At 61.3% G+C, this 115,343-nt stretch carries 93 protein-coding genes and 1 pseudogene (2 of these 94 running past the window's edge); 38 read left to right on the top strand and 56 right to left on the bottom strand.

What is annotated here, in order from left to right:
- Positions 1-606, top strand: the 3' end of a protein-coding gene (gene acnB / locus BM403_RS04775) for a bifunctional aconitate hydratase 2/2-methylisocitrate dehydratase (protein WP_046034795.1). 2,004 nt of this gene lie to the left of the window's left edge; 606 of the gene's 2,610 nt are visible here — the last part of the coding sequence; its start codon lies beyond the left edge, outside the window; it ends in the stop codon at positions 604-606.
- 543 nt (positions 607-1,149) lie between these two features.
- On the opposite strand, the gene BM403_RS04770 is transcribed toward acnB, so the two are convergent.
- Positions 1,150-2,427 (bottom strand): serine/threonine transporter, encoded by a 1,278-nt coding sequence (locus BM403_RS04770; protein ID WP_012724643.1) that lies wholly within the window; start codon positions 2,425-2,427, stop codon positions 1,150-1,152.
- A gap of 384 nt (positions 2,428-2,811) precedes the next feature.
- Between BM403_RS04770 and BM403_RS04765 the strand changes: the two genes are divergently transcribed.
- From BM403_RS04765 to BM403_RS04750, 4 genes are all read left to right on the top strand, one after another.
- Positions 2,812-3,336, top strand: coding sequence for a cysteine hydrolase family protein (locus BM403_RS04765; protein WP_093541826.1), 525 nt, complete (start codon positions 2,812-2,814; stop codon positions 3,334-3,336).
- Between the two features lie 53 nt (positions 3,337-3,389).
- Positions 3,390-4,343, top strand: coding sequence for a 2-hydroxyacid dehydrogenase (locus BM403_RS04760; protein WP_093541824.1), 954 nt, complete (start codon positions 3,390-3,392; stop codon positions 4,341-4,343).
- A 129-nt stretch (positions 4,344-4,472) separates the two neighbouring features.
- Entirely contained in the window at positions 4,473-5,540 is a 1,068-nt protein-coding gene (locus tag BM403_RS04755) for a phosphotransferase family protein (RefSeq protein WP_093541822.1), read from the top strand.
- A 22-nt stretch (positions 5,541-5,562) separates the two neighbouring features.
- Positions 5,563-6,330 (top strand): SDR family oxidoreductase, encoded by a 768-nt coding sequence (locus tag BM403_RS04750; RefSeq protein WP_010210056.1) that lies wholly within the window; start codon positions 5,563-5,565, stop codon positions 6,328-6,330.
- Here the strand turns inward: BM403_RS04750 and BM403_RS04745 are convergent, their stop codons facing one another.
- Positions 6,331-6,774 (bottom strand): carboxymuconolactone decarboxylase family protein, encoded by a 444-nt coding sequence (locus BM403_RS04745; RefSeq protein WP_012724647.1) that lies wholly within the window; start codon positions 6,772-6,774, stop codon positions 6,331-6,333.
- Positions 6,775-6,929: 155 nt separating this feature from the next.
- Between BM403_RS04745 and BM403_RS04740 the strand changes: the two genes are divergently transcribed.
- From BM403_RS04740 to BM403_RS04730, 3 genes are all read left to right on the top strand, one after another.
- Positions 6,930-8,363 carry a MocR-like pyridoxine biosynthesis transcription factor PdxR gene (locus tag BM403_RS04740; RefSeq protein ID WP_093541820.1) on the top strand — a complete coding sequence of 478 codons (1,434 nt, stop codon included), beginning with the start codon at positions 6,930-6,932 and terminating at the stop codon, positions 8,361-8,363.
- Between the two features lie 85 nt (positions 8,364-8,448).
- Positions 8,449-8,730, top strand: coding sequence for a putative quinol monooxygenase (locus tag BM403_RS04735; RefSeq protein ID WP_012724649.1), 282 nt, complete (start codon positions 8,449-8,451; stop codon positions 8,728-8,730).
- 96 nt (positions 8,731-8,826) lie between these two features.
- Positions 8,827-9,228 (top strand): cupin domain-containing protein, encoded by a 402-nt coding sequence (locus BM403_RS04730; RefSeq protein WP_093541818.1) that lies wholly within the window; start codon positions 8,827-8,829, stop codon positions 9,226-9,228.
- Between the two features lie 435 nt (positions 9,229-9,663).
- Here BM403_RS04730 and BM403_RS04725 read toward each other — a convergent pair whose 3' ends face one another.
- A complete protein-coding gene (locus BM403_RS04725; RefSeq protein WP_093541816.1) occupies positions 9,664-10,293 on the bottom strand; it encodes a DNA-3-methyladenine glycosylase I in 630 nt (209 codons plus the stop codon).
- Positions 10,294-10,510: 217 nt separating this feature from the next.
- Here BM403_RS04725 and BM403_RS04720 point away from each other — a divergent pair, with 217 nt between their 5' ends.
- The 4 genes from BM403_RS04720 (at position 10,511) to BM403_RS04705 (ending at position 14,558) form a co-directional block, all read left to right on the top strand.
- Positions 10,511-11,836 (top strand): C4-dicarboxylate transporter DctA, encoded by a 1,326-nt coding sequence (locus BM403_RS04720; protein WP_173390405.1) that lies wholly within the window; start codon positions 10,511-10,513, stop codon positions 11,834-11,836.
- A gap of 161 nt (positions 11,837-11,997) precedes the next feature.
- Complete coding sequence (locus BM403_RS04715) at positions 11,998-12,699, top strand: FadR/GntR family transcriptional regulator (RefSeq protein WP_012724653.1); 702 nt, start codon at positions 11,998-12,000, stop codon at positions 12,697-12,699.
- Between the two features lie 17 nt (positions 12,700-12,716).
- The gene (locus tag BM403_RS04710; protein WP_093541814.1) at positions 12,717-13,409 is read left to right on the top strand and encodes a GntR family transcriptional regulator; all 693 of its coding nucleotides are present in this window, start codon (positions 12,717-12,719) and stop codon (positions 13,407-13,409) included.
- A gap of 102 nt (positions 13,410-13,511) precedes the next feature.
- On the top strand, positions 13,512-14,558 hold the full coding sequence (locus tag BM403_RS04705; protein WP_139237938.1) for an SEL1-like repeat protein: 1,047 nt from the start codon (positions 13,512-13,514) through the stop codon (positions 14,556-14,558).
- A 101-nt stretch (positions 14,559-14,659) separates the two neighbouring features.
- Here BM403_RS04705 and BM403_RS04700 read toward each other — a convergent pair whose 3' ends face one another.
- Positions 14,660-19,519, bottom strand: coding sequence for an NAD-glutamate dehydrogenase (locus BM403_RS04700; protein ID WP_093541810.1), 4,860 nt, complete (start codon positions 19,517-19,519; stop codon positions 14,660-14,662).
- A 493-nt stretch (positions 19,520-20,012) separates the two neighbouring features.
- Here BM403_RS04700 and BM403_RS04695 point away from each other — a divergent pair, with 493 nt between their 5' ends.
- From BM403_RS04695 to BM403_RS04650, 10 genes are all read left to right on the top strand, one after another.
- On the top strand, positions 20,013-20,366 hold the full coding sequence (locus BM403_RS04695) for a hypothetical protein (protein WP_093541808.1): 354 nt from the start codon (positions 20,013-20,015) through the stop codon (positions 20,364-20,366).
- Between the two features lie 259 nt (positions 20,367-20,625).
- Complete coding sequence (locus tag BM403_RS04690; protein WP_003174327.1) at positions 20,626-21,585, top strand: AAA family ATPase; 960 nt, start codon at positions 20,626-20,628, stop codon at positions 21,583-21,585.
- Between the two features lie 5 nt (positions 21,586-21,590).
- Entirely contained in the window at positions 21,591-22,523 is a 933-nt protein-coding gene (locus BM403_RS04685; protein WP_093541806.1) for a DUF58 domain-containing protein, read from the top strand.
- A complete protein-coding gene (locus BM403_RS04680; protein WP_012724659.1) occupies positions 22,520-23,014 on the top strand; it encodes a DUF4381 domain-containing protein in 495 nt (164 codons plus the stop codon). Before BM403_RS04685 ends, BM403_RS04680 begins: the two co-directional genes overlap by 4 nt.
- Entirely contained in the window at positions 23,007-24,095 is a 1,089-nt protein-coding gene (locus tag BM403_RS04675; RefSeq protein ID WP_012724660.1) for a vWA domain-containing protein, read from the top strand. Before BM403_RS04680 ends, BM403_RS04675 begins: the two co-directional genes overlap by 8 nt.
- Positions 24,092-25,831: a tetratricopeptide repeat protein gene (locus BM403_RS04670; protein WP_012724661.1), complete on the top strand. Its 1,740-nt coding sequence runs from the start codon at positions 24,092-24,094 to the stop codon at positions 25,829-25,831. The genes BM403_RS04675 and BM403_RS04670 overlap by 4 nt, the downstream gene beginning before the upstream one ends.
- Positions 25,828-27,468, top strand: coding sequence for a BatD family protein (locus BM403_RS04665; protein ID WP_093541804.1), 1,641 nt, complete (start codon positions 25,828-25,830; stop codon positions 27,466-27,468). The genes BM403_RS04670 and BM403_RS04665 overlap by 4 nt, the downstream gene beginning before the upstream one ends.
- Positions 27,469-27,852: 384 nt before the next feature.
- Entirely contained in the window at positions 27,853-29,094 is a 1,242-nt protein-coding gene (locus BM403_RS04660; RefSeq protein WP_012724663.1) for an exonuclease SbcCD subunit D C-terminal domain-containing protein, read from the top strand.
- Positions 29,091-32,729, top strand: coding sequence for an AAA family ATPase (locus BM403_RS04655; RefSeq protein WP_093541802.1), 3,639 nt, complete (start codon positions 29,091-29,093; stop codon positions 32,727-32,729). The genes BM403_RS04660 and BM403_RS04655 overlap by 4 nt, the downstream gene beginning before the upstream one ends.
- On the top strand, positions 32,726-33,319 hold the full coding sequence (locus BM403_RS04650) for a glutathione S-transferase (RefSeq protein ID WP_093541800.1): 594 nt from the start codon (positions 32,726-32,728) through the stop codon (positions 33,317-33,319). Before BM403_RS04655 ends, BM403_RS04650 begins: the two co-directional genes overlap by 4 nt.
- 156 nt (positions 33,320-33,475) lie before the next feature.
- On the opposite strand, the gene BM403_RS32120 is transcribed toward BM403_RS04650, so the two are convergent.
- The 4 genes from BM403_RS32120 to BM403_RS04635 form a co-directional block, all read right to left on the bottom strand.
- Entirely contained in the window at positions 33,476-33,601 is a 126-nt protein-coding gene (locus BM403_RS32120) for a hypothetical protein (RefSeq protein WP_012724666.1), read from the bottom strand.
- 158 nt (positions 33,602-33,759) lie between these two features.
- Positions 33,760-33,939, bottom strand: a complete 180-nt coding sequence (locus tag BM403_RS04645; protein ID WP_010210027.1) for a hypothetical protein — start codon at positions 33,937-33,939, stop codon at positions 33,760-33,762.
- Positions 33,940-34,095: 156 nt separating this feature from the next.
- The gene (locus tag BM403_RS04640; protein WP_093541798.1) at positions 34,096-35,271 is read right to left on the bottom strand and encodes a lactonase family protein; all 1,176 of its coding nucleotides are present in this window, start codon (positions 35,269-35,271) and stop codon (positions 34,096-34,098) included.
- Positions 35,258-35,545 carry a DUF5629 family protein gene (locus tag BM403_RS04635; RefSeq protein ID WP_043205453.1) on the bottom strand — a complete coding sequence of 96 codons (288 nt, stop codon included), beginning with the start codon at positions 35,543-35,545 and terminating at the stop codon, positions 35,258-35,260. Before BM403_RS04635 ends, BM403_RS04640 begins: the two co-directional genes overlap by 14 nt.
- Positions 35,546-35,686: 141 nt before the next feature.
- Between BM403_RS04635 and BM403_RS04630 the strand changes: the two genes are divergently transcribed.
- Positions 35,687-40,585, top strand: coding sequence for a dermonecrotic toxin domain-containing protein (locus tag BM403_RS04630; RefSeq protein WP_093541796.1), 4,899 nt, complete (start codon positions 35,687-35,689; stop codon positions 40,583-40,585).
- A gap of 45 nt (positions 40,586-40,630) precedes the next feature.
- Here BM403_RS04630 and BM403_RS04625 read toward each other — a convergent pair whose 3' ends face one another.
- Both BM403_RS04625 and BM403_RS04620 read right to left on the bottom strand, forming a co-directional pair.
- Positions 40,631-43,006, bottom strand: coding sequence for an efflux RND transporter permease subunit (locus BM403_RS04625; protein WP_012724670.1), 2,376 nt, complete (start codon positions 43,004-43,006; stop codon positions 40,631-40,633).
- A gap of 16 nt (positions 43,007-43,022) precedes the next feature.
- Positions 43,023-44,063, bottom strand: a complete 1,041-nt coding sequence (locus tag BM403_RS04620) for a WD40/YVTN/BNR-like repeat-containing protein (RefSeq protein ID WP_080567199.1) — start codon at positions 44,061-44,063, stop codon at positions 43,023-43,025.
- Between the two features lie 306 nt (positions 44,064-44,369).
- Between BM403_RS04620 and BM403_RS04615 the strand changes: the two genes are divergently transcribed.
- Entirely contained in the window at positions 44,370-45,485 is a 1,116-nt protein-coding gene (locus BM403_RS04615; protein ID WP_093541794.1) for a Gfo/Idh/MocA family protein, read from the top strand.
- 130 nt (positions 45,486-45,615) lie between these two features.
- Here the strand turns inward: BM403_RS04615 and BM403_RS04610 are convergent, their stop codons facing one another.
- From BM403_RS04610 to BM403_RS04555, 12 genes are all read right to left on the bottom strand, one after another.
- Entirely contained in the window at positions 45,616-47,319 is a 1,704-nt protein-coding gene (locus tag BM403_RS04610) for an AMP-binding protein (RefSeq protein WP_012724673.1), read from the bottom strand.
- A gap of 31 nt (positions 47,320-47,350) precedes the next feature.
- A complete protein-coding gene (locus tag BM403_RS04605; protein ID WP_093541792.1) occupies positions 47,351-48,649 on the bottom strand; it encodes an acetyl-CoA C-acetyltransferase in 1,299 nt (432 codons plus the stop codon).
- Entirely contained in the window at positions 48,646-49,536 is an 891-nt protein-coding gene (locus BM403_RS04600) for a MaoC/PaaZ C-terminal domain-containing protein (RefSeq protein ID WP_093541790.1), read from the bottom strand. Before BM403_RS04600 ends, BM403_RS04605 begins: the two co-directional genes overlap by 4 nt.
- 3 nt (positions 49,537-49,539) lie before the next feature.
- Positions 49,540-50,883, bottom strand: a complete 1,344-nt coding sequence (locus BM403_RS04595; protein ID WP_093541788.1) for a 3-oxoacyl-ACP reductase — start codon at positions 50,881-50,883, stop codon at positions 49,540-49,542.
- A 109-nt stretch (positions 50,884-50,992) separates the two neighbouring features.
- Positions 50,993-53,518, bottom strand: coding sequence for an acyl-CoA dehydrogenase (locus tag BM403_RS04590; RefSeq protein ID WP_093541786.1), 2,526 nt, complete (start codon positions 53,516-53,518; stop codon positions 50,993-50,995).
- Positions 53,519-53,712: 194 nt separating this feature from the next.
- Positions 53,713-55,167 (bottom strand): outer membrane protein transport protein, encoded by a 1,455-nt coding sequence (locus BM403_RS04585; RefSeq protein WP_093541784.1) that lies wholly within the window; start codon positions 55,165-55,167, stop codon positions 53,713-53,715.
- A gap of 122 nt (positions 55,168-55,289) precedes the next feature.
- Entirely contained in the window at positions 55,290-55,784 is a 495-nt protein-coding gene (praB, locus tag BM403_RS04580; RefSeq protein ID WP_012724679.1) for an alkane oxidation protein activator PraB, read from the bottom strand.
- A gap of 411 nt (positions 55,785-56,195) precedes the next feature.
- On the bottom strand, positions 56,196-57,650 hold the full coding sequence (locus BM403_RS04575) for an outer membrane protein transport protein (protein ID WP_012724680.1): 1,455 nt from the start codon (positions 57,648-57,650) through the stop codon (positions 56,196-56,198).
- A gap of 133 nt (positions 57,651-57,783) precedes the next feature.
- Positions 57,784-58,278, bottom strand: coding sequence for an alkane oxidation protein activator PraB (gene praB / locus BM403_RS04570; protein WP_012724681.1), 495 nt, complete (start codon positions 58,276-58,278; stop codon positions 57,784-57,786).
- Between the two features lie 132 nt (positions 58,279-58,410).
- Positions 58,411-58,905: an alkane oxidation protein activator PraA gene (gene praA / locus BM403_RS04565; RefSeq protein WP_093541782.1), complete on the bottom strand. Its 495-nt coding sequence runs from the start codon at positions 58,903-58,905 to the stop codon at positions 58,411-58,413.
- A 132-nt stretch (positions 58,906-59,037) separates the two neighbouring features.
- Positions 59,038-60,318: an alkane 1-monooxygenase gene (locus BM403_RS04560; RefSeq protein ID WP_093541780.1), complete on the bottom strand. Its 1,281-nt coding sequence runs from the start codon at positions 60,316-60,318 to the stop codon at positions 59,038-59,040.
- 294 nt (positions 60,319-60,612) lie between these two features.
- A complete protein-coding gene (locus BM403_RS04555; RefSeq protein ID WP_175538046.1) occupies positions 60,613-61,611 on the bottom strand; it encodes an alpha/beta fold hydrolase in 999 nt (332 codons plus the stop codon).
- Between the two features lie 266 nt (positions 61,612-61,877).
- On the opposite strand from BM403_RS04555, the gene BM403_RS04550 reads away from it, so the two are divergent.
- Genes BM403_RS04550 through BM403_RS04540 form a run of 3 tightly spaced genes read left to right on the top strand, consistent with a single transcriptional unit; the run spans position 61,878 to position 65,152 of the window.
- Complete coding sequence (locus BM403_RS04550) at positions 61,878-63,416, top strand: flavin-containing monooxygenase (RefSeq protein WP_093541776.1); 1,539 nt, start codon at positions 61,878-61,880, stop codon at positions 63,414-63,416.
- Positions 63,413-64,303, top strand: a complete 891-nt coding sequence (locus BM403_RS04545; RefSeq protein ID WP_093541774.1) for an SDR family NAD(P)-dependent oxidoreductase — start codon at positions 63,413-63,415, stop codon at positions 64,301-64,303. Before BM403_RS04550 ends, BM403_RS04545 begins: the two co-directional genes overlap by 4 nt.
- 15 nt (positions 64,304-64,318) lie before the next feature.
- Entirely contained in the window at positions 64,319-65,152 is an 834-nt protein-coding gene (locus BM403_RS04540; RefSeq protein ID WP_046034769.1) for a metal-dependent hydrolase, read from the top strand.
- On the opposite strand, the gene BM403_RS04535 is transcribed toward BM403_RS04540, so the two are convergent.
- Entirely contained in the window at positions 65,149-67,224 is a 2,076-nt protein-coding gene (locus tag BM403_RS04535; RefSeq protein WP_093541772.1) for a PTS sugar transporter subunit IIC/EAL domain-containing protein, read from the bottom strand. The genes BM403_RS04540 and BM403_RS04535 overlap by 4 nt on opposite strands.
- A 253-nt stretch (positions 67,225-67,477) precedes the next feature.
- Between BM403_RS04535 and BM403_RS04530 the strand changes: the two genes are divergently transcribed.
- Positions 67,478-67,807, top strand: coding sequence for a DUF6388 family protein (locus BM403_RS04530; protein ID WP_012724689.1), 330 nt, complete (start codon positions 67,478-67,480; stop codon positions 67,805-67,807).
- A 4-nt stretch (positions 67,808-67,811) separates the two neighbouring features.
- On the opposite strand, the gene BM403_RS04525 is transcribed toward BM403_RS04530, so the two are convergent.
- The 16 genes from BM403_RS04525 to tssA are packed head-to-tail and all read right to left on the bottom strand — an operon-like array spanning position 67,812 to position 87,531.
- Positions 67,812-68,657 (bottom strand): serine/threonine-protein kinase, encoded by an 846-nt coding sequence (locus tag BM403_RS04525; protein ID WP_012724690.1) that lies wholly within the window; start codon positions 68,655-68,657, stop codon positions 67,812-67,814.
- On the bottom strand, positions 68,654-69,397 hold the full coding sequence (locus BM403_RS04520) for a PP2C family protein-serine/threonine phosphatase (RefSeq protein WP_175538045.1): 744 nt from the start codon (positions 69,395-69,397) through the stop codon (positions 68,654-68,656). Before BM403_RS04520 ends, BM403_RS04525 begins: the two co-directional genes overlap by 4 nt.
- Positions 69,364-72,738 (bottom strand): type VI secretion system membrane subunit TssM, encoded by a 3,375-nt coding sequence (gene tssM / locus BM403_RS04515; protein ID WP_093541768.1) that lies wholly within the window; start codon positions 72,736-72,738, stop codon positions 69,364-69,366. Before tssM ends, BM403_RS04520 begins: the two co-directional genes overlap by 34 nt.
- A 15-nt stretch (positions 72,739-72,753) precedes the next feature.
- Complete coding sequence (gene icmH, locus BM403_RS04510; protein ID WP_093541766.1) at positions 72,754-73,617, bottom strand: type IVB secretion system protein IcmH/DotU; 864 nt, start codon at positions 73,615-73,617, stop codon at positions 72,754-72,756.
- A gap of 5 nt (positions 73,618-73,622) precedes the next feature.
- Complete coding sequence (gene tssK, locus BM403_RS04505; RefSeq protein WP_093541764.1) at positions 73,623-74,951, bottom strand: type VI secretion system baseplate subunit TssK; 1,329 nt, start codon at positions 74,949-74,951, stop codon at positions 73,623-73,625.
- Position 74,952: 1 nt separating this feature from the next.
- Positions 74,953-75,438, bottom strand: a complete 486-nt coding sequence (gene tssJ / locus BM403_RS04500) for a type VI secretion system lipoprotein TssJ (protein WP_093541762.1) — start codon at positions 75,436-75,438, stop codon at positions 74,953-74,955.
- 5 nt (positions 75,439-75,443) lie between these two features.
- Positions 75,444-76,616 carry a type VI secretion system-associated FHA domain protein TagH gene (gene tagH, locus BM403_RS04495; protein ID WP_093541760.1) on the bottom strand — a complete coding sequence of 391 codons (1,173 nt, stop codon included), beginning with the start codon at positions 76,614-76,616 and terminating at the stop codon, positions 75,444-75,446.
- A gap of 16 nt (positions 76,617-76,632) precedes the next feature.
- Positions 76,633-76,764, bottom strand: a complete 132-nt coding sequence (locus BM403_RS04490) for a type VI secretion protein (protein WP_080943345.1) — start codon at positions 76,762-76,764, stop codon at positions 76,633-76,635.
- A gap of 42 nt (positions 76,765-76,806) precedes the next feature.
- Positions 76,807-78,339: a sigma-54 interaction domain-containing protein gene (locus BM403_RS04485; RefSeq protein ID WP_093541759.1), complete on the bottom strand. Its 1,533-nt coding sequence runs from the start codon at positions 78,337-78,339 to the stop codon at positions 76,807-76,809.
- Complete coding sequence (locus BM403_RS04480) at positions 78,336-80,768, bottom strand: AAA family ATPase (protein WP_093541757.1); 2,433 nt, start codon at positions 80,766-80,768, stop codon at positions 78,336-78,338. The genes BM403_RS04485 and BM403_RS04480 overlap by 4 nt, the downstream gene beginning before the upstream one ends.
- A gap of 12 nt (positions 80,769-80,780) precedes the next feature.
- Entirely contained in the window at positions 80,781-81,788 is a 1,008-nt protein-coding gene (tssG, locus tag BM403_RS04475; protein WP_093541755.1) for a type VI secretion system baseplate subunit TssG, read from the bottom strand.
- The gene (gene tssF / locus BM403_RS04470) at positions 81,752-83,539 is read right to left on the bottom strand and encodes a type VI secretion system baseplate subunit TssF (protein ID WP_093541753.1); all 1,788 of its coding nucleotides are present in this window, start codon (positions 83,537-83,539) and stop codon (positions 81,752-81,754) included. The genes tssG and tssF overlap by 37 nt, the downstream gene beginning before the upstream one ends.
- Entirely contained in the window at positions 83,529-83,930 is a 402-nt protein-coding gene (gene tssE, locus BM403_RS04465) for a type VI secretion system baseplate subunit TssE (RefSeq protein ID WP_093541751.1), read from the bottom strand. Before tssE ends, tssF begins: the two co-directional genes overlap by 11 nt.
- 14 nt (positions 83,931-83,944) lie before the next feature.
- Entirely contained in the window at positions 83,945-85,420 is a 1,476-nt protein-coding gene (tssC, locus tag BM403_RS04460) for a type VI secretion system contractile sheath large subunit (RefSeq protein ID WP_046034756.1), read from the bottom strand.
- Between the two features lie 27 nt (positions 85,421-85,447).
- A complete protein-coding gene (gene tssB, locus BM403_RS04455; protein ID WP_093541749.1) occupies positions 85,448-85,945 on the bottom strand; it encodes a type VI secretion system contractile sheath small subunit in 498 nt (165 codons plus the stop codon).
- 32 nt (positions 85,946-85,977) lie between these two features.
- Complete coding sequence (gene tssA, locus BM403_RS04450; RefSeq protein ID WP_093541747.1) at positions 85,978-87,531, bottom strand: type VI secretion system protein TssA; 1,554 nt, start codon at positions 87,529-87,531, stop codon at positions 85,978-85,980.
- Between the two features lie 497 nt (positions 87,532-88,028).
- Between tssA and BM403_RS04445 the strand changes: the two genes are divergently transcribed.
- On the top strand, positions 88,029-88,544 hold the full coding sequence (locus BM403_RS04445) for an Hcp family type VI secretion system effector (protein ID WP_012724698.1): 516 nt from the start codon (positions 88,029-88,031) through the stop codon (positions 88,542-88,544).
- A gap of 52 nt (positions 88,545-88,596) precedes the next feature.
- On the opposite strand, the gene BM403_RS04440 is transcribed toward BM403_RS04445, so the two are convergent.
- Complete coding sequence (locus tag BM403_RS04440; RefSeq protein ID WP_093541745.1) at positions 88,597-89,418, bottom strand: aldo/keto reductase; 822 nt, start codon at positions 89,416-89,418, stop codon at positions 88,597-88,599.
- A 106-nt stretch (positions 89,419-89,524) separates the two neighbouring features.
- Here BM403_RS04440 and BM403_RS04435 point away from each other — a divergent pair, with 106 nt between their 5' ends.
- The gene (locus tag BM403_RS04435; protein ID WP_093541743.1) at positions 89,525-90,019 is read left to right on the top strand and encodes a DUF1543 domain-containing protein; all 495 of its coding nucleotides are present in this window, start codon (positions 89,525-89,527) and stop codon (positions 90,017-90,019) included.
- An 83-nt stretch (positions 90,020-90,102) separates the two neighbouring features.
- On the opposite strand, the gene BM403_RS04430 is transcribed toward BM403_RS04435, so the two are convergent.
- Positions 90,103-91,302, bottom strand: coding sequence for a TPM domain-containing protein (locus BM403_RS04430; protein WP_093541741.1), 1,200 nt, complete (start codon positions 91,300-91,302; stop codon positions 90,103-90,105).
- Positions 91,303-91,430: 128 nt separating this feature from the next.
- On the opposite strand from BM403_RS04430, the gene BM403_RS04425 reads away from it, so the two are divergent.
- Together BM403_RS04425 and BM403_RS04420 are read left to right on the top strand one after the other, a co-directional pair.
- Positions 91,431-92,246 (top strand): alpha/beta fold hydrolase, encoded by an 816-nt coding sequence (locus BM403_RS04425; protein ID WP_012724702.1) that lies wholly within the window; start codon positions 91,431-91,433, stop codon positions 92,244-92,246.
- Positions 92,236-93,378 carry a PAS domain-containing sensor histidine kinase gene (locus tag BM403_RS04420; RefSeq protein ID WP_093541739.1) on the top strand — a complete coding sequence of 381 codons (1,143 nt, stop codon included), beginning with the start codon at positions 92,236-92,238 and terminating at the stop codon, positions 93,376-93,378. Before BM403_RS04425 ends, BM403_RS04420 begins: the two co-directional genes overlap by 11 nt.
- On the opposite strand, the gene dapF is transcribed toward BM403_RS04420, so the two are convergent.
- Positions 93,366-94,169 (bottom strand): diaminopimelate epimerase, encoded by an 804-nt coding sequence (gene dapF, locus BM403_RS04415; RefSeq protein ID WP_012724704.1) that lies wholly within the window; start codon positions 94,167-94,169, stop codon positions 93,366-93,368. The genes BM403_RS04420 and dapF overlap by 13 nt on opposite strands.
- A gap of 74 nt (positions 94,170-94,243) precedes the next feature.
- Here dapF and BM403_RS04410 point away from each other — a divergent pair, with 74 nt between their 5' ends.
- A complete protein-coding gene (locus BM403_RS04410) occupies positions 94,244-94,753 on the top strand; it encodes a P-loop nucleotide/nucleoside kinase family protein (protein WP_012724705.1) in 510 nt (169 codons plus the stop codon).
- On the opposite strand, the gene BM403_RS04405 is transcribed toward BM403_RS04410, so the two are convergent.
- A complete protein-coding gene (locus BM403_RS04405; RefSeq protein ID WP_043205468.1) occupies positions 94,734-96,317 on the bottom strand; it encodes a L,D-transpeptidase family protein in 1,584 nt (527 codons plus the stop codon). The genes BM403_RS04410 and BM403_RS04405 overlap by 20 nt on opposite strands.
- Positions 96,318-96,358: 41 nt before the next feature.
- On the opposite strand from BM403_RS04405, the gene BM403_RS04400 reads away from it, so the two are divergent.
- Together BM403_RS04400 and BM403_RS04395 are read left to right on the top strand one after the other, a co-directional pair.
- Positions 96,359-97,072, top strand: coding sequence for a murein L,D-transpeptidase catalytic domain family protein (locus tag BM403_RS04400; protein WP_012724707.1), 714 nt, complete (start codon positions 96,359-96,361; stop codon positions 97,070-97,072).
- A gap of 32 nt (positions 97,073-97,104) precedes the next feature.
- Positions 97,105-97,851 carry a creatininase family protein gene (locus BM403_RS04395; RefSeq protein WP_012724708.1) on the top strand — a complete coding sequence of 249 codons (747 nt, stop codon included), beginning with the start codon at positions 97,105-97,107 and terminating at the stop codon, positions 97,849-97,851.
- A gap of 658 nt (positions 97,852-98,509) precedes the next feature.
- Here BM403_RS04395 and BM403_RS04385 read toward each other — a convergent pair.
- Positions 98,510-98,851 (bottom strand): hypothetical protein, encoded by a 342-nt coding sequence (locus tag BM403_RS04385; protein WP_012724709.1) that lies wholly within the window; start codon positions 98,849-98,851, stop codon positions 98,510-98,512.
- A gap of 46 nt (positions 98,852-98,897) precedes the next feature.
- Entirely contained in the window at positions 98,898-99,542 is a 645-nt protein-coding gene (locus tag BM403_RS04380) for a hypothetical protein (protein WP_046034747.1), read from the bottom strand.
- 132 nt (positions 99,543-99,674) lie between these two features.
- On the opposite strand from BM403_RS04380, the gene BM403_RS04375 reads away from it, so the two are divergent.
- Positions 99,675-99,947: a hypothetical protein gene (locus BM403_RS04375; RefSeq protein ID WP_012724711.1), complete on the top strand. Its 273-nt coding sequence runs from the start codon at positions 99,675-99,677 to the stop codon at positions 99,945-99,947.
- On the opposite strand, the gene yfcF is transcribed toward BM403_RS04375, so the two are convergent.
- The 5 genes and pseudogenes from yfcF to BM403_RS04350 all read right to left on the bottom strand — a co-directional run bounded on the left by yfcF (position 99,922) and on the right by BM403_RS04350 (position 105,040).
- Entirely contained in the window at positions 99,922-100,554 is a 633-nt protein-coding gene (gene yfcF / locus BM403_RS04370; protein WP_093541737.1) for a glutathione transferase, read from the bottom strand. The genes BM403_RS04375 and yfcF overlap by 26 nt on opposite strands.
- 96 nt (positions 100,555-100,650) lie before the next feature.
- A pseudogene (locus tag BM403_RS04365) lies at positions 100,651-100,877 on the bottom strand (DUF924 family protein); the annotation flags it as partial.
- Between the two features lie 192 nt (positions 100,878-101,069).
- On the bottom strand, positions 101,070-103,502 hold the full coding sequence (locus tag BM403_RS04360; protein WP_093541735.1) for a TonB-dependent receptor: 2,433 nt from the start codon (positions 103,500-103,502) through the stop codon (positions 101,070-101,072).
- 90 nt (positions 103,503-103,592) lie between these two features.
- A complete protein-coding gene (locus tag BM403_RS04355; RefSeq protein ID WP_093541733.1) occupies positions 103,593-104,546 on the bottom strand; it encodes a FecR domain-containing protein in 954 nt (317 codons plus the stop codon).
- Positions 104,543-105,040 (bottom strand): sigma-70 family RNA polymerase sigma factor, encoded by a 498-nt coding sequence (locus BM403_RS04350; RefSeq protein ID WP_043205471.1) that lies wholly within the window; start codon positions 105,038-105,040, stop codon positions 104,543-104,545. The genes BM403_RS04355 and BM403_RS04350 overlap by 4 nt, the downstream gene beginning before the upstream one ends.
- A 129-nt stretch (positions 105,041-105,169) precedes the next feature.
- Between BM403_RS04350 and BM403_RS04345 the strand changes: the two genes are divergently transcribed.
- Complete coding sequence (locus tag BM403_RS04345) at positions 105,170-106,324, top strand: acetyltransferase domain-containing protein (RefSeq protein WP_093541732.1); 1,155 nt, start codon at positions 105,170-105,172, stop codon at positions 106,322-106,324.
- Positions 106,325-106,531: 207 nt separating this feature from the next.
- Here BM403_RS04345 and metE read toward each other — a convergent pair whose 3' ends face one another.
- Complete coding sequence (gene metE / locus BM403_RS04340) at positions 106,532-108,820, bottom strand: 5-methyltetrahydropteroyltriglutamate--homocysteine S-methyltransferase (RefSeq protein WP_093541730.1); 2,289 nt, start codon at positions 108,818-108,820, stop codon at positions 106,532-106,534.
- 191 nt (positions 108,821-109,011) lie between these two features.
- On the opposite strand from metE, the gene BM403_RS04335 reads away from it, so the two are divergent.
- Positions 109,012-110,655, top strand: a complete 1,644-nt coding sequence (locus BM403_RS04335) for a sensor domain-containing diguanylate cyclase (protein WP_093541728.1) — start codon at positions 109,012-109,014, stop codon at positions 110,653-110,655.
- Positions 110,656-110,772: 117 nt separating this feature from the next.
- Here the strand turns inward: BM403_RS04335 and BM403_RS04330 are convergent, their stop codons facing one another.
- The 5 genes in view from BM403_RS04330 to BM403_RS04310 are tightly spaced (at most 9 nt apart) and all read right to left on the bottom strand, a layout consistent with a single transcriptional unit that may run on beyond the window.
- Positions 110,773-112,092 (bottom strand): OprD family porin, encoded by a 1,320-nt coding sequence (locus BM403_RS04330; protein ID WP_043205473.1) that lies wholly within the window; start codon positions 112,090-112,092, stop codon positions 110,773-110,775.
- A gap of 7 nt (positions 112,093-112,099) precedes the next feature.
- Positions 112,100-112,933 (bottom strand): phosphodiesterase, encoded by an 834-nt coding sequence (locus BM403_RS04325; protein WP_012724721.1) that lies wholly within the window; start codon positions 112,931-112,933, stop codon positions 112,100-112,102.
- 9 nt (positions 112,934-112,942) lie between these two features.
- Positions 112,943-113,974, bottom strand: a complete 1,032-nt coding sequence (locus BM403_RS04320) for an ABC transporter ATP-binding protein (protein WP_012724722.1) — start codon at positions 113,972-113,974, stop codon at positions 112,943-112,945.
- Positions 113,971-114,765, bottom strand: a complete 795-nt coding sequence (locus BM403_RS04315) for an ABC transporter permease (RefSeq protein WP_012724723.1) — start codon at positions 114,763-114,765, stop codon at positions 113,971-113,973. The genes BM403_RS04320 and BM403_RS04315 overlap by 4 nt, the downstream gene beginning before the upstream one ends.
- Positions 114,762-115,343, bottom strand: partial view of an ABC transporter permease gene (locus tag BM403_RS04310; RefSeq protein WP_012724724.1) — the 3' portion only. It continues 237 nt past the right edge of the window; the window shows 582 of its 819 coding nt (coding positions 238-819); the start codon falls outside the window, past its right edge — the gene reads right to left on this strand; its stop codon occupies positions 114,762-114,764. Before BM403_RS04310 ends, BM403_RS04315 begins: the two co-directional genes overlap by 4 nt.

Here is a 115,343-nt window from a genome sequence, read left to right as displayed (position 1 = left end):
TACGCCGAAATCATCGAGATCGACCTGGCCGAGATCAACGAGCCGATCCTCTGCGCACCGAACGACCCGGACGACGCCCGTCTGCTGTCCAGTGTTGCCGGTGAGAAGATCGACGAAGTGTTCATCGGTTCGTGCATGACCAACATCGGTCACTTCCGCGCTGCCGGTAAGTTGCTGGAGCAGGTCAAGGGCCAGCTGCCGACGCGTCTGTGGCTGTCGCCGCCGACCAAGATGGACGCTCACCAACTGACCGAAGAAGGCTACTACGGTATCTACGGCAAGGCTGGCGCGCGCATGGAAATGCCGGGCTGCTCGCTGTGCATGGGTAACCAGGCACGTGTAGAGCCGAATTCGACCGTGGTGTCGACTTCGACCCGTAACTTCCCGAACCGTCTGGGTGACGGCGCTAACGTCTACCTGGCTTCGGCCGAGCTGGCGGCCGTGGCGTCTACCCTGGGTCGCCTGCCGACCGTCGAAGAGTACATGGGCTACGCAGCGAAACTGGACACCATGGCCAGTGACGTCTACCGCTACCTGAACTTCGACCAGATTGCTGAGTTCCGTAAGATTGCAGCAAGCGCTAACATCCCGGTGATTCAAGCCTAAGGGTTTAGCGATTTAAAAACGCCGCGTATCGCAAGGTACGCGGCGTTTTTTTATGCCTGGATACGGCACGTGTAGACGGTGGTTCCCTCTGGCGGCCGGGCTGGATGTTGGGTCAGACCGGGTACATATCCGTTATTGGGGTAACGGCTGATAGGGCCTCTGCCCTTACGGCGGGTCACTTTGGAAAAGAAGAGCGCTAAAACGCATCGCCCCAACACTCGGCACCTTGCTCACGCTCGGTGTGCCCGTAATCCGACATTGATTGGGGGGGCGGCTAAAATCAAAAGCAAGAGCGCGGGGGCCTTAGAGCCGACCGATGTTGCTTCTGTCGATCGCGGTCCAAATGTGGGAGGGGGCTTGCCCCCGATAGCAGTGGAACAGTCACAGATGCATCAACTGACACACCGCCATCGGGAGCAAGCCCCCTCCCACAGTTTGATCTCCATACATCAGGTAGATAACTGCTGTTGATCTGCTTTTGATTTTGATCTGAGGCGCCCCATCAAACACTCCGGAGTGAGGGCACACCGAGCCTAGGCGAGCTCAAGCAAAAAACGAATAGACCACCGCAGTAATCGCCACCAGGCCTACCGCCGTGACAAACACATTGGACGCCTGCCCACGGTACTTGGCCATGGCCGGCACCTTGCGGATGGCATACATCGGCATCAGGAACAGTATCGAGGCAATGATCGGACCGCCCAGCGCCTCAATCATGCCGAGAATGCTCGGGTTCAACGTCGCCACGATCCAGCACACCACCAGCATAAACCCGGCAGTCATGCGATCCAGGCGCTTGGCGCTCGGACGACGGCCGGTCTTCAGCACCAGCCCCTTGAGGCCTTCACTCGCGCCGATGTAGTGCCCCAGGAACGACTTGGCAATCGCCACAAACGCGATCAACGGAGCGGCAAACGCGATGGTCGGGTTATCGAAGTGGTTGGCCAGGTAGGACAGGATCGACAGGTTCTGCGCCTTCGCTTCGGCTAACTGCGCCGGCGACAGGGTCAGCACGCAGCTGAACACGAAGAACAGCACCATCCCCACCATCAAAAGATGCGCGCGAGACAGGATCTGCGAGCTGCGTTCATCGGCATGGACGCCGTACTGGCGCTTCTGATCAACCGCAAAGGCCGAGATGATCGGCGAATGGTTGAACGAGAACACCATCACCGGAATCGCCAGCCACAGCGTATTGAGCAGTGCCGACGGTGCCGGGACTACGCTGGCGGTGCTGAGGATGCCGCCATTCCAATGCGGAACCAGGTACACCGCCAGGAACAGCAAGGCGACGATGAACGGATACACCATCAGGCTCATGGCCTTGACGATCACTTGCTCGCCGCAACGCACCACGGCCAGCAGGCCGAGGATCAGCACCAACGACAGGATCGCCCGTGGTGGTGGCATGATGTGCAGTTGATGCTCCATAAAGCTGCCGACGGTGTTGGTCAACGCCACGCTATAAATCAGCAGGATCGGGAAGATCGCAAAGAAGTACAGCAAGGTGATCAGCGCACCGGCCTTGATGCCGAAGTGTTCTTCCACTACGTCGGTGATGTCGGAGCCTTCTCGGCCGGACAGCACGAAACGGGTCAGGCCACGGTGGGCGAAGAAGGTCATCGGGAACGCCAGCAGCGCGAGGATCACCAGTGGCCAGAAGCCTCCCAGGCCCGCGTTGATCGGCAAGAACAGCGTGCCGGCGCCAATGGCGGTGCCGAACAGGCCAAGCATCCAGGTGGTGTCCTGGCGGCTCCAGGTCGTGAGGGTTGCAGGTGTCGTCTCATAGCGTTCGTCGACGCTATTGGCCTGATCATTCATCCAGTCGGATCTCCGCATTTACACGGCCGGGACGAGTCAGAAAAACCTGACAGGCAGCGCCCCGACCATAGAAGGGGCCGGATTGTCCGGGATTCTTGTGAAGAAGCAAAGACTTAGCTGAGGAACGGTGGCGTGGTACATCGACGCGCCGCGCACAACTCAAACACATTCGTTGACAACTTGGCGCCGCTCTCAGCATGATCCAGCCATGAACCGTATTCAGCTGAACCTCACCCGCACCACCACCACGACCGCCTCAGGCGGGTCGTGCGGTTGCTGTGGGTGTTCACGCTAAACACCTCACAGATTCAACCCAAGGCCCCGCCAGCAATGGACGGGGCCTTTTTATTGCTCCGCCATCTGGCCATTGCAAGGAGCAACACCATGACTGACGCCCTGCTGATCATCGATATGCAAACTGGCTTATACGACGGTCCGGAAAAGCCCTTCGAGCGCGAACGTGTACTCGCCACCATCAACCAGCTGATTCAGCGTGCCCGCAACTCCGATACACCCATCTTCGTCGCCCGCCACACTGGCCCGGCCGGCTCCCCAATTGAAGCCGGCAGCCCGCCCTGGCAGCTATGGCATGCGCTGGAGGTAGACGAGTCGCGTGATCACCTGTTCAACAAGACCCGTCCCAGTTGCTTCTTGGGCACAGACCTGGAGGCGCAATTGAAAGCGGCGCACGTCAAAGAGCTGGTGATCGTCGGCATGAAAACCCAGTTCTGTATCGACACCACGTGCAGGGTCGCGGTGGAACTGGGGTTTTCAGTGGTACTGCCCGAAGACGGCCATACCTGCATGGACACGCCGACGCTGAAGGCCGAGGTGATTATCGAGCATCACAATGCGACCCTGGCCGGGGCGTTTGTGAAGCTCACAAGCGCCGTCGAGATCAGCTTCTAAACGCTCAAATACGGCATACTCCTTCCCTCAAACCCTTCAGGAAGAGCCTTCCGATGACCGCTACTGTTCTGGTCCTGGTTGAAACCATCAACGAATACCTGCCCATCATCGAGAGCAATGACTTTCACGTGATCCTGGCGCCCACACCCGCCGAGCGCACCGCGGCCATCAAGGCCCACGGCAGCCAGATCAAGGCGGTGCTCACCCGCGGCCCACTGGGCTTGTACGCCGAGGAAATCGCCGCGCTGCCCCTGCTGGAAATCATTTGCGTGATTGGCGCCGGCTACGAACAAGTGGACCTGCAGGCCGCCAGCAATCGCGGGATCGTGGTCACCAATGGCGCCGGGGTGAATGCGCCGTCGGTGGCCGATCACGCCATGGCGCTGCTGCTGTCGCTGGTACGCGGCATCCCGCAGACCGACGCCGCCGTGCGCCGCCATGAATGGCCGAAGGTGATGCGCCCGTCACTGGGCGGCAAGCAGTTGGGCATTCTCGGACTCGGTGCGGTGGGCCTGGAGATCGCCAAGCGTGCGTCCCTGGGCTTCGGCATGGAGGTGAGTTACCACAACCGCCAGCCACGCGATGATGTGGACTACACCTACTGTGCGACGGCGGTGGAGCTGGCGCGCACCTCGGACTTCCTGATCCTGGCCACGCCCGGCGGCGCCAGCACCCGTCACCTGATCGATCGGCACGCCCTGGATGCCCTGGGCCCGAATGGCTATCTGGTCAACATCGGCCGTGGCAGCGTGGTGGTCACCGCCGACCTGGTCGCCGCCTTGGAACAGCGCCGCATCGGTGGCGCCGCGCTGGATGTGTTCGACGATGAGCCCAAGGTCCCCGACGCGCTCAAGAAACTCGGCAATACTGTGCTCACCTCCCACGTCGCCGGCCTGTCGCCGGAAGCCGCCCATGACACCGTGCAAAGGGTGGCCGACAACCTGGTAGAGCACTTCGCCGGGCGCCCGGTACTCACCCCGGTCGCCCTGCCCCCGGCCACTAAATGACCGATCAGGCACGCTGATCATCATCCAACACGCTAACCTATTAAGCCGCCCCGACCTTGTCGCTGGGCGGTGGTGCGCATTAGATTAGGAAATAGTCCGAGGCCTTTAGAATAAGCAGAAGGGATAAGCATGGCGCTGAACGACCAATCGACCCAGATTCGCCCAGGTGAAGAACTTGATGCCAGCCTGATCGATCCCTACCTCAAGGCCCATATCCCGGGCCTGAGCGGCACGCCCACGATCAGCCAGTTTCCCGGCGGCGCGTCCAACCTGACCTACCTGCTGGAATACCCGAGCCAGGAATTCGTGCTGCGCCGCCCGCCCTTTGGCCACAAGGCCAAGTCGGCCCACGACATGGGCCGCGAATACCGCATTCTCAACCAGCTCAAAGACGGCTTCCCCTATTGCCCCAAGGCCTACGTGCATTGCACCGACGAGTCGGTGATCGGTGTCGAATTCTATGTGATGGAGCGGGTCAACGGCATCATCCTGCGCTCCGACCTGCCAGCCGAGCTGGGCCTGGACGCCGTCAAGGCCGAGGCGCTGTGCAAAAGCTTCATCGATAAGTTCGTCGAACTGCACCAGGTGGACTACAGCGCCTGCGGCCTGGCCGACCTGGGTAAACCCGAGGGCTATGTGGCACGCCAGATCCGTGGCTGGAGCGATCGCTACGAAAAAGCCCTGACCCCCGACGCGCCACACTGGGAAGCCGTGCGCGCCTGGCTCAACGACAAGATGCCGGCCGATCACCCGACGTCGAGCATTGTGCACAACGACTACCGCTTCGATAACGTGATCCTCGACCCGCACAACCCAATGCAGATCATTGGCGTGCTGGACTGGGAGCTGACCACCCTTGGTGACCCGCTGATGGACCTGGGCAACACCCTCGCCTATTGGATCGAAGCGGCGGACCCCGCGCCGGTGCAGTTGATGCGCCGCCAGCCGAGCAACGCGCCCGGCATGCTCACTCGCCGTGAGTTCGTCGATTATTACGCCGAGCGCTCCGGCATCCAGATCGACAATTTCGACTTCTACTACACCTACGGCCTGTTCCGCCTGGCCGGCATCGTGCAGCAGATCTACTACCGCTTCTTCCATGGCCAGACCCAGGACAAACGCTTTGCGCAGTTCATTCAGATGAACAAACTGCTGGAGCAAATGAGCCTGAACGTCATCAGCAAATCCACGCTCTGATCGCCGACCACAAGGAACCCCCATGTCCAAGACCCACCTGTTCGACCTCGACGGCAAGATTGCTTTTGTCTCCGGCGCCAGCCGCGGCATCGGCGAAGCCATCGCCAAGTTGCTGGCCCAGCAAGGCGCCCATGTGATCGTTTCCAGCCGCAAACTGGAAGGCTGCCAACATGTGGCCGATGCGATCATCGCCGACGGCGGCAAGGCCACGGCCGTGGCCTGTCATATCGGCGAAATGGAGCAAATTACCCAAGTATTCGCCGGTATCCGTGAGCAGTTCGGCCGCCTGGATATCCTGGTCAACAACGCCGCGACCAACCCGCAGTTCTGCAATGTGCTGGACACTGATCTCGGTGCGTTCCAGAAGACCGTTGACGTGAACATCCGTGGCTACTTCTTCATGTCGGTGGAAGCCGGCAAGCTGATGCGTGAAAACGGTGGCGGCAGCATCATCAACGTCGCCTCGATCAACGGGATTTCGCCGGGTGTGTTCCAAGGCATTTACTCGGTGACCAAGGCCGCCGTGATCAACATGACCAAGGTGTTCGCCAAGGAATGCGCGGCGTTCGGCATTCGTTGCAACGCCCTGCTGCCTGGCCTGACCGACACCAAGTTCGCCTCGGCGCTGGTGAAGAACGACGCGATCCTGAAAATGGCCCTGGCGCAGATCCCTCTCAAGCGCGTGGCAGACCCGAGCGAGATGGCCGGCGCGGTGCTGTTCCTGGCCAGTGACGCGTCCAGCTACACCACGGGTGTGTCGCTGAATGTGGACGGCGGTTTCCTGTCCTGATCAAGCATTCGGCGGTTGCTGCCGAAAGCTCACCGCCAGGCGGTTCCAGCCACTGATGCTGGACACCGCCATGGTCAGGTCGACCAGTTCCTGCTCGCTGAACTCCAGCCGCACGGCGGCGAACAGTTCATCCGACACCGTTGAGGTCGGCAGCGTCGCCACCGACTCGCTCCAGGCCAATGCGGCCTTTTCCCGCGCCGTGAAAAACGGCGAATCACGCCACACGCACAACGCGAACAAGCGCCGCTCGGTTTCGCCGCGCTGACGTGCCGCCATCGAGTGCATGTCCGTGCAGAAACCACAGTGGTTGAGCTGCGAGACGCGAATCTTGATCAGCTCCAGCAAGGGGGCGTCGATGGACAGACCAAACGTCGTCGCCTCCAGCATCAACATGCCCTTGAGCGCTTGCGGCGAGGCGGTGTAGTAATCCAGGCGGGGTTCCATGGGGCGGTTCTCTGGCGGCGAATGCAATCACAGTCCAGCCTAGGGGCCATGCGGGACAAGCCCTATAGCCAATCAGCCGGTTTATGCAGAGACCATTTTGAGCCTGTTACGCAGGCGCGTAATCTGGGCGCAGATTGAATGCCCCGGGATACCCCATGGAACTGCACGTTGTGATCAATGGCCGCAAGGATCTGGCCGAACAGCTCTACCAACAGCTGCGCGAAGCCATCGGTTCCGGGCGCCTGGCCGCCGGTGCGCAACTGCCGCCCAGCCGCTTGCTCGCCGAGCAACTGGGCGTGTCGCGCAAGACCGTGTCAGACACCTACGCCACCCTCACCTACGAAGGCCTGCTGGTCGGCAAGACCGGCCGTGGCACCTTCGTCAACGCCCGCGCCCCCCAGTCCGAACGCCTGCAAGCCTCCACCGACCTGGCCTGCGCCGCCCGCCTGGCGAAGTGGCAATCGCTGCCCTCGCCCATGCGCCATCCCACCCGCGACAGCACGCTGCGCTATGAATTTATCGGCGGGGCCACCAACCGCAACCAGTTCCCCCAGGATGAATGGCGGCGCTGTACCCAGGACGCACTGCGGCGTATTGCACAAAACAGCGGGTTCTACAGCCAACCCGAAGGCCTGCCCGCACTGCGCAGCGCAATCGCCGGGCATATCGCGTTCTCACGCGGGGTCAACTGCCGCGACAGCGACATCATCGTCACCAACGGCGCACAGCAGGCGCTGGACCTGATCGCCCGCGTGGTGCTGGAGCCGGGCAGCAGGGTCGCCATGGAAGACCCCGGCTACAGCCCTGCGCGCCAGTTGTTCGTGGCGATGGGGGCGAATGTCGCCAGTGTGCCGGTGGATGCCGAGGGCATCCAGGTCGACCGGATACCCGATGGCACACGACTGATCTACGTGACGCCCTCCCACCAGTTCCCCCTCGGCATGCCGATGAGCATGCCACGCCGCGAAGCCCTGCTGGCAAGGGCCTTCGAGTTGGGCGCGATCATCATCGAGGACGACTACGACAGCGAATTCCGCTACGAAGGCCGGCCCACCGACTCCCTGCAAAGCATGGACACCCACGGTGTGGTGACCTATGTCGGCACCTTCTCGAAAACCCTGCTGCCCGAATTGCGCCTGGGCTACGCGGTGCTGCCACCGGCGATTTACGGCGCGGTGCTCAAGGCGAAGCAACTCACCGACCAGCACAGCTCGACGCTGCCGCAATGGGCCCTGGCCAAATTCATCAGCGAGGGCTACCTGCTCAAACATATCCGCCGCTGCCATACGGTCTACGCCGGGCGCCGTGAACGCATCCTGCAGCGCCTCGCGGGGGATTTGTCGCCGTGGTTCGAAGCGGTGCCTACCGTGGCCGGGTTCCACATGGCCGCGTTGTGCAAGGTGCCGGTGAATATCCCGCTGCTGATGGAACTGGCGCGCCGGGTGGAAGTGGGTGTGTACCCGCTGGAAGTATTCTTCCACGATGCGCCCGTACGTCCCGGCCTGATCATTGGCTTCGGCGCCATCGAAACCCTCGATATCGACCCGGCGCTGGACAAAGTCCGCGATATTCTCCAGCAGATTGGCTAGCGGATTTTCCGCCGGATTGGTCCTTGGTCCTGTCGCAACGAGGCCCTAGCCTGTGCACTGACACCTGACCTCGGAGACCATCGCCATGCCAGCCTGTGCCTGCAACACTGTCCATGTCCGCGCGGCGGCCGGGCGCTCAAGGGAATTGGGCGAGCGCCTGCAGCAGATAGCCAACGCCGTGCGCACCGCTCCCGGCTGCCTGGACTACGCCGTTCAGCGCGACCCGCAGGACCTCGACCTATGGACCGTCAGCGGCCGTTGGACCTGTGCCGACCAGTTGGTTGCACACTTCCGATTGCCGGCCCTGCAAGGGTTTATCGAACTGACCGGCGAGCACCTGGCGTGGCGCCTGGATTTCGACCATTGAGGCATTGGTCTCCTGGTCTTCGCCGGGATTGGTCATTGGTCACCCAGGCAGCGCGGCGTAGGGTGAAGCGGTCTCGAACGATTCGGAAACTTCGCCATGAAACGACTGCTCGCTACCTCGCTGATGCTCGCCTCGCTCAGCGCCCTTGCCCACGAACCGGTGTACAATCAAGAGTCGATCAACGTGCTCCAAGAGCACGCCTTGCCCCATGTGCCCGGCAAGAAAACCATCATGCTCACCGTCGATTACGCCCCCGGCCAGGCCACCGTGCCCCACAGCCACACCGGCACCGCCGTGGCCTACGTACTCGAAGGCGCGATCACCTCGCGGGTGAATGACGAGAAAGCGAAAACCTACAAGGTCGGTGAATCGTTCTACGAACCGGCAGGTTCGCGGCACTTCGAATCGAGCAATGCCAGCCAGACCCAACCGGCCAAATTGCTGGTGGTGATGGTGCTGGATGACAAGGCGGAAGTGCTTACCCCCCTACCAAAATAACGTATCGACACAACGCTGCAGCAACCACGCTAACCACGATGCGAAGCGAGCCGCTCTTGATCTTGATCTTGATCGTGCTTTTGATCTCAGGCGCCCCGTCAACCACGCTGGCCGGAATTCGATAGTGATTTGGGGGGTAAACCGGCAGGGATGCCGGTTTAGCCGCCCCGCGCCATGGATGGCGCGTGGCGGCGCCCCCCCAAATCAATGTCGGATTACGGGCACACCGAGCCTGGGCGAGGTGCCGAGTGGTGGGGCAAGAGCCCTTTGCTTACTTTGGGGCTTTTCCAAAGTGAGCCGCTGTAAAAGCGGAACCCATAGCAGCCGTAACCTAAATAATGGATATGTACTCGGTCTGATCCCACACCCAGGTCGGCTGACCCGCCGCTATCGCCGGCAGGCCAGCCCCAGGTTTCATCGCATAGGGCCAGTGAATCAGGGCCGTTCAAACTGGCAGCGCAGGTCTTCGATCCGTGACCGACAAGCGCACCCTTCCAGATGATCATTAACCATCCCCATCGCCTGCATCAACGCATACATCGTGGTCGGCCCCACAAACGTCCAACCCCGTTTCTTCAACGCTTTGGACAAACGCACCGAAGCCGGCGACGTGGGATTCCCCGTCCAATACGCCATGTCCACCACCGCCGGACGCTCTTCCTCACCAGGCTCGAACGCCCACAACCAGCGCGCCAGCGAACCGGTTTCATCCACCAACTCACACGCCCGGCGCGCATTGTTGATCGTGGAGACGATCTTGGCCCGATTGCGCACGATGCCTGGGTCCTGCATCAGCCGCTCGATATCCGCGTCGCCATACTGCGCCACCCGGCGAAAATCAAACCCTTCGAACGCCACGCGGAACTGCTCGCGCTTGCGCAAAATGGTGATCCAGGCCATGCCGGCCTGGAAGCCTTCCAGGCAGATCTTCTCGTACAACTGGATATCATCCGCCACCGGCACGCCCCACTCCGCGTCGTGATAACGCGGGTATTCCGGCGCGGCCGTGCGCCAGGTGCAGTGGGCCTGCCCGGTTTCATCAAGGGTCAGTCCTGGTGTGTCCATCCATCACCTCCTGTGCCGAGCGACGGATGATAAGCGAAAAAAATTCCACGTCGCCAACCGCTCAAGCATCGCCTTCGGCGACCAACTGGTCAGACCGGGAACCGTCAACCGATGAATAATGACTTGTTATTTCAAAAATACCTGGCCTAGACTGGCGACGCACTGGACTTACCGGTATGACCACAACAATTAAGCCCTGGAACCACCAGGGCACCGAATAGAGATCCCTCCCATGCTCAGATGGTGCTCGCGTTCGATTTTCCTGCAAGTCGTGATTGGCCTGATGCTAGGCGTAGTCTGCGGCCTGGCCCTTCCCGAATTTTCCTCGCAACTCAAACCCTTGGGTGACGGCTTTATCAAGCTGATCAAAATGCTCATCGGCCTGATCGTATTCTGCGTGGTGGTCAGCGGCATTTCCGGTGCCGGCGACTTGAAGAAAGTCGGCCGCATCGGCCTCAAGTCGGTGATCTACTTTGAAGTATTGACCACCGTCGCGCTGGTGATCGGCCTGGTCATGGCCTTCAGCACCGGTATCGGCACCGGCGCCAATATCCATTTGGAGCAGCTGTCGTCCGCTGGCCTCAATGAACTGGCCGACAAGGGCCAGCATATCCGCGGCACCAGCCAATTCCTGATGGACCTGATCCCCAACTCAGTGATCGGCGCCTTTGCCGACAACAACGTGCTGCAAGTGCTGCTGTTTTCAGTGCTGTTCGGCAGTGCGTTGAACCTCGTGGGCGAAGCGGCCTCAGGCATCTCGCGGCTGATCAATGAGCTGAGCCATGTGATCTTCCGCATCATGGGCATGATCGTGCGCCTGGCGCCCATCGGTGTGTTTGGTGCGATCGCCTTCACCACCAGCACCTACGGGCTGGACTCCCTGCAACACCTGGGCAGCCTGGTGGGCCTGTTCTACCTGACGTGCTTTGCCTTCGTCGGGCTGATCCTTGGCCTGGTGATGCGCCTGTCCGGCCTGCGCATGTTGCCGCTGCTCAAATACCTGCGTGAAGAACTGCTGATCGTGATGGGCACCGCCTCCTCCGACGCCGTGCTGCCACAGATCATGCGCAAGCTTGAGCACCTGGGTATCGGCAGCTCCACCGTGGGCCTGGTGATTCCGACGGGCTATTCGTTCAACCTCGACGGTTTCTCGATCTACCTGACCCTGGCCATCGTCTTCATCGCCAACGCTACCGGCACGCCGCTGTCGATGACCGATCTGATGACGATCCTGCTGGTGTCGCTGATCACGTCCAAGGGCGCCCACGGAATCCCCGGTTCAGCGCTGGTGATTCTGGCAGCGACCCTCACCGCCATCCCGGCGATTCCGGTGGTGGGCCTGGTGCTGGTACTGGCGGTGGATTGGTTCATGGGCATCGGTCGCGCATTGACCAACCTGATCGGCAACTGCGTGGCGACCGTGGCCATTGCGCGCTGGGAGAAAGACATCGATATCCAGCGTGCCAACAAGGTGCTGGACGGCCAGCAAGGTTATGCCTTCCAGGCCAAGAAGCCGGTGTTGCCGGCGCATCAGGAATTCTAATGAGCACCGCCGGCTAAAGGTGGGAAGGAGCTTGCTCCCGATAGCGGTGAATCAGCCAGCACACCCGGCGACTGACACACCGCCATCGCCGGCAAGCCAGCTCCCACAGTAGATCTTCGTTGGATTCACCACCGTATGTGCAACATCAAGGAGCCATCGACGTGATCAGCACCTCAACCGTCGTCAATTCAGTGGTAGAAAAACTCCGTGCCGCCTTGGCGCGTGGCCAGTGGCGCCGTGGGGAAATGCTGCCCGGCCAGCGTGAACTGGCCGAACAAATGGGCATCAGCCGCCCCAGCCTGCGCGAAGCGGTGATCGTGCTGGAGACCCTCGGCCTGGTGCGCTCCATGCCGGGCAAAGGCGTGGTGGTGTTGGAAACCAGTGTCAGCGAACCGCAATCCAGCGATGCGGTGGCCGACGCCAGCCTGGAAGACATCCTGCAACTGCGCTACACCCTCGAACCGTTCATTGTCGGCCTGGTGGCCCAGTCCATCAGCAGCAAGGAGGTCGGCCAACTGCGCCTGACCCTGATGGACATGCGCGAAGCCCTCGACGCCGGCGATGCCGAAGCCGGGATGAACGCCTACATCGGCTTCCACGAAGAGCTGTTCGCCCTCACCTCCAATCCGATTTTCCAGAACGTGGTGCAACAAACCAGCAATGCCCTCAAGCAAAGCGCCCAGGTGCTGCGCAACTCCCCCGAGCACCTGGCTGAGCGCCTGCAGGAGAATGAAGCGGTGGTGCGTGCCATCCGCAATAAGAACAGCGCCTTGGCCAGTGCCGAGATGCGTCGGCATATCCTCCAGGAAGGCCTACGCATGGGTATTCGCCTGAACATCCCGGATGACCATCTGGGCAGTTGATTTTTTGGAGACAGGCCATGACCGCCCACGCCCTGCAATACGACCCTATCCTCCCTGCCCTGCGCCTGGTCGCCGGTAAAAAACCGTCGGTGGACGACATCTACCCCCGGCTGTTCGACGCCATCCTCGAGCAACGCATTGTCCCGTCCAGCCGCTTTACCGAAGAAGGCCTGGGCGAGACCTTCGGTGTGAGCCGCAGCGTGATTCGCCGCGTGTTGGCCAAGCTCTCCCTGCAGCGCGTGATCATCCTGCGTCCCAACCAACGGGCCGAGGTCGCGGTACCGGACAGACAACAAGCGCAGCAGATCCTGGAAGCCCGGCGGTTGACAGAAATGACCGTGGTGCAACTGGCCTGCGCCAACGCCACCCCGGAACACCTGCGCCAGTTGCGCGAAATCATCCTGCGGGAACAGGAAAGCCTTGCACGCGACCAACACGCGGCAGCTATTCGCCTGTCCGGCGAGTTTCATCTGCGGTTGGCGGTCATCGCAGGCAACAAGCCCTTGGAGCAGTTCCTCAACAGCCTGGTGCCGTTAACCTCATTGATGATTGCGCACTGTGAGACGCAGTCGCGCAACGGGTGTGCATGGCAAGAACACCTGGCCATTGTCGACGCTCTGGCGTGCAATGACATTGCTCACGCGCAGGCGCTGATGGCCCGGCATTTGAAGCACCTGGAGCATCACTTGGCTCATCACTTGCGGCATTGATCCGGTCGGCCATGACGGATGATAGATATGTAGCGACAGTGAGGAGCTGCGTTTCCATAACCTGAATTCGCACAATTTCAGTGCTTATTACAGGTATAGATCATGTCCGCCGAATCAACTGTCAGGTCTGCACTGTTCAATGTGCTGTCCCAACTGAATGCTCAAAAAGAGACCTTGTCACTCCCGATGACAACAGCCCTGGATGAGCTGAACCAGAGTGCGGCAAGGGTCGGAATGAAAATGTTCTGGCTCAATAACACCGAAGAGGCCGAGCATTTTCTGACCATAGCCTCGGCCGCCCAGTTTCCTGAGTGTCAGTTCAGCATGGCCACGTGTAACGTTTACCGAGACGGCATCTGGCACAGCGAGCACGGAAAACTGTCTTCTTACGCCAGTGAAGAAACCAAGAAATGGCTGAAACTCGCCGCAGCGCAGAACTACATTCCGGCACTTATACAGTTGGGGGATACCGAGTCGCTGGAAACAGCCAAGACACTGGTGAGCACGTTCCCGGCGTATAAAGAGCCCGAAGGTATGTACTACCAGTACCTCATCACCGATGACGTCAGCTGGCTGGAAAAATCCGCCGCCGCCGGCTTCAGCCTCGCCCAGTTCAAACTCGCCGAACAGTATCAACGCCACCCGAAATTGATTGCTAACGACGCACTGCGCCTGGCGCGAATCGAAGAGCTGTATCAAGAATCTGCCGACGCAGGCCTGCCATTGGCGCTGTACGCACGGGTCTTCTTCGGGGACTCCACCGCCAGCATGGCGGAAAAGCGCACTCGCCTTGCCCGATTGGCCGACTTGGGCCACGTGGAGGCGATGATGGAATATGGGCATGCCCTCGCTAACATGCCATTGCGCGAGCGGCCCGCACCGGACGAGGACGGTAGCGAACCGCCTTTTACAAACCCATACGGGTTGGAAAAAAACCTCCCCCTCGCCTACGCCCTGTTGAAGCACGTCCAAAAAAGCATGCCGGCCCCTATCCCACCAAGGCTTCCAGCGGACATCCATAAGATCGAAATGCGCATGAGCCTGGAAGATCACGAACAGGCAAAACTGGCGTTGGCCGCCGTTGAAAGCAACACGCCACAGCTGTTCGTTCGCCTGGAGGAGTTGATCATTCCGGGCACCGCGAAATAGCGATCCACCTGCCGTATTGACCGATTGATCTTGCGCCCAATAAAAATCCCCGAACCTTTCGATTCGGGGATGTTTTCAAGCGCTAACGTTCAGTCACATTGTTACAGCACCGACTGACCGCTCAACGCCAGGTCCAGCAGCTCACGGTTGGCAACCGCATACATGGCGTAGTCCGTGCCGACCGCAGCACGGATCTCCACCATCATCGCGACCCAACGATCGGCCATGTCCTTGTGCTGCTCAAGCCACAGGGCCACGCGGGCTTCCATGTCTTCTGGCGCGTCGGCCATTTGCAGGACGGAGATGGTAATCGCGCGTTGCTGCCAGTCCACATCATCGCGGAACGCTTCACGGGCCTGGGCCTGCCAGTTGTTGGCCACCGGCAGATCGCTGATCTGCTGCAGGTACCAAGGCAGGTCCAGGGCGCTGCCGACGGCGAAGTAGGCCTTGGCCACTTCAGCGGCGTCGTGCCCGGTGACGTCGGCGGCTTCGATGATCGGCAGCAAGGTGTACAGGTGGGTAGTGCCTGCAACCATGCGCGCCAACAGCTCAGGCACGCCCGCTTCGGTGTAGGCCTGGTAGCGGTTCTGCCAACCTTCGCGGGTCGGGCCTTCCAGCAGTTCGTCGAGCTTGAGGCCCAACGCGGCCAGGTGCGGACCGAAGTGCGCGGTATCACGGCCAGCGTCCTGCTCGTTGCGACGGCTGCGCAGGAACCAGCGCGTAGCGCGGCGGCCCAGGCGCATCAGTTCGTCCATCAACTGCAATTGCACGTCAGCGGAGACCTGGTGGTCCAGCGCTTCGATCTGACGGAACCAGTGCGGGAGATGGAAGATGTCACGCACGATCACATAAGCGCCCGCCACGTTCGCCGGGCTCATGCCGGTCGACTCTTTGAGTCGTTGAACGAAGGTGATGCCCATGTGGTTGACCAGGTCGTTGGCGATCTGGGTGCTGACGATCTCGCGTTTGAGGCGGTGACGACGCATGGCCTCGGAGAACTTGGCCACCAGGCTCGGTGGGAACGCGGTCTCCATGTCACGGGTCAGGTACTCGTCATCCGGCACCAGCGACTTGAGCAGCGCTTCCTTGAGGTCGATCTTGCTGTACGAGATCAGCACCGACAGCTCCGGACGGGTCAGGCCCTTGCCGTTCGCGGCGCGCTCCACAAGCTGCTCCTCGGTCGGCAGGTACTCGATGGCGCGGTCCAGCTTGCCACGGCCTTCCAGGTCGCTCATCAGGCGCTTGTACTCGGCGGCACGCTCGTAGGCACGGCGCGCTGCCAGGGACAGGGCCTGGGTCTGCTTGTAGTTGTTGCCCAACACCAGGTGGCCGACTTCGTCGGTCATGCTCGCCAGCAACTGGTTGCGCTGCTTGTCGGTCATGTCACCGGCCTGCACCACTTCGTTGAGCAGGATCTTGATGTTCACTTCGTGGTCGGAGCAGTCCACACCACCGGCATTGTCGATGAAGTCGGTGTTGGAACCGCCGCCATTGAGGCCGAACTCCACACGACCCAGCTGGGTCATGCCGAGGTTACCGCCCTCGCCCACCACCTTGCAGCGCAGCTCGTTACCGTTCACGCGCAGCGCATCGTTGGCCTTGTCGCCGACATCGGCGTGGCTTTCGGTGCTGGCCTTGACGTAGGTACCGATACCGCCGTTCCACAACAGGTCCACCGGCGCCTTGAGCAAGGCGTTCAGCAGTTCGGTCGGGGTCAGCTTGTCGGCCGAGATGTCGAAGCGTTCTTTCATCTGTGGCGAGATGGCAATGCTCTTCGCGCTGCGCGAGAAGATACCGCCGCCTTCGGACATGATGCTGGTGTCGTAGTCGGTCCAGGCCGAACGCGGCAGCTCGAACATGCGCTGACGCTCGACGAAGCTGGTCGCCGGGTTCGGGTTTGGGTCGATGAAGATATGCAAGTGGTTGAAAGCCGCGACCAGTTGCAGCTTGTCGGACATCAACAGGCCGTTACCGAACACGTCGCCGGCCATGTCGCCGACGCCCACGACCGTGATGCTGTCTTCCTGCACATTAATGCCGCGCTCACGGAAGTGACGCTGCACACCGACCCACGCGCCTTTGGCGGTGATGCCCATTTTCTTGTGGTCGTAACCGGCGGAACCACCGGAAGCGAACGCATCACCCAGCCAGAAGCCGTAGTCGATGGCGATACCGTTGGCGATGTCGGAGAAGGTTGCCGTGCCTTTGTCCGCTGCCACGACCAGGTACGGGTCATCGTTGTCATGGCGCACGACGTTGGCCGGCGGCACCAGGGCGCCGTCCTTCAGGTTGTCGGTGATGTCCAACAGCCCGGAAATGAAGATGCGGTAGCAGGCGATGCCCTCGGCCGCGATCTCGTCCCGGCTGCCGCCCAATGGCAGGCGACGCGGCAGGAAGCCGCCCTTCGCGCCCACAGGCACGATCACCGAGTTCTTCACTTGCTGGGCTTTTACCAGGCCAAGCACTTCGGTGCGGAAGTCTTCTTCACGGTCGGACCAACGCAGGCCGCCGCGCGCGACGTTGCCAAAGCGCAGGTGCACGCCTTCGACGCGTGGCGAGTACACGAAGATTTCAAACTTCGGCACTGGCTTAGGCAGCTCAGGAATCGCGTGCGGGTTGAACTTGAAGCTGAAGTACGACTTGTTCTGGCCGTTGGCGTCGGTTTGGTAGAAGTTGGTGCGCAGGGTGGCCTTGATCAGGTCCAGGTAGCGACGCAGGATGCGGTCTTCGTTGAGCACCTGAACATCGTCCAGGGCGGTGAGGATCGCTTGCTCCAGGCGTTGCTGCTTGTCTTCCAGGTCTTCGGCGGTGAGCTTGCGCGCCAGATAGAAGCGGGTCTTGAACAACCGGGTCAACTCGCGGGCGATGTCGGTGTGGTTGTTCAGGGTGCTGGCGATGTAACCCAGGTCGAAGCCCAGGCGGATCTGCTTCAGGTAACGGGCGTAGGCACGCAGCAGCGCGACGTCGCGCCATGGCAGGCCGGCGGTGAGTACCAGGCGGTTGAACGCATCGTTCTCGGCGTCGCCATGCACGATGTGCACGAACGCGTCTTGCAGGGTGTCGTTAAGCTGCTGGATATCCAGGTTCACGCCTTCGGCGGCAATGAACGCAAAATCATGGATCCAGAACTCACGACCATTGGCGTGACGCAGGCGGTACGGGAATTCGCCCAGCACGCGCAGGCCGAGGTTTTCCAGGATCGGCAACACGTCGGACAGCGCCAGCGGGGTGTCCGCATGGTAGAGCTTGCAATGCAGCTCGCGCTGGCCGGAAACCTGGCCCAGCGGCTGGTAGAAGCTCATGACCAGCGGGTTGGCTTCGGTCAGGCTGAGCAAATGCTGCATGTCGACCACAGCCGAATGCGCGGCAAAACGCTCGCGGTAGCCCGCCGGGAAGCCTTTCGGGAAGTCGGCCAGCACGTTGGTGCCGTGCGCTTCGCCAAAGCTTTCCACGACCAGGTTGGAGTAGTCGTCCTGCCAGCTGCGGCAGGCCTGCACCACTTCTTTTTCCAGTTGCAGCGGGTCGATGTCCAGGCGGTTCTTCGGGTCTACCCGCAGAATCAGCTGCACACGGGCCAGCACGGATTCGGAGAAGAAGGTCCAGAATTCGCAGTCCGAGGCCTTCAGGCGATCCATCAGCACTTGCTGGATCTTCTGGCGCACTTCGGTGGAATAGATGTCGCGCGGCACGTAGGCCAGGCAGTAGCAGAAACGACCGTACGGGTCTTTGCGCAGGAACACGCGGATCTTGTTGCGCTCCTGGATCTGCACGATCGACATCACGGTGCTGAACAGCTCGTCGACCGGGGTCTGGAACAGGTCGTCACGCGGCAGCACTTCCACGACCTGAGCCAGTTCCTTACCCAGGTGAGCCTTGGGTTGGAAGCCGGAACGGCGTTCGATTTCCGCGACCTTGCGACGGATATACGGAATGACCCGCACGCTTTCGCCATACACCGACGAGGTGTACAGGCCCATGAAACGGTGTTCCTTGATGACCTTGCCGTCGGCGCTGATCTCACGGATCGACACGTAGTCCGGATACGCCGGACGGTGTACACGGCTTGGGTGCGCGGCCTTGGCGAACGACAGCACGGTCGGTTCACGCAGGTAGGCCACGGCGTAGTCTTCGATGCGCAGGTCGTCGGCGGTGAGACCGGCGCGCAGCAGCTTGGTCAGACCGAGGAAGGAATCGGCGTCATATTCGATATGACCGCCATCCGCCTCGTCACGTACCACGAATTCTTCATAGCCGAGGAAGGTGAAGTGGTTGCCCACCAGCCATTCCAGGAAGTTCTTGATCTCGGCTTTTTCTTCGCCGTCGATGCTGAACGGGCTGGCGTCGATACCGGCCAGCAGGTCCTGGACCTTGGCTTTCATCGGTTCGAAGTCGGCCACGGCCACGCGCACTTCGCCCAGTACCTGCTCAAGCTCTTTGCTCAGCACGTTCAGTTCGGCGGCATTGGCGCAACGGTCGATTTCCAGGTACATCAGCGATTCTTGCTGGACACCGTCGCCCTGGGTGCCTTTGGGCAGGATTTCCAGCAACTCGCCCTTGGCGCCACGGCGTACGCTGAGCACGGTGGTCTGCAGGGTGTGGATGCTGTAGCCACGGCGGTTCAGCTCGGTACGTACCGAGTCCACCAGGAATGGCAGGTCATGGTGCAGCACTTCGACCGCGGTGTGGGTCGACTGCCAGCCATGACGTTCGTAATCGGGGTTGTAGACCCGCACTTGCGGTTGGGTGTGGTCAAAGCGCTCAAGCAGGCGCCAGGCAGACAGGGTGCAACCGGCCAGGTCGGAAAGGCGACGCTGGGTCAGTTCGTCCAGGGAAATAATGCCGAAGAATTGCTCAGCGAACAGCGCCACTTGTGGCAGTGCCTGTTCACTGATGTGCTGCGCCAGTGCCGCTTGCAGTTGATGCTGGAAGTCGGCCTTGCTGGCTGCGGTGAAGAACGCCATCTGTGGTACTCCGCTTGGGCTTGTTATTGATGGAAGCGTCGCGTGTTATCCCCTTGCGGGGAGACCGTCAGCTCTGTTCGCTGGTAACGATGATAAACACCATAAACGAATCAGGGTGACAGGTGGGTGAAGCTGGACAAGACAGTCAGGTCACATACAACTTCCACTGGAGGTACACCTTGCCAGGCGACGGTACGACGGGCAGGTCAGACTCCCGGCACAGGGCACATCCGTTGCGCAGCTTAACGAGTGTAGGAAGCCCGCTGCTTGCGGTGCTGCGACATATTCGGTCATCGGTAAGCAGGGTTGGGGTTGCGACTTGGGCAACCCGGATTTCAGGGCACTAAAACCAGCTGTTTTCCTGGCCCAGAGTACCGAAAATGACTGGTATTGACTGTCAGGTCATGCACGAGGTCTGACACAGGATGCAGCACAAAATTCGCCGCAATGGCACAATTGCCCGCATCACGCCCTACCCCAGACAGGATTCCCCATGCTGCAGCTGAAAACCGACGCCCTCATGGTTACACCGTGCGACGAAGAAGAAGACAACATGGCCATGCTCTGCTGTCACGGTAAAGGCGGCGAGATGTTCATGCTGACCCGCTACCCGGATGAAGACGAAGTGGAGCTGACCTGGGATTACGAGCCGTCGACCCTGGATGGGCTGAAGGTCACGCTCAGTGATACCACCCTGCTGATCGAATTGGCTGCCGGGGATGCGGATGCGTTGGGCGGCAAGGACCAACTGCAGATCACCCACGCCACAGCCGCCTCCGACCTGACCGAGGTGGAGCAAACCCTGCAAAACATCCTCAACGGCACCGGCACTTTCACCCGAATTTAAGCGGCACCCACGATCACATGTGGCAGGGGGCTTGCCCCCGATAGCGGCGGGCCAGTTCCTGCATCTGTGTCTGACCCACTGCTATCGGGGGCAAGCCCCCTCCCACATTGACCGTGTTCCCACACAAATTTCCTACAAGTTTTGCCAAAAATACCCGTCACGCCGTTAGTCGCCACACCCCTCCATGCATTAAAGTAAGCCTCCCTAGCCCGGCGTTTGCTCTCGATCACCGGGCTCATCTTTCCAGGAACCGTCATCGATGGAACATCGTGAAGCGCTGCTTGCGCTGCGAACCTTTCTTTCTACGCAGATTCTCGGCCAGGAAAAACTCATCGATCGCCTGCTGATCGCGCTGCTCGCCGACGGCCATATGCTGGTGGAAGGCGCACCGGGCCTGGCCAAGACCAAGGCCATCAAAGAGTTGGCCGAAGGCATCGAAGCGCAATTCCATCGTATCCAGTTCACCCCCGACCTGTTGCCAGCCGACATCACCGGCACCGAGATCTATCGCCCGGAAACCGGCAGCTTCGTGTTCCAACAGGGGCCGATCTTCCACAACCTGGTGCTGGCGGACGAAATCAACCGCGCGCCGGCCAAGGTGCAGTCGGCACTGCTGGAAGCCATGGCCGAGCGCCAGGTCAGCGTCGGGCGCAGCACCTACGACCTGTCGCCGCTGTTCCTGGTGATGGCCACGCAAAACCCCATCGAGCAGGAAGGCACCTACCCGCTGCCCGAAGCCCAGCTCGACCGCTTCCTGATGCACGTAAAAATCGGTTTCCCGGACGCCGCCGTCGAGCGACGCATCCTGCAACAGGCCCGTGGCGAAGCGCTCAACGGCGAAACCAAGCCTGAGCGCCGCGTCAGCCAGCAGGCGATCTTCGCCGCACGCAAGGAAATCCTCGGCCTGTACATGGCTGATGCGGTGGAGGAGTACCTGGTGCAACTGGTCATGGCCACCCGTACCCCGGCCAAGTTCGACCCGGAAATGGCCGAGTGGATCGCCTACGGCGCCAGCCCACGCGGCTCCATCGCCCTCGACCGCTGTGCCCGCGCCCATGCCTGGCTGGCCGGTCGCGACTTCGTCAGCCCGGAAGATATCCAGGCGGTGCTGTTCGACGTGCTGCGCCATCGCATCATTCTGTCGTTCGAAGCCGAAGCCGCGGGCATTGACCAGGACCGTGTGGTGCAACGTATTCTCGACGTCGTTGCCGTCGCTTGAACCCCATGAATGCCAGCGACGGGATCCGCGTCACGCTCAGCGAATTGATCGAGATGCGCCACCGCGTGCGCGAAGTCCAGCTGTTTTCCACGCCGAGCCAACGCAGCCCGCTGATCGGCCTGCACCACTCCAAGCTGCGCGGACGCGGGGTGGACTTCGACCAGGTGCGCGTGTACCAGGCCGGCGACGATGTGCGCACCATCGACTGGCGCGTGACGGCGCGGACCCAGGAGCCGCACACCAAGCTGTTCCATGAAGAGCGCGAGCGGCCGATTTTTATCATGGTCGAGCAAAGCTGCCGGCTGTTTTTCGGCTCGGGGCAGATGTTCAAGTCGGTGCTGGCGGCCCAAGCGGCCAGCCTGATTGGTTGGGCGGCGCTGGGGCACAACGACCGGGTCGGTGGCCTGGTGTTTGGCGACAGCGAGCACTACGAAATCAAGCCCCGGCGCAGCAAGCAGAGCCTGCTGCAATTGCTCAATCGCCTGGTGCGAGTGAACCAGAGCCTGAACACCGAAAGCCGCCCCGAAGCCGACGCCTTGGGCATGGCCCTGCGCCGTGGCCGCGAAGTGTTGCGCCCCGGCAGCCTGGTGATCGTGATCTGCGATGAACGCGCACTCACCGAAGGTGCCGAGCAGCAATTGAGCCTGTTGTCACGGCATTGCGACCTGCTGTTGCTGCCGATCTCCGATCCGCTGGACCACGCCCTGCCCGCTGCGGGGCTGCTGCGTTTTGCCGAACGCGGCGCCCAGCTGGAACTGGACACACTGAACTACGATTTGCGGCAGGCCTACAAAGCCCAGGCCGAAGGGCGCATCGCCCGCTGGGAACTGCTTGCACAGAAACTGCGAATCCTGCTGATGCCGTTAAGCACCCAAAGCGAAATGGTCGAGCAACTGCGCGAATACCTCAACCCGCAACGCCCGGTTAAAAAGCAATGAGCAGCCTCGACCAACTGCAACCGCTGATCGCGCCGCCGGCCATCGGTTTCTGGCCGCCTGCGCCGGGTTGGTGGCTGTTGCTGCTGGTGATTCCATTGCTCGGCTGGGGGCTGTGGTCACTGCGCCGTTTCCTGCCTGCACGGCGCCCCATCGCCCGCGCCGAACAACCGCTGGACCCGCTGCGCATCGCCGCCCTGGCGGAACTGGCGCTGATGCCCAAACCCTACGATGGCGCCCCCGCCGGGGCCTGGCTGCAGCAACTCAACGGGCTGCTCAAGCGCCTGTGCCGCAATGACTACCCCTACAGCCAAAGCCATACGTTAAATGGTCGCAAATGGCTGGCGTTCCTGGATAACCGCTGCCCGGCCGCGGGCCTGACGCGCTGGATGGTGCTGGTAGAAGGCGCCTACAAACCCGAATGCAAACTCGACGACAAGGCCATCGCCGGCCTGACCCAAGCGGTCGACACCTGGATCCGCAAACATGTTTGAGTTCGCCTGGCCGTGGGTCTTCGTCCTGTTGCCATTGCCCTGGTTGATGCGCCTGGTGCTGCCGACAGCCGACAGCGGCGAGCCCGCCTTGAAAGTCAGCTACCTCAGCGACCTCGAAGGCCTGGCCCGTCGCCGCGCCCGTGTCAACCTGCCCGGCTGGCGCCAGCAAGCGCCGTTCGTGGTGTTGTGGTTGCTGCTGCTGACCGCCGCCGCGCGCCCGGAATGGCTGGGCGAGCCGTTGCCGATCGCCGCCAGTGGCCGCGACCTGCTGGTGGCGGTGGACGTGTCCGGCTCCATGGATTTCCCCGACATGAATTGGCAGGGCGAAGACGTAAGTCGCTTGAGCCTGGTCAAACACCTGCTAGGCGACTTCCTTGAAGGGCGCGAAGGGGATCGCGTCGGCCTGATTCTGTTCGGCAGCCAGGCCTACCTGCAAGCGCCGCTGACCTTCGACCGCCGCACCGTGCGTACCTGGCTGGATGAAGCGCGGATCGGCATTGCCGGTAAAAACACCGCGATCGGCGATGCCATTGGCCTGGCCCTGAAACGCCTGCGCCAGCGTCCGGCGCAGAGCCGCGTGCTGATCCTGGTCACCGACGGCGCCAACAATGCCGGGCAGATCGACCCGCTGACCGCCGCGCGCCTGGCCGCCGAAGAAGGCGTAAAAATCTACCCGATCGGCATCGGCGCCGACCCGGAACAAACCGGTTCCCTGGGTATCCTCGGCGTCAACCCGAGCCTGGACCTCGACGAACCGGCGCTCAAAGCCATCGCCGAGGCCACCGGTGGCCAGTATTTCCGTGCCCGTGATGGCGAAGAATTGCAGGCCATCAAGGCAACCCTCGACACCCTCGAACCCGTCGAGCAACAGCCCACCCAGGCACGCCCGGCGCTGGCGCTGTACAGCGCGCCGCTGGCCCTGGCGTTGGTACTGAGCATGCTGCTGGTGATTCAAGAACGCTGGCCGAACAACGCCTTGCAACGGTTGTTCAACAAATGGTCGAGCAAGGGGATTTTCCTGCAACAACACCCGGAATGGCGCCAACGCCTTAAACGCCTGCGCTTGCGGAGGCGTCGATGATCGACCTCTGGCCGCACTGGTTCCGCCCCTGGTGGCTGTTGCTCCTGCCGTTGCTCGGCTGGTTGCTGTGGCAACTGTGGCACCGGCAAAAGCGCGCCGGGCGCTGGCAGGTGATCCTGCCCCCGGCCTTCCACGCTGTGTTACTCAGTGGTGGCAACGGCCGTGAGAGCAAATCGCCCTGGGTGGTGCTCGGCATTGCCTGGCTATTGGCGGTGCTGGCGTTGCTCGGCCCCAGCTGGCAAAGAGTCGAGCAGTCCAGCCAGAAGCCGTCCGACCCGTTGGTGGTGCTGCTGGAACTGACCCCGGAAATGCTCGCCACCGACAGCCCGCCGAACCGCTTGGAGCAGGCGCGGCGCAAGCTGTACGACCTGCTGCAGGCGCGCACCGATGCGCAAACCGCCATCGTCGTGTACGCCGGCAGCGCCCACACCCTGGTGCCGTTATCGGATGACCTCGGCACCAGCCGCAACTTGCTGGAAGCCTTGCGCCCGTCGATCATGCCCGAGCCCGGCCACCGTGCCGACCTGGCTGTCGAGAAAGCCTTGGGCCTGCTCAAGCAAGGTGGCCTTGGCCAGGGTCGCCTGCTGCTGATTGGTTCCTCGCTGTCCAAACAGGAACGCCAGGGCATCCGCCTGCTGCTGCAAAGCGGCCAGGCGCCGGCCCTGTCGATCCTCGGCATCGGCAGCCGTGAAGGCACGCCGGTGACCCAGGAAAACGGTGAGTTTCTCAAGGACGAGCAAGGCGCAATCCTGGTGCCACGCCTCGATAGCCCCACCTTGAAGGCCTTCGCCAGCGAAATGAGCGGCCGCTACCGGGCTGCGCGCCTGGACGACAAGGACCTGCGCCAACTCGGCGTGCTGGACCCGCCACAAGCCTTGCGCAACGACGGTCAACTGCTGCACCTGGACACCTGGGCCGACCAGGGTTACTGGCTGCTCCTGCCATTGTTGCTGCTCGCCGCCTGCGCCGGGCGGCGTGGCTGGTTGTTCTGCCTGCCGCTGCTGCTGTTGAGCGCACCGCAGCCCAGCTATGCCTTCGGCCTGCAGGATTTGTGGCTGCGTCCCGACCAGCAAGGCCAGTACCTGCTGAAGAAAAAACGCCCCGCCGAAGCCGCCGAGCATTTCGAAGACCCGCAGTGGCAAGGCGTAGCGCTGTACGAAGCCGGCAACTATGCCGAAGCCATCAAGCGTTTCGCCGAGGGCAATGACGCCTACTCCCACTACAATCGGGGTAATGCCCTGGCCAAGTCCGGTGAACTGGAAGCGGCGATCGACGCCTACGAGCAGGCCCTGGAAGCCCAGCCCGACCTGCAACCCGCGTTGAAAAACAAAGCGCTGGTGGAAACCCTGATGCAGGAACAGGCACAGCCGGAGCCAAGCAAACCTGCCGAAAACGAGGATGACGAAACCACCCAACCCGGCCAAACTGCGCAGCCGGGCGCCAGCGGGCAAAGCACCACGGGCGGCGAGCAGTCGTCCCAAGGCCAGGGTGAAGCCGGCACCGGTGACACCCAAACCGGCAATACGCCGCAAACCGCAGGCAATGAAGTACCGGGCAGCGAACTGGGCGACGAACACACCACCACCCCGCCGTTGCGCCCCACTGACGCCAGCCTCGACGGTGAACATCGCCAGGCCCTGGAGCAATGGCTGCAGCAGATCCCGGATAACCCCGGCGAACTGCTGCGCCGCAAATTCTGGTACGAACAGCAACAACATCAGGACAAGACGCGATGAGCCGCCGCACCACCCTACTGTTCCTGCTCGCCCTGTCGACAGGCCATGCCCAGGCGGCGAACCTGGTGGCCAGCGTCGACCGCAGCCGCGTCAATTCCGGAGAAACAGTGGAATTGACGGTGGAGTCCAGCGATGTCACGCAGTTCGGCAAGCCCGACCTGTCGCCGCTGGATGCGCAGTTCGAAGTCAGCGGCACCCGCCAGATCAACCAACTCACCACGTTGGACGGCGATAACCACGCCACCACGCGCTGGATCATCACCCTGCTGCCCAAGGAAAACGGCACGGTGGTCATCCCGCCCCTGCAAGTGGGCGAGTACAAGACCCAGCCGATCAGCCTGCAAGTGGTGGAAACCGCCAGCCAGAACACCGCCGCCGAACTGGCGCCGGTGTTCGTCGAGGCCAACCTCGACCAGTCCAGCGTCTACGTCCAGGCCCAGGCGCTGCTGACCGTGCGCGTGTACCACTCGGTGTCGCTGTATGACGACAGCAGCCTCACGCCGTTGCAGATTGCCGATGCACGCGTGGAGCAGTTGGGCGAGTCGCGCACCTACGAGAAGGTCATCAACAGCATCCGCCATGGCGTGATCGAAACCCGCTACGCGATCTACCCGCAGCACAGCGGCACCCTGGCGGTCCCCGCGCAGACGTTCAGCGCAACCCTGGTGGAATCGCGCCCGCCGCAGGAAAACACCCTGCAAGGCACCAAGCCCGGCAAGCTCATCCATGTCAGCTCTGCGCCGTCGCCGCTGACGGTCAAGCCCAAGCCCGCGCTGTATCCCGCCGATACGCCTTGGTTGCCGGCACGCAGCCTGACCCTGAGCGAAAACTGGAACCCGGAGCCTGAGCATGTGCAGGTCGGCGACTCCCTGACCCGTAGCCTCACGGTCAAGGCCGAAGGCCTGTCCAGCGCGCAATTGCCCGCCCTGCCCAGCACCGACATCAACGGCCTGCGCCGCTACCCGGACCAACCGGTGCTCGGCAACCAGACCAGTGACCGCGGCCTGATCGGCAGCCGCGAAGACCGCGAAGCGCTGGTGCCGACCCGCGCCGGCGCACTGGAATTGCCTGCCGTGGACCTGGTGTGGTGGAACACCCATGAAGACCACCTTGAGCGCACCAGCTTGCCGGCCCGCACGTTGCAGGTCGCCATCAACCCGAGCCTGGCCGTGGATACCCCCGCCACGCCGACCGTGATCACCGCCCCGGACGATGAACGCTTGTGGCTGTGGCAACTGAGCACATTGATCCTCGCCTGCACGACCCTGCTGGGTTTTGGCCTGTGGTGGCGCGCACGTCGGCAACCGGCCGTGCAACGCGCCGCGCAAACCGGCCCGAGCCCGCGCACCTTGCTCGACGACCTCAAGCGCGCCACCCAAGCCAACGACCCCCAGGCCACCCGCCAGGCCCTCGATGCCTGGGCGCGGCAACAGCCGGAAACCCTGGCGGATATGGCGGCGCGGTTCGTGCCGCTGTCGGATGCGCTTGATGGGTTGAATGGCGCGCTGTACAGCGAGAGCGGGCATTTCTGGCTGGGCGAAGACCTGTGGCGCGCGGTCAAGGCCATTCCGGTGGCTGAGCGTGAACTGGACCCGGCGACCGATACCACCAGTTTGCCGCCGCTGTATCCCAAATAGTCCACTCTAAAACGTCTTGTGTGGTGAGCCGGCCTGTTGTGGTGAGCGGGCTTGTTGGGGTGAGCTGGCTTACTGTGGTGAGCGGGCTTGCCCCGCGCTGGGCTGCGAAGCGGCCCCCATCCAGACGACTCAATCATTCAGCCAGACCTCATTGGCAGGTTTTGGGGCTGCTGCGCACCCCAGCGCGGGGCAAGCCCGCTCACCACAGTAAGCCCTCTCACCACAGTAAGCCCGCTCCCCACAACAGCGCTGCGCAATCAATCTCTACGTTGTGTCTTGGATGGTTAAAAGGCCCCTCCCACATTGAATCTGTGTCGCGTGGGGGCAGCATGGTCGCATTACAGGTAAACTCCCCTCCTTTTCATCTTTTCTACGGAGTTCGCCTTGCGTCTGTTTCACACCTCCGACTGGCACCTGGGCCAAAACCTCCATGGCCAGGAACGCGACTTCGAACACGCCTGTTTCCTCGAGTGGCTGCTGGGCCAACTCAACGCCCATAGCCCGGATGTACTGCTCATCGCCGGCGATATCTTCGACACGGTCAACCCACCACTCAAGGCGCAGGAGCGGCTGTATGACTTCATCATCAGCGCCCATGAACAAAACCCGAAGCTGACCATCGTGATGATCGCCGGCAACCACGACTCCGGCTCGCGTATCGAACTGCCCGCGCCGCTGATGCGTCGTCTGCGCACCCACGCTCTCGGCCGGGTATTGTGGCTGGATGATGGCGAACTCGACGCCGAGCGCCTGCTGATCCCGCTGCCGGATGCCAAAGGCAAGGTCGCCGCGTGGTGCCTGGCGCTGCCGTTCCTGCGGCCGGCGGAAGTCACCGGCGCGCACCTGGGTGACGATTACCTGCGCGGTATCGGCCAGGTCCATGAATGGCTGATCGCCGCCGCCAACGCCAAACGCAAAAAAGGCCAGGCGCTGATTGCCATCAGCCATGCGCACATGGCCGGTGGTTCGGTGTCGGAAGACTCCGAACGCAGCCTGATCATCGGCAATGCCGAGGCGCTGCCGGCCAGTCTGTTCGATAGAAGCGTCGCGTACGTCGCCCTCGGCCACTTGCACAAGCCGCAAAAGGTCAATGGCGAAGAACGCATTCGCTACAGCGGTTCGCCGATTCCGCTGTCGTTTTCCGAAATCGGCTACAAGCATCAGATCCTTGACGTGACGTTCCAGGGCCAATGCCTGGTGAGTGTCGAACCGCTGCTGATCCCCCGCTCGGTCGATCTGCAACGCCTGGAAGCCGCGCCCCTGGCCGACATCCTCAAGGCGTTGGCCGAGTTGCCGGACGTCGACCTGCTCGCCGAGACCCAGCGCCACCCCTGGCTCGAAGTCCGTGTGCGCCTCGACGAGCCGCAGCCCGACCTGCGCCAGCAGATTGAAACTGCGCTGCAAGGCAAGGCCGTGCGCCTGGTGCGCATCGCCGCCGAGTACGCCGGCAAGCGCGGCAGCGACGACACCTGTGAGGAGCGCCTGATCGAACTCGACCAGCTCACGCCCCAGGAATTGTTCAGCCGCGCCTGGCAGGACAGCTACGGCAGTGAAGTGGATGAACAAACCTTGAAGGACTTCGCCGTGCTGCTCCAGGAAGTGCAACAAGAGGGCGAACAGCCATGAAGATCCTCGCCATCCGCCTGAAAAACCTCGCCTCCCTGGCCGGACCGTTCGAGATCGACTTCACCGCCGAGCCCCTGGCCAGTGCCGGTTTGTTTGCGATTACCGGGCCGACCGGCGCCGGTAAAAGCACCTTGCTCGATGCCTTGTGCCTGGCGCTGTTTGGCGCGGTGCCCCGCCTGGGCGATACCGGCCAGGCGAAGATGCCGGATGCCGACAGCGATATTTCCATCGGCGACCCACGCACCCTGCTGCGGCGCGGCACGGGCGGCGGTTATGCTGAGGTGGATTTTGTCGGCGTCAGTGGCCGTCGCTACCGGGCGCGCTGGGAAGCCAACCGCGCCCGCGACAAGGCCAGCGGCAAGTTGCAGAACAGCCGCCAGAGCCTGATCGACCTGGACAGCGATCAACTGCTGGCCAGCCAGAAAACCGAATACAAGACCCAGCTGGAACTGGCCCTGGGCCTGAACTTCGAACAATTCACCCGCGCCGTGTTGCTGGCGCAAAGCGAGTTCAGCGCGTTCCTCAAGGCCAATGACAACGAGCGCAGCGAGCTGCTGGAAAAGCTCACCGATACCGCGCTTTACACCCAGCTCGGGCGGCGCGCCTTTGACAAGGCCAAAGACGCCAGGGACGCGCACAAGCAGTTGCAGGACCAGGCCACCGGCGTGGTGCCCTTGGCCGCCGAAGCCCGCGCCGAACTGGATCAGCAATTTGACGCGGCGCAACAGCAGCTCAAGGCCCAGCAGGCCCAGCTCAAGCAGTTGGAGCAGCAGCACACGTGGCTCAAGGAGCTGCGCGAATGGCAGGAACGCCAACTCGCCGCGACCGAACAGCTGCAGCGCGCGCAGGCGGAGTGGGACACCCAGGCCCCGCAACGCCAGGACCTCAGCCGCCTGGAGCAGTTGGCACCGCAACGTCATCAGTTCGCGCGCCAGGCGGAACTCAATACCGTGCTGGCGCCGTTGGCCGAGCAGATTCAATCGCATAGCCAACAACAGGCCGAACTGCATACCCGCCAGGAACAGGCACAGCAGCAACAGGCCAGCGCGCAAACCGCATTGGCTGCGGCCTTGAAACATCAAGGCGACGCGGCGCCACTGCTGCGTCAGGCGTTCGAAGAACAGAGCACCCTCGCCCACTTGACCAAAGCGCTGGCCAAGCGCACCGAGGACAAACAGCAGCACGAAACGGCCTGCGCCGAAGGCCAGTCCCAGCTCAACGGCTTGCTGGAAAAACAACGCCAAGTCGCCGAACGCCTGCAACGCCTGGCGACCGAGCTTGATCGCAGCGCTGCCCTCGCCCCGCTGAGCGATGCCTGGTCCGCCTACCGCGATCGCCTGCAACAGCTGATGTTGATCGGCAATCGCTTGAACAAAGGCCAGGCAGAACTGCCGCAATTGGAACAGCGCGCCACCGCCGCCGCCGAACAGTTCACTCAGCAACGCGAGGCCCTGGACCTGCTGTACCAGGAAGCCGGTGCCGAGCCGCATGCCGTGGCCGAGCAGATCCAGTTGCTCGCCAGCCTGCTGCAGGACAATCGCAAGCAGCAACGTGCCTTCGAAGACCTGACGCGCCTGTGGGACAGCCAGCAGCAGCTGGACCAGCAGGCCAACGTACTGACGCAGAAGCTTGCCGACGCCCAACAGCAACGCGAGCAACTGAACCAGACCGGCCTGCAAACCAAGGCGGAGCTGACCGTTGCCGAACAAACCCTGACGGTGACCAAGCAACTGCTTGAGCGCCAGCGCCTGGCCCGCAGTGCCAGTGTCGAAGAATTGCGCGAGCAGTTGCAGGACGACCAGCCCTGCCCGGTGTGCGGCAGCCACGAACACCCGTACCACCAGCCCGAAGCGCTGCTGCAGAGCCTAGGTCGCCATGACGAAAACGAGGAAGCCACGGCGCAGAAAGCCGTCGACACCCTCAAGGAAAAGCTCACCGAGCTGCGCGGCGAAGTCGGCGGCTTGATCGCCCAGCAAAAGGAATACCTGCAACAGCAGGAGCAACTTGCGACGCAACAACAAGCACTCAAGCCCAGCCTGGATGCGCACCCACTGTCGGCCGCGCTGTTCAACCAGGATGAGGCCAAACGCAGCGCCTGGCTTGATCAACAGTTGAGTCAACTGACCCAGAGCATCGCCCAGGACGAACAACGCCAAGGTGCCCTGCTCAACCTGCAACAAAACGCCGGGCGTCTGCAGCAACAACTGCAAGCCGCCCAGGAAGCGAGCCAGCAGGCCCGTCAATTGCTGGTGGATCAGCAACGCGAGCTGGCCAGCGACCGCGAACGTCTTGAGCAGGAACTGAATGCCTTCGCCAGCCTGTTGCCCGCCGACACCCTGGACGGTTTGCGTGCCGAGCCGGCCGCAACCTTCATGCAGCTGGACCAACAGGTCAGCCAGCGCCTTGAACAGCTCGGCCATCAACGTGATGAGCTGGCCGAGCAACAAGAACGCCAACAAGCGATCGAGAAAGAACAGACGCATCAGCAGCACCGCCAGCAGCAACTCGATGCGCTGAATCAGCAGGTCAACGAGTTGGCCGCCCAGCAACAAGCAGCTCAGGAAAAACTCGGCGCGTTGCTTGGCGAGCACGGCAGTGCCGAACACTGGCAACAGCAGTTGGATCAGGCCGTGACCCAATCACGCCAGAGTGAAACCGACGCCAACAAGCAGTTGCAAGAGATCCACAACGCATTGATCCAGTTGGCCGCCGATCTCAAGGCCCAGCAGGAGCGCCAGCAAGCGTTACAGGCCGAACAGCAATCGCTGGACACACGCCTCGGCGAGTGGCGAGCCCGGCACCCGGAGCTCGATAACGATGGCCTCAACCGCTTGCTGGCCTACGATGACGCCCAGGTCAGCCAATTGCGCCAGCAGTTGCAGCACAGCGAAAAAGCCGTTGAACAAGCCAAGGTCCTGCTGCAAGAACGCGAGCAACGCCTGGCCGAGCACCAAGCCCTGCACAACGGCAACCTTGAAGCCGAAGCACTGGACAGCGCGTTGGCTACGCTCAACCAACAGTTGGCTGAGGGAGAAAAAACCTGCGCCGAATTGCGCGCGCGCCAGTCCGAAGACCAGCGCCGCCAGGATGCCAATCAGGCCTTCGCCGAACAGATCGCCAAGGCCTATGACGAATGGCAACGCTGGGCACGCCTGAATGCGCTGATCGGCTCAGCCACCGGCGACACCTTCCGCAAGATCGCCCAGGCTTACAACCTCGACCTGCTGGTGCACCACGCCAACGTGCAACTGCGCCAATTGGTGCGCCGCTACCGCCTCAAGCGCGGCGGCAGCATGCTGGGCCTGTTGGTCATGGACACGGAAATGGGCGATGAACTGCGCTCGGTGCATTCGTTGTCCGGTGGTGAAACCTTCCTGGTGTCGCTGGCGCTAGCGCTGGGCCTGGCGTCGATGGCCTCCAGCACGTTGAAGATCGAGTCGCTGTTTATCGACGAAGGCTTCGGCAGCCTGGACCCCGAGTCGCTGCAGTTGGCGATGGACGCACTGGACGGTTTGCAGGCCCAGGGCCGCAAAGTGGCGGTGATCTCCCACGTGCAGGAAATGCACGAGCGCATTCCGGTGCAGATCCAGGTCAAGCGCCAAGGCAATGGCTTGAGCACCCTGGAGGTCAAGTGAGCGAGGCGCTGCTGTATTCGTTTCGACGCTGCCCGTATGCGATGCGTGCGCGCCTGGCGTTGCGCTATTGCGGCGTGCCCGTGCGCATTATCGAAGTGAGCCTCAAGGCCAAGCCGGCCGAAATGCTGGCGCTGTCACCCAAAGGCACGGTGCCGGTGTTGAGTGTGAATGGCGTGGTGATCGATGAAAGCCTGGCGATCATGCAGTGGGCGCTGGCGCAGCACGACCCGGATGATTGGCTGCTGCAGGGTGACCCGGCGGTATTGGCGTTGATTGCCGAGAACGATGTGGGCTTCAAGTATCACTTGAATCGATACAAGTATGCCGAACGCTACCCGGAACAACCGATGGAACATTATCGGGCCGAGGGCGAGGTGTTCTTGCGCACACTTGAGGGATTATTGGCGAATCGCGAGTACTTATTCGCCGATCACCCAAGCCTGGCAGACATGGCCCTGGCGCCGTTTGTGCGTCAGTTCGCCCATGTGGATCGGGAATGGTTTGCCGGTGCACCGTATCCCCGGTTACAGCAGTGGCTGGAGTGCTTCCTGCAATCGCCGCTGTTCATTGCCGTAATGGCAAAGACCTGACCCGACAGGGCTCTGTAGTGAGCGGGCTTGCCCCGCGCTGGGCTGCGAAGCGGCCCCATCGAAAACGCCGCACGGTGTCAGGTATTCCTCGGCGCCTGGTTTGGGGCTGCTTCGCAGCCCAGCGCGGGACAAGCCCGCTCACTACTGGGATTCGGTTTAGCCTTCAACCAGGTTAAGCAGCCGCTCGCGGGCGATCTCAGGCTCGCCGTCCACCAACTGCACGGAGGACAGGATCGGGGCGGAATAGAGGACCAGGATGAGTGCGGCGAGTCGAAGTGCCATGCTGTCGATTCCAGGAATAAACGCGTCAATATTTGAGCGCCAAATTTAAACACATGGCAATCTGATATCAATCATTTTATTCAGCAGATGCACAAACGCCAAACCACTTGAACGAGCCAGGCTCCGTTCCAGTGGTTTGGCGTCTGCTGTTGTGCAGGTTATTGCTGGGTTTTGTGATCCAGTGCAGCGTAGAAGTTGGCGCTTTGTTGCAGGTATTTCTGGGTGTAGGCGCTGGTGCTGGATTTTTTGCCGGTGACTTCCACACTGGCGGCGGCAGGCAATGCCACAGTGGCGGAAACAGCGGAAGCAGCGATGATGGAGAAGAGGTTCAAGTTCATGTCGGTAGCCCTTGTATTCGTTTGGTTGAGTGGCCGGGGAAGGCCTTGGAACCCAACTTACGCCCGAGGGCCGAGCCTTAGAAATGCTTTGAAACAGTAGCCGCTATTAATAGAATTAATACACAGGGTCAGCCCCCGCAGTGCGGGGCCTGTGGCTTATTGACGCACCAGGAACTTGAGGTCGCTGGGGGCATCGATAGGCAATTTCTGCACGGTTTTACCCAGCAGGCCGGTCTTGGGGTCGCGTTCAATCACCACGATTTCATTGCTTTTCTGGTTGGCGATCAGCAAAAACCTGCCGCTCGGGTCGAGGCTGAACTCGCGCGGGTGGTCGCCTTCCACGGAGCGGCGTTGCAGCTCCTTGAGGTGCCCGCTGGCCGGGTCGATGCTGAACACCAGCAACTGATTGGCCGTGCCACGGTTGCTCACGTACAAGAACTTGCCATCACTGGACGCATGCAACGCCGCGCCCGCCTTATCTGATACCGGCTGCCCGGCGGCGAACTCCACCAACTGGGTCTGGGTCAGTTGGCCGTCCTTGTAATCAAACACCGCAATCTGGGCGCTCATCTCGGTGGTCAGCCAGGCGTGTTTGCCATCGCCGCTGAACAACAGGTGACGCGGGCCGCTGCCCGGTGGCAGTTGCACCGAGGCCGGGTTGGCCGGGGTCAGTGGCAGCTCGTGGTTGGCCTTGGGGTCGTAGCGATAGGCAAACACTTTGTCCGCCCCCAGGTCCTGGACAAACACGTACTTGCCGTCCGGCGACGACACCACCGAGTGCACATGGTTGGACGCCTGGCGTTCAGGATTTACCCGGCTGGCCGGGTGCCCGCTCAACTGGACGGGCGCCGACAGCTTGCCCTCGGCATCCACCGGAAGGATCGCCAGGCTGCCGCCCGGATCTTCCAGTACCGAATAGTTGGCGACAAACAGGTAGCGCCCGTCAGCGGCCACGCTGGAATGGGTCGGCTCATTGCCCAGGCTTTGCACCTGATTGATCAAGGTCAGTTGGTGACTGTTCGGGTCGATGCGGTAGCTGCTGACGCGCCCTACCGCGTCTTTTTGGCCTGGGCCATTCTCGTTGACCACGAACAGATGCTTCTGGTCCTTGGAGACCGTCAGCCACGATGGGTTGGCGGCCTTCGCGGCCAGCACCGGCTGACCGTTGAACTTACCCGTACGGCTGTCGAATTGCAGGCGGTAGATCCCTTCGCTGCTGCCGGCGGTGTAGCTGCCCACCAAGAGTTCATAAGTGTCGACCGGCGCGGCCTGCACCGACATGGCACCGACACTGCCGGCCATCAGCAGGGGCCAGAATTTACGCATCATCATCCGCTTGATCCTCGTCGTTATTGTTGCCGGTGAACGCGCTCATGCAGATAAGGCGGTGCTCGCCCGACTCACCGGTAAGGGTCCAGCTTTGCAAGGTGTCATCGAAGGTGGCGGCCTGTACCTGCTCCAGGCTGAAGCGCCAACGTTTTTCCGCACGGCCGTCCATGGCGGTGATCAGCAGTTTTTCGTTATCGAGTTCGAAGTCGAAGGCGTGCAGCCCGTCGATTTCAAGCATGTCGGACGTTTCCAGGACGGCAGGCAAATTCTCAGTCATCACAGTCTTTCATCAGGTTCAAAGGGCTCATCATAGGCCAGTTTGCCGCCAAGGCCTAAGACCATAACGGGCTACCGCCTCGCGGCAACGCAACCCTTTACTTTGGGCTGGCGCGTCTTTATCCCCTGTAAAGGAATACCCATGACAGACCCGAACTCGTTCCCGCCTGCACACCCAACCCGACAAGTGGTTGAGGCTCAATTTCTCACGCGACCGACAGTGCGCTCCGTCACCACGCAGTTGCTGGCCCTCCACCTGGCGGAAAAATACCCTCCCCTGACGACTCCCCTCGATGACCTGCGGCTGGCCGTGCCCCGGGAGGGTGGCGGCCGGGCGCTGCTACCGCTGCTGGACGTGGCGCTCACCCATATGGCGGACGGCAGCTTTCCCGACGTGTCGCCACGCGGTGGCCTGGACAGCTACTTGAGCGACGCCACCGGCACTCGGCTCCGCTATGACGCCAATGGACCTCGCGACTATGATCTGGAGGTCATCGAAGCGGTCATCAGAGAGCTGCCACTGATTCTGTTCGTCAGCTTCCAAGACGCCTTGGCCAACTATTGGAGCCAGGACAGCGACGCCGGTGGCAGCCGCTGGAAGTGGCTGGCCGTGGTGCTGCAAGGCGCGCTGCTCGACTCAGCCATTCGCCAGGTGGGCGCCAACGCCAAGTACCTGAACGTCATCAGCGCATTGAACCGCTACCCTGACCGAAGCACACGCGCCCGCCAAGCCTGGCCCGATAACGCGGTCCACGCCTATACCCTGGAAACGCAGGTGACTCAGGCGGGCACTCAACTCGCCCGGCAAGCCTGCGACCTTTTGCTGGTCTGCCGCGAACACGTCTTGCTGTGTCGCCTGTCAGGGGAAGTCACGCCATTCCCCGACCTGGATGCCTTCGGCAAAGCATGGGGCGACGCCCTGCAACAGCGCTTCAGCGCCGACAAAATCACCTGGCAGCAATACGAACCCGATGGCGATATTTTCGAAGTCCAAGCCGGGCTGATACTGAACCAGCAGTTGGAAGATCTCGCGGCCCTCCAGCTTCCGGCGCGTTCCAGCGTAGAGGCGCTGGAGCAGTTGTTTGCGCGGGTCACTGATCCGGCACGGCTGCTCACCCAAGCATCCGCCCTGCCCCTGTCCGGCCTGCCGCGCCTCCAGGCAGCTCTTCCCGACTGGCTGAAAAACGCCAGCGCCGGTGACCGCATTGCCTACCGCCAATGCGTGCTTGAACAAGCCGGTATCCGGCGCCTGACACTCGGCGACTCAGACTTCGATGGCCTGGATACACTGCGCAGCTATGCAGCCCAGCATTTGGACCACCAACTGTGCCTGGACCGCGCCGGCGCCCTGCGCGGCCAGCGCACCTGCGATGCCGGCTCACTGTCCAGCGGGTACCGTGCCGACGACCTGGTGCTGACCTTTCACGTTGCAGTGGGCAGCCTTGAAGGCGGTTATGTCGAGCCGGTTTCCATGAGCCTGGTGGACCTGGCGCTGAAAAACCTCTCAGGGAAACCCAAAGGTCGCCTGACACTCAGCCATCGCACCGGCAGGGCGCTGGAAGCGTGGTTGACCGCCGACTATATCCTGAGGTTGATACAGCGTGTCGACATCGGCAAAAACTACCCTGAATACCTGCGCCAAGCATTGATGAGCGACACCGAGGCGGCGCAAAAACGCCGGCAGTTGTTTCAGCAGCAGCGGCCTGTGCACCTGAAAACCCAGGCACTAGAACACAAGATCAAGGCCGAAGCGGGCCTGACGCTGCGCGGGGTTCGTTGTGTGAATGCCGTGGTCAACCTGGACCCCGCTGAGCGCCAGGTCGACGGCGACGACATCGTCATCCGCCCGCTGGCGTTTGTGCGCAAACCCGGCGCTACGGCGGACGTGGTGCAAAACATGTTCATCATCGAGCCGCTTGATACCCGGCAGGGGCCGCACCTGCTTTATCGCCCAGCCTATCGCGATTCGCTGCAGGAGTTTGCCAGCCGCGAGCAACTGCTCGCCGCCATCGTGCAACCTGGCCCACTGCAGGACAGTATCCTGACGTGGCTGCCGGACCTCGCCAGGGCGATCTACAGCAACGGCGGCTTTACCCAGCCCCACTACGTACGTGTCGGCATCGGTTCGGATTTCGACAGCCTGCCCAGGGTGCCGGCGCCCGCACAGCTGGCCCAGGCGGATGACGAGACGGGCGACGAAATCCGTCAGGCCCTCGGCAATGGCACACTCATGGAGTACCTGTTTGGCAGTGAAACCCGGCAGCTGTTGGACCAGGCCGCACGTGAGTCAACGTCCAACAACGAAAGTCGCTGGGCATTGATTCTCGAAGGTATGCAGTTAGGGTTCAACACGCTGTTGATCGCCGTGCGCGGACCGCTCGCGGCCGTCGGTTGGCTGATGCAACTGGCGCAAGGCCTGCAGCACGACCTGCCGGCACTCGAGAGTGACGACCCCACCGCTCGGGAGCTGGCGTGGGTCGATCTGCTGCTCAACATCGGCATGCTGATGCTGCATCATGGGTTCCCCGGCACGCCCCACGAAAGCGCCGCGCTCGATGAGCAGCCCCTCATTCGCCAGCCCGTGCCCGGCCAGGGAGCGAGCCGGGCGCCGGTGGTTGAACGGGGCGCCGTCGGCCTGCCCGCCGAACCGCCGGGCGGCGGCCGCACGCTGCTGGACTTTGACCACTCCCTGGCCGGCGACGGCGCTTCGGCAAAACTGCTGAAAAAGCTGCGGGCGGTCAACGTCCCCTGGCCTGTGCCGGCGCCGGAGCCGATCCAAATCGGCCCACATCAGGGTTTGTACACTATCAACGGCCGATGGCATGCCTCGGTCGCGGCCCTGTTATTCAGGGTCAGTATTGTTCCGGGCTTCAACGAAGTCTTCATCATTCATCCAGAGAAAATAGACCATCCGGGCATCAAGCTTAAATCCGATGGCAAAGGCCACTGGTCCCTGGACCGTGGGATCAAGCTGATAGGCGGCGGCCCGAAGCGAATGGCGGCGTTGCGCGAGGAAAACCTGCGTAGAAAGGACCAACTGGTCGCACACATGTACGCACTCAACGCCGAAATGACGGAAGTGATGGCGCCGTTCCAGTCGTCAATCAGCCGAATATCACCGGCGCTTGAGGCCCTGAAAAAGCAACGTAAAACCGCGCAACTGGTGTGGAATCTGCTGCAAAAAGCCACTGAAGCACAACAGCCGGCCCTTGAAGCGCGCCACATGAAGGAGGCACTTAAGCACCGGGAACTGCGTACCGAGTTTCAGGTTCTGCTGCACAACCTGGAAGTGCAATTTGCCCAATCGCTGACCCCACGCCTGGAAATGGTCAAGCTTGGTCAGGAACTGGAAAGAGTCGGCGGCGCCAGCGTGCATGTGCATGACCGGGCGAAAATCCTCAAAACCATCTGGGACCAGCAATTGCTCATCAGTACCCTGCTCTTGGGCCGGTTGAACTCCATGCGTTTTTCCATCGCCGGTGAACCGATGGCAGAGATGGGGGGCAGAATGTTTATCGACCATTTGCTGGGCGACTCCACGATCTACGACGAATACATCAGCAACACCGTGGAGTCGGCGAACATCCGCCAACACATGGCCGAGGTGTCCGCGGCGATGGAAACCACCCTTGAACAACTGGAGCAAGACTCGTCGGCAGGCCGCGCACTGCGCCAGGAATGCCTGGCGCAGATCCAGTACCCGCAGAATTTTTTCTCCGACAACCTGAAACTCAATGCGCTGAACTATCTCGCCGCCGCCAGTGTGGCGACCGCCGATCGGCTGCTGCCACCCCAAGAAGACTTTTACCTCAATCGCCTTGAGCAGACCGACCTGATCCAAGCCCTGCAGTCTCACGTCGAAGTACGCAGCGGCGTCGAATTCACGCTGGCCGAGCAGCGTAATGTGTATGAGACCGTCCTCGAGCAGTACCGCCGCTATGAGGATGCCATTCGTGCCCTCAAGGCCCTCAACCCACGGCGTCTGCGCCCGGAGGCCGACCGCCTGCTGGAGGGGCTTGAATACGCCCAGGCGCTGGCGCAACGCGAGCTGGAGTCAGTGGTGCGCAAGCAGGAAGCGCTGGACGTCGAGCTGCCGTTGTCAAAAACCCTACGGCCCAAAAGTCCGGCCAAGCGAGTGTTCAAAACCAGGAAAAAGGCGTACCTCATCGGTGACTTCAAGCCGGCCGATACACCGGGTGCCGAGGAGCAGTTCACCCTCACCGATACGCTGACCGGCGAAACCATTGCTTCATTCAGCCCACATGCAGACGGCTGGGCAGCGAAGACCGATGCCCCCTCTTCTCCAACGAAACCCCAACCGCAGGCCCGCACGCTGGCCACGCTCAAAGGTCTGGCGCAGGACCTGACAGCGCAGCGCAAAGGCATTGAGCAGGTGATCAGCACAGACCAGCTGAAACTCGACGCCCAGCTCACCCGACAACAGGTCAACCCAGCAGACTGGGATGAACTGTTGACCCGGCACGCGAATAAATTCACGGCCCTGGCCGATGAACTGAAACGGGATCACCTTGCCGGCAAACCCGCGGTCCAGCGCCTGATCGATGAATACCTGGCGCAAGCCCGGGACATCACTCGGCTGGCGGAGCGCGTGTGCAGTGAGGCCTACAAGCGGCAATGGCCGACGCAGGAGAGCCTCAATTACTTGTGGGAACATCAACAGATCGATATCAACCTGACGAGCCGGGCGGACCCGGAACGTCCGACCCTCAGTGGCGACTTCTTCACCGAATACGCCGTGTACGACACAGCCAAAAAACCCGCGCAGGTGTTGTGGTACGCCCACTTCCATTACGCAACCGCCGACGCAGCCCCCAATCGCTACACCCGTGCGCACCTGAAACTGCCGGAGCAGCGCAAATACACGCAAAAGGACCTGCTTAAACAACACGTCCAAGACGCCTTGCGCCACCAGCAAGAACCCGGCGGCGTGCCGCTCAGCCGTATCATCTACGTCTTGATCACCCCACCCGTCGACAGCATTTTCCTGGCGATCGCGCCAGGACAGCGCGCAAGCCAGTGATACGGCCTCTCTGTGGTGAGGGCGTGAACACCCTCACCACAGGGCTCAGTGGGCAAACAACGAGTTGCCCTTCTGCCCTGCCAGCTTCTCGGGCTTGATCAGGAACCGCGCCAGCGCCGGCAGCAGCCACAGCGCGCCGAACATGTTCCACAGCAGCATGAACGTCAGCATCAGGCCCATGTCGGCCTGGAACTTGATGGCCGAGAAGATCCAGGTGCACACGCCGATTGCCAGGCACAGGCCGGTAAACAGCACGGCTTTACCGGTGGATTTGAGCGTCTGGTAATACGCCTCTTGCAGCGGCAAGCCAGCGCGCAGGAAGCTTTCCAGGCGGCTGTAGATGTAGATGCCGTAGTCGACGCCAATCCCCACGCCCAGGGCCACCACCGGCAAGGTCGCGACCTTGACACCGATGCCCATGAACGCCATCAGCGCGTTACCCAGCACCGAGGTCAGCACCAGCGGCAACACGATGCACAGGGTCGCCGCCCAGGAGCGGAAGGTGATCATGCACATGGTCGCCACGCACAGGTACACCAGGATCAGGATAGTCAGCTCCGACTCCTTGATCACCTCGTTGGTGGCGGCTTCGATCCCGGCGTTACCGGCGGCGAGGATGAATTCCAGGCCGTCCTTGTTGTTTTCCTTGGCGAAGTCCTGCACCGCATGCACGGCGCGGTCGAGGGTTTCGGCCTTGTGGTCGTTGAGGAACACCAGCACCGGCGCCAGCGAGCAATTGTTGTTGTACAAGCCATCGGCACGGGCGATGGAGTTGTTCAGCACATCCGGGTTGCGCGACAGGGTTTCCCATTTCAGGTTGCCCTCGTTCATGCCCTTGATCATCTGCTTGGACACGGTCACCAGCGAGATCGCCGATTGCACGCCTTCGGTGTTCTGCATCTTCCACATCAACTGATCGATGGGCGCCATGGCTTCATAGCGCGAGCAGCCTTCGGCCTTGGTCTTGACCATCACCACCAGCACGTCGGAACTGGTGGAATAGTTGCTGATGATGAAGTTGTTGTCTTTGTTGTAGCGCGAGTCCGGACGCAGTTCCGGCGCGCCCTGGTCGAGGTCGCCGATCTTCAGGTTCTGGCTGTACCAGAGGCCGCCGCCGAAGGCGACCAGCGCGAGCAGAATCGAGACCGGCGCCACTTTGGCACTGGCGAATTTCGACAGCAGGCGCCAGAACGGATGGTCGCGGTGTGCGTCCTTCTTGCTCCGGGCGATGGCGCGCTGGCTGATGCCGGCATAGGAAATCGCTACCGGCAGCAGGATCAGGTTGGTAAACACGATCACCGCGACACCGATGGACGCGCCGATGGCCAGTTCACGGATCACGCCGATGTCGATGATCAGCAGTGTGATGAAGCCCACCGCGTCGGCCAGGATCGCAATCATCCCCGGCAGGAACAGTTGCCGAAAGGTGCGCCGCGCAGCCGTCAGCGCGTTGTCCGCGTCGCTGGATTGCAGGGCGATACCGTTGATCTTTTGCACACCGTGGGAAATACCGATGGCGAAGATCAGGAACGGCACCAGCATCGAATACGGATCCAGGCCGAAACCGAAAAAGTGCATCAAGCCGAGTTGCCAGACCACCGCCACCAGCGTGGTGCTCAACACCGCGACCGTGCTGCGCAGGCAGTTGGTGAACCAAAGCAACAGGATCAAGGTAATGACGAATGCAACGCCGAAGAACAGCACCACCATCACCAGCCCATCAATCAAATCACCGACTTTCTTGGCGAAACCGACAATGTGGATCTTGACGTTGGGGTTCTGGGCTTCGAACTTGTCGCGGATCTTGTCTTCCAGTTCATGGGAAAACTTGCGGTAGTCCAAGGCCAGCAGCTTGCCCTGGTCCTGCGGGTCCGGGTAGGACTCCAGCAGCGGGATGTCGACGATGCTCGACTTGAAGTCGTTGGCCACCAGGCGCCCGACCTGGCCGGACTTGAGCACGTTGTTGCGCAGCTGGTCGAGGCTTTGTGGCGAGCCGTTGTAGCTCTGCGGGATCACTTCACCGCCGGCAAAGCCCTCTTCGGTGACTTCGGTCCAGCGCACGCTGGGGCTCCACAGCGACTTGAGGCCCGAGCGGTCGACGCCGGAGATGTAGAACACCTCATCGTTGATCTGGCGCAGGGTCTCCATGTACTCCTTCGTGAAAATGTCACCGTCCTTGGCTTCCACCGAGATCCGCACGGTGTTGCCCAGGTTCGCCAGGTCGTTGCGGTGCTCCATCATCTTTTCGATGAAGGGGTGCTTGAGGGGGATCATTTTTTCGAAGCTGGTGGACGGGCGAATCAACGTCGCCTGCCAGAACAGGAAGATACTCACCAGCAGGCAGATGACGATCACTGCCGGGCGGTTGTTGAAAATCAGGCGCTCAAGAAAGGTCGCTTTATCGTTGTGATGACTGCTCATTCTATCCCCGCCCTTCTTATTGTTTTGTCGGTTCAGCGCCGGTCGGCGTGGCAACACGCACACCGCCCTGCCCGGCCAGAATCAAGTTACCGTTGCCCGCCGCCGTCACGGACGACAGCGAGATACGGTCCGGGCGGTTGAACACGCTGAAGGTCACCCCATCGTCATGACTGACCACCACGCTGCCGCCGTTACCAACGACGACAAGGGAGCCATCCTCCAGCAAGGTCGCGCCCGACAAACCAAACTCGAGCGCTCCCCGCGCCGCGTTCAATTCGACGGGCTCCCAGGTGCTGCCGAAATCTGTGGAGCGGTACAGGTTGCCGCGCAAGCCATAAGCCAGCAGGGTTTGCGGCTGCGCCGTGCTGATCACACCAAACAGCGAGCCCTCGTAGGGGCCTTCGAGTTTTTCCCAGGTCTGGCCGTCGTCGCTGGAGCGGAACATGCTCCCTTGCTCGCCGACGATGAACAGGCCGGCGTCCTTGATGTGGGCGATGGCGTTGAGGTGGAACTGGTCTTCGTTGTCGAGGCGGTCGCTGACGTCTTGCCAGGTCTTGCCGCCGTCGGTGGTTTCGATCAGCGCACCGTAGGCGCCCACGGCCAGGCCGTGGTTGGCGTCGTTGAACCATACATCGAGTAAAGGGGCTTCGCGCTTGAGGTCCTGGTATTGCTGGGTCCAGGTGGCGCCGCCGTCGGAGCTGGCAAGGATTTGCGCATCGTGGCCGACCGCCCAGCCCTGTTTGTCATCGATAAAAAACACCGCCGTGAGCAGTTGCCGGGTGGGGACTTTGGCTTGGGTCCAGGTGCTGCCCTGGTCATCGGAATAGAGGATGTGCCCGCGGTCACCGACCGCCACCAGCCGCTTGCCCGCGTGGACGACGTCGATCATCAGGCCTTTGGCGGCCTTGGGGGATTCAATCGCAAACGCAGGCGTTGCGACGGTATCGCTGGCTGCCAGTGCCGGCGTGACTGACACGCCACCGACCAGCAACGAGAGCGCTGTGGCCAGCAACGCAACCCTGCGTGCGGCACGTGGGCGGCAAACAACCCAACCCATGACAGGCTCACTCATAGACCTTTCTCCCATTATTATTGTTATCGCCTGCCTTCCGGGGCCTTGAAACCTGCAATCTAGAGCGCCTGGAGGAAGCAGGGGCCATCCTATCGGGCTTTCGAATCGTCTGACAATCGGCGCTACGTTATCTTTTGTTAACTGAAGGCATTTGGCCGCATGGTGAATGTAGCTCTATTCGCCGAGGTGATCGTCGACGTATCAATGAATTTTTATTCTATCTATTGATATTTGGGAATTTTTATTCCATTAATACGCCTTCTGAAAACAATAATGCAAAGGACCACGACGATGCGTGAACTCGGAATCGGCTTGATCGGCACAGGCTTCATGGGCCGCGCCCATGCGCTGGCCTTCAATAACGCCCGCGCAGTGTTCGAGTTGCCGGTACACCTGAAGCTGGCCGCCCTGGCCGATGCCGACACCGAGCGCGCGCAGCGCTGCGCCACGGCCTGGGGATTCGCCCAGGCTCATGGCGATTGGCAAGCATTGATCAATGATCCCAGCGTCGAAGTGGTGGCCATCACCACCCCCAACCACCTGCACTACCCCATGGCGATGGCGGCGATTGCCGCGGGCAAGGCGGTGTACTGCGAAAAACCCCTCGCCGTGAGCCTGGAACAAGCCGACGCCATGCGCCGCGCCGCCAGTGCGGCCGGGGTGGTGACGCGGGTGGGCTACAACTACCAGCACAACCCGATGATCTCGCTGGCACGGCAGATGATTGTCGATGGCGACCTTGGCGACATCATCAGCTTCCAAGGTGAATTCAGCGAGGACTTCATGGCCGACCCGGCCTCGCCATGGTCGTGGCGTTGCGAAGTGGAACATGCCGGTGGCGCCTTGGCGGACCTGGGCAGTCATTTGTTGTCGATGGCGCGTTATCTGGTCGGTGATGTGGTGAGTGTGTGTGCCGATACGCAGACCGTTCACGCCCGGCGCCCGGCCGTCAAAGGCAGCGCCGAGCTGAAGTCGATTGCAGTGGATGATCAGGTGCACGCCCTGCTGCGTTTCGCCAACGGCGCACGTGGCACCGTGAGCAGTAGCTGGCTCAAGCAGGGCTACAAGAATCACCTGGGCTTTGAAATCAGCGGGACCAAAGGCACCCTGGCGTTCGATCAAGAGCGTTTGAACGAGTTGCGGGTGTGTCGCGAGGGTCAGGACGGCTTCCAGCGATTACTCGCCGGCCCTGCCCTTGCGGGTTATGCGGCCTTCAGCCCGGCGGCCGGGCATCAGTTGGGGTACAACGAACTGAAGACGCTGGAGGTGCAGGAGCTGATCATGGCCGTGGCCGGTCAGGGTGCGGAGGGTACGGACTTTGAAGCGGCGTGGGAGGTGGAGCGGCTGGCGACGGCGATTCGCGTGGCGGCCCGTGAAGAGCGCTGGGTCACCGTGAACGCGGTCTGAAACACAGTAAAGATCCCCTGTGGGAGGGGGCTTGCTCCCGATGGCGGAGTGTCAGCCTGTGTATTTCTAGCTGATGCACAGCCATCGGGGGCAAGCCCCCTCCCACATTTAGATCATCGACACGTTCGCGCTAGCGCAAGGCCCGACGCAGCACTTTGCCCACGGTGGTCTTGGGCAACTCGGTGGTGCGGAACTCCACATACTTCGGCATCTTGTAACCCGTCAGGTACTCCCGGCAATGCGCCAGGAGCTGCTCCTGGGTCAGGTTCGGGTCCTTGCGCACCACGATGATCTTGACCTTCTCCCCGGTCACGCCATCTTCCACCCCAATCGCCGCCACTTCTCCCACCCCAGGGTGCAACGCGACTACATCTTCGATTTCATTGGGGTACACGTTGAAGCCGGAGACCAGGATCATGTCCTTCTTACGGTCTACCAGGCGAATGTAACCGCGCGCGTCCATCACGCCGATATCACCGGTCGACAGCCACCCCTCGGCATCCAGCACTTCGGCGGTGGCCTCCGGGCGTTTCCAGTAGCCCTGCATCACCTGCGGCCCGCGCACTTGCAGTTCGCCCGGCTCGCCGATCTCGGCCAGCGCGCCGTCTTCGCGCAGAAAGCGTACCCAGGTCGAGGGTAATGGCACCCCGATGCTGCCGGTGAACTCCATCTCGCGCATGCGCGCAATGTTGATCGGGCTGATGCTCACCACCGGCGAACACTCGGTCAGGCCGTAGCCCTCGATGATCGGCAGTCCGGTGACTTCCTTCCAGCGTTTGGCCACCGCCGTGTGGGTGGCCATGCCGCCCGCAATCACCATGCGCAGGTCGGAAAAGTCCCGCGCGCAAAACGCCTTGTTCTCCAGCAAACCGTTGAACAAGGTGTTGACCCCGGCAATGCCGTTGAAGCGCTCCTTGCGCAGGATCATCTGCACCCGCTTCACGTCCCTCGGGTTGGCGATGAGGATATTGCGCCCGCCCAGGCACATGAACATCAGGCAATTCACCGTCAGGGAAAAGATGTGGTACAGCGGCAGCAAGGTGACGTTGGTTTCCTGTTTGTCCTGGTCCAGTTGATCCCCCACCCAGGCCTTGGCTTGCAACAGGTTGGCGATGATATTGCGGTGGCTGAGCATCACGCCCTTGGCATCGCCGGTGGTGCCGCCGGTGTATTGCAGGAAGGCCAGGTCGTCGAGGTGCATCTCCACCGGGAAGTGGTTGAGCGCCCGCCCCTGTTTCAACACCTGGTTGAAGCGCACCGAGCCACGCAGGTTGAACGCCGGCACCTGCTTTTGCACGCTGCGCAGGATGAAGTTCATCGCCGCGCCCTTGAAGGTGCCGAGCAAATCACCGATGGCGGCGATCACCACGCGTTTCACGCTGCTGCCGGTAATGACTTTTTCCAGGGTATGCGCGAAGTTTTCGAAGATCACCACGGTTTCGGCGCCGCTGTCCTTGAGCAAATGCTTGAGCTCATGGCCGGTGTACAGCGGGTTGACGTTGACCACCACCGCGCCGGCCAGGATCGTGCCCAGCAGGCAGATCGGGTACTGCAAGCAATTGGGCATCATCAGCGCGACGCGGTCGCCTTTCTTGACGCCCTGCCCTTGTAGCCAGGCGGCAAAGGCAATGCCTTGCACCTGCCAGTCGGCGTAGGTCATTTCGGTGCCGATGCTGACGTAGGCCACTCGCTCGCGAAACTTCTCCAGGTGTTCCAGGAACACCTCGCGCAGCGACGGGTAGTCTTCGATACCGGCCTCGATATCCGCCGGGACGCCGGGCAGGTAAGCGTTCAACCAGATCCGTTCGGTGTGTTCCAGGCTTACAGCGTTCATGGCAGTCTCCTTGTTGTTGTTTTTGATAGAGCTACTTTTCGACGATGGCGGTAATGCCCAGCCCGCCCGCCGCGCAGATGGAAATCAGGCCGCGCCCGCCCCCGTTCTCATGGATGAGCTTGGCCAGCGCCGCCAATTGCCGGCCACCGGTGGCGGCGAACGGGTGACCACAGCCGAGGGAGCCGCCGTTGACGTTCATTTTGGCGCGGTCGATGGCACCCAGCGGCGCGTCCAAGCCTAGACGGTCGCGGCAATAGTCGGCGTCTTCCCAGGCCTTGAGCGTGCACAGCACTTGGGCGGCGAAGGCTTCGTGGATCTCGAAGAAATCAAAGTCGTTGAAGCTCAGGCCTTCGCGCTTGAGCATGCGCGGCACCGCGTACGCCGGGGCCATCAGCAGGCCTTCGGTGCCGTCGACGAAATTCACGGCGGCGGTTTCGCCGGTACGCAGGTAGGCCAACACCGGCCAACCGTGCTCGGCCGCCCATTCCTCGCTGGCCAGCAACACCACCGAGGCGCCATCGGTCAGCGGCGTGGAATTGCCCGCGGTGAGCGTGCCGTTTTGCCGGTCGTAGGCCGGGGACAAGCCGGCGAGCTTCTCCAGGCTGGCGTCGGCGCGCAGGTTGTTGTCCTTCGCCAGGCCGCGATGGGGGCTGATCAGGTCATCGAAGAAACCGCGTTTATAGGCTGCATCCAGGCGCTGGTGGCTGGTGAGGGTCAATTCATCCTGGGCCAGGCGCTTGATCTGCCAGCGCTTGGCCATTTCTTCGCAGTGTTCGCCCATGGACAAGCCGGTACGTGGCTCGCCATTGCGCGGCAACAACGGCTTGAACAGCATCGACGGTCGGACCTTGAACAGCGCCTTCAGCTTGTCGCCCATGCCCTTGGCGCGGTTGGCCGCGAGCAAGGTGTGGCGCAGGGATTCGTTGATACCGATGGGCGCGTCGGAGGTGGTGTCGGCACCGCCGGCGATGCCGACCTCGATCTGGCCGAGGGCGATCTTGTTGGCCACCAACAAGGCCGCCTCCAGGCCGGTGCCGCAGGCTTGTTGCACGTCGTAGGCCGGCGTGTCCGGGGACAACGTGGTGGAGAGCAGCGACTCACGCGCCAGGTTGAAATCCCGCGAGTGCTTGATCACCGCCCCGGCGGCAAACTCACCCAGGCGTTGGCCGTGCAGGTTGTAGCGGTCGACCAGGCCCTGCAGGGCGGCGACCAGCAGGTCCTGGTTGCTGTCGTGGGCGTACACCGTGTTAGAACGGGCGAACGGGATACGGTTACCGCCGATGATCGCCACGCGGCGAACGGGGGCCGGGTTGAAGCTGTAGTCAGTCATTCCACGCTCTCTTTCCAGATGAACAGTCCACGCATATGGGGTTTGTCGCCGGCGAAATTGCGCACTTCGAATTCGCGGCGCGGGCCGGTCACCGGGTGACTCCACAGCGCAACCTGGCCCGGCAGGAAGATCGGCAGTTTGAAATCACAATGGGCCTCGGCCTGGTCCAACCCACCGGGCGGTTGCTGCGCGGCGAGTGCACGCCCCAGGGTCCACATGCCATGGGCGATGGCGCGGCGAAAGCCGAATATTTTTGCGCCGATCACCGACGTGTGAATCGGGTTGAAATCCCCCGACACCTTGGCAAAACGCCGGCCCAGGTCGGCGGGTAGCACCCAGCGTTGGGTGCGCAACAGCCCCTCTTCCTGCAACGGCAGCCCGTCATCCCACGGTTCGCCGACCGGGCCCTTGACGTCCCGGCGCAGGTACAGGCTGTCGCTTTCCCATACCAGTGTGTCGGCGCCGTAGGCACGGGTGGCGATGCTCAGCGCCTGGCCTTTGGGATGGGCGACCCAGCGCTCGCAGTACACCTCAAGCCGCAAGGCCTGGCCTGCATGCAGGCGCTGATGCTGACGAATGCGATTGGCCAGGTGCACCATGCCGCTGGCCGGGTACGGGAAGCTCGGTCGCGTCAGCAACATCAGGTGCAACGGGAACGCCAGCACGTGCGGGTAGGACAGCGGCACGCCCTGCTCGCGACGAAAGCCACAGGCGCGGCCATACGCCTCAATGCCAGCGGCGGACAACTGCGCTGCCGAGCGCACGAGACGTTCCTTGGGTAGCACCGGCGCACCGTCGAGCGTGGGTTTGCGCAGGGCACGCACGCCATCCAGCAGCAAGCGCGTGCGGGATGGCGGCGGGTCGATGATCTGCGTTATGTAGTCCATGGCTCAGGCTCCCAGCAAGCTTTGGCCGCACACGCGTACGACCTGGCCGTTGACCCCGCCCGACGCGGGGTGCGCCAGCCAGGCGATGGTCTCGGCGACGTCGACGGGCTGCCCGCCCTGGGACATCGAGTTCATGCGCCGCCCCGCTTCGCGGATCATCAGCGGGATTTTCGCGGTCATCTGGGTCTCGATAAACCCGGGCGCCACCGCATTCACGGTGACGTGCTGCGTCGCCGCTTGCGGTGCCAGGCCCTGCACCAGGCCGATCACACCGGCTTTGGAGGTGGCGTAATTGCTTTGCCCAAGGTTACCGGCGATGCCGGAAATCGACGAGACACACACGATGCGCCCGCCGGGGTTCAAGCCCTGGCTGTCCAGCAACGCATGACTGAGCTGCAACGGCGCCTCTAAGTTCACGGCCAACACACTGCGCCAGGCATCCTCGGTCATCTTCGCGATGGTTTTGTCCCGGGTGATCCCGGCGTTGTGCACCACCACATCGAAGGCGCCGTATTGGCTGACGTGGGCCTGCAACAGCGAGGCCGCGTCGGTGGCGGTAATGTCCAGCGGCAGTGCCGAACCGCCGACACTGTCCGCCGCCTGTTGCAGCGACGCCTGGGCCTGGGGCACGTCCACGCACACCACATGGGCGCCGTCCCGCGCCAACACCTGGGCAATCGCCAGGCCGATGCCACGGGAGGCGCCGGTGACCAGCGCGCGACGGCCGGCGAAGGGTTTGTCCCAATTGACGCTGACGTGGCCGTCCACCGGTTTTTCCAGGCGTATCACCTGCCCTGAGATATACGCCGAGCGACGCGACAGGAAGAACCGCAGGCTGCTGTCCAGCGCGTCTTCGGCGCCGGGTGCGACGTAGATCAACTGTACGGTGATCGCCCGACGCAGCTCCTTGGCCAGCGAACGCACCAAGCCTTCAAGGGCGCGCTGGGCGATGGCCTGGGGCAGGTCCTGGCACTGTTCCGGCGCGGTGCCGAGCACCACCACGCGGCCATGCTGGCCAATGCGCTTAGCGTTGGCGTGGAAGAACCCGTACAACGCGTCCAGTTGCTGCAGATCCGCCACGGCGCTGGCGTCAAACACTGCGCCCTGCACCTTGACCGTGGACGGCGCCTTGAGCGTGGCCGGGGTGGCGGTGACCGTGTCGGTGGCCGCGAACACCCGCTGCACTTCGGCAACCAGGCGCCCTGCCCCGGCGACGATCACCGGGTTGGCCAGGCCGTGCTGGCCGCTGCGATGGCGTTGCAGCGGCAACGGTTGCGGCAAGCCGATGGCCTGGGCCAGGCGACGGCCCCAGGGGGAATTGACGAAAGAAAGGTAACTGTCACTCATAGATAGATCCACTCACAACACATACTGGCCGTGTAAACCCGGTCTGCGTGGGAGGGGCTTGCCCCCGATAGCGGTGGTTCAGCCCCCTCTCACATCGATTGGGTTTTTCCTAGTTGACCGAGGCGTTTTCGCTTTGGCTGTTGCGGCGTTTGGGGGCTGGTTCCAACGCGTGCTTGCGTTGCTGCAAGGCCTCCAGCAACCCGAAGTCCTGCGGGAAGTCGTCCACCTGGATACCGTGATCGGCGTATTCCACATAGCGCCCCAGCAGGGTGTCTTCTTCGTCGCTGATCAGGTCCAGCGCCCGCGCCTTGACGCGCCAGACCGTGAAGGCCGTGGCGGAAATCGGCATCGGTTCGATCAGGCCTTGTTTGACGGCGGACTTGAGACGGGCCTCGATCAATTCGACTTGCGGCAACAAGCGGAAACCCAGTTCGCCGTAGGCCAGCTTGTCGATTTCCGGGCGTGGGACGTAGGAATTGGCCAGCAAACGGTCGCGGGTGTCGCCCGGTGTCTGCACCACGTCGGCCACTTGGGCCAGCAGGCGGTCCGAGGGTTTGCGCAGCGGTATGCCGAACGGGAACGTCAACGCTCTGATGACCACGGCGGCGGCTTTCGAGGGGTAGTTATCGAGCACTTCGGCCAGCGCTTCATGGGCGCGCAACAACGCGTCCTGGGCCGACCAGTGCACCAGCGGCAGATCCGCCTGAGGCCGGTCGTCATCCTCAAAGCGCTTGAGCACGCAGGACACGATGTACAGCTGCGACAGAATATCCCCCAGGCGCCCGGTGATACTTTCCTTACGCTTGAGGGCACCGCCGAGCACGCCCATGGAAATGTCCGAAATCAGCGCGAGCACGACCGACAGACGATTGACTTGGCGGTAGTAGGACGCCAGTGCCGGGTCAGTCTTGGCCGGCGCGGAAAGCAGCCGCCCGCCGGTCAGCGCATGCACCGCCGCGCGCACGGTGTTAGCCAGCACGAAACTCACATGGCCGAACATGGCCCGGTCGAAGTCTTCCAGGGCCTTGCGCCGGTCCGGGTTACGCGCCGCTTCCATCTCGCTGAACACATAGGGATGGCAACGGATCAGCCCCTGGCCAAAGATGATCAGGCAGCGCGTCATGATGTTCGCGCCTTCCACGGTGATGGCGATGGGGCTTTGCTGGTAAGCGCGCGCGAGGAAGTTGTTCGGGCCCATGCAGATGCCCTTGCCGGCGACGATGTCCATGCCGTCATTGACGATCATCCGCGCGCGCTCGGTGACGTGGTACTTGGCGATGGCTGAGATCACCGAGGGTTTCTCACCGGCATCCAGGGACGCCACCGAGACTTTGCGCACCGCATCGCAGGCATACAGGTGCCCGGCCATGCGCGCCAGGGGCGCCTGCACGCCTTCGAACTTACCGATGGGCAAGCCGAACTGTTTGCGCATCGCCGCATAGGCCGTCGTACCACGCACCGCGACCTTGCCCAGGCCGACGTTGGAGGATGGCAGGGAAATCGCCCGGCCGGCCGCCAGGCATTCCATCAACATGCGCCAGCCGTTGCCGATTTGCTCACGGCCGCCGATCACCCACTCCAGCGGAATGAAGACATCCTTGCCGGTGGTAGGACCGTTCTGGAACACCGCATTCAACGGCCAATGCCGACGGCCGCTGTTGACGCCAGGGTGGGACGTCGGGATCAACGCACAGGTGATCCCCAGCGAGCCGGGCTGGCCGAGCAAACCGTCCGGGTCTTCGGCGCGGAACGCCAGGCCGAGCACCGTGGCAATCGGGCCCAGGGTGATGTAGCGCTTGTCCCAGGTCACACGGAAACCCAGCACTTCCTCGCCTTCATGCAGGCCTTTGCAGACGATGCCCAGGTCGGGGATCGCGCCGGCATCCGAGCCGGCATACGGGCTGGTCAGCGCAAAGCACGGGATGTCCTCACCCCGCGCCAGGCGCGGCAAGTAGTAATTGCGCTGGGCATCGGTGCCGTAATGCAAGAGCAATTCAGCCGGCCCCAGGGAATTGGGCACCATCACCGAAATCGCTGCCGCCGAGCAGCGCGTCGACAGCTTCATGATCACTTGCGAGTGCGCATAGTGAGAGAAACCTTTGCCGCCGTACTGCTTGGGAATGATCATGCCGAGGAACCCGGCATCCTTGGTGTACTGCCAGCCTTCGGGAGACATGTCCTGCCAGACCTGGGTGGTTTCCCAGTCGTTGGCGATGTCGCACAGGGTTTCCACTTCGTTGTCGAGGAAGGCTTGCTCTTCCGCGCTCAGGCTGGCGGGAGCCGCCTGCAGCAGGCGCTGCCAATTGGGCTTGCCACTGAACAGCTCGGCGTCCCACCACACGGTGCCGGACTCGATGGCCGCGCGCTCGGTGTCAGACATGGCCGGCATGATCGTACGAAACAGGCCCAGGGCCCTGCTGGTCAGCACGCTGCGGCGCAGGGGTTTGATTGTCATCAGCAACGCGGGCAACACCACCAGGATCGCCGCAACGGCGGTGCCGACACCCGCCACCACGTTGAACAGGTAACCCGCCGCCAGCCAGAGAAGGCCCGCGCCCAACCAGAGGGTGGCGACAGCTTGTCGATACGCCAGGGCAATCGCGATTGCGACGCCCACCAATAACCAGATAACCATGGGGATACCTCTATTCGATTCAGGGTATGGCCTACGTGCAACAGGTCGGATGAACTGCGGCGTAACGCCACACTACAAAATTCGAAAACTATATTCAAATTTTGTTTTGAAATTATTATTTAATGCGCAGCCAAAAAAAACGACCGGACCGGTCGCTAGGTCAATCACGCCGAAAAGAAGTCCCCCCTGAAACCTCAGAACGCGTAGGTGGCCGAAAGGCTGACGACATCGCCGGACGAGGCAGCCTTGCCATCCAGGCTCGCAGCCCCCAGCCGATCGACGTTCTTGGTCTTCAACTTGACCTCTTGGACGAACTGGTGGGAATAGGCAGCATCCAGCGTCAACCCGTTGATGGCTTTGACCTCATACCCCGCTCCGAGCGACAAGAATGTGCGATCACCATCGGGGATCCGAGGGTCACGGGTCGAGTTGCGGGTCGGTGTCTGGTCAATCGCCACACCGGCACGCAAGGTCAGCTCATCGGTCGCACGCCAGTCTCCACCGACGGAGTACATCCAGGTGTTTTTGTAATGGTAGGGAATCGAGACAATCGTCATGTCGCCGGATTTGAGCGTCAGGTCTTCGAACGACGACCACTGCGTCCAGACCACACTCGCGCCCAGGGTGAATCGATCATTGAACCGGTGCACCCAGTCAACGCCCGCCGTGGCAGGAATATCCAATTGAGTACTGGCGTGGGCACCGTCCGGAAACAGCTCAAGCCCCGGATACGCCGTGCCCACCAACGTACCGCTACCGCCAAACGGGCTGGGTTGTGTCAGGAGGTTGTAGGAAAACTGGTCAGCACGGATGGAGTACTTGCCGGTCATCTTGTTCTTGATCCTGGCGTGGTAGTTCAGGCCCAGCGTGTCTTTTCCCGTGGGTTTCCAGACGACGCCGGTAAACCAGCCGGCTGAGATATTGTCGACCTTGATGCGCATCAGGGCGCCACCGACGTCCGACGGGAACGGTGTACCGCCCAGTTCGGAATCGGACACCGCTGCCGCTGACAACAGGTCGACGTTCTGGCTGACAAAACCTTTACTGTGCTGAATGATCACGCCGCCACCGAGCGCGAACTGATCGTTGAGCTTGAACGACAAGGACCCCGTCAACCCCACGGTTTCAATTTTGGTATCCACGGCAAAGCCGCGCAGTTTGGAGTCTTCATCCCAGGTGGAACGCATGCCTTGGGGGACGACCTGGCTCAAACCGAAGGCGAATCGATCCCCCAGCGGCATTACCATAAACCCCGTGGGTAACCAGGCCGTGAATCCACCTTGTCCACCCTCATTGTTGTTGGCTGTGGTCGCCGAGCCGTCGGGAAAGCCGTCGCCGCCCAACGGCGTGCTGAAAATCGGATTGCCTGCATAATCAAAGGCGGCGCCTTTGTACTGGATCTTGACGCGTGCGTAGTCGACCGTGAATTGCGCAATGCTGCGGTCCACAAAGGCCATGGCCGCGGGGTTGTTGAACGCCGAACTCGGATCGTTCTTGAACAGCGAGCCGCCAGCGAACGCTCGCCCCCAACCGGGAGCCCCATACGTCGGCGTGGAAAAACCGCCAGCCTGCACAGGCACTGCGGTCGTCAGCCCGCCCATCAACGCCAGTCCCAGGAAAACCTGTAGCTGTCGTTTCTTATCATTCATACCCCACTCCTTACTGCTCTCTCACTCAACCGCCCGAGCCCTATCGTCGACGAGCGCCTCGTTGAGGCGCCCGTCTTTCAGCGGGCGATCAGCCCTTGGTTTCAGTCGCTATCCAGGAACAATCAGGGAACAACGGTGAATGCCGGAGTAGGCTTGACGCTCAGGCTCACCACCGTGCAGTTGCCTGCCAGGGACTGATTGGAAGCCGTCAACACGCCACCGCTGTAGTTGGCGGTGATGGTGGAAGCGCCACAATTGGAGACGGGGTAGAGAATCGAACCGGCGATGGTGTACCCGACATTCGACACTGAGCCGACTGCGGCACCATTAGCCGTCAATGTCCAAGGCAGGCCAGTGATCTTGGGCAGGTCGCAAAGACCACCGCCGGTGATGGCAACGCCGGTGATTTTCGCGACACCGGAGGCGTCGACGTTACCGGTGAAGGTAGCCCCACAGTTGACGGGGGCCTGGTAGGAGGACGGCGATTTCACCGAGATCGTGCCTGGCGCGGTGAAGTTGGTGTTGATGGGCGTGATGCTGTACGCATTGGCCATGGAAGCGGCACCCATGCAAACAACCAGGGCAGACAACGACACAAGAGATTTCAAGTTCATCATTGCTATTCCTTACATAGAAAGGCGAGTTATTCGCCAGGGGTAATGGCCATATTCAAAAAGCTCTGCGCAAACAACAGCCCTCTTGATACAGCCAAATCATCAAATCAGTGCTCGACCCATAGCGCTCTTCCCTGAAAACTAATGCTGTTCGGGTAGAGAAACTTTGTTGCAACTGAACATAAGCTGAAATAGGAATAATCTGAGCGATGAGTAGTACCAAACCGCGCAACTAAGTGCGCAGCTGATATGTTCTTAAATACGCAGGAGAGTTGCCCAACAGCAATTAATTTCGCAGACGGGCCAAGTAGGAGATATGAACGGGCTACGTAAGCATCCCGTTAAAGCGAAGCATTGAGGATAAAAGCGCCACGCTGTGCTTGGCGCTTTTATCCTCAATGTGGGGGCACTGACTTAGAACGCGTAGGTAGCCGATACAGAGACAACATCACCTGAAGATTCGGCCTTGCCATTCAGGCTTGCCCCCCCCAGGCGATCAACGTTTTGGGTCTTGAGCTTGACCTCTTGCACAAACTGGTGGGAATAGGCCAAGTCAACACTCAACCCCTTGATTGCTTTCACGTCGTAGCCGGCCCCCAACGACAGGAATGTACGGTCGCCATCCGGGATTCGCGGGTCGCGAGTCGAATTGCGTGTAGGGGTCTGATCAAGGGCGACACCTGCACGCAGGGTCAGCTCATCGGTAACACGATAGTCACCCCCGAGGGAGTACATCCAGGTGTTCTTGTAGTTGTAGGGAATGGACACAATTGTGGTGCCGCCGGACTCAAGCGTCAGGTCCTTGAACGAGGACCACTCAGTCCAGGTTACGCTGGCTCCCAGGGTGAAACGATCGTTGAACTGGTGTACCCAGTCCAGACCCGCCGTGGCAGGAATGTCCAACTGGACTTTGGCATGAGCGCCGTCCGGCGCCAGCTCCAACCCTGGGTAAGCGGTATTCACCAATGTACCGCTACCGCCAAACGGGCTCGGTTGGGTCATCAGGTTGTAGGAAAACTGATCGGCGTAGATATTGTATTTGCCGGTCATCTTGTTCTTGATCTTGGCGTGGTAATTCAAGCCAAGCGTATCTCGTTCTGTGGGCTTCCAGACGACGCCGGTAAACCAGCCAGCCGAAACATTGTCAACTTTGACACGCATCAGCGCACTGCCGACATCCGATGGGAAATTGATGCCGCCCAGCACCGAATCGGACACTGCGGCGGCAGACAACAAGTCGATGTTCTGGCTGACGAATCCCTTGCTGTGCTGCACGATCACGCCACCACCGATGGAGAATTGATCATTCACTTTGAAAGACAGTGACCCGGTCAACCCCACGGTCTCGATTTTGGTGTCCACTGCAAAGTCGCGCAGTTTCGAGTCCTGATTCCAAGTGGAGCGCATGCCCTGGGGCACAACTTGGCTCAAGCCGAACGCGAAGCGATCTCCCAGGGGCATGACCATGAAACCGGTAGGCAACCAGGCCGTAAACCCGCCTTGTCCACCATCGTTGTTATTGACCGTGGTCGCCGCCACATCAGGAAAACCATTAGCATCCAATGGCGTATTGGAAATGGGGTTGCCCGCATAATCAGAGGCATCGCCCTTGTACTTGATCTTGATGCGCGCGTAGTCGACCGTAAATTGCGCGACGTTGTGTTCCACAAAGGCCATGGCCGCCGGGTTGTTGTACGCCGAGCTCGGGTCGTTCTTGAACAGTGACCCACCGGCGAATGCCCGCCCCCAGCCCGGCGCCCCGTAGGTCGGTGTTGAAAAACCGCCGGCCTGTACGGGCGCGGTCGCCAAAGCCCCGCCAATCAACGCCAGCCCCAGCAAAACCTGCACATGTTGTTTCTTATTATTCATGCGGCACTCCTTATTGTTATCTCTCTGAGCCAGCCCTGCCGGTTCGTCTTGCGGCCTGCAATTCATGAACTGGCGCCCAGTCAAGGCGCCAGTTTTTTCAACGGGTGATCAGCCCTTCGTTCTTACGCTTTCCTCAAGGCACGATAGTCAGCGCAGGGCTTGGGGTAACGCTCAGGCTCACCACGGTGCAGCTGCCGCTTAGGGTCTGGTTGGCAGCGGTCAGCACACCACCGCTGTAGCCCACAGCGATGGTGGAAGGGCCGCAGTTGGAGGCTGGGTACAGAATCGAAGCGGCAATGGTGTACCCGACATTTGTAACCGACCCGACAGCAGGGCCGGTGGCAGTCAACGTCCAAGGCAAACCGGTAATCTTAGGCAGCGCACAAAGGCCGCCACCAGTGACCGCGACGCCCGTGATCTTGGCAACACCGGTCGCATCGACGTTTCCGGTAAAGGTGGCGCCACAGTTCACGGTGGCCTGGAAGGATGATGGCGACTTCACCGAGATAGTGCCCGGCGCGGTGAAGCTTGTGCTGACAGGACTGATGCTGTAGGCATTCGCCATCGAAGCAGCACCCATGCAAACAGTCAAAGCAGTCAACGACACGAGGGTTTTCAAGCTTTTCATTGTTTTTCCTCACATGTTATGGCGAAGTCATTTCGCCAGGGGTAATGGCCATGAACGAGAGGTCACGGTGAAACTGCAGAACTTCCCTTTCCAGCCAAATTTCAATTCAATTACCGCAGTCGCATTCGACGCTTATTCAACAACCTTGAAGTTCGGCGGCATTTTGATCGACACCGTCTTGATCTTGCAGTCTTCGCCGATCGGGACATTCGCGGCTTCCAACTTGCCGGTGGCGTTGTCCCACGTGCCGTTGGCGGTAGAGGGCCCGCACTTGCCGCCCAGGCCAAACGCGTGCACGTCCACGCTGATCTTCGACATGGAGCCACTTTTGGTGTCTTTGGCGACTAATACCCAGGGCAAGTTGATCGCTTCGACCCGGCTGCACTTGAGGCCGCCCTCGAATTCGACGGTGTCGACATTCACCGAAGTACCATCCGCCGCGACGTTGCCCGCCACCTTGATGGTGCAATCGGCGCTGATCAGCGCGCCTTTGGAAAAACTGATAGGGCCTTGGGCCGTAAAGGCGCTGCCGGCGGGTTCGATGCGCGCAGCCTGGGCCTGGTGATAGGCGATCAGGCCCAGCGCGGCCAATACGATATGGGTGGTGAACTTGGCAGGTGCTTGCATGGTGTACGTCCTTCCCTTTAATTATTTTTGTTCGGGTCAAACAACTTTCTTGCCACTGATCTGGAAAACCTCGGGCGACAGAAACCTGCACGGAATACAAGCCCGAGTACGCAAACAACGTGTTACTTAAACTTAGAACGGTGTGGCGCTGTTGCTGTACTTCTCCAGATACCTCAACCGCTGTGACGGCTGAAGATTCGCCAGGGTGATATCACCGCCGTAATGATTCAGCACTCGATGGTCCATGCGACGGCGCCACAAGTAAGGCACGTACGCCCAGACAATCATGCTTGCGTAACCGTAAGGAAGTTGCGGCGACTCATCAAAATGGCGCAACGACTGATAACTACGGGTCGGGTTAGCATGGTGATCAGAGTGACGCTGTAACTGGAACAGGAAGATATTGGTAACAATGCGATTACTGTTCCACGAATGCCGTGGCGAACACCGCTCATAACGCCCATTGGGTAACTTCTGGCGTTTAAGCCCGTAATGTTCGACGTAGTTGACGACCTCCAACAGCGAGAAACCGTAGATGCCCTGGATAATCAGGAACGGAATCACGGCCCCCCCCAGCCAGGCGATCATCGCCCCCCACAGCACCACGCTGTACATCCACGCGCTGAGCACGCCGTTCTGCCAGTGCCACGCCGGCAGGCCGAGTTTACGCAGGCGTTCACGCTCCAGGTTCCACGCCGAACGGGCACTGAACCCTACCGAACGTGGCAGGAAGGCCCAGAAGCTCTCCCCGAGGCGCGAGCTGGCCGGGTCTTCCGGCGTGGCGACGCGCACGTGATGGCCACGATTGTGTTCGGTGTAGAAGTGCCCGTAGAAGGTCGGGGCCAGCGTGACCTTGGCGAGAAACACTTCCAGCGCATTGGGTTTGTGACCCAGTTCGTGGGCGGTGTTGATCGCGATGCCGGTGGCGGCACCGGTCGACATCGCCATGCCCAGGTAGGTGAACCAGCTCGGTTCGCCATGCAGCTGCGTGCGGGCGGTGATGTAACTGGCGGCGTGGGACAGCCAGCTGGACGGTTCCAGGTTAGCGGTAGCCTGCAACAGGCCACCCTGGATGATCCAGTCGATACCGCCGGCGGCGAGCCAGCCGGTGATCACCACAGAGGAGATGACGAACAGCACGCCGGTGTAGACGATCCAACGGTAGTAGCGTTGGGACTCAAGGTGGCCGACGGCGGATTCGGGCGGGTTGCTCACGTCTTCACCGAGCAGGCCGTCGATGAGCGGGATCAAGCCGAAGATCACCAGCACACCGACCCACCAGAGGGATTGGATACCGGTGGTGATGGCCAGGGCACCCGAGAGCAATGGAGTGGCCAGGGGCATGATGCCCAGCCACCACAGATGACGCTTGCCGTCGGTCCATATGCTTGGGGCTGCCAGTGTCTGATTCATGGCAGCCTCCGTGGCAGGGCAGCGGAAAGCAGGTTCAGGGAGCACTGAATGCTCCGGGGAATCAACCATGCGATAAAAGACGTTTTTTTCATTTTTATTCGCTCTTAGGCATTTCAAAAATCATTTCAAAACAAACATTGAAATATTTTTTTAAATAAATAGCGCGGAATCGATAGGTCGTCAACTATTTTTTCGAGGCCTTTCCTACGTGACCATGCAGTCTCTTTTTCAGCCGTTTGGTCAGGTCTCTAGCGCAAGCATTTCGGACCGTACAACCCGCAATAAAGGCCACGATTATTTGTTTGCCAAGGCAAACGGCGGATGCAGAATCTCGGCTGTTTCCAGCGGCCGCGCACGCTTGGCCAACTGGTGCACCGCCTCCACCACCCTCTCGGTGGCGGTAATCGGCAGCATATGCCCGCGCCCTTCCACGACCTGCAGCTTCAGGCCCGGGACCTTGTCGGCCAGGGCCTGGCCGTGTTTACGAAAGTCCAGGACCTTATCGCGTGCGCCATAGATCAGGCTGATGGGCAGCGTCAGTTGCGGGTAGCGCTTGACCATGTCCGGCAGCTCGTCGTTGACCAGCGCTATCTCGCTGGACGCGGCATAGAAGTTCTCGGGACGCATGCCCAGCAGCCCGCCGCCGCGGGTGGCGAAGTCCTCAGGGGCACTGTCCGGTGCGAACACCCCCTTGACCACCGCACGGCGCGTCAACAGCCCCATGGGCACAGTCAGCGTGTAGGACACCCACCGCCGCAGCCAGGCCGGTCGCACGGCCAACGACCAGAACACCAAGGGTAAGGTGGGTTGCGGATGGGTCAATGGCGCCACCAGCACCAGCCCGGATACCGTGTGGGGATGGTTAAGGGCCAACGCCAGGGAAATCGCGCCACCGAGGGAATGTCCCAGCACCAGCGGTTTATCCAGGCCCAGGGTGTGAATAAAGGCTGCCACTTGCCGCGCCTGGGCCGGCAGGTCGGCGGCGGTGCCTGTATGGCGCGTGGAATAGCCGGACCCCGGTCGGTCGAGGGTGATGACGCGAAAGTGCTCACGCAATTGCCCGGACAAGGCATAGGTCAGGTTGCGACTGCTGCCCATCAGCCCATGAATCATCACCAACGGACGGCCCTTGCCTTCCTCGTAATAATGAAAACGCTCGCCGTCGACCTCCACAAAACGCCCATTGTTCGGAACGGCGGCTTCAATGCGCCGCGTCATCCAGACGCTGAACCCCCATAAAACGGCGCTCGCGCCTATCAACACAGCCGCCGCGATAACCCATTCAACAGCCATAGCTCGGTCCTCTGCATCCCCGCTGCTGGCGACCCGACCGGTATTGATCAAGGCCTCAGCCATCGTCCACAACCTGGACCCGAACGTCGTGCCTGTCCGTCGGACAAGTCGCACATGAGGAACCTGGGACTAGCGTAGGCGATATTTTCAGGTAGATTATTTAAAATCTTTTTTAAAATAAGTAATTCAATTTTTCTTTGCAATGGTGTTCTATCTAAAAGACACAACAAGAAAAGGAGCACCCCGATGCCCACGAAGGAATGCTTATGAATGCCCAGAGTGATTCAATCGACATCGCCATCATCGGCTCAGGCTTTGCCGGGCTCTGCATGGCGATCAAGCTCAAGGAAGCCGGGTTCACCGACTTTTTTATCGCTGAGCAGGCCGACACCCTTGGCGGCACGTGGCGGGACAACCACTACCCCGGCTGCGCCTGCGACGTGCAGTCCCATGTGTATTCGTTTTCATTTGCGCCCAACCCGGACTGGACACGGCAGTTCGCGCCGCAGGCGGAAATCCGTGCTTACCTGGAGCAATGCGCCACGCGCTTCGGGTTGGCGCCCTACCTGCGTTTTGGCATGGGCCTCGAGCGCGCGGTGTTCGATGAGCCCCAGCAACGCTGGCAACTGAGCTTCAGCGATGGCCGCCAGGTCAGTGCGCGGGTGCTGGTGTCGGGCATGGGCGGTCTGTCGCGCCCGGCGTTGCCGGACATTCCAGGTCTCGACAGCTTCAAGGGCAAGCGCTTTCATTCCCAACAGTGGGACCACGACTATGCCTTGAAGGGCAAACGCGTCGCGGTGATCGGCACCGGTGCCAGTGCCATTCAGTTCGTGCCGAAGATCGCGCCGCACGTGGCCCATCTGGACCTGTTCCAACGCACCCCACCGTGGATCATGCCCAAACCCGACCGGGCGATCTCACCTTTTGAACGCTGGCTGTTCAAGCACCTGCCCTTTACCCAACGCCTGGTACGCGGCGCTTTTTACTGGGCACTGGAAGGCCGTGTCGTCGGCTTTGCCTTACACCCACGGCTGATGAAAATGGTGCAGAAAATCGCCCTGCGCCACCTGCACAAACAAGTGGCTCGCCCGTCCCTGCGCAAGACCCTGACCCCGGACTACACCATCGGCTGCAAGCGCGTGCTGATTTCCAATGACTACTACCCCGCGCTGTCGCGCAGCAATGTCGAGGTGGTCACCGAGCGCGTGCTGCGCATCGAGGCCGACGGCGTAATCACCGCCGACGGTATCAAGCACCCGGCGGACTGCCTGATCTTCGGCACCGGCTTCCAGGCCACCGATCCCCTACCCCGCGACTGCATCATCGGGCGCGGCGGCGTGGACTTGATGGACACCTGGCAGGACGGCGCGCACGCCTACAAAGGCACCACGGTGCCCGGCTATCCCAACCTGTTCCTGATCATCGGGCCCAACACCGGCCTGGGGCATAACTCGATGATCCTGATGATCGAAGCCCAGGTGACCTACATCCTCGACGCCCTCCAGCGCATGCAACGGCACGGCATCGCCACGGTGGATGTCAAAGCCGGCGTGGAGAGCGCCTACAACCAGCAGTTGCAAGCCAAGCTCAAACGCACCATCTGGAGCACCGGCGGTTGCCAAAGCTGGTACCTCGACCCGCGCACCGGCAAGAACACCACCCTATGGCCCGGCTCGACCTGGCGTTTCAAGCAGGTCACCCGGCAGTTTGCGCTCAAGGATTATGTCGCCAACCGGCAACCGGGCGACGCGCCCAACCGCCCCCTGGCGACGCCCCACTCCACGCCTGAAGGGAGCCTGTCATGAAATCATTCAACAACCGCGTGGCCGTGATTACCGGTGCGGCATCCGGCATGGGCCGAGCGCTGGCATTGGCCCTGGCGCGGGAAGGTTGCCACCTGGCGCTGGCCGACAAAAACAGCCAGGGGCTGGAGCAGACCTTGGCGCTGATCAAGACCTCAACCCTGGCGCCCGTGTTGATCACTACCCAGGTGCTCGATGTGTCCGACCGCCAGGCCATGGAGGATTGGGCCGCGCGCTGCATGGCCGACCACGGCAAGGTCAACCTGGTGTTCAACAATGCCGGGGTTGCCCTGTCGAGCACCGTCGAGGGCGTGGACTACGCCGACCTGGAGTGGATCGTCGGCATCAACTTCTGGGGCGTGGTGCATGGCACCAAGGCATTCCTGCCCTATTTGAAAGCCGGCGGCGAGGGCCACGTGATCAACACCTCCAGCGTGTTCGGCCTGTTCGCCCAGCCTGGCATGAGCGGCTACAACGCGACCAAGTTTGCCGTGCGCGGCTTCACCGAATCCCTGCGCCAGGAGTTGGACATGCAACGCTGCGGTGTCTCGGCCACCTGCGTGCACCCCGGCGGCATTCGCACCGATATCTGCCGCAGCAGCCGTATCGACGCGAACATGACCGGCTTCCTGATCCACAGCGAACAGCAGGCCCGCGCCGACTTCGAAAAGCTCTTCATTACCGACGCCGACCAGGCCGCCAAGGTGATCCTGCACGGCGTACGTAAAAACAAACGTCGCGTGCTGATCGGCCGCGACGCCTATTTCCTCGACCTGCTCGCCCGTTGCCTGCCGGCGGCCTATCAAGCCTTGGTGGTGTTCGCCAGCAGGCGCATGGCCCCGAAGCCCCGCACGCGGGTGTTTGAAACCAACGACGAGTCCCGTCTCTGAACAGGAGCACGCAGCATGTTGCCGATCCGCCGTGACATCCATTTCGCCCTGCCTGCCGAACGCATCAAGGACTGGCACGAGCAAGGCCCGTTCATCACGCATTTCTTCAATGCCCTGTCGCTGCTGTTTCCGCAGGGCGAGCTGTTTTTCATGGACAGCGTGCGCCACTACCGCCAGCGCATCGACGACCCTGAGCTGAAGAAAGAGATCCAGGGTTTTATCGGCCAGGAAGCCATGCACAGCCGCGAGCACGTGGCCTACAACGACTTGCTGCAAGCCGCGGGGCTGCCCGCGCACGCCCTGGACAGGCGCCTGAAGTTCATCCTCGACCTGCAGAAAAAACACTTGCCGGCGTCCTTCAACCTCGCGGTGACCATTGCCCTTGAACACTACACGGCGATGCTTGCCGAAATCCTGTTGAGCGACCCGTCGCGCTTCGGCGACTCACTCAAGGGCTACCAACAGATGTGGTACTGGCACGCCTTGGAGGAAACCGAACACAAGGCGGTGGCGTTCGACGTCTGGAACAGCGTGATCAAGCCCGGCCCCAAGCGCTACTTGCTGCGCACCGGGACCATGCTGTTCACCACGTTGTTATTCTGGCTGGTGGTGTTCGACTTCCACGTGCGCCTGCTGATTGCCGACCGCAAGTCGGGCGGGCACCTGAAAGGCTTCTGGCGCATGCTGAAGTTTCTGTATGGGCCCAAGGGAGTCTTCCCACGTATGCTGGTGCCGTGGCTGCACTACTTCAAACCCGGCTTCCACCCCTGGGACCACGACAACCGTGCGCGCCTGGCCGGTATCGACGCGCTGGTCGAGGACATCGAGCAGGTCCGGCGCGGTTATTAGCCCTGCGCCAGGGCCTCGCGCTCACGCACAAAGCCTTGCAACTGATCGTCCGGCAGCGCCTTGCTGAAATACCAGCCTTGAATAATCAAATCGGCACCCGTATTCAGGAAGGCCAGCTGCTCGGCCGTCTCCACCCCTTCCACCACCACGCCCAGATTCAACGCCTCGCAAAAGCGCAGCATGCCGGTCATGACCTGGGCGCCCTTGGGGTCATGCTGCGCCACCACAAAGCTACGGTCGATCTTGATGAAGTCCACGGGGAATTGGTGCAGGTAACTCAGGGCCGAGAACCCGGTGCCGAAGTCATCGATATAGACCTTGGCACCGATGGCTTGCAGCTTCTGAATGGTCTGGCGTGTGACCTGGATATCGCTCACCAGCGCATCTTCGGTGATTTCCACTGAGACCTGCCCGTGGGCCTGGGCAAGGATTTCCACCAGGCGTTCGCCATAGGCGGCGTCGGTCAAGGTCGCACTGGAAATATTGATGGTCATCGGTAAGCTGAAACCGAGTTTCTGCCACTTCTGGTACTGGCGAACCGCCTGGGATGCCACCCATACATCCACATCCGGCATCAAATGCGCCTGGGCCAGCCACTGCAGGAACTCCCACGGCGAATGCACTTTTCCGTCGGCATCACGGGCACGCATCAGTGCTTCACAGCCGGTGCACAAGCCAGTGCGGGTCGAGACCTGCGGCTGGAATTCAAGATAGAACTCGTAGTCGCTGATCTGCTGGATGCGGCTCAGTTCATTGGCCTGGCGCGCCAGGGTCTTGTGGGACGCGAGCACCGGGTCCAGCTCGCGCAGACGGCCCTTTTCCTCAAGGCCACGGAAAGTCATGTCCAGGGACTTGAGGTACACCGTGCCCCCTTCGGTGGCCTGGCGGTGGATCGCACGCACATACGGCGCATACACCAGCGTGCCCAGCCCCAGCAGCGCCACTTGCAGGGCCACCGCTACCCAATCACCGTGGGTGCTCAGATAGGCATTGAGCAGCACCGGCGCCGTAAACGGCACGCTGACCACCGCCGGCGACACCCACCCCATCTGCACCACCGTCAACGCCAGCATGGCGTTCAACGCGGGTACGATCAGAAACGGTATGAACAAACGCGGGTTAAGGATGATCGGCAAACCGAACAACAACACTTCACTGACATTGAACAGTGAGAGCGGCAAACTCGCCACCGCCAACAGGCGCATGGACTGGCTCTTGGAGAACAGCAGGATCGCCAGCAACAGGCACAATGCGCCGCCCGAGCCACCGATAAACGCAAAACTGCCCAACAGACCGCTGTTCAACACATACTTTATCGGCTCACCCGCCGCCAGTGCAGCGCTGTTCAGCACCACCGCCTGATCCAGCACATTGAACAGCGGCTGCATGGCGTACACGCCGTGGATCCCGAAAAACCACAGCAGTGAATTCATCAAGGTCACAAACAAACCGCTGCCGTACGGCGACTCCAGGGCATCGAGTACCTGGGGCCCTTGGAGCTGTGCCACATAAGGGATTTGCAGCAGCAAGGACAGCACGATCACCAACGCCAAGGCGGTGATGACGCCCGGCACGACCATATTGATGGTGCCCCGCAGGTTGTGCCCTACCAGCTCTTCGTTGACCAGCCGAGTCCAGCGATAACGGTGCAGCCAGGCAATGGCCGGCACATTCAGCAGCGGCGAGGCAATCGCAATGAACAGCACGAAGGTGGCTGAGGCCCGGGGGTAGTCACGCAGGATAAACGTCGCAACCACCACATGGGCCAGGCACAGGAACGCGACGGGCAGCTGTGGGAGTCGATGCTGGATCGCCAGCATATAACCAATCGAAGCGGCTACCAGCAGCGGGATCACGGAACTGATCTGGTTGTGCAGCCCGGCCAGGAACGTCACCCAATGCGGGTCGAAGCCCAGCACGCGGGCACATTCAGACAAGATCAGAAAGCCCGCCGACACCAGCAGGCACGGCAAGATCCACAACAGCCCTTCGCGAATCGCCCGCAGCGACTCGGTGCCGGCCAGGGCGGCCAGGCGCTGGGTGAAGAAAAGTTTGAACAGCGTTTGCGCCATGACCCATCCCTCTGCCCATCGCCCACTGTCCTTGGAAGGCAGGGCCGGAAACACCGGGCTAACGCTACACGTCCAGGCACGATGAGCGAAAGCCTTTTGCCACGCATCTAAGTGATTTTTCCGTATTGGATGACAGGCAATTCCGTGTTTTTTCCAAATAATTGAATGTTCCGACCTGGGCCAATGTCCGAATCTGCTTCAATGGGCATTATCCGAGTGTCACCCTACCGTTGCCTTTGTTTGGAGTAAGCCCTTGTCACAACCCGGTGATAACCATCAGCTCGCGCTGGACAGATTCCTCGACGAACATCCCGATGTCGCCACTGAACTTAACACCCTGAACCCGCTGGCCGCCCAGGCCAAGGGCGAAACCCTGGCGCAATACCGTGCCGAACGGCTGCATGAAGCCTTCGAAGCGGAAGCCGAGCGCCAGGGCCTGTTTGCCTGGGAGTTAACCCTCAAACTGACCGCCGAATCCGGCGAAGCCTTTGAAGCCCAGCGCCTTGAGGTGCATAAGGAAGTGGCGCAGATGGCCGGCCTGAGTTGGGTCGAATACTGCCAACTGCATGACCTGGCCGATTGACGCGTTACCCCAGGAACCAGCGACGTCGCCTGCCGCCCAGGACTTCGCGCAACTCGGCGACACATACCCTTCGCTGCTCCGGGTCCATCGCCAGTGCGGCGCACAACGTTGGCCAGCAATGCCTGGGCAGTTGCCGAGGTCTCGGCAACCGCTGATTGCGCTGGCGCTCGCCGGGACGCCGTCCCTCGGCCAGCTCATACAACACACACGCAACCCCATACAGGTCCGCGCTGGCTGACGGCAACCCTCCGGCCATCAGCTCCGGTGCCGCATACGCAGGCGTCCAGGCATTCAAGCGACTGCGGCTCAAACCCGGTAAACCAACCCCTACCTGTGCCTCGGCATGGCCCAGGCCAAAATCAAACAAGCGCACCCCCTGCTCCCCCACCATGATATTCGCCGGTTTCACATCGCCATGCAGGACGCCTTGCCGATGCGTGTAAGCCAGCGCATCCAGCAATTGCACGGCCATCGGTTGCAGCTCCTGCCACGGCAGGCCTTGCGGGCGTTCCGGGAGCATGCGGTCGAGGGTCAGGCCGGGCATCACTTCCATGGTGAAGAATGCCACTTGGTGGGCCGTGTCTACCTCGAAAGAAAATGCGCGCACCACGTGGTCATGACGCAGGCTGCGGGTCAGGGCGAACTCGCTGTACAACAATAAATGCGCATCGGTGCACGCGGAGAGTGTCTCGCCCAACAGCTTCAGCGCCACACGGCAGTCCGGCTCGCCGAACGCTTCATGCAGCAGGTCCCGGGCGCGATACACCACGCCCATCCCGCCTGAACCGAGGATCCGTTCAAGCTGATAGCGGCCCGCAAGCAGGCTCGGCGGGCCCGCTGCTGCGTTCATGGCTGGACCACCACGGCGGTCAGGTCATCTTTCGCCGCCGCCCGCAACGCGTCGCTGAACAAGCGCTCCACCACCTTGCGCGGCGTACCCGCACTCATGGCGCTCCCCAGCTCACTGTGGCTGAGCCCCTGATACAGGCCATCACTGCAGAGTAAAAACACATCCCCTGGATGGGCACAGAACTCCAGTATCTCGAGGCTCAGTGGCTGTCGGGCACCAATGGCGCGTGTCAGGGCCCTGGCGTCCGGATGAGCCCGAGCGCGTTCCAGGCTCAGTTGCTGCTTATCCATCAGTTGCTGCTGCAAAGAGTGGTCGCGCGACAGTTGATACAGGCACTTACTCCGCCAGAGGTAGCATCGACTGTCACCTGCCCAGATACAGGCTGCACGGTCGTGTTCAAGTAACAGTACAACCACCGTACTGCCCATGATGCCCGCCAGGCCATCGGCGGCTTGCAATTGGCTGTCGAGGTCGCGCAAGCAGCGTCGCACCGCGTCGATCCGTTGCTCGAAGCCCCCGTGGGCTGGCAGTGCGGCAAGACTGCTGACCACCCGTTGACTGGCCACATTCCCGGCACGATGGCCGCCCATGCCATCGGCGACCGCCCAACACCCGCGTTGCGGGCAATCAAGCCATGCATCCTCGTTGCGCGCACGGCCCTTGCCTTGCGCCGTGCGCCCTGCACTTCGCCAACGCAGCGCCCGGTTCACAATTGCTCCGGCAGGCGGAAGGTGCGCCATGTCGCGATCTGGAAAGGGCTGGGGTTACCCTGGCTGGTGAGCAGGTAATTAGCACGGAGGCCAGCCAGGTCGGCCTTGAGTATCTGCGCGTCCCTGCCGCTGGCAGGCTCGCTTTGCATCAGCTCGAAGAACCGGAACAACGACCAGGTGCCACTGTCTTTTTCGATGCCCAATGGCCGCTCGGCGCCGCGTTCCAGCACCAGGCTGGTGCGCCCATTTCCGGACGCGTTCGGCCAATGGAACACCATCGGCACGATCGGGCCATGCCGGTACTCCAACTGCTGACTGCCCACCTGCAACGTTGCCCGGCTGACGGCTTGATCCAGGCTATAGGGCGCCAGCGTAAACCTGACGGCCCAATCACCCCGCTCCTCGTTGAAAAAACCTTGGCGAATGGTCTGGGCCCTGGTCAGTTGGTCCAGCAACGAACGTGACATCGGCAAGCTGCGCCCCTCCAGGGCGCGCAAGCGATAGCGGGTGCCCTCGACACTGACAAACGGCCGCAGATAACCGTCATAAAAACGCTCCATGGCCCCCTTCGGTTTGAAGAACGCCTGGAAATCGTCCAGGGCGACATCGCTGCCAGCATGGGCGTTGAACGGGTAGCGGTGTTGGATCGCCTTCGTATAAAAGCCGTACACCTCGCTTTGATAACGCTGATTCACGTACCCATAGGCGTTATCAAGCAGGTGGCGCCAGCTTTGCTCGGCAATACCTTCGAACCACCCCCTGAGTGGTTGCGGCAAGCGCGCTGCCGCATCACGCAGGTTGCCCAATAGCGGCTGCTGCCCATCCATCCGCTGCCTGGCCAGCTTGAACGCGGCCTGCTCCGGTGAACTGTCCCGGCTCAGTGTCGACAATTGCAGGTACAGCTCATCGAGCAGGCGCAATGCCTGCGTCAACTCGACCCCGGGGTTCTGCTCTTCATCGAGCAACTGATGCAGAGGCTCGAAGCGGCGTTGCAACGCGCGCCGGGCATTATCGGGCAACGCTTGGCGCGGTAACGCCTTGGCCAGCGCGCCGGATACCTTCTCGCTTGACTCTGCGACCTGTTGGCTCACCGTACCCAGTTGTTCGTGAAGCGGCATCAGTCGTGTGTTTTCACGCACCTGCTGCAACAGCTGCACCAACGCCGACTGAGCGGATGTAAGGCTCGCAAGCTGCTCCGTGCCGCGTCTCAGACTGTCACTTTCCAACAGCCTGATTCGCCCCAGGGCATCACTCCAGGCATCGGCGTATTCGCTGAAATAGCGCTGTTCCAGCTCCAGCATGAGTTTGCGTAAGTCCATGACACTCAGGTCGGTGGCTTCCCCCAGCACCCAGTTGTCCTGGGCAATGGCATTGACCCACTGAGGGCCCTGCGTTTCGAAAAACTGCAGGTATTTTTTTGTGTAGAAACCCGGGATGGGTCGCTCAACCCTGGAAAATGCGGGGCCTTCGGCCAGGCGGTAAGGCTCCAGGTTCCGGGCTTGCTCCCGCAGTGCACGGTAGACCACCTCTGCCAGTGACTCACCCCGTAACGCCAGGCGAGCCTGGGCGACCAGTTCATCATTCAACGGCGCCTGGAACCCTTGCTCAAGAAGCCGAGCAAAGTGTCCGGCCAGGCGTTTATGCGCCGCAGCTTCCCCCGCGTACCCGGTAGCCCACTGCCCAGCCACCTGCTCCGCCAGCCAACTGGCATCACGTCGTTCGGGCAGGTTGAGCATCAGGTAGGCGCGCAGGCTGTCCAGCAGCCGTTCACGGTCTCCCAGGCTCGCTCGCACCTGTTCTCCAAGTAATGTGGTCACGTAGGGCAGCAATTGTTGATGCAAAGCGTGTTCATAGGCACTAGTCAACGGTGGACCACTGACATCCCCTTGATACAAGCCCGCCCGATCAACCCATCGCACCTGCGCCGGCAGTGGAAATACGGCTGTCGCCGCCAAGCGACTGTCCAGCAGCGCCAGCAACGTCTGGCTCTGGTCCGAACCGGGGTGAATGGCGGACTCGGGTTGGGTCAACGCCTGAAGCTGCACCAGTCGCTGATGGTTGAACGAGTAACTGTGCAGCCACAGCGCCCCCGCCGCGGCGATCACGACAGATGCGGCCAGCGCCAATAACCCATGGCGTCGACGTAAGCGCCGACGCTCCGGCGTATGCAACCCGGCAAGATCGGCCTGCGCGAAAACCACGCGATTGAACAGGCCCTGGACAAAATGGGGACGTACATCGCCGCTCTTCGCACAGGTCAGGTAGAACCCTCGCAAACCGTTGATACGCTGATGGCGATGGGCGGAAAACGCAGCCTCGATAAACACACACAGACAGTCGCCGAGGCGTGCAACCTGCCGAGGAAAATCCAGCATCCGGCCACGGCGCTCAAGGTTTCGCTCCTGGTGCAAGCGCGGGATCAACTCGGCTCCCAGGCGTTGCAGCAGGGCTTCGAATGCCTCGCGCACCTGCTCAATATCAGTGCCGGCCGGGCCTGCAACCAGGCGCTCACCCAGCACATCTTCGGTGCTGTCGCCCTGCAGCGCATCAAAGAACTCGGCAAACCCAGCCAGCCGATCAGCCTGGGTCAATACCAGGTAAACCGGCACATCCACATGCAGTGTCTGCTGGATATCCTGCAAGCGGGTACGCACGTGACGCGCATGAAGCTCCAGGTCGTGTTCACTGCTGCGCAAAAGCGTGTCGACGCACAGCGTCACCACCACGCCATTGAGCGGCCGTGTTCTGCGCCACGCCTTGAGCAGGCCCAGCAATGTCGACCATCCCGCCCCATCTACCGCAGGATCAGGCTGGTCCAGGTAGCGGCCGGCCATCTCGACCATCACGGCTTCGTCGGCAAAATACCAGTCACAGTAAGCCGCACTCCCTGGGAACGCCGCTTCGGTCCGATCGAGCGGAGCCTGCAGGCCACTGGCGGCCAACAACGAGGTCTTGCCGCTGCTCCGCTCGCCAATCAACAGGTACCAGGGCAGTTCATTGCGCCAGCCCTGACGGTGCTCACCGTAGCGACGAGAGGTCTTCAACGTCAGCAGGGCCTCCTTGAAACGCCCCCGTACGTGGCTTATTTCGTTGTTGACCAACGCCTGCCGCTGATGAAGGTCGAGGTGTTCAGGCTGATCCGCCCGAGCGGAGCGGCGTGCGCCCACCACGACCATCGCCAGCCCCCACAGCAGCAACAACCCGCAGATGGTCAGCAAACGGGAGGTCGGGCTTTGCCAGAAACGGTAGTCATCCACCGCCAGCAAAGGCCCCAAAAACCACACCAACAGCGTACTCGAGAGCACCAGTAACAGGCTCCAGACCCAACTCTTGCGCAGCACCGCGCCCGCGCCCTTGAAGAATGCGTTCATACCTAGCTCCCAGCGTTACAAGGGCGTCCGAGACGGGACTGACACCGAAGATTGAAAAGGTTGCAGCGCCGTCATGCGCTCCTGGCCCAACATCCAGGCGAACCCTGAATACATCGCGAGCAAACAGGCCACTACACAGATGACGACCCAGGTGGTGGAGACAAGGCGAATCCGCGCCTGAGAGGCCCTACCCGTTTCCGGCGAAATGCATACCGGCAGCCGATCACCGCGCACATGCCTGATCTGGCGGTACACCGCATCGTGCAGGGTTTCAAGCTGCACCCGCCCCCGCTCCATGACGCGATATTTACCTTCGAAACCCAACGACAGGCACACGTACATAAGCTCCAGCATGGCCACATGCTTGACGGGGTCGCGGGACAATCGCTCCAGCAGTTGGAAAAATTTTTCACCGCCGAAAGTTTCGTTATGGAAGAGGCTCAGCAGGCTGGTCTTCGACCAGTCGCTACGACTGCCCCAAGACGTCGTGACCACAGCCTCATCAATGACACTGCACAGCACATAACGCGCCGACATCACCTGACTGTTCTCTACGCCTTGGTGCAAGGCACGCGCCTCAAACGCGTTGACGCCCGATGACAGCTGTTCATTGAGTGCCTGCAGGCTTTCCCGACCAGGACCGGCCTTGAGCTGAACAACCTGCAACAAGAGCTCCCAGGCGGCTGCCAATAAAATATTCGAACCCATCTTGAATGGCGGTGCGCCCTGCAGGTGGGCGGTATAGATCATGCGGTCTTCCAACTGCTCGAAGCGAGGCGGCGACGGGTAGTCCGTGACGGCGCCCCGCACCGGGCCCAACCCTTCACGGTCAAGCAGCACGGTTTTTTCATCCTGCGGGTATTCACTGTCCATAGTCATGGTGTTCAGTTCCTGATAGCCCAGAAGTTGAGTTCCAGCTCGGCGAACTCGCCGCTGGCGTGGAAGGCGAAACCACCGGATTGCTCCAGCTGCGTGATGTCCCGTGGACTGAGCTCGAGCATGAAATAGGTCTTGCCGGCGTGGAACGGGATCTGCCGCGGCGCTACCGGCAGCGGCTTGACCTTGATGCCTGCGAGGTGCAGGTTCACCAGTTCACGGATGCGTTCCACGGGGCCGATCTTGAGATGGGCCGGCAGGCGATGGCGCAGCTCCTCCGAATCGCACTGGGCGGTGGCCGCCAAAATAAACGTGGCCGCACCGAGTAATTTGAGATCGCTGACTGGGCAGACCAGCACTCCGTACTGGCGCTGCTGCAGCGTCAGCTCAATGGCATGCTGTTCCAGGACCAGCGACAGCACCGTGCGAAGGCCTTCCATCAGCCCGCGAAAGCTCGCCCCTTGATCACCATGCCGGTAGTGCGTCGCCAATTGCGCACGTTTGTTGTCATTGGCGAACGTCGACAGCTCACCAAAAATCGCCAGCAACTCCCGATATAACGCTTCCGGACGGACCTGGGCCTGGCCCAGGTAATGACGCAATATCAATTCCGCACGATTGATCAATTGCAGCATCAGAAAGTCGCCGACCTGCGCCCCCGCCGACGCGCCGGAACCCTGGATGCGAGCGGCTATCGCATCGCCACGGGTGGCCAGCAGGCTGATCACTTCTTTGATGCATGACGACACATACCCCGAGCCCTGGAGATAGATGAACGTCGGCACAAAATCCACGTCCAGCGTCACGCCGCCTTCATGGGTCGAATCCAGGACCTGGGCGACCTGGAGTTTCACGTAGTAAGGATCACTCGGTTGCTCCCCCAGCATCAGGCGTAAATCCGGACGTGCACAGTTGATCTGGCAACGGGAATCCACGCCGGCATTGGAGTCTCCGATCTCCGTTTCACAGGCGACATAACGTGCCAGCACATCGCCTTGCTCCTGCGTGCGCACTTCAACCTGATTGCCCGTCGCCAGGGGCAGCGCGAGGTACACGGCTTGCCTGCCGGCGTTGGCAGGTACCTGCAACACCAGGGGGTCCATGGCGCCGCTCAGTTCGAACAGACTGCCATCCGGCAATACGCCACTGGCCTGGTTGACCACGACCTTGCCCAGGTTGAGGTATTGCACATCGACGTCCAAGGTCAGGAAGCCCCAGGCATCACTGCTCAACAGGCGACTGCGGTTGAGTTGCCGATGGTAGTAGCGATCATTGTGCTGCAAGTGCTGGGGCCTCAGCAGCATGCCTTCCTGCCAGATAACGTTATGGATCTGCATCTCAATGCTCCGCCGTGTCGGTTTGAGGCGCCGCCATCCGGATACCCGCCTGGTCCAGCACAAGGTCGGCACGGGTCAGTTGGCTCGGGGCCACAGGCACTACCAGCCGCCATTGCACATGGGGCAAATCGCGATAGCCCGCCAGCACCCCGACATAACGGCCACGGGGTTCGACACTGAGTTTGAGCGCCAGCTGTTCGCCGGGACGCAGCTCCCATTCCTCGCTGCTGAGCCAATCCTTGGACAGTGTCTGCTCGGCCCGGTCGTAGAGGCTGAAGAAGTCGGCGTTTTCAAAAGCCACCGGGTGCCGTAGCTCAAGCAGGCGCACCACTACAGGCGAGGGACGGCCGTGAAGATCGGGGTTGACCTCCTCGCTGGCCGTCAACGTCAGGTCCAGCTTGGTCAGGGTCGAGAACGGTGAAAGCGTGCTGCAACCCGCCAGCAGGCCCAGCGCTAACAACGTGGATGTAACAGCGACTCTATACATGAGCATCATCCTGGGTACCCGGCGTGCAGGGTGGAGACCAGGCGCACCTGCTCCTCGTAGGCTTTGGAAAAATCATTGCGTAACAACTGCTCGCCCAAGGGATCGTCGTCCATCAGCCGTCGATAGTGGCGTTGATACGCCCGCCAATGGGCGCCATCGGTAAACAACTTGGCTGGCCTGCCCTCGCGCTCGAAGCAACACAGCAGGTGACCAGGCGCAAAGGCCGCCAATGCGGCACGTACGGTGGCTCGGCAGGCCACGACCAAGGCCAGTTGATGAACTTGCAGGTCCCGACAGGTCTGGGCAACCGCGTGCTCGGCAGCGCGTTGGTCCGGCGCGCAAGCATCCAGCAGCGACGTCAGGGCTGACTGGGTGTCGGCAGCATCGTTAAACGGATTACGGAGACTGAGCACCGGGGCAGCCAGGGTGCCGTTGATCTCGCTGTTGAGCTCGTGGCAAGTTCTCAGGTTTTGCTGCAACCCTTCGACGGTTTGCCTGAGCAAGCCCGCCACCTTGATCGCCAGGCCCTCACGACCCGGTGTATCAAGCGTGTCCATAGGCATGCCCAATGCCTGCGCGAACTGTGCCCAGAATACTTGCGAAGCACCCGATGCAGCGGTAACGGGTTCGGGAGACAGGACGTCCTTGACCGGTTCAGCCCATGTCGGTACGACCAAATGATCGCGCTCCACGCGCCCCTGACAAAGCGCTTGGATCGGCGCCGGCGCTGATGTGTCCAAGGCGTCCAGTTCTGCTGATGAATCGCCACGCCGTTGCTCGCGATCCAATGCTTGGACAGGGTCAAGCCCCAGGAACGCATCGTCTGGAATCATGTCATCCCGCGCAAACGTCTGCCGGGCATCCATCACCAGGCGGGCACGGATATCCAGCGCCCCCAGTTGGTACACATCACCGTTACTGATGAGCCGTGCCTGGCCCTTGCACAGACGCTCCATGCTGCCTGATACGCCGATGCCGTTGCTGCTGATGTCCGTCAGAAAGTAATGGCCTTCCCGGTAACTGACCAAGCCGTGGTGACTGGAAATCAAGCGATTGGCATCAGGGATGATCCAGTCACACCCCGACCCACGGCCGATCACGCCGCCAATACGATCAAACGTTTTGCCGACAGGCAGCACCCCGCTTGCGGTACTGCAGACTTCAAACACTAATTGCATGGCAGCGCTCCCCTGCTCACTGCCCACGACGGGTCGCCTGGGGGTCACCCAATGGACGGTAGTCGGCATCATCAAAGACATAATTGGCGTTACAGCCGCTCAACAAACACAACGCAAGCACCACGGCTCGCCACGGATGAAAAGACATCAGGTATCTCCCATGAAAGTAAGGTGCCCACACGTCGCCCGTTCAGCACTCCTCACGGGCATCACCGACGGGAATCTTCAGACGCGCCAGGCGGTAGAGCAGCGTGCGGCGTGCGACGCCCAACTCACGTGCGGTACGGGTGCGATTGCCACGATTCTTGTGCAGGCAATCGATCAGGACTACGCGCTCGACGCGCTCCAGGCGTTGGCGCAACGTCGCGTCGACTGACTCACTGGTCGCGGGTGCCGACAACGACAGATGGACCGGCAGGATCACACCGTCATCACACAGCAGTACCGCACGCTCCACCAGGCATTTGAGTTCACGGACATTGCCGGGAAAGGCGTGACTGGAGAGTTGATCCAGGGCTGCACTGGACCACCCCACCGGCGCACGCCCAAGCGCAGTAGACGCCTTGTGTGCAAATTCGCGCGCCAACAGCAACACATCGCCGTCGCGCTCACGCAACGGCGGCAGCTCGATAGGAAATTGCGCAAGCCTGTAGTAAAGGTCCTCGCGAAAACTGCCTTGGGCCACCATTGCGGCGAGGTCACGGTGGGTCGCGGCGATGATGCGCACATCGACCTTGTGGGCTTCACTGGCCCCCAGTGGGCGTACTTCTCCTTCCTGCAAAACCCGCAGCAACTTGGCCTGCAGCGACAGTGGCATATCGCCGATTTCGTCCAGGAGCAGCGTGCCACCATGCGCGGTGTCAAATAGCCCCGTGTGGTTGCGCTCCGCCCCCGTGAATGCACCTTTGCGGTAGCCAAACAACTCACTTTCCAATAGCCCTTCGGGAAATGCCGCGCAGTTCTGCACCACGAACGCTTTGCGCTTGCGCGGCCCCGCAGAATGGATCTCTCGTGCGACCACCTCCTTGCCTGTACCCGTCTCGCCCCGCAGCAATACGGTATAGGGCGTATTCAGCACCTTACCGATCAAGCGATACGTCTCATCCATAGCCTTGCTGCTGCCAATCAACCCAAACGCAGCACCGGGGGATGGTGTGCCGTCATGGGTTGGAGCGACACCCTCTGCGGAACGCTTACACCGCAGCAACGCCAGTTGCATCAAGGTAAAACTGCCCAGTTGGCTCAAGGAGGCGGTGTGGTCCGGCCAGTTTTTCCGGCGCTGGCTGGCACACACCAACACGCCGTTGATGGCTTTGCCTCGATTGAACAACGGCACGCATGACAACGCTTGCCAAGGTGTCGCCATCGTCGGCAGGAACCCATATTCGTAAACGCTGCCCGTTAGATCTTCCAGGCTAAGGGCGCTTTGATGGCTGAGCACGTACTGCAACACCTGCTCATGCTGAAAGTCCTGGGTGCAGGCCGGGTCACTGGCGCATAGCACGCCGGGAAAATGCTGGGCGATCAGTTCGAGCCGACCGGTGGACTCATTGCGCCAGTACAATTGGCTGAGTTCGCACTGGCTCAGTTGCGCCACCGCAGCGACACAGAGACTGGGCAAAGTGGCTTCGTCGCCCTCGATGCCCAGGCGGATAAACCAGTCGAGCAGCACATCGGCGCAGGCCAAAGGATGAGGGATCTGAGTGAGCCGGCTATCCCTCATTGGCTGAACTCACAGATGGGATGGCCATTACCCTGGACGCGGGCATGCACCTGTGACAGGGGTTCACCTTGAGCCATGGCCTCCAGCAGCCTATCCACCACTTGCGGCAACAAATGGAGTTCGATCCATTGATCGATGTAACGAGCACCGCTGTCACCGTGGGTACACCGCTCGGCCATGTGTGCAACCAGCTCCGGCGTATAGCTGAAGGCCAGTTTGCGCAGATGCAAGCGCTGCCCCAGACGCTCCAGCTTGAGCCTGGCCAGGTCATGCAGAATCTCTACCGTGACCGGGTAATACGGCACCACACGCATCCGCGCCAACAACGCAGGCTTGAAGTGATCGCGCAACAACGGATGGATCGCCTCTTGCAGCACGTGCACATCAGGTCGCTGGTCGCCAGCGCATAAACGGCCGATGCACTCGCTGCCCAGGTTGGACGTCATCAGGATCAGCGTGTTGCGAAAGTCGATTTCCCGGCCCTCCCCATCGTTGGCCAGGCCCTTGTCGAAAATCTGGTAGAACAGGTTCAACACTTCCGGGTCGGCCTTCTCGACTTCATCGAGCAGCACCACCGAATACGGACGTTGGCGCACGGCTTCTGTCAGCACGCCGCCCTCGCCAAAACCGACATAACCGGGCGGTGCGCCAATCAATCGAGACAGCGAGTGCTTTTCCTGGAACTCCGACATGTTGAGGGTGGTGACAAACCGCTCACCGCCATACAACAGGTCGCCAAGCGCCAATGCAGTTTCAGTCTTGCCCACACCACTTGGGCCGACCAGCAGGAACACACCAACCGGGGCCTCGGCCTTGTTGAGCCCAGCTGCGACGGCACGCAGGCAACGGTCCAAGGCTTGTACCGCCTGTTCCTGGCCGAGAATGCGCGAGCGCAGCGCATCGGCAAAGCCCAAGACCCGTTCACTGTGCTCGAGCGCCAGTTGTTCAACCGGGATACCTGTCCAGGCGCTGATGACCTGGGCCACCAGGCGCGGACACACCTGCTGCGCCGTCTTTTGCTGTTCAAGCCAGCGTTGCTCCAGATGCTCGCATTCGCAGCCCACCGCCTCCATGCGCTGGTTCAGCGCGTGCAGGACCTGCTCATCCACAGAAAGCCCCGAGTCGCGATCCCGGCTCAGTGCCTGAAGCTGCCGCGCACCTTCAGCCTGTTCCGCGTACAGACGCTGCAATGCTTCCGGCGCCATCTCTTGACGGGTACGCAAGCGAGCGCACGCGGTGTCGAGCACATCCACCGCTTTGTCAGGTAACTGCCGCCCGGCCAGGTAACGGGCACTCATCTGCGCCGCCGCGACGACCGCATCGTCCCGCACGTAGACGCCATGGCTTTGCTCATACACCGAAACCAACCCGCGCAGTATCGAAACCGCTTGCTCGACACTCGGTTCACCGACCAGCACAGGTTGGAAGCGCCGGGCCAAGGCCGGATCTTTTTCGAAGTATTTCTTGTATTCCGTCCAGGTGGTGGCAGCAATGGTGCGCAGCTCACCACGGGCCAGGGCGGGCTTGAGCAGGTTGGCGGCATCCGACGTGCCCGCCTGGGCGCCCGCCCCTACCAGCGTATGCGCTTCGTCGATAAACAGGATCACCGGTTTTGCCGAGGCATTCACCTCATCGATCACACCCTTGAGGCGTCGTTCGAGCTCACCCTTGATGCTGGCACCCGCCTGGAGCAGGCCCATGTCCAAGGTCAGCACCCGGACATCCTTGAGAGCGCCCGGCACCTGTGCGCTGACAACACGCAGCGCGAAGCCTTCGACAACCGCGGTCTTGCCGACTCCAGCTTCACCGACCAGTATTGGATTGTTCTTGCGCCGGCGCATGAGGATGTCGATCAACTGGCTGATCTCAGCGTCACGACACAACACCGGGTCGATACGACCTTCATGGGCCTGGCGTGTCAGGTCATGGGTGAAGCGCCCCAGCAGCGATTCGCCCTCAGGCGCAGGATCGGTCGCCGCCACCTGACTCAACACGAAACCGTGCACACGCTCGACATCCAACCGGTTCAAAAACGCCTGATAGGCACTGCCTGCATGCTCCAGCGGATGACGTAACAACGCCAGCAACAGGGCGCCGTGATCGATTTCAGTCTGTCGCAGCTCCAAATGAGCAACCATCAAGGCCTGTTGCAGCCAACGCACCAGTGCCTGGGCAAAAACCGGATTGCGCGAAGCACTCGACTCCCCCTTGGGTTGCAGGGTGGCTTGTAGCTCTCCGGCGTCGAGGCCCGCATCCGCCAGTGCCCTTGCCAGAAGGCCATCGTGATGTTCCAGCAGGGTCAACAGCAGGTCTTCCACCAGCACTTCCCTGCCGCCGCGCGTCACGCAGCGTTCGGCCGAACGCTCCAAGTCTCGACGGGCCCGGGGGGTCAATGTCTGGATCAGTTGTTGCAGGTCCACATTCATCATAACGATTCATCCCTAATGAGCATTGCTCGGCACAATGACCACACCGTCGGCGCATTCATGTGCCAGCCAACTGGTCCAGCCCAGCCGGCAGACGTTGTGTTCGCCAATGTGCAGCGGCCTTATCTCGTCCTTGGCCAGCACCAGCCGCAGGTCATATTCCAAAGGATCACGCGCCGTCAGCCGCACCAATGAACACAGCTGCGGGTAGTCCTTGCCAGTGGGTAGAAACCCATGGAATGCGTGCCAGCCCAACGCCTGCAGATGCACCCTGAACTTGCCGCTGCGATCGTCGACCTGGCCCCCCAGTACGTGGTCATGGCCAAGCACGCTGTTCGCGGCACCCAGCCGATTTCGCTGCGAGTCAGCGATAACAACCCGGCGCTGGACCCATTGCTCGATGAACAAGCGGTTGTGCTTGAAGTAGTAGCGCAGCACCGTCTCGATCAGGGCTGCCGAATGCGCCCGCAGGCTGAGCAACCCCAGGTAAGGCAAGAGCCGCTTGCAGTTCAATTGCGCAGCACTGCGAATCTGCTCTCCTCTTAACCCGATCAACGCAAACATCTGTTCGGAAAAGGCGTCACGTGCGCCTGCCTGGAAACACGCCCGGTAACGATATTTTCGCCAGATCGGCAGCATCAGCCGTTGCAGGCGGTGGTGAAACACATCGAGAAAATCGCGGGTAGCGTTGCCGCCTGCCCCGTCAGCACACGCCTGCTCGCCATAAAACGCGGGCAACGGCGACCCTGCACCACACAGGCCCAGCACGTTAAGGCGCAGACGCGCACGCAATTGGCCGTGCTCGACAAAAAAAGCCACCCGGTCAATATCGTGGCCGGGAAACCCCAGGCCTGGGTTGGCTTGAAACTCCAACAGGTCATACAGCGCGTCGTCGTCCAGCAGCGGATGAGCATCACGCAGACGCTTGACGACCTGCAGAACCGCCTGGAACAGCGAGTATTCGCGGATAACCTGAGACAGTTGCGTTAAAGCAGGGGCTGCTGCCCCATCCGTGGTGGCCATAGGTACACGTCTCCTTGTGTGCTGATGACTCTTAGTTCGTGATAGGCATTGAGGCTGGCGTAGAGCGCGAAGAATTCGTTGAGTACCGAGGCAAATACAAATACTTCGCCCTGGCCCAGAAAGCCCTGGGGATCGACGGTCAGGTCAATTCGTACCCCCCGAAACGGCAAGCCACGGTGCAATCGGTCGACGGCTGAGTGACTGACCGAGCGCATCGCGCCCAACCTTCTCTCGCTGACCTTCTGTGCCTGTCGGTCGTGGTAGCGCGCTAAGTCATAGGTTTGGAGGATCACTTTCAAGGCATTTATGTCGCTCAATGACAGGTAGTTGAGCGACATATTGCTGATAAGCCGCCAGAGAAAATCCTGGTCCAGCGGCGGAGAAAAACTGGCGGTGGGTGCGCAGATATTCTGGAACGACACCCCCTGCGGCGTCTGCTCGCAAGGCTGGTTGATGTCACCGACCTGCAGCCTCCGCGGCAGGTTGTGATTGGTGCACGTCAGTTCGATCGAGAGTGTTTGCGGCTCCAGTTTCAGGCCGTTACCAAACCCAAGCCAGGTATCGAGACCGGCATGCTGTGACGATGGCCGTTGGCGAATGCTGTAGCTCGGGGGGCCCTCCGATCCCTCGGTGTCGCCATCATGTTCAAAGGATTCGAAAGGTACATAGGTCTGATAGCCAAGCCCTCCAGGCTGCCACCCCGTGACACTGTCGACGGAAAATACACTGGCGCTCTCTCGTGAATAGTCGCCGGGAATCAGCAGGTACTCATCCTGCTTGCCGTCCAGGCGGATGGGCACCGCATCATGCTTGAACAGGTTGACGATGGGCGCGCAGTACAGCTTCACGTTATCCAGGGTGGGCAGTTGGGATTCACGCCAGGGATTGCGCAATTCGAAGCGCAACACCATGCCGCACACTTGTTTCAGCAACTCGCCGGGCAGCCTGTGCAATGCGCTCAGCCCGCCCACGTCAACAAACAGATACTTATCAGGAAAGGCAAAGTACTCCTGCAGATGGCGATACCCGCGAAAAGTATTCGACGGATACGGAATCAACGCCTGTTCCTCGCTGAATCCCACCGGCTGTACCTGGTCAGCCCCCAGCCGCAGGGATATTGCCTGCCCATCGGCCCCTGTCACTGGCAGGCCATCGTTGCCCAAAGGCTGCAACTCGATACCTTCAAGATGACGCAATAAGCTCAGGTACAGCGCCTGGCTGATGTAGCGGTCTCCCGCCAGGTGCAGGCGCAGCTGATCGAATGTCAACTCACCGAAATTACCTTCGGCGCTCATGCCCAGACGCAGGCTCAACACCCCTCGCTCTGCGTGGGCGCTGTACTCCAGCGCACTCAGTTGCAGCGGCAGAATCTGCGTGGCGTAACAGGTGCGAAAGCGGCAGCGTTCGTCATTGACGGCGGCACTTTCAACCGGTGTATCACGCGCCACCCACACGCCGGGGCCTGAATGCTTCAACGGATCAAACTGCAGGATGCTGAACGCGGGCATCGGTCGCATGTAATTGGGCCAGAGCAAATGCATCAACGAATGCGTCAGCTCCGGAAGCTCGTCATCCAACTTCTGGCGCAAGCGGCCAGTGAGAAACGCAAAGCCTTCCAGCAACCGCTCTACATCCGGATCCTGGCCGGACTCCGCAAGAAAAGGCGCGAGCGCCGGGTTGCGCTGGGAGAACCGCCGCCCGAGTTGGCGTAACGCACTGAGCTCGCTTTGGTAGTAACGGTTAAAGGACATCCGGCAAGACCTCTACCCGACCGGCATCACATAACCGCGCGGTAAACACCACGGGTTGCTCGGCCCCCTTGATCACCAGTGTGGCTTCGATAGCGAACGCCAGGGCCAACGGATCATGATCCCGTGGCAATGTCTTGACCCGCACCTGCTTCAAGCGCGGCTCGTAGGCGCGGATAAATCGCTCGATCAACACGCGCGACTGACTCAATGATTCGTGCAGGCTCTGATTCATATCATTAAGGTCGGGCAAGCCGTAGTCGGGCAGTGTCTGCACACTGCCCGCACGGATGCTGAGCATTTTCCCCAGATGGAGTGCGACCGATGTCACGCCACATGCCTGGGTCGTCGCCGGACGCTCGAGTCGCTCGAAAAGGCTTTGGTAGTGGGGCATTGCCTGGCCTCGGCTCATTCTTTATCGAGCTTGCCAACCAGGGACAGCGTGAAATCCGCCCCCATGTACTTGAAGTGCGGTCGCACACTCAGGTTGACGCGGTACCAGCCAGGCTCGCCCTCGACATCACTGACAACGATGCGTGCTGCGCGCAAGGGGCGCCGCCCGCGCACTTCGGCACTAGGGTTTTCCTGGTCGGCAACGTACTGGCGAATCCATTTATTGAGCTCCAGCTCCAGGTCGGTGCGCTCCTTCCATGAACCCAGTTGTTCGCGCTGAAGGACCTTGAGGTAATGGGCCAGGCGATTGACCACCATCATGTAGGGCAACTGTGTTCCCAAGCGGTAATTCAGCTCGGCTTCCTTGCCCTCGGGGCTGAGGCCGAAGTGTTTCGGCTTTTGTACCGAGCTGGCAGAGAAGAACGCGGCGTTGTCACTGCCCTTGCGCATCGTCAAGGCAATGAAGCCCTCTTGCGCCAGTTCGTATTCACGACGGTCGGAAACCAGCACTTCGGTCGGGATCTTGGTTTCAATCTCCCCCATGCTGTGGAAGTGATGCAACGGCAAGTCTTCTACCGCGCCACCGCTTTGCGGGCCGATGATGTTCGGGCACCAGCGAAAGCGCGCGAAGCTGTCGGTCAGGCGCGTGGCAAAGGCGTAGGCTGTATTGCCCCACAGGTAATGTTCGTGGCTGTTGACCACGTTTTCCTGGTAGGCAAAGGTCTTGACCGGGCATTCGAGGGGGTCATAAGGCGTACGGAGCAAGAAACGCGGCACAGTCAACCCGATGTAACGCGCGTCCTCGCTCTGGCGAAAGCTTTGCCACTTGGCAAACTGCGGGCCTTCGAAATGGTCCTTCAGATCTTTAAGATCCGGTAAGCCGGTGAAGCTCTCCAACCCGAAGAACGCTGGCCCGGCTGCCGCGATAAAAGGCGCATGCGCCATGCATGCCACACTGGAAGCGTATTGCATCAGCTTTACATCAGGCGCGCTGGGCGACAGAAAATAGTTGGCAATGATCGCGCCCACAGGCTGACCGCCAAACTGGCCGTATTCAGCACTGTAGATATGTTTGTACAAGCCCGACTGGGTCACTTCCGGAGAGTCTTCGAAGTCTTCCAGCAGGTCTTGCCGGGAAACGTTCAAGAGTTCGATCTTGATGTTTTCGCGAAAGTCGGTGCGATCCACCAACAACTGTAGCCCTTTCCAGGACGCTTCCAGGGCCTGAAAGTCCGGGTGGTGCAATATCTCGTCCATTTGCAGACTGAGCTTGGTGTCGATCTCGGCAATCATCCGGTCGACCAAGCGTTTTTTTACCGGCTCGCCACGGTTCTGCGGCTTGATCAACTCTTCGATAAACGCCGAGACACCCCGTTTGGCAATGCCATACGCTTCGTCATCGGCACTCAGTAGCGTCTGGGCAACGATGTTGTCGAGGATGCTGTATTCATCAGCGGTTTGTGCCGGTAGCGCGTGTTGTGGTGTGGTCATGCGGTCAGTGTCCTTTTACTGAAAATGTCAGGCGTACGGGCTGCCCAGGCCCAGCTCCGCCAGTACCCGCGCGCGGGACTCGTCATCGGCCAGGGCCTGTTCGATGGCCTTGCGAAAGCTCGGGGTGTTGCCCAGTGGGCCTTTGAGAGCCATCAGTGCCTCGCGCAACGCCATCAGCTTGTGCAACTCCGGAACCTGCTCAACCAGGTTCGCGGGATTGAAATCCTTCATGGCGTTAATGCGTATCTGAATGGCCAGTTCCTCAACGTCCGCATCCTCCTGCAGACGATTGGGCACATTCAGCGTCAGGCTCAACGCCTGTTTGGCCAGCACGTCATCAAGGGTGTTTTTGTCGATCGCGATGGGTTTGCGATCTTCAAGCTTGCGCGCGTCCTCACGCTGGGTGAAATCTCCCAGCACCAATAGTTTCAACGGCAGTTCGACTTCTTCCTGCGCCCCGCCGATGGCGGGTTTGAACGTGATATTGATACGTTCCTTGGGGGCTACCGAACCTTCTTTGGCCATGGTGTCTCTCCTTTTTCAAGTGGCTCGAAAGCCTATTCAAGTACCGCTTCCAGATCGAAGAGACACAGCCTGCGATGGGTGTCTTCCTTGCGCTCGCGCACGGCGTGGTTTTGCGGCAACAGGTCGCAGCAGCGGTAGAGAAGCTGTGTCACTTGAAGGGCCAGCTCCGGCTCCCAACGCTCCAGGCCTGTGTGTTGCAGTTCGTGGTCCAGCTGTTCGAGCTGGATCTTCGCCAGCTCATGCTTGCCCGCCAGCACACACAGACGCGCTTGGGCCAACCGCCAATAAAAACGTGCGCGATCACTGCGAGCGGCATACATGCCTTGTTTGAGCTCATGGATGGCGGCCTTGAGGCCGTCCTTGCGTAAGCGGGTTGCGACCGCCTGCAAGGCGATCTCCCACGGCTCGGCGTCGGCATCAACTATCAATGCAGGCGATTCGGGTATTTGCAGGTGACGGGTAACTTGCAGCGCTATCCAGTCACGGGTCGCGGGGTCGGCAAAAGGAGCCCCGTCGTGAAAGCGAAACTCCGCCAGGTTTGGCAAACGTTGCAGCAACAGAGCGAAGGTCACCTCCAGCTCGGTCATGGCCTGTTCGGCCTGCAAGGCCTCCAGGCATTGCCAGAGCATGTGCAGCCCATCGAACCAGAACATCGCACCGGCGAGACTGGCTTCAAGTTCGAGCACCAGATCGGCGTGATGACCTTGGGCAAAACGCTCCTGATAACGCTTGAGCTTGTCGGGAGCGGGCCCACGCAGGGCGGTGAGCCGTTCGTTGTCGGCATCCGGATAATTGGCCAGCGCCAGCCAGGTCAATGTTCGGTTCAGGCGAAAAGCGCGCAGGTCGGTGGCGTTCTGACGCAACCACCATACGCACAGCGTGCGCGCCTGTTCCTGCAAGGTGCGCAACAACCTGTGGGCGTCTTTTTCGTTGTCCACCCGCGCTTCGGGCTTGAGCAATTGGGTGGTCGCCTGCTTGACGTGCGCAATGACACCACTCAGCCCTGCGACGGGGGCGTCGTCCTGCGCAGCGCGCTCCAGTCGCTGAGCCAATTGCCTGCGAATCGGCAACAATATTGGCGCGGCATCCCCCAAGTGCTCGGCCCACAGCTCATCGAGGCGTATCAGGTGTTCAAGCACCGCCTGGAACAAAGGCTGCTGGTTCTGGAGCGGCAGGCTTTGCGTGAACAAGGGCTCAAGGCGCAACACCAACCATCCGAATGCCGCGCCACGGGTGCGTGGTTTTCCGGGGTGGACCTCAGACCAATGATGCTCGCAAAAATAGCGCAACAACCCGAGCCCGGCCAACAATCCCGGGTAGGATTCCCTTTGGTGCAGCGCCCAGGTCAGCCAAACGGCGACCCGCAGGTCCTTGGATTGCTGGCGCAACAGGATTTCGCCGGCTTCCAGGACCTTATGCCAATCGGGTTGACCACTGCCATGAATTGATCGTGCCTTGGCAAGCTCGAACTCCAGGACCTCATATTCACTCGAAAAGCGCATATCACTGCCCGCAAAACTTGTTGGCATGCAGGGCGACCGTGCAAGTTCAAGGTAATAATCATACAGCTTGTCCGAATAAGCCATTTGGCACCGCACGCAACTAAACAAGAAAGAACAAGACAATAAGCCCAAAAAAGACCAACTAAGCACATTTAATGTGCGCCTCAGAAAGTCATCTTCGCATCGCTGGAATTCCTGCGAAGCTCACGAACCTTAGCCATGCCTAAAACATTCAGCAAGCGACGGAACCACACTTAATCCTTTTCCTACAAACACCTAAAAGCTTGGACTGCGCAGCATTTTGCGCACTCACCCCCCACATAAACACCCGATATCCCCACCCACCTCAACAGTTACAAAACAACTTAACTGAGCAATTAAATGCGCACCGTTGCGCAATCAAATACTTAACCAACCCCATAAAGCCTGCCTCAGCACAATGAAAATCCGAACTTATAGAATGCAACACCCTTGTTTTATTGCGCCCAACACTTTCAGGCACGCTTCTTGTTATAGGCACTTGCCCAGCCGATGCAATTGTCGGTTGGAACTACCTCATCAATCAGGCAAGGAAACCCGTCATGCCAACACCCGCGTATCTTTCCATCACCGGTGTCAAACAAGGTTTGATTACGGCAGGCACGTTTACCCAGGACTCGGTAGGTAATATTTACCAGGAAGGCCATGAGGATCAGATTCTGGTCCAGGCTTTTGCTCATCAAGTGATCATTCCGCGCGACCCACAATCCGGCCAGCCAACAGGCCAAAGGGTCCATAAACCGTTGATGATCAGCAAAGTGTTCGATAAGTCCTCGCCCTTGCTGTTCAGCGCGTTGACCAGCGGCGAAGAGGTCAAGTGCCGGCTCGAATGGTTACGCACCTCGTCGGCCGGCACCCAAGAGCACTACTTCACGATTGAACTGGAGGGGGCAACCATCGTCGACATCCAGTCGCGCATGCCCAACTGCCAGGATCCGGACAACGCCCATTTCACCCACTTGGAAGATGTGTACTTCACCTATCGCAAGATCGTATGGACCCACGAAGTGTCCGGCACTTCCGGGTCGGATGACTGGCGCAGTCCGGTAGCGGGCTAAACCGCTTTAACGCAGGTACGGCGCCAGGGAAGGCGCCGTACCTGCCATCCCGCTACACCATCGCCAACGGGTGCTTGCGCTTGGGTGCGCCAAACACGCGATCGATAGCATCCAGGTCGTGTTCATCCAGCACGAGTTTGGCTGCGGCTGCGTTGAGTCGCACGTGTTCCGGGGTGACCGCCTTGGGGATCGCGATCACACCGTCCTGGCGCAATACCCAGGCCAGGGAAACCTGGGCCGGTGTCACCTCGTGGCGATGGGCGATCTGCTTCAGGGTCGGGCTGGCCAACAGCTCGCCACCCTGAGCGATCGGGCAGTACGCCATCAAGGGCAAGTGATGCTGTTGCCACCAGGGCAGCAGGTCGAATTCGATGCCGCGCTCTTCGATGTTGTAGAGCACCTGGTTGGTGGCGCAGGCCGGAGAGGCGAGTTCCTGCAGGTCGGCCACATCGAAATTGGAGACGCCCCAGCGGCCGATCTTGCCGGCTTCGCGCAGGCGCTCGAAGGCCTCGACGGTTTCTTCAAGGGGATATTGGCCGCGCCAGTGCAACAGATACAGATCGATATAGTCGGTACCCAGGCGCTGGAGGCTGGCTTCACAGGCACGAGGCACGCCCTTGCGGCTGGCGTTGTGCGGGTAGACCTTGCTCACCAGGAAGACTTGGTCGCGCCTGCCACGGATGGCTTCGCCCACAACCGTTTCGGCGCCGCCCTCACCGTACATTTCGGCGGTATCGATCAGGGTCATGCCCTCATCGATGCCCAGTTGCAGCGCCGCGACTTCGGCGCGCTGCTGGTCGGGGTTCTCGCCCATGCGCCAGGTCCCCTGGCCGATGACAGGAACGGGGACGCCCGCCAGATCAATGGTACGCATGACAATCTCCTGATGAGTTCGCGGATTAACAGTGTGGCATTGGCCGGACAAAAGGGTTCAATCGAAGTATGGTTACCCTCTGCCAAGATGCCAGGAAGGACCTGCAATGCTGTTTGTCGTTATGCTCGGGGGCAAGCACCCACGGGCGAAAATCGAAGTCCACGATGTGGTGTTTGCTGTGGCGGACACGCTGGAGGCTACCTACCCGCAATTGCGTGACGGCTGGTTCGGCAGCCCTAAGGGTGTGCATATCGATGCGTGGATGGGGGTGGATGGCGTTGACGGCTGGAAAGTCGAGTTCAGCCCGCTGGCGCCTGCTGCCGGCGCGCATCACCTGTACTTCCTCAACCTCGGCGGTTATGAAGCCAACAGCTTTGGCGAAGCCCACCACTACCTGTTGGTGGTGGCGCGCAATAAACAGGAGGCCACCCGCCAGGGCAAGCAACAGATGCTGCGCCATTGGTCCCAGGCCCACACCGATGGGGTATTGGACCTCGACGACTGCCTGCCCATCGACCTGGTGGACGGTCGATATGTCCACCTGGTGCAGGGCCCGCACCGGCCAATCCTGCAGCAGAACGACTACATCGTCCTGGCCTGAACAACCGGCGTTGAAGGAATCGAGCCGTTTTACATACGTTTGAGCTTCAAGAGAGGGTTTGGCTAAACGCCGCGCTCACGGTTTTACCAGCTCCCGGACGCCCCGCCGCCGCCACTGGAACCGCCTCCTCCCGATGAACTGTTACTGGAACTGGAGCCGCTGGAGCTTGAACCGGAACCGCCACCCGAGCCCGAGCCCGAGCCCCCATTGGAGATGCTCTGGACAAACACGATAAACGCCACGATTGACGCGGCCGGTATCGCCAGTAACCAACCTTGATAACCATGCCCGAGCAAAACACCCACCCCCGCGTAAATCGCCAACACCGCCAGAACACGCACGATGAAGAAGCGCGGGCTTTTTCTTAAGGACTCGCGGATAACGAAAAACAGCCCTACGTACAGCCCCAACACCAAGGCACCACCAAACGGCCATGCCAGCCAATGGACCAAGTTGACTTCAACGAAGTGGTTCACTCCCAGCACCGCGACGATATACGCCAGCAGTCCTAACACGCAGTAAAACACCCCACGCGCCAGCCACAATGCGCCGAATGTTGCGCCGCCGATCAGCAGCGTCAGGGGCAGCACCAGCAGAAACACCAGCCAGTCACGGCCGCCGCCAAAAATAGCCAGCAGCACCGTGACTGCCACGGTGGCAATCAAGGCACGGCGCCACTGCAACTTGCCGGCGGCGATCAGGACACCGCCAATTGCCCCGACGATGAACGCCAGCAATACGGTAATCGTCTGGGGATTGAACGCAGGGCCCGCAACCGGGGGCAATTCACCACCGTCCACCAGCACGACCAGGTTATTGACGCCTTGGACCACCCCACCCGCATAGTCACCCTGGCGAAACGCCGGGGTGATGTGTTCTTCGATGATGCGGTGAGCCAGCAAATCGGTGACGGTGCCTTCCAGGCCGTAACCCACTTCGATGCGCACCTTGCGGTCGTGCTTGGCAACAACCAGCAGGATGCCGTCGTTGACGTCCTTGCGCCCTAGCTTCCACGCGCGAAACAGTTGGTTGGCATAGTCCTCAATGCTCGCGCCGCCGGTACTGGGTACCAGCAGTACGGCGACTTGTGCGCCTTTGCGCTGTTCAAGGTCGGCAAGCTGGTTTTTCAGACGGGTGGTGGTGCCGGCAGCCAGCGTGTTGGTGAGGTCAATCACCCGTTGGTCGAGGGCTACACCGATAGGTGACGTATCCGCGTGGACGGTGGCAAGCAGGCTGATCAACACCAGCAGACTCAAGACGGATTGCCGCACACGCTGCATCATGTTTTGTTACCTGAAGTTTCTTCCTGAAGGCGCCGACTTTACCTTATCGGCGCTATAACGCGTGACCCAAAGCGTTTGACTATCTAAACTGCCCGCACGCATAGCAATACGCCATAACCGGGAAGCCCATGGACCTACTCCATCGTAACAATGTCAGCGTGATGGGCTCCGGGACCTCGACCCTGGTGTTTTCCCACGGGTTCGGTTGCAACCAGGCCATGTGGAACTACCTGGCGCCGCACTTCCTGGAACGCTTTCGCGTCGTGATGTATGACCTGGTAGGCGCGGGCCTGTCTGACCTGAGTGCCTTCGACAAGGCCAAGTACAGCACGCTGGACGGTTATGCCCGGGACCTCAATGAAATTATCGATGCCTATGCCGTCGGCCCCGTGATCCTGGTGGGGCATTCGGTGAGCGCGATGATCGGTGCCCTCGCCGACCGCCTGGCTCCGGGCCGAGTCGCGGCCCATGTCATGATCGGGCCGTCGCCGCGCTATATCGATGACGACGGGTACATCGGTGGTTTCAAGCACAGCGATATCGACGACTTACTCGATACCCTCGACAGTAACTACCTCGGCTGGTCAAGCGCCATGGCCCCGGTGATTATGGGCGCGCAAGGTCAATCGGCGCTGGGTGTAGAGTTGACCGAGAGTTTCTGCCGCACTGAACCCGAGATCGCCAAGCAATTCGCGCGGGTCACGTTTATGTCGGATAACCGCCAGGATGTGATCGGCTTGGCTACCCCGGTACTGATCCTGCAATCGACCGATGACCTAATCGCTCCCGTGGCCGTAGGCGAATACCTGCACCGCGTGCTGCCCAACAGCAGCTATTGCCTCGTGGACAACATCGGCCATTGCCCGCACATGAGCGCGCCACAGGCCTGCGCTACGGCCATGGACAGTTTCCTGGCCCATTGGGCGGCTGCACGTGCAAGCTGACCTGTTCGACAGCGCGGCCTGCGCCCTGGCCGTCACCTCGGAAGACGGCATGATCCTGCAAGCCAATGCGCGCTTCAGTGAATGGCTGGGGTTCAGCACTACGGAGCTGTGCGGCAAGCGTTTCCAGGATTTGCTGACCATGGGCGGGCGCATCTTCCACCAGACGCACCTGGCCCCCATGTTGCGCATGCATGGCAGCGTCACCGAAGTGAAGCTCGATATGCTGCACCATGACGGGCACAAGGTCACCGTGCTGCTCAACGGCATCAGGCGTGAACACGCCGACGCCGTGGTGTACGACCTGGCCCTGTTCGGCACCACCGACCGCGACAAGTACGAACGCGAGCTGCTCAACGCGCGCAACCTGGCCGAAGCGCTGTTGCAGGAAAAAACCGCCGCCGAACTCGCCTTGAAGCAAGCCCAGGCCGAACTGAGCGAGGCCTATACCATTTCCCAACGCCGCGCGTTGTTCGCCGAGCAGATGGTGGCAATTGTCAGTCATGACCTGAAAAACCCACTCACGGCCATTCGCATGGCGTCCGACTTCCTCAGTCGCGGTGAACGCACGCCCAAGGAGCAGCAGTTGCTCGGGCATATTGGCCAGTCGTCCGAGCGTGCCCAGCGCATGATCGCCGATCTGCTGGACTTCACCCAGGCGCGGGTCGGCCAGGGCATCGTCATCAAGGCCACCTCCATGGATTTGCATAGCGTGATTCATCGCACCGTGGATGAACTGCGCGTGGCGTTCCCCAAGGCGACGCTGGAGCACCACGCGATTGGCAGCGGCAACGCCCATTTGGACGCAGACCGCGTGCAACAGATCATCGGCAACCTGGTGGCCAACAGCGTGGCTTATGGCGATTTGCAACGGCCGATCAGTATTACCTCGCGCCTGGGCGAAGGCCGCTGCGAAGTGTCAGTGCACAACCACGGCGCAGCCATACCGGAGGCCTTATTGGCCGGGCTGTTCGAGCCTATGACCCGCGGCACCGACCAGGGCAGCGATGTGCGCAGCGTGGGCCTGGGCCTGTATATCGTGCGCGAGTTGGCCAAGGTACACGGTGGGGATGTGGCGGTGAGTTCCTGTGCAACCGGCGGCACCACCTTTACCGTGACATTTCAAGGCACGTAGGCGCTGCCCTGCATCACCGGCTCCACACTGCCGGTCAATACCACACCGCCCTCGCCCGTCCACTGCACGGTCACCGTGCCGCCGTCGCACTGCACCTGCACAGTGGCATCCAGCAGCCCGCGCCGGATCCCATTGACTACCGCCCCACAGCAGCACGACCCCGACCCCAACGCCACACCGCCACCGCGCTCCCAGATGCGCAGGCGGATATGGCTACGGTCGAGCACTTGCACGAAATGCACATTGGTCCTGGCCGGGAACAGCGGATGAATCTCCAACGCCGGGCCCAGGCCTGCTACGTCGACAGCCGCGATGTCGTCGACGAAAAACGTACAGTGGGGGTTGCCCATGCTGCACGCCGCCGGGCTGCCTTCGACAGGCAATGTCAAGGTGTCCATCGCGTCGGACAGAGGCACGGCCGTCCACTCCAGCGAGGGCTCGCCCATGTCCACCGACACTTGCCGCCCCGGCGCACGCACGCAGGTCAGCAGGCCGCGGTCGGTACGCAGCACGATCGAATCCTTGCCGGTTTCATGCATCAACCGATCGGCCACGCCACGGGTAGCGCTGCCGCAAGTGGCCAGCGGCGTGCCGTTGGCGTTCCAGAAGCTGATACGTGCGGCCGCCTCTTCACAATCGTACACAACGGCCAATTGGTTGAAGCCGATACCGGTGTGACGGTTGCCCAACTGACGGGCAATGGCCGCGGTGATCGGATCGTCCAAGCCACGGCGATCAATGATGATGAAGTCGTCGCCGTGGGCGTGCATCTTTACGAACGGCAAAAGCATGGGCTGTCCTGTGGTCGACTCATGGGGGAACTGAAGGATACCCTGAACACGCACGCCTTTATCGAGAGCCCCCCATGCTAATTGTCTTCAGCGGACTGCCCGGCACCGGCAAGACCACGATAGCCCGTGAACTGGCGCGCCGGACCGGTGCGATTTACCTGCGTATCGATGTGATTGAACAGGCGATCCGCGATGCCGCCGTGCTGGCCGGCGATGTCGGTGCCAGCGGCTACAGCGTGGCAAACGCGCTGGCGTTGAGCAATCTGCAACTGGGCCACTGCGTGGTGGCCGACTGTGTGAACCCGGTCAAGGAAAGCCGGGATGCGTGGAAGGCTGTGGCGGCAATGGCAGCGGTCGAGTTGACGGATATTCTGGTGATTTGCTCTGACCGCCAGGAACATCAACGGCGGGTGGCAACCCGTAAAGCAGATATTCCCGGCCTGACGCCTCCCACTTGGCAGTCCGTCCTGGCGCATGAGTTCGAGGCGTGGGACGAGATGCCGCTGACGGTCGACACCGCCCTCATGACCCAGGATGAGGCTGTCGCGATGACGCTGGCGAACCTCAGAGCAAACTCCCCATAGCCTTCATCAACACCAGATCGCGCGCGTAAATATCCGGGGCGTACACCAAGCCGCCCTGGCGGTCGACCTCAACCGTCCAGTAGCCCAACAGCACCGGCACCGGCGTGGCAAGCCTGAACTCATGTGTCACGCCGGTGGCCAGCAATTCATCGGTGCGCGCGCGTTCGGCCGGGCTCACCAGTAAATCGCGCAGCAGTAGTGGTTGCTCGACCCTCACACACCCCGAACTGAACGCCCGCGGACCTTTGGTAAACAGGGGCTGGCTCGGCGTGTCGTGCAGGTACACCGAGTAAGGGTTGGGGAAGCGCATGACGATCTTGCCCAGCGGGTTACGCGGACCGGCTTCCTGGCGCAGCAGGATATTGCCGGGACGCGCCCAGTCGATTTGCTCGGGGGCCAACGGGTGGCCTTCGGCGTCAAGCACTTGCAGGTTCTGTTGGCGCAGGTATTCAGGGTTGAGGCGGATGGCCGGGAGTTTGTCCTCGCGCATGATGGTAGGCGGGATGGTCCACGTCGGGTTGAGGGTCAGCCGGGTGATGCGCGATTTGAGCAGCGGCGTCTGGCGTTCGGCGCGGCCGACTTGCAGGCGGGTCTGCCACACGGGGATGCCGCTCTGGTACACGCTCAGTTGCGCGGCGGCTACGTTGACCAATACGCCTTCGGGCTCCAGGTCCTGGGCCAGCCAGCGGAAGCGCTCAAGGTTGATGCGCAGCTGTTCTCGGCGGATCGCCGGGCTGATATTCAGTTCGGCCACAGTACCCGCGCCGATCACGCCATCGGCTTGCAAGGAGTGGCTGAGCTGGAAAGCCTTTACCGCCTTGACCAACTCATCGTGGTATTGCTTGCCGCTCGACGCCGTGGCCAGGTAGCCGCCGCTGATCAAGCGCCGTGCCAGCTCCGGTACACGCGGGTCTTCCATGCCGGGGCGCAACAGCGGGCCACTGCCGACCGGGTCCCAATGCGGCAACGGCTGCTGGCGCACAGTGGCATAGGCGTTGCGCAGGCTGCGGTATAAGTCGGCGCTGGGACGTGCCTGGTCGAATGCCTGGGCCATGTCTTGCAGGCCCGCGGCGGCAAAGGCCAGCACTTCAGTGTTGGGGTCACGGGTGGGCGGCTGCGAATGCCACAGCGGTTCGAAACGCGATTGCTGAAGACGTCCGTAGTGCAGGTCCCAGAGCGCTTGCAGGTAATGCTGGCTGGTACCGATATCGCTGCACAGCACGTTGGTCGTGGCATCCAGCGCAGGGAGGCTATAGTGGGTGGGGTCCAGGCCGTCATCGGCGAGCATCAGCAACTGTGTTTGCAGGGCTTGCCGGCGTTCGTCGGCAGACCACAGCGGCTCATCACCCTGCTGCTGATAAAAGGCTTGCAGACGCGCTTGGGCGGCGCCGTCGATCTGCGGCGCGAGGCTGGGGCAGACGCTGGGCAGTTGGGCCAACGCCTGTTGCACGGGGGCGGTATTGACCAGGGCCGGGGGTGCGACGGGCAAAGGCTCATCGGCTGTCGCGACCAGTGGTGCAACGAGCAGGCAAATGCTCAAGTAACATGCGTGTTTTTTGAACAATTGGCTTAGCTCCAATCCACAGCGGGGGGGATGTACTGTAGATGCTGACTTTATTGTGTCGCTTAGGCCTGATCGCCTTGTCCCTGGTTACGTTGAGCAATTCTGCGCTCGCGGCCAATGGGATTCCTCCTAACTTATATAGCAGCCTGGCGCGCTCGGCTCCAGAACTCAATCCCACTGTACTGAAAAGCGCCCTGAGCGCCATGCAGTGTGCCGTCAGTAATGGCGAGGAACGTTCCGAGCGCCTAGCGGTTATTGACTATTCACAGCCCTCGACCGCCCGTCGGCTGTGGATCTTCGATTTGCGCAAGAAGACCCTGGTGCTGCGCGACCTGGTCGCCCACGGTGCCAACTCCGGGGAAAACTTCGCCACCCAGTTCTCCAATCGCGAAGGCAGCCACCAATCAAGCCTGGGCCTGTTCCGCACCCAGGAGAGTTACCTGGGCACCCACGGCTACTCGTTGCGCATGGATGGCCTCGAGCCAGGCTTCAACGACCAGGCACGCGACCGCGCCCTGGTCATCCACGCCGCCGACTACGTCAGCCCGCTGTGGAGCAAGCGCGAAGGCCGTATCGGCCGCAGCCAGGGTTGCCCCGCCGTGCGCCCGCAGGTGGCGCGCCAGGTGGTGGATAAGCTCAAGGATGGGCAGTTCATGTTTTCGTGGTACCCCGACCAGCGCTGGTTGAAGTCCTCGACGTACCTCAATTGCAAACCCCAACAGGTGGCGAGTAGTCGTACAATCCGTGGCGGATAGCCTGTTCCCATCGATAAAAAAGAGAGCCACGCATGCTTCTACATCAATCCACCTGGATCGAGATCGGCCAGTTTCTGGAACGCAGCCGCACGGTGGTAATCCCCATCGGCTCCAACGAGCAGCATGGCCCCACCGGCCTGCTCGGCACCGACTGGATGTGCCCGGAAATCATCGCCCATGAAGCACAGCAGCACGCGGACATCCTGATCGGCCCGACCTTCAATATCGGCATGGCCCAGCACCACCTGGGCTTTCCCGGCACCATTTCCCTGCGCCCTTCCACCTTCATCGCCGCAATCGGCGACTGGGTGCGCTCGCTGGCCGGGCATGGTTTCGAGAAGATTCTGTTTCTGAACGGCCATGGCGGCAATATCGCCACCATTGAAGCGGCGTTTTCCGAGCTATACGCCGAAGCCAGTTTCGCCCGCCGCCCGGCCGGGTTCGCGCTGAAGCTGGTGAACTGGTGGGACCTGGAAGGCGTGACCGACCTGGCCCAACGCCAATTCCCGGTGGGCCACGGCAGCCATGCCACGCCATCGGAGATTGCGGTGACGCAATGGGCATACCCGGAGTCGATCAAGACCGCCGACTACTCGCCGCAAATCGCCAACACCGGGCCGATCCGTGAAGCACTGGACTTCCGCGCACGCTTCCCCGACGGGCGCATGGGCTCGGACCCGGCGCTGGCAACGGTGGAGAAAGGTGGGGAGTTGGTGGCGTTGGCGGCGCAAGGGTTGGTCAAGGCAGTCAACAGTTTCAGTAACGAAGCCAAACCCTGATCCCTATCTGAATCAAACTGTGGGAGGAGACTTGCTCCCGATAGCAGTGTGTCAGCTAATGCACCTGTGACTGCCCCACCGCCATCGGGGGCAAGCCCCCTCCCACACTCAACCGAGATCGACAGTAAAAAACCGACCGGCTCCAAGCCCGCCACTCTAGGCCGAGAGATCAATCAGCCCTGCTTTTGATCTACACCACTCAGGTCGGCTACCAGGCCGCCGTGCTCTTGCTTTTGATCTTGATCTGAGGCGCCCCGTCAAACACGCTGGCCGAACGCAGGCTTGAATCCGTAGGTAACCCGGCAGGACGCCGGGTTAGCCGCCCCGCGCCATGGATGGCGCGTGGCGGCGGCCCACGGATTCAAGCCGGAGTGAGGGCACACCGAGCCTAGGCGAGGTGCCGAGTGTTGGGGCGAAGCGTTTTGGGTTACTTTTGGCGCTCTTCCAAAAGTGACCCGCCGTAAGGGCGGAACCCATAGCAGCCGCTACCTAAATAACGGATATGTACTCGTGCTGATCCAACATCCTGGTCAGCTACCAGGCCGCCGACGGGAGCAAGCTCCCTCGCCACAGGGCCAGCGTCGTACCCAGCATGAGTCGACTGACACACCGCCATCAGGAGCCCCCCTGTCCCACATTGGCTATGTATTGCCTGGAATCACATACATTCCTGCGCCGCCTGCTCCAACCGCGACGGCTTGATCGCCGACGCCAGCGGCTTGCGCTCATACAGGAACACCTTGCCGCCCTCCTGGGACTTATAGACTTCCAGCACATCATCAGCAGCAATCTTGCTGGTCAACACCACCTTGGCGTGGCGCGAGTTCTGCGTCACGGTCGAGGTGATCCCATGTTTTTCCAGCTTGGGCAGCACGCACTGCACATAGGCTTCAGGCCCCTTGCTGGTTTGCAGGGTCAGGGTCGGGGCGTTGGGGGCGGACACACAACCGGCCAGCCACAAGGAAGCAAAGGCCAAGGCCGGGGCGAAAAAAGAGCGCATGAAAAATTCCTGACAATAAAAATAAAGGTTCACATCAAGCCGCCCACTATCCAGCGCGAAGCAGCGCCTTGAGCGACACATCGAACTGCTTCAAAGCATCGAGCTGCACATCCCGCTGCTGCTCGATCTGTGCGGCAATTTCCGGTGCAGCCTTGTCATGTACCCACACCGACGGCACCTGCTTATGCACCGAGCCTTCGGCCTTGGCGATGTATTGCAGGTTCGCGTCGTAGAACCGCGCAATAAACCGCGCCTCGACCTGGTCGTTACGCTGGGTCAGCAGTTGGTTATGGGTGTCAAGCATCACCACCACATCGGGGTGAGCCTGCACCAAGGCATCCAGGCTGTCGTAGACCGTCACCGACAAAAAAGTGCCTTGCAGCGAACTCATCAACCAGTCGATGGCCAGTTCCGGGTCGGAGCTGTTGACGAACGCCTGACGGATGCGTCCGTCGAGGGCATCCTTGGCGCCATTCAAGGCCATGTCGTGGTAGCGTTCAAGGTAGCTGAGGTTGTCGCGGGTGTTATCGCTCAACAACACACCCACCGACTGCGCGTGCTGCAGGGATTCTACGCTAGCGCTGAGAGGGAGCAAATGGCCCGAACGCAGATCATCGGCAATTGCCGCGTTGTTGATCGCGACCGTGCCAAGCATCAACATCATTAAAACAAGCTGAATAAACGTCCTCATCGCGCATTTCCTTGAACAGCGTTTCGATGGGGTGATTTTTCCGCTTTTCCTGCAAAAACAGAACTTGCGATCCGTGATGGTGACTATTATCTGAACCGATAGTGCACCCATAAAACCTATAAGGACCACGCTATGAAGCCTCACCAGAAAACCTTCGACCGCATCCGCGAAGCCGTCCTACCGGAGTTTCGCGAGCGCGTCGCCGATTACCTGGTCGACTATGAAGACGTGCTGCAGGATGAGGCCGCGGGCGCTGATCAAATCAACGCCAGCGCCCAGCAATTACGCGGCTACCTGCGTGGCCTGAACACCACGCGGGTGCTGGGCATGGCCGACTGGGAGGACCTGGACCGCCGCGTCGTGCACATCACTGAACAGGCTACAGCGCAGGGCGTTGTTGATTGACCCACGCCTGTACCGACGGCCGCTGCCACTGACGCTGCGCGTACTCCACCAGCTCGGCAGGCACGCGGTCGCCGTTGAGGATCAGGCGATTGAGCATCACCGCCAGGTCCACGTCCGCGATGGACCACTCACCGAACAGGTAAGGCGGATTATTCGCCAGCAGCGCTTGCGCCGCACTGATCAACTTGGCGGCCGCCGCTTCAGCCTCGGCGCTCAGTGGAGGCATCTTCTGCCCGTAGAACACCACCAGGGTCGAGCGCTCCTGCCGAATCGGCAACAAGTCGCTGCGCAGCCACGCCTGCACCTGGCGCGCCCTCGCCCGCTGCTTGGGGTCGGCCGGGTACACCGGGGTCTCGGGATAAACCTGCTCCAGGTACTCGGTGATTGCCGAAGACTCGGAGAGCGCAAAATCGCTTTCTACCAACGTGGGGACGCGCTGAGTCAGGGACAGGTGGGCGAAATCGGCCGCGTGCTGTTGCGCGGCATCCAGGTCCAGGGTGAGCGTGTCGAACGCCAGGCCTTTTTCCAGCAGGGCGACAAACACCGACATGGCGTAGGGGCTGGTGTACAGCTGATCAACATACAGACGCAACGGACGCTGGCTCATGACGAATCTCCTTGAAGGGAGCACCACGCTACGAGATGTGCCGCCAGAAAGACAATGCGCTGTTTTTATGGGGGCATTCCTCGGCGGAATACCGGGCTAGCCCGCAAACCCGCCCTTGCTCAGGAAAGCGCGCTCTTCGTCTGAGGTCGCCCGAGCCAGCACCTCATTATGATGGGAAAACGCCCGAACCGCTGGATGATCTCGGCATGTTCCTTGGCCCAATGGTAGGTAGTGGCGCCCAGTGGCTGGTTGAGAACCAGAGAGCGCTGCTGATCCGCCGGGTCTTCCGAATGTTCGAAGGGCAGGTAGCAGAATGCACGCAATGCGAACCAGCGTTTGGGGCCGGCGTTTTTCCAGAAGTCGATGACGGAGTGCGGGGTGTCATTGCTCATTGTCGCTACCTACTCTCAATCGAATGCCTCGACGGTAGCAGAAACCCGGTTTCAATTGTGGTGAGCGGGCTCGCCCCGCTCACCACAACAAGCCCGCCAGCCAGAGACAAGCGTGTTCACCGATCAGAAGTCCACTGTTGCCGAGAGCTTGACGGTGCGCGGCTCGCCCTGGGTCAGGTAGTTATTGGCCGTCGACGCCGACGCCCAATAGGCCTTGTTTGCCACGTTCTCGACGTTGGCGCGCAGGGTGATGTACTTGTCGTCCGCCTTGAAGCCATACCGGGCGCCGAGGTCGACGCGGGTCCAGGCCGGGATGCTCAGGGTGTTGGTGGCGTTGACGTATTCGCCCCCGGTGCGCAGCATCCGCGCGTTAACGGCGGCGCCCTGGAGGCCGGGAATGTCCCAGTCGGCGCCCACATTGTATTGGAAGCGCGGCACGCCGGCAGCGCGGTTACCGTCGCTGAGGCCGTTGGAGGTATTCTTCAATTCGGTGTTCATCCAGGTGGCGCCGGCCAGCAGGCGCAAGCCGTCAACCGGTTCGCCGAAAACGTTCAGCTCCACGCCTTTGTTGATCTGCTCACCGTCGACACTGAAGGTGTCCAGGCTATTGCCGGGCAGGCGCGACGTGGAGCTGTTCGGCTGCTCGATGCGGTACACGCCCAAGGTGGCGCCAACGCTGTCCCAATCCAGCTTCACCCCGGCTTCCGTCTGTTTGCTGCGGTTAGGCGCAAAGACCTCGCCGGGGTTGGTGACGTTGCTCAATGGCGCCGTCGGTCCCTGGGCCAGCCCCTCGATGCGGTTGGCATAGAACGACACGTGCTCCCACGGTTTGACCACCAGGCCGTACACCGGCGTGGTGATGCTTTCGGCATAGTTGGCGTTGCGCGCTCCCGTGGTGGTGTTCCATGCATCCACCTCGAGGGTCTGGCGCCGAACGCCCAGGGTCAGCAGCACGCGATCATCGATAAAGCCCAGGGTGTCGGACACCGCCGCGCTCTTGATGCGATTCTTGCCGACGATACGCGGGTCATGGATATCGCTGCCGAAGTAAGTAACGCTCGGGCGCGGAATCTGGGTCGGGTTGTACAGATTGCCCGGTCGGCGGTTGGCCTGCAGGATCGCCTCGAAGGCCGAACGCTGCTCGCCCCAGATCCCCGACAAACCGACGTTCATCTGATGGCTCACCGGGCCGGTGTTGAAATGCCCGTTCAACCCGGCCATGGCGCTCTTGTTGTCTTCATCGTGAGGCGAGTACAAAAAGCCCACACGCCCGCTGCCATCATTGCCCACGTACAGCGACGAATACTGGCCATTTTCCCGCGTATGCTTGGCGCCGCCGCCCACATAGGCGGTCCAGCTTTCATTCAAATCGTATTCGGCATTGAACATGCCATAGGTGTCTTCCAGCTCCGACCAGCTCCAGTCCTGGGCGTAATTGTGCTTGGCTGACGGCGCCTTCGGCACTTGGGTGCCGTTGGGGTAGACCACCGAGCGACCGTTGTTGATGCGCTCTTTCTGGTAGCCGAAGTCGGTGGACACGCGCAGGCGATCGCCACGGTAATCCAGGGCGACAGCCACCAGTTGCGAGCTTTTGAATTCATCCTCAATGGCCGTGTCGCCACCATGCCTGGCCAGGTTGACCCGCGCGCCGAAGCGGTTGTCTTCGCCAAACCGCTGGCCCAGGTCGAGGTGGCCGCCGCGCTGGCCATCGGTGGTGGTATCGAGGGTCACGCTGCGAGTGGGCGCGTCTTCGGCGCGCTTGGGCACCAGGTTAACGCTGCCGCCGATGCCGCTGCCCGCCGGCGACACGCCATTGACGAACGCGTTGGGGCCTTTGAACAACTCCACCCGCTCCAACGCCTCCGTGGTGACGATCTGCCGGGGCAGCACGCCGTACAGGCCGTTGAAGGCAATGTCATCGGTGCTCAGCGGCAGGCCGCGAATAGTGAACACCTGGGAAAAGTTGCCAAAGCCGGAAGACTGGCGCACCGAGGCGTCATTGAGCAGCACATCGCCCACCGTGCGCGCCTGTTGGTCGGCGATGGTCTTGGCGGTGTAGCTGACCACGCTGAACGGCACGTCATTGATCGAACGAGTGCCCAATACCCCCAGGCGCGCCGAGCGTGCGACCTGGCCGCCGGCATAGGTGTCCGCCTGCGCCCCGCCCTCCCCACTGATGGTGGTCGCACCCAGCTGCAACGCATCGCCCGTCGCTTCGGGCACCACGGTGTAGCCGTGGGCGCCGGTGCTTTGCAGGGTATACCCGCTGCCTTGCAACAACTGCATGAAGCCCGCTTGCGCAGTGAAACGGCCCTGCAAGCCAGCGCTTTGCTGGTCATTGAGCAGTGTGGAATCAAACGACAACGGCACCCCGGACAACGCCGCGAACTGCGCCAGTACGTTGCCCAACGGCCCCGGCGCAAGGGTGTAGCTGCGCACCGCACTGGTCGACGCCGCATCGGCGGCCACGGCACTGTGCAACGGTGCGATGGCTGCCAGGGCAACGGCCAGGCTCAAGGCCTTCAAGGGGCGGATGGGGTGCGGTGTGAAGGTCATGGGGATTCCTGTCGGCGCGCTGCAAAGTTGAGGGTTCTCCCCTACACCGGGCGACAACGAAAAAGGTATCAGCGAAGATCGACAATAATTTCAGCGAGGCTCAACGGTCACCCAGTAGCCAGTCAGGCTGCTGACCTTGACCGGCAGCGTTTCCTGCAACAGACGCAGGCTGGCGTCGGTGTCTCGCAAGGGGAACGCCCCGGAGACGGTCAGCCCGGCCACGCTGTCGTGGCAGCGCAACACGCCGTGACGGTAGCGTCCCAGCTCATCGAGCAAGTCCGCCAAGCGCATCTGCTGGGCCAGCAGCATGCCGTTTTCCCAGGTGGTTGCGCTGATTTCCAGCGGCTGCACCGCTGCCACGCCGTCGCTGCCGAATGCGCTTTGCTCACCGGCCTTGAGGATCAGCCCATGGCGGGCATGCTCCGGGAGCATTTCCACCGCGCCGTCAAGCACCGCCACGCGGCTGCTCTGCTCTGCCACTCGAACGCTGAAATGCGTACCCAGGGCGCGGGCGGTGCCGTGGCGGGTTTGCACGATAAACGCACGATGGCGGGGTGCGGGGTCCTTGGCGGTGGTGATCATTATTTCGCCTTGCAGCAACTCGATACGTCGCACCTGATCGGTAAAGGCGATGTTCAACGAGCTGGCGGTGTTGATCAGCAGGCGCGTGCCGTCGGGCAAAGTGAGGTGGCGTTGCTCGCCGATGGCGGTGTGTTGGTCGGCGGTCCACGGCTGCCACGGCTTTTGCCGATAAGCCAACCAGGTCGCCGGCCCCGCCAGCAGCAACAGCCCGAGGGCCTGGCGACGGCCGAGCGATTGCTTACGGCCGATGCGCTTGAGGGTGTCGCCGGCAATCGCGCCCGGCACACTGTTGAAGTCGCCCAGGATCGCCTCCGCCCGTTGCCAGGCCTGGGCGTGCTGGGCGCTGCGGCCCTGCCATTGGGCGATGGCGCGGCGGTCTTCGTCGGTGGCGCTGCCGGACTGCAACTGCACCATCCAGTCGGCGGCTTCGCCGAGGATCAGCGGGTCGATGGACGGGTTCATGCCACGCTCAGGCATGCCAGGAACGCATCGCGCATGTAGCGTTTGACCGAGACCAGCGACACCTTCAATTCCTCGGCGATCTGCGCGTACGTCAGGCCATCGATCTGCGACATCAGGAAGGCCTGGCGGGTCTTGTCCGGCAAATCGCGCAGCATGGCTTCGATGCGGTACAGCGCCTCAAGAATCAGCCAGCGGGTTTCCGGCGACGGCACCTCCTGCTCCGGCAAGTGGGCAATGGTTTCCAGATAAGCGCGCTCGACTTCCTGGCGGCGCCAGCTGTCGATCATCAAGCCCTTGGCGATGTGGGTGAGCAACGCACGCGGCTCGCTGCCGAAACCCGCACTGTGCTGCCGGGTGAGCAGGCGCATGAAGGTGTCGTGGGCCAGGTCGGCCGCATCGCTGGCGTTGCCCAACTTGCGGTCGAGCCAGCGGTATAACCATCCGTGGTGTTCGCAGTACAGCGCCTCGACAGGCAGATTGAGCGAAGACGACATGCAGATCACCGGGGACCAGAGAGTAATTAAGAATTGATCGCATTCTAATCTGCGCAACGAAACGCGGCAACGCGCAAATTAATGTTATAGGATAACGCCCATTTTCCGTCCTGCACTGTGATCACGCCCATGACCGACGCTGTTCCCCTGCGCCAACGCCTGCTTTCCATCGACGCCCTGCGCGGCCTGGTGATCCTGTTCATGCTGCTGGACCACGTGCGCGAAACCTTCCTGCTGCACCGCCAGGTCAGCGACCCGATGATCATCGACAGCACCGAGCCGGTGCTGTTTGTCAGCCGCACCCTCGCCCACCTGTGCGCGCCGGTGTTTGTGCTGCTCACGGGGTTGTCGGCGTGGCTCTACGGCCAGAAATACCAGGGCCGCCGCGATGTGTCGGCATTCCTGTTCAAGCGCGGGCTCTTCCTGGTGGTGCTGGAATTTACCTTGGTCAACTTCGCCTGGACCTTCCAACTGCCGCCCAGCGTGATCTATATGCAGGTGATCTGGGCGATTGGCGTAAGCATGCTCGCGCTGGCCGCGCTGGTGTGGTTGCCGCGCCCGCTGTTGATCGGGTTGGCCTTGGTGATCATTGGCGGGCACAACCTGTTGGATGGCGTGCACTTCGAGGCGGGTTCGGCCTTGCAGATTCCGTGGACGATCCTGCATGAGCGCAGTTGGATTGAGGTCGGCGATTCGCTGCGACTGCGCACTACCTACCCGGTGCTGCCGTGGATTGGCGTGATTGCGCTGGGTTACGGCCTGGGCCCGTGGTTTGCCAATGGCACGCAGCCGGTGCTGCGCCAACGTTATCTGTTGCTCGGCGGTGTGGGGGCGTTGGTGGGATTCGTGCTGTTGCGGACGGCCAACGGGTATGGCGAGAAGCCTTGGCAGGCGTATGACAGTGGCGTGCAGACGCTGATGAGCTTTTTCAACGTCACCAAGTACCCGCCTTCGCTGTTGTTCCTGGCGCTGACGTTGGGGATCGGCTTGTTGCTGTTGCTGGCGTTTGAACGTGCGGGACAAAAACGTTGGATTGGCATCTTGGCCACGTTCGGCGCCGCGCCGATGTTCTTCTACCTGCTGCACTTGTATGTCTTGAAAGTCCTTTACGTCGCCTGCGTGGCGCTGTTTGGCCTCAATCACGGCAACTACTTCGGCTTCGACAGTATGGGCGCCATCTGGCTGGTGGCGCTGCTGTTACCGCTGGCACTCTATCCACCGGTGCGCTGGTTTGCGGCGCTCAAGGCACGCCGCCGCGACCTGGCCTGGCTCAAATACCTCTGACCCGACACCGTCCAACTGTGGGAGGGGGCGTGCCCTAACTCCAGTCAGTTAAGAAGTAGAAAGGGTAAAAAGTAATCTGTGGCGAGGGAGCTTGCTCCCGTTGGGCCGCGAAGCGGCCCCAGCTCTTTGCTCGAAAAAACCAGGACTGCTGCGCAGTCCAACGGGAGCAAGCTCCCTCGCCACAGGTACACACCGTTCTAGGAGGCGTTAAGCCAGTTCAGCCCGCAGTTGACGCGCTGCCGTCACCATGTGAATCAACGCCGCTTCCGTCTCCGGCCAGCCACGGGTTTTCAACCCGCAATCCGGGTTCACCCACAACCGCTCAGCCGGAATCCGCTTGGCCGCCTTGCGCAGCAGGTTGGCCATCTCCGAGGCATCCGGCACGCGTGGCGAGTGGATATCGTAGACGCCCGGGCCGATGTCGTTCGGGTAGGCAAAGGCTTCGAACGCGTCCAGCAACTCCATGTCCGAGCGTGAGGTCTCGATGGTGATCACGTCGGCGTCCATTGCCGCGATCGACTCGATCACGTCGTTGAACTCGCTGTAGCACATGTGGGTGTGGATCTGGGTTTCATCGCGCACGCCCGAGGCGCACAGGCGGAACACTTCGGTGGCCCAGTCCAGGTAGTGCTGCCACTGTGCCTGGCGCAACGGCAGGCCTTCACGGAACGCAGCTTCGTCGATCTGCACGATCTTGATGCCGGCGGCTTCCAAATCCACCACTTCGTCACGAATCGCCAGGGCCAGTTGGCGGGCCTGCACTTCACGGCTCACGTCTTCGCGAGGGAACGACCACATCAGCATGGTCACGGGACCGGTGAGCATGCCCTTCACGACCTTGCTGGTCAGGCCTTGGGCGTAACGGATCCACTCCACGGTCATCGCGTTCGGGCGGCTCAGGTCACCGAAAATCACCGCCGGTTTCACGCAGCGCGAACCGTAGCTCTGCACCCAACCGAAGCGGGTGAACGCGTAGCCGTCCAACTGCTCGGCGAAGTATTCGACCATGTCGTTACGTTCGGCTTCCCCGTGTACCAGCACGTCCAGGCCGAGGTTTTCCTGCACTTCAACCGCGTGCTTGATCTCGCTGTGCATCGCTTCGACATACTCGGCTTCGCTCAACTTGCCGGCCTTATACGACTGGCGCGTCAGACGGATCGACGCAGTCTGCGGGAACGAACCGATGGTGGTGGTCGGGAACAACGGCAGGTTGAGGCCGGCACGTTGCTGCTCGATACGCTGGGCAAACAGCGATTGGCGCTGGCTGTCCTTGGTGGTGATCGCCGCCACACGGGCCTGCACGGCCGGCTTGTGGATACGCGGTGAAGCCGCGCGCGCAGCCTGCACGGCGCGGCTTTCGGCCAGGGCAGCGAGTACGTTGGGCGCCTCGGGCGCGCTGACTGCTTGGGCCAATACCGCCACTTCGGCGCACTTCTGTACGGCAAATGCCAGCCAGCGCTTGAGCTCGGCATCCAGTTTATCTTCACGGCCCAGGTCAACCGGGCTGTGCAGCAAGGAGCAGGAAGGCGCTACCCACAGGCGATCCCCTAGTTTTTCATGCGCATGCTGCAAGGTGGCCAGGGCCTTTTCCAGGTCGCAGCGCCAGACGTTACGGCCGTTGACCACGCCCAGGGACAGCACCTTATAAGCCGGCAAGCGGTCGAGAATGGTCGGGTACTGGTCCGGGGCACGCACCAGGTCGATGTGCAGACCATCGACCGGCAGGTTGGCGGCCAGGCCGAGGTTTTCTTCAAGGCCGCCAAAGTAGGTGGCCACCAGCTTTTTCAGCGGGTCGCGCTGGATCAGGTTGTAGGCGCGCTCAAACGCGTTTTTCCACGCTTGCGGCAGGTCGAGCACCAGGATGGGCTCGTCGATCTGCACCCATTCCACCCCCAGATCAGCCAGGCGCTGGAAGATCTGGCCATACAACGGCAGCAGGCGCTCCAACAGGTCAAGCTTGTCGAAGTCGCCGCCCTTGGCCTTGCCCAACCACAGGTAAGTCAATGGACCGATGACAACGGGCTTGACGTTGTGACCCAGTTCGCGGGCTTCCTGCACTTCTTCGAACAGTTGCTCCCAACCCAGGTGGAACTGCTGGTCAGCGCTGAACTCAGGCACCAGGTAGTGGTAGTTGGTGTCGAACCACTTGGTCATTTCCTGGGCGTGGGCACCGCCGCAGCAGCTGTCGCTGTCGCCACGGGCCATGCCGAACAGGGTGTGGAGGGTGGCTTTGCCATCGGCTGGGCGGAAACGCTCGGGGATCACGCCGAACATCAGCGAGTGCGCCAGTACCTGGTCGTACCAGGCGAAATCACCGACGGGCAGCAGTTCAATGCCGGCCTGTTTTTGCAGGTGCCAATGGGTCTTGCGCAGGTCACGGCCAACGGCACGCAAGCCGGCTTCATCCAGCTCGCCCTTCCAGAACGCTTCCTGCGCTTTTTTCAGTTCACGGTCGCGTCCAATACGCGGGAATCCGAGGGAATGAGCGACTGCCATGACTTACAACTCCAATGTCGATATTGATGGCAGCCATTGTCGGCACACACTCATCATGAGACAAACTCATTTAATTTGAGATGATCACAAGATCTATTCATGTTTACAGACAGGGATACGCCATCGTTCGCTGGCCGCACCCCGTCCAATACGCATACCATGGGTCAAAACACTCAACCGAATGAGCCCTCATGATCAAAGCCAGCCTGCGCAGTCACCTGACCCTCTGGTTCGCCGGCTTATCGTTACTCACGTTGTTGAGCGTGGGCTTCTATGTGGGCCATATCGCCACTGAACAGGTGAAGCAGGCCAGCGGCAATACGCTGTTGAGCACCGCCCGTTCCACGGCGGCGCTGCTGGCCGCGCAACTGCGCGAGCGGCAACTGGAAGTGTCGTTGCTGAGCAAGGCGCCGCTGTTTCGCCAGGGCAACCTGGACGCGCCGGATATCCTGACGTTGATGGAACTGCGCACCCAATCGCGCGCCGAGTATGCGTGGATGGGGGTGGCCGACGCCGAGGGCAAGGTGCACCAGGCGGTCAACGGGTTGCTGGTCAATCAGTCGGTGCAGCAACGGCCGTGGTTCCAGGCGGGCATGCGCGGCGAGTACGCCGGTGATCCCCATGAAGCCGTGCTGCTGGCCAAGCTGTTGCCGGGGGCCACGAATGGCGAGCCATTGCGCTTTATCGATTTCGCCGCGCCGATCCGCAACGCACAAGGTGAAACCATCGGTGTACTGGGCGCCCATGCGCATTGGCGGTGGGTCACGCAAATCGTCGATTCCGCCGTGATGCAGAAGGATGCCCTGCCCGACCTTGAAGCCCTGATTGTCGACTTCGACGGCAAAGTGCTCTACCCACAAGTGCTGGCCGGTGAGCCGATGCCGCAAGCCAACCTGGGCAAACCGTCCGGCTGGTCCACCGGCAACGGCTACGTCACCGCCTCGGTGGCGGTACCCAGCCCGTCGAATGCGAAAGTGAGCTGGTACATCGTGGTGCGCCAACCCCTGGATATCGCGCTGCAACCGGCACGCGTGCTGCTGTACAAGCTGTTGCTCCTGGGCGTGATCGCAGCCTTGGTGTTCGGGCTCGTCGCCTATTACTTGGCGTCCACCCTCAGCCGTCCAATCGAACGCCTGGTACGGTCTGCCAAACAGGTGCAAGACAATCAACCCGGCGCAGCCTTCCCCCAGGAACACCCCGTGCTGGAAATCGCCCAATTAGGCCGTTCGCTCACCGGCATGACCCAGTCCCTGCTGTCCAAGGAACGTCAGCTGCAGGACGCCAATGCCTCCCTGGAAGCCACCGTCGCGCAACGCACCGCCGACCTGACCCAAGCCAATGCCGAGCTGCTCAAGCTCGCCACCCACGATGCATTGACCGGTGTCTACAACCGTCGCCGCTTCGATGAAAAACTCGCCGAAAACAGCCTGCTGTTCCAACGCACCGGCCGCACCTTCGCCTTGCTGCTGATCGACGCCGACTACTTCAAGCGCGTCAACGACAGCTACGGCCACGCCATCGGCGACGACGTGCTGTGCCAATTGGCCGCCCTGATTAAAAACACCACCCGCGCCACCGACTTCGTCGCGCGCTACGGTGGTGAGGAATTCGCGGTGCTGCTGCCCGAAGTCGAAGAACCCGACAGCCCCGACGTGGTCGCCGAGAAAATCCGCGTCGCCGTGGAGGCGGCGGTGTTCCCAACCGTCGGCCATGTGACCGTGAGTATCGGCGTCGGGGTGGCCGAGCCGTCGGACCGCGACACCTCGGCGCTGCTCAAGCGGGCGGATATGCAATTGTATGAGGCTAAAGCGGCGGGCAGGAATCGCGTGGCCTGACACTGCTGTGAAGAGGCCGCTTGCTGTGGCGAGGGAGCTTGCTCCCGCTTTTTCAGGTCTGCTGCGCAGCCCAACGGGAGCCAGCCCCCTCGCCACAGGGTTAGGGTTGAAGTGCCGTTACAGCAACGGAATCGAATAACTCACAAACACCCGATTCTGATCCTGGTCCCGCGCCACTTCACTGCGCGACACGCCGTTGCGCCAGCCAAACCCGACGTTCTTGAACGTGCCGCTCTGCACCACGTAATCCAGTGAGATATCGCGCTCCCACTCACTGGCATCGTTGCCGCTGGCGGTGAGGATGTGGTCACCCTTCAAGTACATCAGCGACGCCTTCAAACCGGGCACGCCCAGGGACGCGAAGTCGTAGGCGTACTGCGCAAACGCCGTACGCTCGCCCGCCTGGATAAAGGTTTGCACGGTGCGATCGGTGTAGAGGTAAAGGCTGGCGCCGCCCTCCCCTTTGTTCACCAGGCCACCCTGGTTGAGTTGGGCGAAGTTACTGTCATCCGAGACTTGCTGGTAACCGGCGGTAATCGCATGCGGCCCCAGGGAGTAGATGAACGCCGCGCTCCAGGTGTTGTTGTCGATTTCACCGTTGCCGTTTTTGGTAAACCCACTGATTTTGTAGCCTTCGGCACGGCCGGCGGCGCTGCTGTTTTTGCCGTCGGAGCTGGTCTTGAAGTAGCGCAGGTCGGTTTTCAATGAGCCGTAATCACCGAGCGGCAGTACATGGATCAACCCGGCGAAGTGCTGCTGGTAATAATCCTCGAGGTTGGCGTAGTAGTACTGGACCATCAGGTCCTTGGTCACTTGGTAATCGGCGCCTGCATAGTTGAACGTGTTGCTTTCCTGGGTACCGCCCGCTGCCGCCAGGCCGCTGCGATCACTGGAGCCGCGGCCGGTGGTGTGTTGCAGCTGGCCGCCGGTCAGGGTCAGGTTATCGATGTCTTTGCTGGTGATTTGCCCGCCTTCGAAAGACTGTGGCAACAGGCGACCGTCGTTGCTCACCAGGATCGGCAGGTTTGGACGCAGGTAGCCGTAGCGCAGTTCGCTCTTGGCGAAACGCGCCTTGGCCGTTGCGCCGCCACGGGCCCAGTTGTCAACGGCCTTGCCGTCGTCGTTGGGGATCATCGAGCTGCCCACATGGCGGCCAGCGCCGCTGTCGAGGGTCACGCCGAGCATGCCGACGGCGTCCAGGCCAAACCCCACGGTGCCATCGGTAAAGCCCGATTGATAGTTGAGGATAAACGCCTGGCCCCACTCTTCGGTCTTCGAGGGGGCGGCGGCGCCGTCACGGTTGTCGTTGTTGAAGTAGAAGTTGCGCATACTCAAGTTGGCTTTGCTGTCCCCCAAAAAATCAGCCGAAGCCAAGGGGCTCAAGGCAATGCCCAGGCCGCCGGTTAATACGCTTAACACATTCAAAGTGGCTTTCATCACAACCTCAGTCAATTAACCCATGAGCGTCATAAAACGGATACGGCCCCGGGTAGTCCCCGAATACGCCGTTGTGGCTGATCAAACCTTGTTGCGCCTCCCAGCGATGCAACAAATAGCCCGCCGGCTCCAGGTTGAAATGCGCGGGCGCCGCTTCTTGCAAATCCAGCACGATCTGGTGAGAAGTGCCGGGGCACACACAACTCACACTGCCGCCGAAACGCCGCTGCATCGGCCGGTGCAGGTGCCCGCACAACAGGCGCTCCACTTGCGGATGGCGCGCAACGACTTGCTCGAGGGCGGCGGCGTTGATGAAAGGTTCACGGTCCATGTGGCCGATGCCACTGATAAACGGCGGGTGATGCAGGATCAACAGCGTTGGCGCGTGCGGGCGCAGCGCCAACTGCTCGTCGAGCCACTGCAGTTGGCTGTCGAGTAACTGGCCGCCGTGACCTCCCGGGATGGTCGAGTCGAGGCCGATCAGGCGCAGCGGGTGGTCGTCTACCACCCAGTCCAATGGGCCATCCGCCGACGCGGGCAAATAGGGGTGATCACGGAACGCCTCCAGCAGCGGACCTCGTGTGTCGTGGTTGCCGGGCACCAGGTAGCAGGGCATCTGCAGGCGGGCGAGTTCAGGGTGCAGCACGGCGTATTCATCGGCGCGGCCGAAATCCACCAGGTCACCGCTGATCACCACGATATCGGGGCGCGGGTGGCTGGCGTTCAGGTGGTCGACGGCACGGCGCAGCGCGCCCAAGGTGTCGACAACGCCATAGGTGAGGCGCTGGCCGGCTTTAAGGTGCAGGTCGCTGATCTGCGCGACAAGAAACGGATGATTCACAATAGATTCTCAAGCATTCAGGGTGAACAACATGTGCGGCGCAATCGCCAAGGCAATCGGCGCGCCGACGGTGTAGAGCTGGTTGTCGCTGCTGTCGACCAGCAGCGGTTGCGGGCCGCCGACGTCCACGAGCAGACGGCTTTGCGCGCCCTGGAAAAACTGCGCCAGCAGATGGCCGTGCAGGTGCCCTTCTCCTTCCATCACCCGCAAGTGTTCAGGGCGGCAGTAGATCGTGCTGGGCAGGTCCGCTCCGTGCCACGGCAACTCGCCGCCGCAGACTTTCAAGCCATGCGCTGAAGGCTCGATCACCGCGAAGGCATTGAGGTTGCCGACAAACCCCGCGACGAAGGCGTTAGCCGGTTTCTGGTAGATGTCCCGTGGGCTAGCCAGTTGGGCAACACGCCCGTGTTCCATCACCAGGATGCGGTCGCCCAGGGCCATGGCTTCACCCTGGTCGTGGGTGACGAACACCGAGGTGATGCCGAGCCCACGCAGCAGCTCGTTCAGTTCGCTGCGCAGCCGTTCGCGCAATTGCGCATCGAGGGCCGCCAGCGGTTCATCCAGCAATAACACCTTGGGGCGCGGCGCCAAGGCACGGGCCAGGGCCACACGCTGACGCTGGCCGCCGGAGAGCTCGTGGATGCTGCGCTTGCCGTGATGCTGCAAGCCCACCAGTTCCAGCAATTCGTCGCAGCGCTTGTTGCGCTCAGGCACCGACATGCCGCGAATCTTCAAGCCGTAAACGATATTCCCCGCCACATCCAGGTTGGGGAACAGCGCGTAGTTCTGGAATACCATGCCCACGTCGCGGCGTTCGATCGGCAGGCGGGTCACGTCCTGATCGCCAAAAAACACTTGGCCCACATCCGGGCGTTCCAGGCCGGCGATCAGGCGCAAGGTCGTGGTTTTGCCACAGCCTGACGGGCCAAGGATCGCCAGGGTTTCGCCGCCTTCGACGGTCAGGTTCAGGTCATGCACGGCCACGGTGCCGTCGGCGAACGCCTTGCGACAGCCTTGCAGGCGAATAGTGATAGCGGTCATCGACGCTCTCCACGGGACAAACGGGCACTGATGGCCTGCAGCGCGATCAGCAGCGGCACGATCATCAGCAAAAAGATAAGGGTGTAGGCGCTGGCGATTTCCAGGCGCGCCGAGGCGTAGCTGTCCGCCAGGCCCACGGGCAAGGTCTTGGTCATCGGCGTATGGAGCATCCAGGTCAGGTTGAACTCACCCAGGGACAACGTGACCACCATCAGCACACCGGCCAGGATCCCCGCCCGGCAGTTGGGCACCACCACGCTGAAGAAACGCTTGATCGGACCGGCGCCCAGGCTGGCCGCCGCCTCCTCCAGCACCGGCAATTGCTGGCGCTGCATCACCGCCATCACCGGGCGTACCAGGAACGGCAAGGTGAACAACACGTGGCCGACCAGAATGAACACCCAGCTGCTGCGGAAGCTGCCGAACTGGCCGTAGGTGAGCAGCAAGGCCAGCGCACTGGCCAGTCCGGGCATGGCCACCGGCAGCACCATCAGTTCTTCAAAAGCGCGGCTGAAGCGGTTGTTCATACGCACCAATGCGTAGGCCGCCGGTACGCCAATCACGCAGACGCACACGGCACAGGCCAGCGCCAGTTGCAGCGACAGCCACACGGTGGGCGAATAGGCCTGCCACACCTGGATCAACCAATCGAAGGTCAAGCCGCTGGACAGGCCCACAAAGAAATTGCGCGTCAGCCCGGCCAGCAGCGACATGAGCACCGGCACCAACATGAAGGCACACACCAGCAGGGTAAACAGCAGTTGCATCACAAACAGCGATGAGCGTTTCACAGCACAGTCCCCGCGTTTTTCACCAGGCGGCGCGTGAGCAGCAACACGGCCCAGGTCACCGCGCCGAGCACCACCGACAGCGCGGCAGCCACGGCAAAGTTGGCGTAGTTGGTAAACACGTTGTAGATCGCCACCGGGGTGACATTCAGCCGCGTGCCCAAGGTAAAGGCGGTGCCAAAGGCGCCCATGGACGTGGCAAAACAAATCGCCCCGCACGACGCCAGCGCCGGCGCCAGGCCCGGCACAATCACATCGCACACCACCCGCCAATGCCCGGCGCCCAGCGAATGCGCGGCTTCTTCCAGGCTGCGGTCGAGGCTTTCGCAGGCGGCCATCACCGTGAGGATCACCCGCGGAATCGAGAAATACAGGTACCCCACGAACAACCCCGCCAGCGAGTAGGCAAAGATCCAGCGCTCACCCGCCAGTTGCAGGCCCAGGGCGGCAAACAGGCCCTGGCGCCCCGCCAGCAGAATCACCAGGAAGCCCACTACCACGCCGGGAAACGCCAGCGGAAACGTCAGCAATGCCACCAGCGCCGAGCGCCCGAAGAACTGCTGGCGGGCGAGAAACACGCC

Origin of the sequence: Pseudomonas sp. OV546, assembly GCF_900116845.1 — a bacterium.
Taxonomy (GTDB): domain Bacteria; phylum Pseudomonadota; class Gammaproteobacteria; order Pseudomonadales; family Pseudomonadaceae; genus Aquipseudomonas; species Aquipseudomonas petroselini.
Note: the sequence above shows the minus strand (reverse complement) of the source record. Positions and strands in the feature narration are given on the sequence as shown.

What these genes read in the sequence shown, in the direction of transcription:
- BM403_RS04770 (WP_012724643.1), bottom strand. Translation starts at nt 2,427, where the DNA reads ATGAATGATCAGGCCAATAGCGTCGACGAACGCTATGAGACGACACCT.
- BM403_RS04765 (WP_093541826.1), top strand. Translation starts at nt 2,812, where the DNA reads ATGACTGACGCCCTGCTGATCATCGATATGCAAACTGGCTTATACGAC.
- BM403_RS04760 (WP_093541824.1), top strand. Translation starts at nt 3,390, where the DNA reads ATGACCGCTACTGTTCTGGTCCTGGTTGAAACCATCAACGAATACCTG.
- BM403_RS04755 (WP_093541822.1), top strand. Translation starts at nt 4,473, where the DNA reads ATGGCGCTGAACGACCAATCGACCCAGATTCGCCCAGGTGAAGAACTT.
- BM403_RS04750 (WP_010210056.1), top strand. Translation starts at nt 5,563, where the DNA reads ATGTCCAAGACCCACCTGTTCGACCTCGACGGCAAGATTGCTTTTGTC.
- BM403_RS04745 (WP_012724647.1), bottom strand. Translation starts at nt 6,774, where the DNA reads ATGGAACCCCGCCTGGATTACTACACCGCCTCGCCGCAAGCGCTCAAG.
- BM403_RS04740 (WP_093541820.1), top strand. Translation starts at nt 6,930, where the DNA reads ATGGAACTGCACGTTGTGATCAATGGCCGCAAGGATCTGGCCGAACAG.
- BM403_RS04735 (WP_012724649.1), top strand. Translation starts at nt 8,449, where the DNA reads ATGCCAGCCTGTGCCTGCAACACTGTCCATGTCCGCGCGGCGGCCGGG.
- BM403_RS04730 (WP_093541818.1), top strand. Translation starts at nt 8,827, where the DNA reads ATGAAACGACTGCTCGCTACCTCGCTGATGCTCGCCTCGCTCAGCGCC.
- BM403_RS04725 (WP_093541816.1), bottom strand. Translation starts at nt 10,293, where the DNA reads ATGGACACACCAGGACTGACCCTTGATGAAACCGGGCAGGCCCACTGC.
- BM403_RS04710 (WP_093541814.1), top strand. Translation starts at nt 12,717, where the DNA reads ATGACCGCCCACGCCCTGCAATACGACCCTATCCTCCCTGCCCTGCGC.
- BM403_RS04705 (WP_139237938.1), top strand. Translation starts at nt 13,512, where the DNA reads ATGTCCGCCGAATCAACTGTCAGGTCTGCACTGTTCAATGTGCTGTCC.
- BM403_RS04700 (WP_093541810.1), bottom strand. Translation starts at nt 19,519, where the DNA reads ATGGCGTTCTTCACCGCAGCCAGCAAGGCCGACTTCCAGCATCAACTG.
- BM403_RS04695 (WP_093541808.1), top strand. Translation starts at nt 20,013, where the DNA reads ATGCTGCAGCTGAAAACCGACGCCCTCATGGTTACACCGTGCGACGAA.
- BM403_RS04690 (WP_003174327.1), top strand. Translation starts at nt 20,626, where the DNA reads ATGGAACATCGTGAAGCGCTGCTTGCGCTGCGAACCTTTCTTTCTACG.
- BM403_RS04685 (WP_093541806.1), top strand. Translation starts at nt 21,591, where the DNA reads ATGAATGCCAGCGACGGGATCCGCGTCACGCTCAGCGAATTGATCGAG.
- BM403_RS04680 (WP_012724659.1), top strand. Translation starts at nt 22,520, where the DNA reads ATGAGCAGCCTCGACCAACTGCAACCGCTGATCGCGCCGCCGGCCATC.
- BM403_RS04675 (WP_012724660.1), top strand. Translation starts at nt 23,007, where the DNA reads ATGTTTGAGTTCGCCTGGCCGTGGGTCTTCGTCCTGTTGCCATTGCCC.
- BM403_RS04670 (WP_012724661.1), top strand. Translation starts at nt 24,092, where the DNA reads ATGATCGACCTCTGGCCGCACTGGTTCCGCCCCTGGTGGCTGTTGCTC.
- BM403_RS04665 (WP_093541804.1), top strand. Translation starts at nt 25,828, where the DNA reads ATGAGCCGCCGCACCACCCTACTGTTCCTGCTCGCCCTGTCGACAGGC.
- BM403_RS04655 (WP_093541802.1), top strand. Translation starts at nt 29,091, where the DNA reads ATGAAGATCCTCGCCATCCGCCTGAAAAACCTCGCCTCCCTGGCCGGA.
- BM403_RS32120 (WP_012724666.1), bottom strand. Translation starts at nt 33,601, where the DNA reads ATGGCACTTCGACTCGCCGCACTCATCCTGGTCCTCTATTCCGCCCCG.
- BM403_RS04645 (WP_010210027.1), bottom strand. Translation starts at nt 33,939, where the DNA reads ATGAACTTGAACCTCTTCTCCATCATCGCTGCTTCCGCTGTTTCCGCC.
- BM403_RS04640 (WP_093541798.1), bottom strand. Translation starts at nt 35,271, where the DNA reads ATGATGATGCGTAAATTCTGGCCCCTGCTGATGGCCGGCAGTGTCGGT.
- BM403_RS04635 (WP_043205453.1), bottom strand. Translation starts at nt 35,545, where the DNA reads ATGACTGAGAATTTGCCTGCCGTCCTGGAAACGTCCGACATGCTTGAA.
- BM403_RS04630 (WP_093541796.1), top strand. Translation starts at nt 35,687, where the DNA reads ATGACAGACCCGAACTCGTTCCCGCCTGCACACCCAACCCGACAAGTG.
- BM403_RS04625 (WP_012724670.1), bottom strand. Translation starts at nt 43,006, where the DNA reads ATGAGCAGTCATCACAACGATAAAGCGACCTTTCTTGAGCGCCTGATT.
- BM403_RS04620 (WP_080567199.1), bottom strand. Translation starts at nt 44,063, where the DNA reads ATGGGTTGGGTTGTTTGCCGCCCACGTGCCGCACGCAGGGTTGCGTTG.
- BM403_RS04615 (WP_093541794.1), top strand. Translation starts at nt 44,370, where the DNA reads ATGCGTGAACTCGGAATCGGCTTGATCGGCACAGGCTTCATGGGCCGC.
- BM403_RS04610 (WP_012724673.1), bottom strand. Translation starts at nt 47,319, where the DNA reads ATGAACGCTGTAAGCCTGGAACACACCGAACGGATCTGGTTGAACGCT.
- BM403_RS04605 (WP_093541792.1), bottom strand. Translation starts at nt 48,649, where the DNA reads ATGACTGACTACAGCTTCAACCCGGCCCCCGTTCGCCGCGTGGCGATC.
- BM403_RS04600 (WP_093541790.1), bottom strand. Translation starts at nt 49,536, where the DNA reads ATGGACTACATAACGCAGATCATCGACCCGCCGCCATCCCGCACGCGC.
- BM403_RS04595 (WP_093541788.1), bottom strand. Translation starts at nt 50,883, where the DNA reads ATGAGTGACAGTTACCTTTCTTTCGTCAATTCCCCCTGGGGCCGTCGC.
- BM403_RS04590 (WP_093541786.1), bottom strand. Translation starts at nt 53,518, where the DNA reads ATGGTTATCTGGTTATTGGTGGGCGTCGCAATCGCGATTGCCCTGGCG.
- BM403_RS04585 (WP_093541784.1), bottom strand. Translation starts at nt 55,167, where the DNA reads ATGAATGATAAGAAACGACAGCTACAGGTTTTCCTGGGACTGGCGTTG.
- praB (WP_012724679.1), bottom strand. Translation starts at nt 55,784, where the DNA reads ATGATGAACTTGAAATCTCTTGTGTCGTTGTCTGCCCTGGTTGTTTGC.
- BM403_RS04575 (WP_012724680.1), bottom strand. Translation starts at nt 57,650, where the DNA reads ATGAATAATAAGAAACAACATGTGCAGGTTTTGCTGGGGCTGGCGTTG.
- praB (WP_012724681.1), bottom strand. Translation starts at nt 58,278, where the DNA reads ATGAAAAGCTTGAAAACCCTCGTGTCGTTGACTGCTTTGACTGTTTGC.
- praA (WP_093541782.1), bottom strand. Translation starts at nt 58,905, where the DNA reads ATGCAAGCACCTGCCAAGTTCACCACCCATATCGTATTGGCCGCGCTG.
- BM403_RS04560 (WP_093541780.1), bottom strand. Translation starts at nt 60,318, where the DNA reads ATGAATCAGACACTGGCAGCCCCAAGCATATGGACCGACGGCAAGCGT.
- BM403_RS04555 (WP_175538046.1), bottom strand. Translation starts at nt 61,611, where the DNA reads ATGGCTGTTGAATGGGTTATCGCGGCGGCTGTGTTGATAGGCGCGAGC.
- BM403_RS04550 (WP_093541776.1), top strand. Translation starts at nt 61,878, where the DNA reads ATGAATGCCCAGAGTGATTCAATCGACATCGCCATCATCGGCTCAGGC.
- BM403_RS04545 (WP_093541774.1), top strand. Translation starts at nt 63,413, where the DNA reads ATGAAATCATTCAACAACCGCGTGGCCGTGATTACCGGTGCGGCATCC.
- BM403_RS04540 (WP_046034769.1), top strand. Translation starts at nt 64,319, where the DNA reads ATGTTGCCGATCCGCCGTGACATCCATTTCGCCCTGCCTGCCGAACGC.
- BM403_RS04535 (WP_093541772.1), bottom strand. Translation starts at nt 67,224, where the DNA reads ATGGCGCAAACGCTGTTCAAACTTTTCTTCACCCAGCGCCTGGCCGCC.
- BM403_RS04525 (WP_012724690.1), bottom strand. Translation starts at nt 68,657, where the DNA reads ATGAACGCAGCAGCGGGCCCGCCGAGCCTGCTTGCGGGCCGCTATCAG.
- BM403_RS04520 (WP_175538045.1), bottom strand. Translation starts at nt 69,397, where the DNA reads ATGGCGCACCTTCCGCCTGCCGGAGCAATTGTGAACCGGGCGCTGCGT.
- tssM (WP_093541768.1), bottom strand. Translation starts at nt 72,738, where the DNA reads ATGAACGCATTCTTCAAGGGCGCGGGCGCGGTGCTGCGCAAGAGTTGG.
- icmH (WP_093541766.1), bottom strand. Translation starts at nt 73,617, where the DNA reads ATGACTATGGACAGTGAATACCCGCAGGATGAAAAAACCGTGCTGCTT.
- tssK (WP_093541764.1), bottom strand. Translation starts at nt 74,951, where the DNA reads ATGCAGATCCATAACGTTATCTGGCAGGAAGGCATGCTGCTGAGGCCC.
- tssJ (WP_093541762.1), bottom strand. Translation starts at nt 75,438, where the DNA reads ATGTATAGAGTCGCTGTTACATCCACGTTGTTAGCGCTGGGCCTGCTG.
- tagH (WP_093541760.1), bottom strand. Translation starts at nt 76,616, where the DNA reads ATGCAATTAGTGTTTGAAGTCTGCAGTACCGCAAGCGGGGTGCTGCCT.
- BM403_RS04490 (WP_080943345.1), bottom strand. Translation starts at nt 76,764, where the DNA reads ATGTCTTTTCATCCGTGGCGAGCCGTGGTGCTTGCGTTGTGTTTGTTG.
- BM403_RS04485 (WP_093541759.1), bottom strand. Translation starts at nt 78,339, where the DNA reads ATGAGGGATAGCCGGCTCACTCAGATCCCTCATCCTTTGGCCTGCGCC.
- BM403_RS04480 (WP_093541757.1), bottom strand. Translation starts at nt 80,768, where the DNA reads ATGATGAATGTGGACCTGCAACAACTGATCCAGACATTGACCCCCCGG.
- tssG (WP_093541755.1), bottom strand. Translation starts at nt 81,788, where the DNA reads ATGGCCACCACGGATGGGGCAGCAGCCCCTGCTTTAACGCAACTGTCT.
- tssF (WP_093541753.1), bottom strand. Translation starts at nt 83,539, where the DNA reads ATGTCCTTTAACCGTTACTACCAAAGCGAGCTCAGTGCGTTACGCCAA.
- tssE (WP_093541751.1), bottom strand. Translation starts at nt 83,930, where the DNA reads ATGCCCCACTACCAAAGCCTTTTCGAGCGACTCGAGCGTCCGGCGACG.
- tssC (WP_046034756.1), bottom strand. Translation starts at nt 85,420, where the DNA reads ATGACCACACCACAACACGCGCTACCGGCACAAACCGCTGATGAATAC.
- tssB (WP_093541749.1), bottom strand. Translation starts at nt 85,945, where the DNA reads ATGGCCAAAGAAGGTTCGGTAGCCCCCAAGGAACGTATCAATATCACG.
- tssA (WP_093541747.1), bottom strand. Translation starts at nt 87,531, where the DNA reads ATGGCTTATTCGGACAAGCTGTATGATTATTACCTTGAACTTGCACGG.
- BM403_RS04445 (WP_012724698.1), top strand. Translation starts at nt 88,029, where the DNA reads ATGCCAACACCCGCGTATCTTTCCATCACCGGTGTCAAACAAGGTTTG.
- BM403_RS04440 (WP_093541745.1), bottom strand. Translation starts at nt 89,418, where the DNA reads ATGCGTACCATTGATCTGGCGGGCGTCCCCGTTCCTGTCATCGGCCAG.
- BM403_RS04435 (WP_093541743.1), top strand. Translation starts at nt 89,525, where the DNA reads ATGCTGTTTGTCGTTATGCTCGGGGGCAAGCACCCACGGGCGAAAATC.
- BM403_RS04430 (WP_093541741.1), bottom strand. Translation starts at nt 91,302, where the DNA reads ATGATGCAGCGTGTGCGGCAATCCGTCTTGAGTCTGCTGGTGTTGATC.
- BM403_RS04425 (WP_012724702.1), top strand. Translation starts at nt 91,431, where the DNA reads ATGGACCTACTCCATCGTAACAATGTCAGCGTGATGGGCTCCGGGACC.
- dapF (WP_012724704.1), bottom strand. Translation starts at nt 94,169, where the DNA reads ATGCTTTTGCCGTTCGTAAAGATGCACGCCCACGGCGACGACTTCATC.
- BM403_RS04410 (WP_012724705.1), top strand. Translation starts at nt 94,244, where the DNA reads ATGCTAATTGTCTTCAGCGGACTGCCCGGCACCGGCAAGACCACGATA.
- BM403_RS04400 (WP_012724707.1), top strand. Translation starts at nt 96,359, where the DNA reads ATGCTGACTTTATTGTGTCGCTTAGGCCTGATCGCCTTGTCCCTGGTT.
- BM403_RS04395 (WP_012724708.1), top strand. Translation starts at nt 97,105, where the DNA reads ATGCTTCTACATCAATCCACCTGGATCGAGATCGGCCAGTTTCTGGAA.
- BM403_RS04385 (WP_012724709.1), bottom strand. Translation starts at nt 98,851, where the DNA reads ATGCGCTCTTTTTTCGCCCCGGCCTTGGCCTTTGCTTCCTTGTGGCTG.
- BM403_RS04380 (WP_046034747.1), bottom strand. Translation starts at nt 99,542, where the DNA reads ATGAGGACGTTTATTCAGCTTGTTTTAATGATGTTGATGCTTGGCACG.
- BM403_RS04375 (WP_012724711.1), top strand. Translation starts at nt 99,675, where the DNA reads ATGAAGCCTCACCAGAAAACCTTCGACCGCATCCGCGAAGCCGTCCTA.
- yfcF (WP_093541737.1), bottom strand. Translation starts at nt 100,554, where the DNA reads ATGAGCCAGCGTCCGTTGCGTCTGTATGTTGATCAGCTGTACACCAGC.
- BM403_RS04360 (WP_093541735.1), bottom strand. Translation starts at nt 103,502, where the DNA reads ATGACCTTCACACCGCACCCCATCCGCCCCTTGAAGGCCTTGAGCCTG.
- BM403_RS04355 (WP_093541733.1), bottom strand. Translation starts at nt 104,546, where the DNA reads ATGAACCCGTCCATCGACCCGCTGATCCTCGGCGAAGCCGCCGACTGG.
- BM403_RS04350 (WP_043205471.1), bottom strand. Translation starts at nt 105,040, where the DNA reads ATGTCGTCTTCGCTCAATCTGCCTGTCGAGGCGCTGTACTGCGAACAC.
- BM403_RS04345 (WP_093541732.1), top strand. Translation starts at nt 105,170, where the DNA reads ATGACCGACGCTGTTCCCCTGCGCCAACGCCTGCTTTCCATCGACGCC.
- metE (WP_093541730.1), bottom strand. Translation starts at nt 108,820, where the DNA reads ATGGCAGTCGCTCATTCCCTCGGATTCCCGCGTATTGGACGCGACCGT.
- BM403_RS04335 (WP_093541728.1), top strand. Translation starts at nt 109,012, where the DNA reads ATGATCAAAGCCAGCCTGCGCAGTCACCTGACCCTCTGGTTCGCCGGC.
- BM403_RS04330 (WP_043205473.1), bottom strand. Translation starts at nt 112,092, where the DNA reads ATGAAAGCCACTTTGAATGTGTTAAGCGTATTAACCGGCGGCCTGGGC.
- BM403_RS04320 (WP_012724722.1), bottom strand. Translation starts at nt 113,974, where the DNA reads ATGACCGCTATCACTATTCGCCTGCAAGGCTGTCGCAAGGCGTTCGCC.